Source organism: Streptomyces sp. NPDC058284 (assembly GCF_042881135.1).
Taxonomy (GTDB): Bacteria; Actinomycetota; Actinomycetes; order Streptomycetales; family Streptomycetaceae; genus Streptomyces.
In genome coordinates, this window is sequence record NZ_JBHVYE010000016.1 from 1 (window position 1) to 112,920 (window position 112,920).

Annotated in this window: 98 protein-coding genes and 4 pseudogenes (1 of these 102 only partly in view); 66 read left to right on the forward strand and 36 right to left on the reverse strand. The window is 72.5% G+C overall.

Translation table 11 applies throughout. From position 1 onward, the window contains the following. Positions 1–329: 329 nt before the first annotated feature. The 3 genes and pseudogenes from ACFVYR_RS22150 to ACFVYR_RS22160 form a co-directional block, all read right to left on the reverse strand. A pseudogene (locus tag ACFVYR_RS22150) lies at positions 330–476 on the reverse strand (VOC family protein); the annotation flags it as partial. A 39-nt stretch (positions 477–515) separates the two neighbouring features. Then, positions 516–1,148 carry a response regulator gene (locus ACFVYR_RS22155; protein ID WP_384251705.1) on the reverse strand — a complete coding sequence of 211 codons (633 nt, stop codon included), beginning with the start codon at positions 1,146–1,148 and terminating at the stop codon, positions 516–518. Beyond that, a complete protein-coding gene (locus tag ACFVYR_RS22160; protein WP_384251707.1) occupies positions 1,148–2,419 on the reverse strand; it encodes a sensor histidine kinase in 1,272 nt (423 codons plus the stop codon). Before ACFVYR_RS22160 ends, ACFVYR_RS22155 begins: the two co-directional genes overlap by 1 nt. A 199-nt stretch (positions 2,420–2,618) precedes the next feature. Here ACFVYR_RS22160 and ACFVYR_RS22165 point away from each other — a divergent pair, with 199 nt between their 5' ends. Then, on the forward strand, positions 2,619–3,356 hold the full coding sequence (locus tag ACFVYR_RS22165) for an ABC transporter ATP-binding protein (RefSeq protein WP_384251264.1): 738 nt from the start codon (positions 2,619–2,621) through the stop codon (positions 3,354–3,356). Beyond that, positions 3,350–5,806: an ABC transporter permease gene (locus ACFVYR_RS22170; protein ID WP_384251266.1), complete on the forward strand. Its 2,457-nt coding sequence runs from the start codon at positions 3,350–3,352 to the stop codon at positions 5,804–5,806. The genes ACFVYR_RS22165 and ACFVYR_RS22170 overlap by 7 nt, the downstream gene beginning before the upstream one ends. 71 nt (positions 5,807–5,877) lie before the next feature. Here ACFVYR_RS22170 and ACFVYR_RS22175 read toward each other — a convergent pair whose 3' ends face one another. Then, positions 5,878–6,276 (reverse strand): hypothetical protein, encoded by a 399-nt coding sequence (locus ACFVYR_RS22175; RefSeq protein WP_384251269.1) that lies wholly within the window; start codon positions 6,274–6,276, stop codon positions 5,878–5,880. A gap of 103 nt (positions 6,277–6,379) precedes the next feature. Further along, entirely contained in the window at positions 6,380–6,514 is a 135-nt protein-coding gene (locus tag ACFVYR_RS22180; RefSeq protein WP_384251271.1) for a LysR family transcriptional regulator, read from the reverse strand. Here ACFVYR_RS22180 and ACFVYR_RS22185 point away from each other — a divergent pair. After that, positions 6,513–7,058, forward strand: coding sequence for a hypothetical protein (locus ACFVYR_RS22185; RefSeq protein ID WP_384251273.1), 546 nt, complete (start codon positions 6,513–6,515; stop codon positions 7,056–7,058). The two genes, ACFVYR_RS22180 and ACFVYR_RS22185, sit on opposite strands and share 2 nt — an antisense overlap. Positions 7,059–7,204: 146 nt before the next feature. On the opposite strand, the gene ACFVYR_RS22190 is transcribed toward ACFVYR_RS22185, so the two are convergent. Then, a complete protein-coding gene (locus tag ACFVYR_RS22190) occupies positions 7,205–9,016 on the reverse strand; it encodes a glycoside hydrolase family 15 protein (protein WP_384251710.1) in 1,812 nt (603 codons plus the stop codon). Between the two features lie 440 nt (positions 9,017–9,456). Between ACFVYR_RS22190 and ACFVYR_RS22195 the strand changes: the two genes are divergently transcribed. The 11 genes from ACFVYR_RS22195 to ACFVYR_RS22245 all read left to right on the forward strand — a co-directional run bounded on the left by ACFVYR_RS22195 (position 9,457) and on the right by ACFVYR_RS22245 (position 22,062). Continuing rightward, the gene (locus ACFVYR_RS22195; protein WP_384251276.1) at positions 9,457–11,169 is read left to right on the forward strand and encodes a CTP synthase; all 1,713 of its coding nucleotides are present in this window, start codon (positions 9,457–9,459) and stop codon (positions 11,167–11,169) included. Between the two features lie 85 nt (positions 11,170–11,254). Further along, entirely contained in the window at positions 11,255–11,881 is a 627-nt protein-coding gene (locus ACFVYR_RS22200; RefSeq protein WP_384251278.1) for an NUDIX domain-containing protein, read from the forward strand. Positions 11,882–12,038: 157 nt separating this feature from the next. After that, positions 12,039–14,132, forward strand: a complete 2,094-nt coding sequence (locus tag ACFVYR_RS22205; protein WP_384251280.1) for a tetratricopeptide repeat protein — start codon at positions 12,039–12,041, stop codon at positions 14,130–14,132. 144 nt (positions 14,133–14,276) lie between these two features. Further along, positions 14,277–15,392, forward strand: coding sequence for an alanine dehydrogenase (gene ald / locus ACFVYR_RS22210; RefSeq protein ID WP_384251283.1), 1,116 nt, complete (start codon positions 14,277–14,279; stop codon positions 15,390–15,392). Positions 15,393–15,739: 347 nt separating this feature from the next. Further along, on the forward strand, positions 15,740–16,912 hold the full coding sequence (locus ACFVYR_RS22215; protein ID WP_384251285.1) for a ParA family protein: 1,173 nt from the start codon (positions 15,740–15,742) through the stop codon (positions 16,910–16,912). After that, on the forward strand, positions 16,897–17,484 hold the full coding sequence (locus ACFVYR_RS22220) for a hypothetical protein (RefSeq protein ID WP_384251288.1): 588 nt from the start codon (positions 16,897–16,899) through the stop codon (positions 17,482–17,484). Before ACFVYR_RS22215 ends, ACFVYR_RS22220 begins: the two co-directional genes overlap by 16 nt. A gap of 18 nt (positions 17,485–17,502) precedes the next feature. Then, complete coding sequence (locus tag ACFVYR_RS22225; protein ID WP_384251290.1) at positions 17,503–18,429, forward strand: segregation and condensation protein A; 927 nt, start codon at positions 17,503–17,505, stop codon at positions 18,427–18,429. Then, complete coding sequence (scpB, locus tag ACFVYR_RS22230) at positions 18,426–19,082, forward strand: SMC-Scp complex subunit ScpB (RefSeq protein ID WP_384251292.1); 657 nt, start codon at positions 18,426–18,428, stop codon at positions 19,080–19,082. The genes ACFVYR_RS22225 and scpB overlap by 4 nt, the downstream gene beginning before the upstream one ends. Before the next feature lie 12 nt (positions 19,083–19,094). Beyond that, positions 19,095–20,222, forward strand: a complete 1,128-nt coding sequence (locus ACFVYR_RS22235; protein WP_384251295.1) for a pseudouridine synthase — start codon at positions 19,095–19,097, stop codon at positions 20,220–20,222. Between the two features lie 104 nt (positions 20,223–20,326). Then, the gene (locus ACFVYR_RS22240) at positions 20,327–21,052 is read left to right on the forward strand and encodes an NUDIX domain-containing protein (RefSeq protein ID WP_384251297.1); all 726 of its coding nucleotides are present in this window, start codon (positions 20,327–20,329) and stop codon (positions 21,050–21,052) included. Then, positions 21,049–22,062 carry an ADP-ribosylglycohydrolase family protein gene (locus ACFVYR_RS22245; RefSeq protein ID WP_384251299.1) on the forward strand — a complete coding sequence of 338 codons (1,014 nt, stop codon included), beginning with the start codon at positions 21,049–21,051 and terminating at the stop codon, positions 22,060–22,062. Before ACFVYR_RS22240 ends, ACFVYR_RS22245 begins: the two co-directional genes overlap by 4 nt. A gap of 29 nt (positions 22,063–22,091) precedes the next feature. Here ACFVYR_RS22245 and ACFVYR_RS22250 read toward each other — a convergent pair whose 3' ends face one another. Continuing rightward, entirely contained in the window at positions 22,092–22,799 is a 708-nt protein-coding gene (locus tag ACFVYR_RS22250; RefSeq protein WP_384251302.1) for a DNA polymerase beta superfamily protein, read from the reverse strand. A gap of 200 nt (positions 22,800–22,999) precedes the next feature. On the opposite strand from ACFVYR_RS22250, the pseudogene ACFVYR_RS22255 reads away from it, so the two are divergent. From ACFVYR_RS22255 to der, 5 genes and pseudogenes are all read left to right on the forward strand, one after another. Further along, a pseudogene (locus ACFVYR_RS22255) lies at positions 23,000–23,083 on the forward strand (chorismate mutase); the annotation flags it as partial. Continuing rightward, a complete protein-coding gene (locus tag ACFVYR_RS22260) occupies positions 23,080–24,165 on the forward strand; it encodes a prephenate dehydrogenase (protein ID WP_384251304.1) in 1,086 nt (361 codons plus the stop codon). The pseudogene ACFVYR_RS22255 and the gene ACFVYR_RS22260, both read left to right, overlap by 4 nt. A 144-nt stretch (positions 24,166–24,309) precedes the next feature. After that, a complete protein-coding gene (gene cmk, locus ACFVYR_RS22265) occupies positions 24,310–25,005 on the forward strand; it encodes a (d)CMP kinase (protein WP_384251307.1) in 696 nt (231 codons plus the stop codon). Further along, positions 24,963–25,664: a lysophospholipid acyltransferase family protein gene (locus tag ACFVYR_RS22270; protein ID WP_384251310.1), complete on the forward strand. Its 702-nt coding sequence runs from the start codon at positions 24,963–24,965 to the stop codon at positions 25,662–25,664. Before cmk ends, ACFVYR_RS22270 begins: the two co-directional genes overlap by 43 nt. An 82-nt stretch (positions 25,665–25,746) precedes the next feature. Then, positions 25,747–27,225, forward strand: coding sequence for a ribosome biogenesis GTPase Der (gene der / locus ACFVYR_RS22275; protein ID WP_384251312.1), 1,479 nt, complete (start codon positions 25,747–25,749; stop codon positions 27,223–27,225). Positions 27,226–27,300: 75 nt separating this feature from the next. On the opposite strand, the gene ACFVYR_RS22280 is transcribed toward der, so the two are convergent. Together ACFVYR_RS22280 and ACFVYR_RS22285 are read right to left on the reverse strand one after the other, a co-directional pair. Next, the gene (locus tag ACFVYR_RS22280) at positions 27,301–27,675 is read right to left on the reverse strand and encodes a hypothetical protein (protein WP_384251315.1); all 375 of its coding nucleotides are present in this window, start codon (positions 27,673–27,675) and stop codon (positions 27,301–27,303) included. A 118-nt stretch (positions 27,676–27,793) separates the two neighbouring features. Then, on the reverse strand, positions 27,794–28,576 hold the full coding sequence (locus ACFVYR_RS22285) for a hypothetical protein (protein WP_384251317.1): 783 nt from the start codon (positions 28,574–28,576) through the stop codon (positions 27,794–27,796). 526 nt (positions 28,577–29,102) lie between these two features. Between ACFVYR_RS22285 and ACFVYR_RS22290 the strand changes: the two genes are divergently transcribed. Then, the gene (locus ACFVYR_RS22290; protein ID WP_384251320.1) at positions 29,103–29,723 is read left to right on the forward strand and encodes a transglycosylase family protein; all 621 of its coding nucleotides are present in this window, start codon (positions 29,103–29,105) and stop codon (positions 29,721–29,723) included. Positions 29,724–29,811: 88 nt separating this feature from the next. Then, the gene (locus ACFVYR_RS22295) at positions 29,812–30,411 is read left to right on the forward strand and encodes a transglycosylase family protein (protein ID WP_384251322.1); all 600 of its coding nucleotides are present in this window, start codon (positions 29,812–29,814) and stop codon (positions 30,409–30,411) included. Here ACFVYR_RS22295 and ACFVYR_RS22300 read toward each other — a convergent pair. Genes ACFVYR_RS22300 through ACFVYR_RS22310 form a run of 3 tightly spaced genes read right to left on the reverse strand, consistent with a single transcriptional unit; the run spans position 30,395 to position 34,302 of the window. Further along, the gene (locus ACFVYR_RS22300; protein ID WP_384251325.1) at positions 30,395–31,057 is read right to left on the reverse strand and encodes an ATP-binding cassette domain-containing protein; all 663 of its coding nucleotides are present in this window, start codon (positions 31,055–31,057) and stop codon (positions 30,395–30,397) included. The two genes, ACFVYR_RS22295 and ACFVYR_RS22300, sit on opposite strands and share 17 nt — an antisense overlap. A 1-nt stretch (position 31,058) precedes the next feature. Then, the gene (locus tag ACFVYR_RS22305; RefSeq protein ID WP_384251328.1) at positions 31,059–33,740 is read right to left on the reverse strand and encodes an ATP-binding cassette domain-containing protein; all 2,682 of its coding nucleotides are present in this window, start codon (positions 33,738–33,740) and stop codon (positions 31,059–31,061) included. Between the two features lie 4 nt (positions 33,741–33,744). Next, on the reverse strand, positions 33,745–34,302 hold the full coding sequence (locus tag ACFVYR_RS22310; RefSeq protein WP_384251330.1) for a hypothetical protein: 558 nt from the start codon (positions 34,300–34,302) through the stop codon (positions 33,745–33,747). A 148-nt stretch (positions 34,303–34,450) separates the two neighbouring features. Here ACFVYR_RS22310 and ACFVYR_RS22315 point away from each other — a divergent pair, with 148 nt between their 5' ends. From ACFVYR_RS22315 to ACFVYR_RS22335, 5 genes are all read left to right on the forward strand, one after another. Beyond that, positions 34,451–35,032 (forward strand): hypothetical protein, encoded by a 582-nt coding sequence (locus ACFVYR_RS22315; RefSeq protein ID WP_384251332.1) that lies wholly within the window; start codon positions 34,451–34,453, stop codon positions 35,030–35,032. Then, complete coding sequence (locus ACFVYR_RS22320; RefSeq protein ID WP_384251334.1) at positions 35,007–36,302, forward strand: ABC transporter substrate-binding protein; 1,296 nt, start codon at positions 35,007–35,009, stop codon at positions 36,300–36,302. The genes ACFVYR_RS22315 and ACFVYR_RS22320 overlap by 26 nt, the downstream gene beginning before the upstream one ends. Positions 36,303–36,465: 163 nt before the next feature. Further along, positions 36,466–37,728, forward strand: coding sequence for a glycosyltransferase family 4 protein (locus tag ACFVYR_RS22325; RefSeq protein WP_384251337.1), 1,263 nt, complete (start codon positions 36,466–36,468; stop codon positions 37,726–37,728). Then, a complete protein-coding gene (locus tag ACFVYR_RS22330; protein ID WP_384251339.1) occupies positions 37,725–38,612 on the forward strand; it encodes a hypothetical protein in 888 nt (295 codons plus the stop codon). The genes ACFVYR_RS22325 and ACFVYR_RS22330 overlap by 4 nt, the downstream gene beginning before the upstream one ends. A 62-nt stretch (positions 38,613–38,674) precedes the next feature. Next, the gene (locus ACFVYR_RS22335) at positions 38,675–39,751 is read left to right on the forward strand and encodes a helix-turn-helix transcriptional regulator (RefSeq protein WP_384251341.1); all 1,077 of its coding nucleotides are present in this window, start codon (positions 38,675–38,677) and stop codon (positions 39,749–39,751) included. Between the two features lie 46 nt (positions 39,752–39,797). Here the strand turns inward: ACFVYR_RS22335 and ctaD are convergent. Then, positions 39,798–41,477 (reverse strand): annotated as a pseudogene (ctaD, locus tag ACFVYR_RS22340) (cytochrome c oxidase subunit I); the annotation flags it as partial. A gap of 299 nt (positions 41,478–41,776) precedes the next feature. Here ctaD and ACFVYR_RS22345 point away from each other — a divergent pair. Beyond that, a complete protein-coding gene (locus ACFVYR_RS22345; RefSeq protein WP_384251344.1) occupies positions 41,777–41,992 on the forward strand; it encodes an I78 family peptidase inhibitor in 216 nt (71 codons plus the stop codon). Positions 41,993–42,096: 104 nt separating this feature from the next. On the opposite strand, the gene ACFVYR_RS22350 is transcribed toward ACFVYR_RS22345, so the two are convergent. Continuing rightward, positions 42,097–43,122 carry a phosphatase PAP2 family protein gene (locus ACFVYR_RS22350; protein ID WP_384251347.1) on the reverse strand — a complete coding sequence of 342 codons (1,026 nt, stop codon included), beginning with the start codon at positions 43,120–43,122 and terminating at the stop codon, positions 42,097–42,099. 249 nt (positions 43,123–43,371) lie between these two features. Next, entirely contained in the window at positions 43,372–44,520 is a 1,149-nt protein-coding gene (locus ACFVYR_RS22355) for a glycosyltransferase family 39 protein (RefSeq protein WP_384251349.1), read from the reverse strand. Positions 44,521–44,750: 230 nt separating this feature from the next. On the opposite strand from ACFVYR_RS22355, the gene ACFVYR_RS22360 reads away from it, so the two are divergent. After that, a complete protein-coding gene (locus ACFVYR_RS22360) occupies positions 44,751–46,403 on the forward strand; it encodes an MFS transporter (RefSeq protein ID WP_384251352.1) in 1,653 nt (550 codons plus the stop codon). 366 nt (positions 46,404–46,769) lie between these two features. Beyond that, on the forward strand, positions 46,770–47,972 hold the full coding sequence (locus tag ACFVYR_RS22365; protein WP_384251355.1) for an acyl-CoA dehydrogenase family protein: 1,203 nt from the start codon (positions 46,770–46,772) through the stop codon (positions 47,970–47,972). A 41-nt stretch (positions 47,973–48,013) separates the two neighbouring features. On the opposite strand, the gene ACFVYR_RS22370 is transcribed toward ACFVYR_RS22365, so the two are convergent. Beyond that, a complete protein-coding gene (locus ACFVYR_RS22370; RefSeq protein ID WP_384251357.1) occupies positions 48,014–48,460 on the reverse strand; it encodes a cell division protein SepF in 447 nt (148 codons plus the stop codon). A 291-nt stretch (positions 48,461–48,751) separates the two neighbouring features. On the opposite strand from ACFVYR_RS22370, the gene ACFVYR_RS22375 reads away from it, so the two are divergent. From ACFVYR_RS22375 to adhE, 6 genes are all read left to right on the forward strand, one after another. Beyond that, a complete protein-coding gene (locus tag ACFVYR_RS22375; protein WP_384251359.1) occupies positions 48,752–50,089 on the forward strand; it encodes a DUF5685 family protein in 1,338 nt (445 codons plus the stop codon). Positions 50,090–50,141: 52 nt separating this feature from the next. After that, positions 50,142–50,966: a DUF1684 domain-containing protein gene (locus ACFVYR_RS22380; RefSeq protein WP_384251361.1), complete on the forward strand. Its 825-nt coding sequence runs from the start codon at positions 50,142–50,144 to the stop codon at positions 50,964–50,966. A 268-nt stretch (positions 50,967–51,234) separates the two neighbouring features. Next, positions 51,235–52,140, forward strand: coding sequence for a S1 family peptidase (locus ACFVYR_RS22385; RefSeq protein ID WP_384251364.1), 906 nt, complete (start codon positions 51,235–51,237; stop codon positions 52,138–52,140). Positions 52,141–52,309: 169 nt separating this feature from the next. Continuing rightward, on the forward strand, positions 52,310–53,212 hold the full coding sequence (locus tag ACFVYR_RS22390; protein WP_384251367.1) for a slipin family protein: 903 nt from the start codon (positions 52,310–52,312) through the stop codon (positions 53,210–53,212). A 302-nt stretch (positions 53,213–53,514) separates the two neighbouring features. Then, positions 53,515–54,594 (forward strand): S1 family peptidase, encoded by a 1,080-nt coding sequence (locus tag ACFVYR_RS22395; RefSeq protein WP_384251369.1) that lies wholly within the window; start codon positions 53,515–53,517, stop codon positions 54,592–54,594. A gap of 280 nt (positions 54,595–54,874) precedes the next feature. Further along, a complete protein-coding gene (gene adhE / locus ACFVYR_RS22400; protein ID WP_384251372.1) occupies positions 54,875–57,481 on the forward strand; it encodes a bifunctional acetaldehyde-CoA/alcohol dehydrogenase in 2,607 nt (868 codons plus the stop codon). A gap of 18 nt (positions 57,482–57,499) precedes the next feature. On the opposite strand, the gene ACFVYR_RS22405 is transcribed toward adhE, so the two are convergent. Then, entirely contained in the window at positions 57,500–58,543 is a 1,044-nt protein-coding gene (locus ACFVYR_RS22405) for a DUF3533 domain-containing protein (protein WP_384251375.1), read from the reverse strand. A 185-nt stretch (positions 58,544–58,728) separates the two neighbouring features. Between ACFVYR_RS22405 and ACFVYR_RS22410 the strand changes: the two genes are divergently transcribed. The 3 genes from ACFVYR_RS22410 to ACFVYR_RS22420 all read left to right on the forward strand — a co-directional run bounded on the left by ACFVYR_RS22410 (position 58,729) and on the right by ACFVYR_RS22420 (position 64,338). Then, complete coding sequence (locus tag ACFVYR_RS22410; protein WP_384251378.1) at positions 58,729–62,178, forward strand: DNA polymerase III subunit alpha; 3,450 nt, start codon at positions 58,729–58,731, stop codon at positions 62,176–62,178. Beyond that, positions 62,175–63,170 carry a hypothetical protein gene (locus ACFVYR_RS22415; RefSeq protein ID WP_384251381.1) on the forward strand — a complete coding sequence of 332 codons (996 nt, stop codon included), beginning with the start codon at positions 62,175–62,177 and terminating at the stop codon, positions 63,168–63,170. The genes ACFVYR_RS22410 and ACFVYR_RS22415 overlap by 4 nt, the downstream gene beginning before the upstream one ends. Positions 63,171–63,471: 301 nt before the next feature. Then, the gene (locus tag ACFVYR_RS22420) at positions 63,472–64,338 is read left to right on the forward strand and encodes an esterase/lipase family protein (protein WP_384251384.1); all 867 of its coding nucleotides are present in this window, start codon (positions 63,472–63,474) and stop codon (positions 64,336–64,338) included. A gap of 5 nt (positions 64,339–64,343) precedes the next feature. Here the strand turns inward: ACFVYR_RS22420 and ACFVYR_RS22425 are convergent, their stop codons facing one another. Together ACFVYR_RS22425 and ACFVYR_RS22430 are read right to left on the reverse strand one after the other, a co-directional pair. Continuing rightward, entirely contained in the window at positions 64,344–65,348 is a 1,005-nt protein-coding gene (locus tag ACFVYR_RS22425; RefSeq protein ID WP_384251386.1) for a lytic polysaccharide monooxygenase, read from the reverse strand. Positions 65,349–65,505: 157 nt separating this feature from the next. Continuing rightward, positions 65,506–66,213 carry a response regulator gene (locus ACFVYR_RS22430; protein ID WP_384251389.1) on the reverse strand — a complete coding sequence of 236 codons (708 nt, stop codon included), beginning with the start codon at positions 66,211–66,213 and terminating at the stop codon, positions 65,506–65,508. A 131-nt stretch (positions 66,214–66,344) separates the two neighbouring features. Here ACFVYR_RS22430 and ACFVYR_RS22435 point away from each other — a divergent pair, with 131 nt between their 5' ends. From ACFVYR_RS22435 to ACFVYR_RS22450, 4 genes are read left to right on the forward strand one after another with little or no spacing between them, the layout of a single operon-like run. Then, positions 66,345–67,328 (forward strand): Bug family tripartite tricarboxylate transporter substrate binding protein, encoded by a 984-nt coding sequence (locus tag ACFVYR_RS22435; RefSeq protein ID WP_384251712.1) that lies wholly within the window; start codon positions 66,345–66,347, stop codon positions 67,326–67,328. Next, a complete protein-coding gene (locus tag ACFVYR_RS22440) occupies positions 67,325–67,855 on the forward strand; it encodes a tripartite tricarboxylate transporter TctB family protein (RefSeq protein WP_384251391.1) in 531 nt (176 codons plus the stop codon). The genes ACFVYR_RS22435 and ACFVYR_RS22440 overlap by 4 nt, the downstream gene beginning before the upstream one ends. Position 67,856: 1 nt before the next feature. Then, entirely contained in the window at positions 67,857–69,365 is a 1,509-nt protein-coding gene (locus ACFVYR_RS22445) for a tripartite tricarboxylate transporter permease (protein ID WP_384251394.1), read from the forward strand. Beyond that, positions 69,362–69,835: a GNAT family N-acetyltransferase gene (locus ACFVYR_RS22450; protein WP_384251397.1), complete on the forward strand. Its 474-nt coding sequence runs from the start codon at positions 69,362–69,364 to the stop codon at positions 69,833–69,835. Before ACFVYR_RS22445 ends, ACFVYR_RS22450 begins: the two co-directional genes overlap by 4 nt. A gap of 40 nt (positions 69,836–69,875) precedes the next feature. On the opposite strand, the gene ACFVYR_RS22455 is transcribed toward ACFVYR_RS22450, so the two are convergent. Genes ACFVYR_RS22455 through ACFVYR_RS22465 form a run of 3 tightly spaced genes read right to left on the reverse strand, consistent with a single transcriptional unit; the run spans position 69,876 to position 71,531 of the window. Beyond that, on the reverse strand, positions 69,876–70,016 hold the full coding sequence (locus tag ACFVYR_RS22455) for a hypothetical protein (protein WP_384251400.1): 141 nt from the start codon (positions 70,014–70,016) through the stop codon (positions 69,876–69,878). Between the two features lie 44 nt (positions 70,017–70,060). Continuing rightward, complete coding sequence (locus ACFVYR_RS22460) at positions 70,061–70,606, reverse strand: DUF402 domain-containing protein (protein ID WP_384251403.1); 546 nt, start codon at positions 70,604–70,606, stop codon at positions 70,061–70,063. Next, positions 70,587–71,531: a GNAT family N-acetyltransferase gene (locus ACFVYR_RS22465; RefSeq protein ID WP_384251406.1), complete on the reverse strand. Its 945-nt coding sequence runs from the start codon at positions 71,529–71,531 to the stop codon at positions 70,587–70,589. Before ACFVYR_RS22465 ends, ACFVYR_RS22460 begins: the two co-directional genes overlap by 20 nt. 113 nt (positions 71,532–71,644) lie before the next feature. On the opposite strand from ACFVYR_RS22465, the gene ACFVYR_RS22470 reads away from it, so the two are divergent. Beyond that, entirely contained in the window at positions 71,645–72,025 is a 381-nt protein-coding gene (locus ACFVYR_RS22470) for a GntR family transcriptional regulator (protein ID WP_384251409.1), read from the forward strand. A 106-nt stretch (positions 72,026–72,131) separates the two neighbouring features. Here the strand turns inward: ACFVYR_RS22470 and ACFVYR_RS22475 are convergent, their stop codons facing one another. Further along, a complete protein-coding gene (locus ACFVYR_RS22475; protein WP_384251411.1) occupies positions 72,132–73,226 on the reverse strand; it encodes a DUF5925 domain-containing protein in 1,095 nt (364 codons plus the stop codon). Between the two features lie 259 nt (positions 73,227–73,485). Between ACFVYR_RS22475 and ACFVYR_RS22480 the strand changes: the two genes are divergently transcribed. Beyond that, a complete protein-coding gene (locus ACFVYR_RS22480; RefSeq protein WP_384251414.1) occupies positions 73,486–74,307 on the forward strand; it encodes an SGNH/GDSL hydrolase family protein in 822 nt (273 codons plus the stop codon). A gap of 13 nt (positions 74,308–74,320) precedes the next feature. Here ACFVYR_RS22480 and ACFVYR_RS22485 read toward each other — a convergent pair whose 3' ends face one another. Together ACFVYR_RS22485 and ACFVYR_RS22490 are read right to left on the reverse strand one after the other, a co-directional pair. Further along, positions 74,321–76,015, reverse strand: coding sequence for a serine/threonine-protein kinase (locus ACFVYR_RS22485; RefSeq protein ID WP_384251417.1), 1,695 nt, complete (start codon positions 76,013–76,015; stop codon positions 74,321–74,323). Between the two features lie 83 nt (positions 76,016–76,098). After that, positions 76,099–76,665 carry a TetR/AcrR family transcriptional regulator gene (locus ACFVYR_RS22490; RefSeq protein WP_384251420.1) on the reverse strand — a complete coding sequence of 189 codons (567 nt, stop codon included), beginning with the start codon at positions 76,663–76,665 and terminating at the stop codon, positions 76,099–76,101. Between the two features lie 106 nt (positions 76,666–76,771). Here ACFVYR_RS22490 and ACFVYR_RS22495 point away from each other — a divergent pair, with 106 nt between their 5' ends. From ACFVYR_RS22495 to ACFVYR_RS22515, 5 genes are read left to right on the forward strand one after another with little or no spacing between them, the layout of a single operon-like run. Then, positions 76,772–78,454 carry a CocE/NonD family hydrolase gene (locus tag ACFVYR_RS22495; protein ID WP_384251423.1) on the forward strand — a complete coding sequence of 561 codons (1,683 nt, stop codon included), beginning with the start codon at positions 76,772–76,774 and terminating at the stop codon, positions 78,452–78,454. Next, complete coding sequence (locus ACFVYR_RS22500; RefSeq protein WP_384251426.1) at positions 78,451–79,401, forward strand: ABC transporter permease; 951 nt, start codon at positions 78,451–78,453, stop codon at positions 79,399–79,401. The genes ACFVYR_RS22495 and ACFVYR_RS22500 overlap by 4 nt, the downstream gene beginning before the upstream one ends. Further along, positions 79,398–80,258, forward strand: a complete 861-nt coding sequence (locus tag ACFVYR_RS22505) for an ABC transporter permease (protein WP_384251429.1) — start codon at positions 79,398–79,400, stop codon at positions 80,256–80,258. Before ACFVYR_RS22500 ends, ACFVYR_RS22505 begins: the two co-directional genes overlap by 4 nt. Further along, positions 80,255–81,277 carry an ABC transporter ATP-binding protein gene (locus ACFVYR_RS22510; protein ID WP_384251432.1) on the forward strand — a complete coding sequence of 341 codons (1,023 nt, stop codon included), beginning with the start codon at positions 80,255–80,257 and terminating at the stop codon, positions 81,275–81,277. Before ACFVYR_RS22505 ends, ACFVYR_RS22510 begins: the two co-directional genes overlap by 4 nt. Beyond that, on the forward strand, positions 81,270–82,061 hold the full coding sequence (locus ACFVYR_RS22515; protein WP_384251435.1) for an ABC transporter ATP-binding protein: 792 nt from the start codon (positions 81,270–81,272) through the stop codon (positions 82,059–82,061). Before ACFVYR_RS22510 ends, ACFVYR_RS22515 begins: the two co-directional genes overlap by 8 nt. A gap of 62 nt (positions 82,062–82,123) precedes the next feature. On the opposite strand, the gene ACFVYR_RS22520 is transcribed toward ACFVYR_RS22515, so the two are convergent. Beyond that, positions 82,124–83,575, reverse strand: a complete 1,452-nt coding sequence (locus tag ACFVYR_RS22520; RefSeq protein ID WP_384251437.1) for an amidase — start codon at positions 83,573–83,575, stop codon at positions 82,124–82,126. A gap of 35 nt (positions 83,576–83,610) precedes the next feature. After that, positions 83,611–85,251 (reverse strand): ABC transporter substrate-binding protein, encoded by a 1,641-nt coding sequence (locus tag ACFVYR_RS22525; protein ID WP_384251439.1) that lies wholly within the window; start codon positions 85,249–85,251, stop codon positions 83,611–83,613. Between the two features lie 254 nt (positions 85,252–85,505). Here ACFVYR_RS22525 and ACFVYR_RS22530 point away from each other — a divergent pair, with 254 nt between their 5' ends. Next, positions 85,506–85,967, forward strand: a complete 462-nt coding sequence (locus ACFVYR_RS22530) for a DUF3237 domain-containing protein (RefSeq protein WP_384251442.1) — start codon at positions 85,506–85,508, stop codon at positions 85,965–85,967. A gap of 84 nt (positions 85,968–86,051) precedes the next feature. On the opposite strand, the gene ACFVYR_RS22535 is transcribed toward ACFVYR_RS22530, so the two are convergent. After that, a complete protein-coding gene (locus ACFVYR_RS22535) occupies positions 86,052–86,525 on the reverse strand; it encodes a MarR family winged helix-turn-helix transcriptional regulator (RefSeq protein WP_384251444.1) in 474 nt (157 codons plus the stop codon). A 107-nt stretch (positions 86,526–86,632) separates the two neighbouring features. Between ACFVYR_RS22535 and ACFVYR_RS22540 the strand changes: the two genes are divergently transcribed. The 5 genes from ACFVYR_RS22540 to ACFVYR_RS22560 all read left to right on the forward strand — a co-directional run bounded on the left by ACFVYR_RS22540 (position 86,633) and on the right by ACFVYR_RS22560 (position 91,056). After that, entirely contained in the window at positions 86,633–87,544 is a 912-nt protein-coding gene (locus ACFVYR_RS22540; RefSeq protein ID WP_384251447.1) for an SDR family oxidoreductase, read from the forward strand. A gap of 16 nt (positions 87,545–87,560) precedes the next feature. After that, positions 87,561–88,433, forward strand: a complete 873-nt coding sequence (locus ACFVYR_RS22545) for an amidohydrolase family protein (protein WP_384251715.1) — start codon at positions 87,561–87,563, stop codon at positions 88,431–88,433. Between the two features lie 9 nt (positions 88,434–88,442). After that, entirely contained in the window at positions 88,443–89,984 is a 1,542-nt protein-coding gene (locus tag ACFVYR_RS22550) for a long-chain fatty acid--CoA ligase (RefSeq protein WP_384251449.1), read from the forward strand. Between the two features lie 55 nt (positions 89,985–90,039). Continuing rightward, the gene (locus ACFVYR_RS22555) at positions 90,040–90,498 is read left to right on the forward strand and encodes a MaoC family dehydratase (RefSeq protein ID WP_384251451.1); all 459 of its coding nucleotides are present in this window, start codon (positions 90,040–90,042) and stop codon (positions 90,496–90,498) included. A gap of 288 nt (positions 90,499–90,786) precedes the next feature. Beyond that, the gene (locus ACFVYR_RS22560) at positions 90,787–91,056 is read left to right on the forward strand and encodes a hypothetical protein (protein ID WP_384251454.1); all 270 of its coding nucleotides are present in this window, start codon (positions 90,787–90,789) and stop codon (positions 91,054–91,056) included. 232 nt (positions 91,057–91,288) lie between these two features. Here the strand turns inward: ACFVYR_RS22560 and ACFVYR_RS22565 are convergent. Further along, positions 91,289–91,714: pseudogene (locus tag ACFVYR_RS22565) on the reverse strand (ABC transporter permease); the annotation flags it as partial. Between the two features lie 70 nt (positions 91,715–91,784). Here ACFVYR_RS22565 and ACFVYR_RS22570 point away from each other — a divergent pair. Next, the gene (locus ACFVYR_RS22570; protein ID WP_384251717.1) at positions 91,785–92,234 is read left to right on the forward strand and encodes a TetR/AcrR family transcriptional regulator C-terminal domain-containing protein; all 450 of its coding nucleotides are present in this window, start codon (positions 91,785–91,787) and stop codon (positions 92,232–92,234) included. Between the two features lie 19 nt (positions 92,235–92,253). Here ACFVYR_RS22570 and ACFVYR_RS22575 read toward each other — a convergent pair whose 3' ends face one another. The 3 genes from ACFVYR_RS22575 to hmgA are packed head-to-tail and all read right to left on the reverse strand — an operon-like array spanning position 92,254 to position 95,664. Continuing rightward, positions 92,254–93,456, reverse strand: coding sequence for a type ISP restriction/modification enzyme (locus ACFVYR_RS22575; RefSeq protein WP_384251456.1), 1,203 nt, complete (start codon positions 93,454–93,456; stop codon positions 92,254–92,256). 25 nt (positions 93,457–93,481) lie between these two features. Then, complete coding sequence (locus ACFVYR_RS22580) at positions 93,482–94,231, reverse strand: GntR family transcriptional regulator (RefSeq protein WP_384251459.1); 750 nt, start codon at positions 94,229–94,231, stop codon at positions 93,482–93,484. 29 nt (positions 94,232–94,260) lie between these two features. Beyond that, positions 94,261–95,664, reverse strand: a complete 1,404-nt coding sequence (gene hmgA / locus ACFVYR_RS22585) for a homogentisate 1,2-dioxygenase (RefSeq protein ID WP_384251461.1) — start codon at positions 95,662–95,664, stop codon at positions 94,261–94,263. 101 nt (positions 95,665–95,765) lie between these two features. Here hmgA and ACFVYR_RS22590 point away from each other — a divergent pair, with 101 nt between their 5' ends. The 8 genes from ACFVYR_RS22590 (at position 95,766) to ACFVYR_RS22625 (ending at position 108,707) form a co-directional block, all read left to right on the forward strand. Beyond that, positions 95,766–96,398 (forward strand): TetR/AcrR family transcriptional regulator, encoded by a 633-nt coding sequence (locus tag ACFVYR_RS22590; protein ID WP_384251463.1) that lies wholly within the window; start codon positions 95,766–95,768, stop codon positions 96,396–96,398. Between the two features lie 89 nt (positions 96,399–96,487). Next, positions 96,488–97,336 (forward strand): hypothetical protein, encoded by an 849-nt coding sequence (locus tag ACFVYR_RS22595; protein ID WP_384251466.1) that lies wholly within the window; start codon positions 96,488–96,490, stop codon positions 97,334–97,336. Beyond that, positions 97,326–102,743 carry a caspase family protein gene (locus ACFVYR_RS22600; RefSeq protein WP_384251468.1) on the forward strand — a complete coding sequence of 1,806 codons (5,418 nt, stop codon included), beginning with the start codon at positions 97,326–97,328 and terminating at the stop codon, positions 102,741–102,743. The genes ACFVYR_RS22595 and ACFVYR_RS22600 overlap by 11 nt, the downstream gene beginning before the upstream one ends. 122 nt (positions 102,744–102,865) lie before the next feature. Then, the gene (locus ACFVYR_RS22605; protein WP_384251471.1) at positions 102,866–104,314 is read left to right on the forward strand and encodes a CitMHS family transporter; all 1,449 of its coding nucleotides are present in this window, start codon (positions 102,866–102,868) and stop codon (positions 104,312–104,314) included. Further along, positions 104,314–105,561 carry an MFS transporter gene (locus tag ACFVYR_RS22610; protein ID WP_384251474.1) on the forward strand — a complete coding sequence of 416 codons (1,248 nt, stop codon included), beginning with the start codon at positions 104,314–104,316 and terminating at the stop codon, positions 105,559–105,561. Before ACFVYR_RS22605 ends, ACFVYR_RS22610 begins: the two co-directional genes overlap by 1 nt. 114 nt (positions 105,562–105,675) lie before the next feature. Next, positions 105,676–106,059 (forward strand): antibiotic biosynthesis monooxygenase family protein, encoded by a 384-nt coding sequence (locus ACFVYR_RS22615; protein ID WP_384251477.1) that lies wholly within the window; start codon positions 105,676–105,678, stop codon positions 106,057–106,059. 125 nt (positions 106,060–106,184) lie between these two features. After that, entirely contained in the window at positions 106,185–107,573 is a 1,389-nt protein-coding gene (locus ACFVYR_RS22620) for an aldehyde dehydrogenase family protein (RefSeq protein ID WP_384251479.1), read from the forward strand. A 54-nt stretch (positions 107,574–107,627) separates the two neighbouring features. After that, entirely contained in the window at positions 107,628–108,707 is a 1,080-nt protein-coding gene (locus ACFVYR_RS22625) for a Zn-dependent alcohol dehydrogenase (RefSeq protein ID WP_384251719.1), read from the forward strand. 43 nt (positions 108,708–108,750) lie between these two features. On the opposite strand, the gene ACFVYR_RS22630 is transcribed toward ACFVYR_RS22625, so the two are convergent. Both ACFVYR_RS22630 and ACFVYR_RS22635 read right to left on the reverse strand, forming a co-directional pair. Further along, a complete protein-coding gene (locus tag ACFVYR_RS22630; protein ID WP_384251481.1) occupies positions 108,751–109,758 on the reverse strand; it encodes an urea transporter in 1,008 nt (335 codons plus the stop codon). A gap of 56 nt (positions 109,759–109,814) precedes the next feature. Beyond that, positions 109,815–110,432, reverse strand: coding sequence for a dihydrofolate reductase family protein (locus ACFVYR_RS22635; RefSeq protein WP_384251484.1), 618 nt, complete (start codon positions 110,430–110,432; stop codon positions 109,815–109,817). Positions 110,433–110,501: 69 nt separating this feature from the next. Between ACFVYR_RS22635 and ACFVYR_RS22640 the strand changes: the two genes are divergently transcribed. Continuing rightward, positions 110,502–111,077: a TetR/AcrR family transcriptional regulator gene (locus ACFVYR_RS22640; RefSeq protein ID WP_384251486.1), complete on the forward strand. Its 576-nt coding sequence runs from the start codon at positions 110,502–110,504 to the stop codon at positions 111,075–111,077. 57 nt (positions 111,078–111,134) lie between these two features. Here the strand turns inward: ACFVYR_RS22640 and ACFVYR_RS22645 are convergent, their stop codons facing one another. Together ACFVYR_RS22645 and ACFVYR_RS22650 are read right to left on the reverse strand one after the other, a co-directional pair. Further along, a complete protein-coding gene (locus ACFVYR_RS22645; RefSeq protein ID WP_384251488.1) occupies positions 111,135–111,857 on the reverse strand; it encodes an ArsR/SmtB family transcription factor in 723 nt (240 codons plus the stop codon). Between the two features lie 97 nt (positions 111,858–111,954). Further along, entirely contained in the window at positions 111,955–112,602 is a 648-nt protein-coding gene (locus ACFVYR_RS22650; protein WP_384251490.1) for a TetR/AcrR family transcriptional regulator, read from the reverse strand. A gap of 119 nt (positions 112,603–112,721) precedes the next feature. Between ACFVYR_RS22650 and ACFVYR_RS22655 the strand changes: the two genes are divergently transcribed. Then, positions 112,722–112,920: the start of an acyl-CoA dehydrogenase family protein gene (locus ACFVYR_RS22655; RefSeq protein ID WP_384251722.1), read on the forward strand. 953 nt of this gene lie beyond the right edge of the window; 199 of the gene's 1,152 nt are visible here — the first part of the coding sequence; the start codon lies at positions 112,722–112,724; the stop codon falls past the right edge of the window.

The window sequence follows — 112,920 nt, forward strand, 5'->3', positions numbered from 1 at the left end:
GCACCCCGCTACGACGTCGGCAAAACCGTCAAACGCCCCGAGACCCTCAAGGCCATCGGCAAGCCCCGAAGATCTTGGTAGATAAAGAACAAGCTAAGGCGTGGGCGGAAGAGACGCGGAAGAAACACCGCGCCCCCGCCGGCATCCGACGGGGGCACGCGTGATGTGGCGTCAGCTGTAGGTTCCTGTGAGCCGTGTCCTCCGGGGTTTGAGCGACCTGCGTTTTCACGGCTCGATTCCGCGGTCGTGTCGGCGGCGCGGTCCCGTCTTGATGTCGTTTTCCTCAAAGCCGCGTATAGGGCCTTGCGCGAAGGACACAATTGCCACGGGGGCTTGAGCCGGGTGCGCAGGAGGCAGGACTCGTTGCTCTCGGGGTCGGTCAGGACATGCCGACTTTCGGTGCGGGTCTGGCTGATTCCGTCGGGCCTTGCGCCGAGAGCGAGCAGTCGTTCCAGCTCAGCATCCTGGTCGCGGTCGATGTCGGCCAGGCATGGCGACCCGGTGCGCTCGGTGGGTCAGGCCCGCAGGTAAGCGAGGACGGCCAGGACCCTGCGGTGGGTCTTGTCCGTCGGAGGCAGGTCCAGCTTCATGAGGATGTTGCCGATGTGCTTGCCGATCGCCGCTTCGGAAACCACCAACTCCTTGGCGATCGCGCCGTTGGACTTGCCTTCGGCGATCAGTGCCAGCACCTCGCGTTCGCGCGGGGTGAGCTGCTCCAGCGGATCGCGGCGGCGGCGCAGCAGCTGGCGCACCACCTCCGGGTCGACCACCGTCCCGCCGCCCGCCACCTTGTGCAGCGCTTCTACAAACTCCTCAACCTGGCCGACTCGGTCTTTAAGCAGATAGCCGACGCCTGATCCGTCGCCGGAGTCCAGGAGTTCGGCGGCGTACGTCCGTTGTACGTACTGACTGAGGACCAGGACCGGGAGTGTGGGGCGCTTCTCGCGCAGCCGCACTGCCGCGTGCAGCCCTTCGTCTTGGAAACCGGGCGGCATGCGTACGTCCGTCAGCACGATGTCGGGGGCATGCTCCTCGACAGCGGCGATCAGTGCCTGCGCGTCCCCGACGGCCGACACCACCTCGTGGCCGCAGCGGCTGAGCAGGCCGATGAGTCCTTCCCGCAGTAGCACGCTGTCTTCGGCCAGCACTATGCGGAGCGGTCGGCCGCCTCGGTCAACTCGCAAGGAAACTCCACACGCAACAGAGTCGGTCCACCCGGCGGACTGGTCAGGGCAAGTCTGCCATCCAGGACCGATACCCGGTCCGCTAGACCGGTGAGGCCGCTGCCCGCCGAGGGGTTCGCGCCGCCGCAGCCGTCGTCGCGCACTTCGAGGAACAGTCGTCCCTCGCGATGACCGCCGCTCACCTGCGCGCGGCCGGCCCCGCTGTGCTTGGCGACGTTGGCCAGCGCCTCGCAGACCACGAAGTACGCCGCGGACTCGACCGCCTCGCTTGGCCGGCCCGGCAGTTCGAGGTCGACGTCGACGGGGACCACGCAGCGGTCGGCGGCGTCGGCGACCGCGGCTTGAAGGCCGTAGTCCGTGAGGACCTTGGGGTAGATGCCCTGAATGAGCTCGCGCAGTTCCGCGAGCGCCTTGCCCGCCTCCTCGTGGGCCCTGGTGAGCTGGTCGGCGAGCGGGCCGGGCGGGGCATCGAGGCGGGCCAGCCCGAGGGCCATCGTCAGGGCCACAAGGCGCTGTTGGGCGCCGTCGTGCAGATCGCGCTCGATACGGCGCCGCTCGGCCTCGAAGGCATTCACCAACCGGGCGCGAGAGCGGGCCAGTTCGACCACCTTGGCACCGAGCTCGCCCTCGCGGGAAGCGATCAGCAGCCGAGCCAGCTCTGCGCGGGCGCCCGCCGTGGCGCCGAGCACGTATGCGCCCAGGCCCATCAGGAGCAGGCCCAGTACGGCGACGCTGAACGCGGTCGGCCAGGTGGTGACCGTCCACTGCTTGAGCACCTTCGCCTCGTGGCCGTCGCCGACCGTGGCCATCAGCAGCGGGGTGGCGACCATGGACAGCGGGAACAGCAGGGCGACCGTGATGGCCAGGGCGTCGACCGGCCACAGCAGCCCGGCGAACAGCAGGGCGTACCCGAGCTCCCGCCAGGTCCCCTGTTCGCGTAGCCGGGTGGTCAGCCAGGCCCACAGTCCCGGCGCGGTCGGCACCTGGTGTCGGCTGGACACCGGGTTGCGGTCGATCAGGCGCAGCCTGCGCCGCTCCACCCAGGCCACTGGGATCCCGCTGAGGGCGACCACGACGAGCAGGGGCAGCCCCACCAAGACGATGGCGAGCGCACCGCAGACCGCTGCCACCGTCACTGTCCCCACCAAGGTGGCGACGCCGGTCACCGCGCCGGTGAGCAGATACGCGGCGGCGCGCCAGGGCCAGGCCGACAGCAGGAAGCCCGGCCGGGACATGGCCTGCCACACATTCCGAGGGTGCATGTGCATGACCGTAAGCGGCCCCACCGGTCCGGTGCCATCAGTCCAGGGTCCGTATCGGGGGTAGGCCTGGCACTACCCCAAGTCTCGTTCAGGCCGTACTGCGCCACGCGGGACTTCCGCGGTTTCGTGGTGGAACCAACGAGCCAAGGAGCAGGTACTGGTGGGGGAATATATGAGCAACGACGCAATCCGATTGCGCTCCGTAACCCGGCGCTACGGCTCGGGCGGTACGTCCATCACCGCCCTCGACGAGGTATCGCTCGCCTTCCCGAGGGGGACCTTCACCGCCGTGATGGGCCCCTCCGGGTCCGGCAAGTCGACCCTGCTGCAGTGCGCCGCGGGCCTGGACTGGCCCACATCGGGCTCGGTCACCGTAGGCGACACCGAGCTGACCAGGCTGAGCGAGACCAAGCTGACCCTGCTGCGCCGCGAGCGCATCGGCTTTGTGTTCCAGGCGTTCAACCTGCTGCCCTCGCTGACCGCCGAGCACAACGTGGCCCTGCCGCTGCGGCTGGCCGGCCGCCGCCCGAAGAAGGCCCAGGTGCGCGAGGTGCTCGAACAGGTCGGACTCAGCGACCGGGCGCGGCACCGCCCGACGGAGATGTCCGGCGGCCAGCAGCAGCGAGTTGCCCTGGCTCGCGCCCTGATCACCCGCCCCGAAGTGCTGTTCGGCGACGAGCCGACCGGCGCGCTCGACTCGCAGACCAGCCGCGAGGTGCTGACCCTGCTGCGCAGCATGGTTGACCGGGGCAGCCAGACGATCATCATGGTCACCCACGACCCCGTCGCCGCCTCCTACGCCGACCGCGTCGTCTTCCTCGTCGACGGCCGTGTCAACGGCGAGCTGATCGGCGCCTCCGCCGAGGACATCGCGGCGCGCATGACCAAGTTCGAGGCGGCGCCGTGCTGAGCACCACGCTGCGCACCCTGCGCACCCGCTGGGTCACCTTCGTCGGCAGTTTCGTCGCCCTCTCACTGGGTGTGGCGCTGATCGCCGTGATGGGGCTGGCCCTGGCTTCCTCGCTGGACGCACCCGACCGGGGGCCGGAGCGGTTCGCCGCCGCGCCGGTCGTCGTCAAGGGCCAGGACTCCCTTGAGGTGCCCACCTCGATCGGCGACCGCACCCAGAAGCTCGCGCAGCCGCGTGCGGTGCCCGACGACGCGGTTGCGAAGCTGCGGGACCTCGGGACCGTCGTCGAGGACCGGTCGTTCGCCGTGCGGGCCGAGGGCGGGCCCGCCGATCTGGTGGGCCACCCCTGGTCCGCTGCGGCCTTCGCGCCGTACCACCTCGACGCGGGGCGCGCGCCCGAGGCCGCGGACGAGGTCGTCGTCAGCGGTGACTGGGCCCGTCCGGGCGCCCGGGTGCGGACCGACGGCGGCACGGTGCGCGTCGTCGGCACCGTGGCCGGGCTGGGCTTCGAGAACACCGTGTTCTACACCGACACCCGCGCCGCCGAACTGTCGCCGCGCAGCCTCCAGCTCGTGGTCGACGCCGATGCTGCGGCCGTGCGCGAGGCGGTGCGCGGCAGCGAGGGCGTCCAGGTCCTCACCGGCAACGCGCGCCGGTACGCCGACGCCGACCCCGACCGGGACAGCGAGGCCCTCACCGCGATGAACGCCATGTTCGGCACGGCCGGCGGCGTCACCGGGTTCGTGTCGGTGTTCGTGGTGGCCTCGACCTTCGCGTTCGCGGTGGCCCAGCGGCGCCGCGAGTTCGGGCTGCTGCGCACCGCCGGGGCGACCCCGGGGCAGATCCGCCGCATGGTCGTCTACGAGGCGCTCGGGGTCGGTGTGCTCGCCTCGGCGGCCGGCTGCGTGCTCGGTTCCTACGGGGCTCCGAAGCTCGCCGAGTGGGCGGTCGATGAGAGCCTTGCGCCCCGCTGGTTCACCATCGGCGACTACACCTGGCCCTACCACATGGCGTTCTGGACGGGCCTGTTCGTGGCCCTGTGCGGCGTGCTGGCCGCGTCCTGGCGGGCGGGGCGCACCGGTCCCACCGAGGCACTGCGCGAGGCGTCCGTCGACACCCGGCCCATGACATGGGGACGCTGGCTGTTCGGCGCGGCCCTGCTGATCACCGCCGCGGCGACGCTGGCCCTGGCCCTGGTGACGAACCCGGGCGACCTGCTGCAGCGCAAGACCTATGTGAGCCGACCGATGCTGCTGATCACAGCGGTCGCGCTGCTCGCGCCGGTGCTGGTGCGGCCACTGGCCCGGCTGACCGCCTGGCTGCCGGCCCAACTGCCAGGCGCGGGCGGGATGCTGGTGCGGGAGAACGCCGCCGCCGGGGTGCGCCGCACCGCCGCCGTCGCGGCGCCCGTGCTGGTCACGGTCGCGCTGGCGGGCTCGCTGCTGGGCGCCACCGCGACCCTCAACGGGGCGAAGGCCACCGAGGTGCGCGAGCAGATGGCCGCCGACTTCGTGGTCACTCCGGCGGGCGACGCCGGCTTCGACGGGGCGACGCTGCAGCGGCTTCGGGCCGTGTCCGGTGCCGAGGTCTCGGCGAGCTCGTCGAGCGCCGTGTACGTCCTGGAGGACGGCGTGGCGCTCATCAGCTCCGATGCCAGGGCCGTCGAGCCGGAACCGCTCGCGGCAACGGCCCGTCTCCCGCTCGCCGCGGGGAAGGTGGGCGATCTGGACGACGCCTCGATCATCGTCAACGAGGAGTGGGAGAAGCACACCGTGGGCGAGCGGGTGGACGTGTGGCTCGGTGACGGCACGAGGAAGTCCCTGAAGATCGCCGCGGTCATGACCATCGGCACCGGTAACAACGGCGTCTACGTCACCCCGCGCAACGCCCCCGCGGCGCCCGTCGACCGGGTCGACGTACGCCTCGCGGACGGTGCCGACACGGCCACAGTGGCCGCCGGTCTGCGTCAGGCGGTGCGGGCGTCGGGCGGGGAGGTCCTCACCAGGGACGCCTGGGTGCGGGCGACGTACCCCGAGACCAACCGGACGACCCGGATGGGCTTCTTCCTGGTCCTCGGGATCGCCCTCCTCTACACCGGCATCTCACTGGCCAACACGATGGTCATGGCGACCTCCGGCCGGGTCCGCGAGTTGGCTGTGCTGCGGCTGGCCGGAGCCACCAGGTGGCAAGTGCTGCGGCTGGTGGGCGCCGAGGCGCTGATGGTGGTCATGGTCGGCGGACTGCTGGGCGCGCTGGTCGCCGGGCTCAACCTGGTGGGCATGTGGATGGCGCTGGGCCTGCTCTCGGTGTGGACGTCCATCGAGATCCCCTGGGCGACGCTCGCGGCAGTCCTGGGTGCCTGCGCGGTGCTCGCCGTGATCTCGGCGGTCGCTCCGGCCGGCCTCTCCCTTCGCCACAGGGCGGTGGAACTGGCGGGCACGCGAGAGTGACCCTCTGACCCCGGCGCCGGCCTGCCCGGATGCAGACCTCGTGGATCACAGGCCGAGAACCTTGAGCGGGATCAAGCATCACCTTCGGGATCGCCCAACCAGATTTCCGGCGGGAGAACATGGACAGGGGTGAGACGGGCAATGGCGGTCAAGGTGTAGTACGTGCGGCCGCGTCCGCCGCGGCGCGGTCGTTCGTCGGTGGTCTCGCGGCGGCTTCGCAACCATCGGGCGGTTTCCAGACGGCGTAGCTGCTTGTAGAGGGTGTTGATCGGGATCCCGGTAGCGGTGTGAAGTCGTGTCGCGTAGACCTCCTGGTCTGCGTGGGTCAGTAGGTGCCGTGCGAGGGGCAGCATGGGCAGAGGGACGCTGATTCTGTCCGGGAGCTCGCCGAGATCGGTCAGATCGGTCAGCGTGCGCGTCTCGGCGCCGAAAGCTGCTTGCGCGGCGGTTCGGGTCTCCTGAGTCGGCATAGGGACGATGTTGCGTCCGAGCGTGTTTTGCATGAGCTTTCGGACGTCTGTCTCGTCCAATTGCCGGAGTAACGCTGTGCCCCGGGGGCTGGGACGTTGTGGTTCACGTCCTGAGTCCTGTTGCCCGGTGGAAAAGTTCCGCGCCGATAGCTCGTTCCAACTGGCTGAACTGCATGCTCAGCGCGCCGCGCTCGACGTTGAGATAGTCGGCGGTGGCCGACAGGGTGGGGAAGGCCATGTGGATCTGGAAGCGGTGCCCGGATGTCGTGGGACACCGAGTCGTCGAGCTTCGCGAACATTTCTCGTCGGCTGTGGGCGCCGACGGGGCGGATGGCGATGCCGAGCTCGGTGAGACGACACAGGACGGGCCCGTCACACGTTCCGGCTGCGCGGCCGATGTCCTGAATGCTGTGCAACTGGACTACGTATTGATCACGCAGCCAGTCATCATCGAAACGGTGAGGGCGGGTGCCGCCGGGATGGATCTTGATGCCGAGATCCTTGGCCCGCTGGACCACGATGCGTTGTGGCAGGCCGAGATTCTCGGCCAGCTCCCGCAGGGACCTCCTGCGTTCCTCGTGCTCCCGGTGCAGGAACTCGGGTGTAAGGAGCGCATCGGCGCGTTCCCGCAGGCGCCATCCGCCCTGGTCAGCCAGCCGCACGCTCAGCTGTACCGACCCCGCCGATTTCGCCCTGCTCATCGCACGCCCAAGCCACGCCGTCCTGCAAGGCAGCTTGATCACCGCCGGACGCTGCCGGCATGCCCCGGGCGTACGCATTGATGACGACCGGGGTGATCCGATACACAAAGGGTGGAACTATCGGCGCTGGAGGCATGAATCTCGCCGCCATGTCGTATCCGACATGGCGGCGAGATCACGTCGCGGAATACACATAGAAAACGGGATCCTACGTCAGCCGAGGGCCGCTACCCCCCGTACGCCCCCGAAGCCGTCAGCCGCAGTGCCGTGTCGATCAGCGGCACGTGGCTGAACGCCTGCGGGAAGTTGCCCACCTGGCGCTGCGCCGCCGAATCCCACTCCTCGGCGAGCAGCCCGAGGTCGTTGCGGAGTGCGAGGAGCTTCTCGAAGAGCTTGCGGGCCTCGTCGACCCGGCCGATCATGGCCAGGTCGTCGGCCATCCAGAACGAGCAGGCCAGGAACGCCCCCTCGTCGCCCTCCAGGCCGTCCACGCCCTCGTCGTCACCGGCCGTGGGGTAGCGCAGGATGAACCCGTCCGGGGTCGCGAGCTCCCGCTGGATCGCCTCGATGGTGCCGATGACGCGCTTGTCGTCGGGCGGCAGGAAGCCCATCTGGGGGATAAGGAGCAGCGAGGCGTCCAGCTCCTTGGAGCCGTAGGACTGGGTGAAGGTGTTCCGCTCCGGGTCGTAGCCCTTCTCGCACACGTCCCGGTGGATGTCGTCGCGCAGGTCGCGCCACTTGTCCAGCGGGCCGTCCGCGTCGCCGGACTCGATGAGCTTGATGGTGCGGTCCACGGCGACCCAGGCCATCACCTTGGAGTGCACGAAGTGGCGGCGCGGACCGCGCACCTCCCAGATGCCCTCGTCCGGCTCGTCCCAGTGGTCCTCCAGGTAGCGGATCAACCTGAGCTGGAGCAGCGAGGCGTAGTCGTTGCGGGCCAGGCCCGTCATGTGCGCCAGGTGCAGGGCCTCGATGGTCTCGCCGTACACGTCGAGCTGGAGCTGGTGGGCGGCGCCGTTGCCCGCCCGGACCGGCGTGGAGCCCTCGTATCCGGGCAGCCAGTCCAGCTCCGTCTCGCCGAGCTCGCGCTCGCCCGCGATGCCGTACATGATCTGCAGGTTCTCCGGGTCGCCCGCCACCGCGCGCAGCAGCCACTCGCGCCAGGCGCGGGCCTCCTCGCGGTAGCCGGTGCGCAGCAGCGACGACAGTGTGATCGCGGCGTCGCGCAGCCACGTGAAGCGGTAGTCCCAGTTGCGCGAGCCCCCGATGTCCTCGGGCAGCGAGGTGGTCGGCGCCGCGACGATCCCGCCGGTCGGCGCGTAGGTGAGCGCCTTGAGGGTGATCAGGGAGCGGATCACGGCCTCCCGGTAGGGGCCGTGGTACGTACAGTGATCGACCCATTCGCGCCAGAAGTCCTCCGTCGCGGTGAGCGCCGCCTCGGGCTCCGGCAGGGCCGGCTGGTCCTTGTGCGAGGGCTGCCACGAGATGGTGAACGCGATCCGCTCACCCGGCGCGACCGTGAAGTCCGAGTAGGTGGTCAGGTCCTTGCCGTACGTCTCGGCGGTCGTGTCGTGCCACACGGAGTCGGGCCCCGCGACGGCCACGGTACGCCCGTCGATCTTGTGCACCCAGGGCACCACCCGGCCGTAGCTGAACCGCATCCGCAGCGCGGAGCGCATCGGCACCCGTCCGCTGACGCCCTCGACGATGCGGATGAGCTGCGGCGCGTCGGTGTCGCGCGGCGGCATGAAATCGATCACGCGGACGGTGCCGCGTGTCGTGTCCCACTCGGATTCCAGCACCAGCGAGTCGCCGCGATACCTGCGGCGCGTGGCAGCGGGTGGCTGCGCGTCCGGGTTGTATGCGGGCCCGAGGCGCCAGAAGCCGTGCTCCTCGGTGCCCAACAGGCCGGCGAATACGGCATGGGAGTCGAAGCGGGGGAGGCACAGCCAGTCGACTGTGCCGTCCCGGCAGACCAGGGCTGCGGTCTGCATGTCTCCGATGAGTGCGTAGTCCTCGATGCGCCCGGCCACGTGCATCTCCAGTCGAACGGCCACGTTCGCCCCGCGGGGCGCTTACTAATCAGCGGTCAAGTGATCGTTGACGAGCGCTTCTTCCGGGTGCAGGGCGGGATGGTGCCGTGTGCCGGAGGGGCTCGGCAGCGAGTGTCCGAGCAGGATACGACGCACCTCGGTGATCTGCGCGCCCCTCCCGGCAACGAGCCGCCGCCGAACGGGTGAGCGGCAGGTGAGAGCGGGTGCGGCGGGGAAAAGTAGCGGCGTGTGCGAATCCCGTGACCAGGTTGTGTACGCCCGGTGGCGGAGCGTGGCCGGAAGCGGGCCCGTCGCGTCGCTGATACCCTGGTAGCCCGTGAGCCGGTGGTCATAGAACCCCCGAACCGCAGCGACGGCACCTCCCCCGGACCCCTGGTGAGAACGCCGGTACGCACCCTCCAGACCGCGACCACGGGAGCCCCCCTTTGGCTAAGCAGCCCGCTGCTTTTCGAAACAGCACAGCCACGACGACCAAGCACATTTTCGTCACCGGGGGTGTCGCCTCTTCCCTCGGCAAGGGACTGACGGCGTCGAGTCTCGGCGCGCTGCTCAAGGCCAGGGGTCTGCGCGTCACGATGCAGAAGCTCGACCCGTACCTGAACGTCGACCCCGGCACGATGAACCCCTTCCAGCACGGTGAGGTGTTCGTCACCAACGACGGCGCCGAGACCGACCTGGACATCGGCCACTACGAGCGCTTCCTCGACGTCGACCTCGACGGCTCGGCCAACGTGACCACCGGCCAGGTCTACTCCCAGGTGATCGCCAAGGAGCGGCGCGGCGAGTACCTCGGCGACACGGTGCAGGTCATCCCGCACATCACGAACGAGATCAAGCACCGCATCCGCCGCATGGCCGCGGACGACGTCGACGTCGTCATCACGGAGGTCGGCGGCACGGTCGGCGACATCGAGTCCCTGCCGTTCCTTGAGACCGTCCGCCAGGTCCGCCACGAGGTCGGCCGCGACAACGTCTTCGTCGTGCACATCTCGCTGCTGCCCTACATCGGCCCCTCCGGCGAGCTGAAGACCAAGCCGACCCAGCACTCGGTGGCCGCGCTGCGCAACATCGGCATCCAGCCGGACGCCATCGTGCTGCGTGCCGACCGCGAGGTGCCGACCGCCATCAAGCGCAAGATCTCGCTGATGTGCGACGTCGACGAGGCCGCGGTGGTGGCCGCCATCGACGCCAAGTCGATCTACGACATCCCGAAGGTGCTGCACACCGAGGGCCTCGACGCCTATGTCGTGCGCAAGCTCGACCTGCCCTTCCGCGACGTCGACTGGACCCAGTGGGACGACCTCCTCGACCGGGTGCACAACCCGAAGCACGAGGTCACGGTCGCGCTGGTCGGCAAGTACATCGACCTGCCCGACGCCTACCTGTCGGTGACCGAGGCCATGCGCGCAGGCGGTTTCGCGAACAAGGCCCGCGTCAAGGTCAAGTGGGTCACCTCCGACGACTGCAAGACCCCGGCGGGCGCCGCCAAGCAGCTCGGCGACGTCGACGCGATCCTGATCCCCGGCGGCTTCGGCGAGCGCGGCGTCAACGGCAAGGTCAGCGCCATCCAGTACGCCCGCGAGAACAAGGTGCCGCTGCTCGGCATCTGCCTGGGCCTGCAGTGCATCGTCGTCGAGGCCGCCCGCAACCTCGCGGACATCCCCGACGCCAACTCCACCGAGTTCGACGCGGCCACCGCGCACCCGGTCATCTCCACGATGGCCGAGCAGCTCGACATCGTGGCCGGCGAGGGCGACATGGGCGGCACGATGCGCCTTGGCATGTACCCCGCCAAGCTCGCCGAGGGCTCCATCGTGCGCGAGGTGTACGAGGGCAAGGAGTACGTCGAGGAGCGCCACCGCCACCGCTACGAGGTGAACAACTCCTACCGCGCCGACCTGGAGAAGAAGGCGGGCATCCTGTTCTCCGGCACCTCCCCGGACGGCAAGCTCGTCGAGTACGTCGAGTACCCCCGCGAGGTGCACCCCTACCTGGTCGCCACCCAGGCGCACCCGGAGCTGCGCTCGCGTCCCACCCGTCCGCACCCGCTCTTCGCCGGCCTGGTCAAGGCCGCCGTCGAGCGCCAGCAGGAGCGCGGGCAGGGCGAGCGCAAGCAGGGCGGCAAGCCGGGCAAGTAACACCGGAGCGATACGGTTGCCGGGGTACGTGCCTGATGAGGCGCGTGCCCCGGTTTCTGTTTGCACGTGTGGGAGGACAGGGCGCATGACGATCAAGGACACCGCCGAGGAGTGGCAGGTCACGGCGACGGACACCCCGTTCGTCGGGAACAAGACCTCCGTGCGCACCGACGACGTGGTCATGCCCGACGGGTCCGTGGTCCGCCGCGACTACCAGGTGCACCCCGGCTCGGTCGCCGTCCTCGCGCTCGACGGCGAGGGCCGGGTCCTGGTCATCCGCCAGTACCGCCACCCCGTCCGCCACAAGCTCTGGGAGATCCCCGCGGGCCTCCTCGACGTCCCCGGCGAGAACCCCCTGCACGCCGCCCAGCGCGAGCTCTACGAAGAGGCGCACGTCAAGGCCGAGGACTGGCGCGTTCTCACCGACGTCTACACCACCCCCGGCGGGTGCGACGAGGCCGTGCGCGTCTTCCTCGCCCAGGACCTCTCCGAGGCCGAGGGGGAGCGCTTCGAGGTCGCCGAGGAGGAGTCCGACATGGAGCTCGCCCGGGTCCCCCTTGAGGAACTGGTGCGCGGCGTGCTCGCCGGTGAGCTGCACAACAACTGCCTGGTGGTCGGCGCCCTCTCGCTCCAGGCGGTACTGAACGGCGACGGCGTGGACGCGCTGCGCCCGGCCGAGGCGCCCTGGCCCGCCCGCCCCTTCGAGGCCTGAGAGCGCGCCAACCGTCCGGTGTGACGATCTACTGATCCGATCGGGCGACTTGCGCGTGCTGCGCGCCCGGGTGGGGCGCGGGGCCTGAACTAGGCTCTGAAAGCGTCCCGCCCGGAGCCCCGGCGGGTTCGTGCGCAGGCGGACGGGAGCGTGGCCCGTGACGGATCAGGCGGTCGACACGGACGGTGCGGCGGCGGGTGGCACGGTGCCACACCCCGCGAGCGCCCCGCTGGACCCGGCGAGGGCTCAGTTCGTCGGCAGGCGCCGGGAGTTGAAGGAACTCCGCGCCGACATCGACCGCGCAGGGCTCGACACCCTCTCGGGCCGCAAGGCGCCCCGCGCCCGCGTTCTGCTGATCGCGGGACGCCCCGGATCCGGCCGTACCTCGCTCGCCGGGGAACTCACCCGGCAGCTCGCCGACGGCTACCCCGACGGGGTGCTGCGCGCCCGCCTCACCGAGCCCGACGGCAGCCGGGTGCCCACCGAGCGCACTGCCCGTGACCTCCTGGACGCCCTCGGGGTGCCCGCGCCGCCGGGGGCCGCCGAGGACGACCTCGCCGAGACCCTCAGGTCGGCGCTGGCCGACCGCCGGGTGCTGCTGCTCCTCGACGACGCGGCCGACGCCGAGCAGGTCGACGCACTCCTTCCGGACACGCCCGACTGCCTGGTCGTGGCCGTCTCCGAGGGGCCGCTCACCGGCATCCCCGACGTACGCCCCTGCACGCTCGGCGGCCTGGACAAGGAGGCCGCCGTCGCCATCCTCGCCCGCGCCGCGGGACCCGTCCGCATCACCGTCGACCCCGGCTCCGCGGAATCCCTCGTCGAGGTGTGCGCGGCCCATCCGGCGGCGCTCGTCCTCGCCGGGGGCTGGCTCGCCGAGCGCCCCAAGGCCACCGTCGCGGACCTGGCCAAACGGCTGCGCGCGCTGCCCGACGACGGGTCGGCGCTCGCGCGTGTCTTCGCTCACACCTACGCCTCGCTGCCCTCCCCGGCCGCCCGGATACTGCGACTCCTCAGCCTCGCCCCGGCCGGTCACGTCGACCCGCACACCGCATCCGCGCTCGCGGGCTGCTCGGTCTCCGGGGCGAAGACCACCCTCGACGACTTCGTCTCGCTCGGCCTCGTCCGGGCCGTCCCCTCCCCGCTCCCGCAGTACGAGGTGCCCGGCTGCCTGGTGCCGCTGCTGCGCGCCCGCACCGGCAGCCAGGACCGCCCTGCCGAGATCCAGCTGGCCAGGGCCCGGATGCTGGAGCGGACCGTGCGGCTGCTGCAGTCCTGCCGTGCGGTCACGGAGGCGACGGATTCCACCTCACGCGGAAAGCTCTCCGGGCTGCCGCGCGCCCTGCGCTTCCCCAGCGCGCAGGCCGCCGAGGAATGGCTGCGGATCCGGCAGCCCGCGCTGCTCGCCGCCGCCCGGCTCGCGGTCGCCGACGGCGAGCTCGACACCCTGGCGCGGCGCCTGATGGCGGCCCTGGCCCGGGCCCTGGCCGCGCACCGCGGCACGGAGGCGGCCGCTCCCGAGCTGTACGGCATCCACCAGCTGGTCCTCGGCGTGGCCGAGCGGCGGAACCTGCCGCGCGAGCAGGCCGCGGCGCTGCTGAACCTCGCGGACCTGGACGCGCGGACCGGACGTACGCGGGACGCGCTGGCCCGCTACCGGGCGGCGCTGGACGCGGGGCGGGCGGCGAACGATCCGTACGCCGTCGGACGCGCGATGGAATCCGTAGGCGGCGCCCATCAGGAGCTGGGGGACTGGCCGCGGGCCTCCGACTGGTTCGGCCGGGCGCTGGCCCACCGCCTCGCCCGCGGCGAGCGCGCGGACGCCGCCCGGCTGTACGGCCGGATCGGCACCGTGCACACGTACGCGGGGCGCTACGGCGAGGCGCTGCGCAACTGGAGCTCGGCGGTCACCGGCCACCGCAAGAACGGCGATGTCGCGGCCCAGGCGCGGGCGTTGAGCGAGATGGCCCGGGTGCAGGAGTACGCGGGGCGGCCCGAGGAGTCGTTGCGCACCTGCCAGGAGGCCGTGGAGCTGGCGCGCAGCGCCGAGGACGTGCGGCTGCAGGCGGCGTTGCAGCTGCGGCTCGCCGACACCCTTCAGCGGCTCGGCGACCCGGCGGCCGCCCGGCTGCACCGGAGCGCGGCCGAGCGCATGCTGGGAAGTGAGCTGCCGCAGGTCGCGAGGCTTGAAAGGAATGGTGGAGCGGGGTCTTCCGCCTACGAAATCCGTAGCACTTCCGCAGAAGATTGAAGTATTGGAAGGCTAGACAGCGAGAAATCCTTCATTAGACTGGCTCCGCCGCGTACCTCCGCGGTGTCTCCCGTTGCGCCCCCCGTGCACCGGTATGCGTTGCATTGCCCGAGATATCCCCTGAGCCAAGGACCGTGATCGACGATGAAGGTCGGCATCCCCCGCGAGGTCAAGAACAACGAGTTCCGGGTGGCCATCACCCCCGCCGGCGTGCACGAGCTGGTGCGCCACGGCCACCAGGTCGTCATCGAGCGGAACGCCGGAGTCGGCTCCTCGATCACGGACGACGAGTACGTCTCGGCCGGTGCCCGGATCCTGGACACCGCCGATGAGGTCTGGGCCACCGCGGACCTGCTCCTGAAGGTCAAGGAGCCCATCGCGGAGGAGTACCACCGCCTCCGCAAGGACCAGACCCTCTTCACCTACCTGCACCTGGCCGCGTCCAAGGAGTGCACCGACGCGCTCCTGGAGTCGGGCACCACCGCCATCGCGTACGAGACGGTCGAGACCGCGGGCCGCGCGCTCCCGCTGCTCGCCCCGATGTCCGAGGTCGCGGGCCGCCTCGCCCCGCAGGTCGGCGCCTACCACCTGATGGCGGCCAACGGCGGCCGCGGCGTGCTCCCGGGCGGTGTCCCCGGCGTGGCCGCGGGCAAGGCCGTCGTCATCGGCGGCGGCGTCTCCGGCTGGAACGCCGCGCAGATCGCCATCGGCATGGGCTTCCACGTGACCCTGCTCGACAAGGACATCAACAAGCTCAAGGAAGCCGACAAGATCTTCGGTACGAAGATCCAGACCGTCATCTCCAACGCCTTCGAGCTGGAGAAGGCCTGCCTGGACGCCGACCTCGTCATCGGCGCCGTCCTCATCCCGGGCGCCAAGGCCCCGAAGCTGGTCACCAACGAGCTCGTCTCCCGCATGAAGCCGGGAAGTGTCCTTGTCGACATCGCGATCGACCAGGGCGGCTGCTTCGAGGACTCCCGCGCGACCACGCACGCCGAGCCGACCTTCCCGGTCCACAACTCGGTCTTCTACTGCGTCGCCAACATGCCCGGCGCGGTGCCGAACACCTCCACCTACGCGCTGACCAACGCGACGATGCCGTACATCGTGGAGCTGGCGAACCGCGGCTGGGTCGAGGCCCTGCGCCGCGACCCGGCGCTCGCCCTGGGTCTCAACACCCATGACGGCAAGGTCGTTTACAAGGAGGTCGCCGAGGCCCACGGCCTGGACCACGTCGAGCTCGAGTCGCTCCTCGGCTGACCCAGGCGGCCGACTCCGGTCGGTCACCGACGCTTTCGTCAACGAAAGTCGTCAATCTCACGCCCGCGGCCGGACCTTGAGAGGGGTCCGGCCGTATGCGTATGTGTGCGGACGCGGTCAACTCGCCTTGAACGTAACCCTTTAACCGTTTCGCCCACCCCGGAAACGTGCCACTGGCAAGCCGCACGCCCTTGACATCGCTGTGTCCCTTTGCCGACACATCGGGCCCGGTCCGGCGGATTGTGTTGCTGTGGACCGGTGACACGCCATAGAGTCGCCAACCGTCGGCATGGTGCCACGCTGACCTATCGAGAAATTTCCTGGTCACCAAGGAGGTAAGACGACTTGTGAATGAGTCGACATTTGCTCCCGGGGGTGGTCAACCAGGAACGTCTGTACGGGACCAGGGTCCCGTGGGGCTCGAGGCCGTCGGCTCGGTCGCTGTCCGCACCTTCGAAGCCCGGCAGAGCCCCCAGCCGACACAGCCAGCACCCCAGAGCATGGATGGCCATCACGTGAACGCCATGGCCGGCGACCGGAGTGGCGATAACACCCACACCCACCTCGCCGACTACGAGGAACTGCCCCAGGGGCACTTCTACGACCCCGACGCCGAGTACGAGCCCGATCCGGAGTACGCGGCCACGCTCGCCCCGGACGCGGCCCGCCAGCGCCGCGAGCGCATCGGCCCCACGGGACGCCCGCTGCCGTACTTCCCGATCCCCGGCCCGCTGACCGACCACGGGCCCGCCAAGATCATCGCGATGTGCAACCAGAAGGGCGGCGTCGGCAAGACGACGTCGACCATCAACCTGGGCGCGGCCCTCGCGGAGTACGGACGCCGCGTCCTGCTCGTCGACTTCGACCCGCAGGGCGCCCTCTCCGTGGGCCTCGGGGTCAACCCGATGGAGCTGGACCTGACGGTCTACAACCTCCTCATGGAGCGCGGCATGTCCGCGGACGAGGTGCTCCTGAAGACGGCGGTCCCCAACATGGACCTGCTGCCGAGCAACATCGACCTGTCGGCGGCCGAGGTGCAGCTGGTGAGCGAGGTCGCGCGCGAGTCCACGTTGCAGCGCGCCCTGAAGCCGCTCATGCAGGACTACGACTACATCGTGATCGACTGTCAGCCCTCGCTCGGCCTGCTCACCGTGAACGCCCTGACGGCGGCCCACAAGGTGATCGTGCCGCTCGAGTGCGAGTTCTTCGCGCTGCGCGGCGTGGCCCTGCTGACCGAGACCATCGAGAAGGTCCAGGAGCGGCTCAACCCCGACCTGGAGCTCGACGGCATCCTCGCGACCATGTACGACTCCCGCACGGTGCACAGCCGTGAGGTGCTCGCGCGCGTGGTCGAGGCCTTCGACGACCACGTCTACCACACGGTCATCGGGCGCACGGTCCGCTTCCCGGAGACCACGGTCGCCGGCGAGCCGATCACGACGTACGCCTCCAACTCGGTCGGCGCGGCCGCCTATCGCCAGCTCGCCAGGGAGGTGCTCGCCCGGTGTCACGCCGAGTGAGTCTGCCCGGGGCCGACGAACTGTTCCGCACGACCGGGGGGATGGCGCTGCAGTCGTCGTCCCCGCGACGCCCGGCCAACGGCGAGGCGCGCGTGCCCGCCCCGGCGGGCGAGAGCGACGAGACGGCGGCGGCCGAGGACACGGCGGCGCAGGGCGACGGCGGCGAGCCCGCCGAACACGCGACGGCCGACGCGGATTCCGGAGCCGAGTCGCGCAGCCGTGCGGCCACCGCCGAGGGCGAGAAGAGCGCCGGGCGGCGTCCGGCGCAGGAAGGTTCGGCCGCGCAGTCCGGCGGCAAGTCCGGCGGTTCGTCGACGGCCCAGGCGCGGCGCCGGGCACGGGCGGCCAACCGGCGCCCCAGCGGGCGCGAGCGGCACGACGAGAAGATCACCGTGTACGTCTCCGCCGAGGAGCTGATGGACCTCGAACACGCGCGCCTCGTGCTGCGCGGTGAGCACGGCCTCGCGGTCGACCGCGGGCGGATCGTGCGCGAGGCGGTCGCCGTCGTCCTCGCCGACCTGGAGTCGCGCGGCGACGCGAGCATTCTCGTACGACGGCTGCGCGGGCGGTAGGGGTAGCGTTCACCGGCGATGCGCCTGAACGAAGAAGCTGCCCCGCCCGCCCGTCGGCGTGCTCTGGGGCGTGGGCCGGGGACGGCTCCCGCGGAGCCGGAACCGGAGCCGGAGCCCGAGGCGGCGCAGGCCGAAGCCGGTGACGGGCGGTTCACGGTCCGTCTCGCGAACTTCGAGGGCCCCTTCGACCTGCTGCTCCAGCTCATCTCCAAGCACAAGCTGGACGTCACCGAGGTCGCTCTCTCCCAGGTGACCGACGAGTTCATGGCGCACATCCGGGCCATGGGGGCCGACTGGGACCTGGACCAGACGACCGAGTTCCTGGTCGTCGCCGCCACGCTGCTCGACCTCAAGGCGGCGCGGCTGCTGCCCACCGCCGAGGTCGAGGACGAGGCGGATCTAGCGCTCCTGGAGGCGCGCGACCTGCTGTTCGCCCGCCTCCTCCAGTACCGCGCCTACAAACAGATCGCGGACATCTTCAGCGGGCGCCTCGACGACGAGGCGCGGCGCTACCCGCGGACCGTGGGCCTCGAACCGCACCACGCCGAGCTGCTGCCGGAAGTGGTCATCAGCATCGGGGCCGAGGGCTTCGCGAAGCTCGCCGTGAAGGCCACGCAGCCGCGCGCGAAGCCGCAGGTGTACGTCGAGCACATCCACGCCCCGCTGGTCTCCGTGCGGGAGCAGGCGGGACTCGTCATCGCCCGGCTGCGGGAACAGGGCGAGGCCAGCTTCCAGGTGCTCGTGGCGGACGCGGGGGACACCCTCACGGTCGTCGCCCGCTTCCTGGCCCTGCTGGAGCTCTACCGGGAGAAGGCCGTCACCCTGGACCAGGACGACCCCCTGGGCGAGCTGATGGTCCGCTGGACCGGCGGGGACGGCGCGACGGAGCCGACCGTGACCGACGAGTTCGACCGGGCCCCCGAGCCCATGGAGGAGAAGGCGTGAGCGCGCAGAGCCCCACGGGCGACCTGGCCGGTGCCGTGGCCGATCTCGAGCTGCGGCCCGCCCTGGAGGCCGTCCTCATGGTCGTCGACGAGCCGGCCACCGAGGAGCACCTGGCGAAGATCCTGCAACGGCCCAGGCGTGCGGTCGCCGTCGCGCTGCGTGAGCTCGCCGACGAGTACACCGTGCAGAAGCGCGGCTTCGAGCTGCGCCTCGTGGCCGGTGGCTGGCGGTTCTACACCCGGCCCGAGTACGCCGCCGCCGTGGAGGGCTTCGTCCTCGACGGGCAGCAGGCGCGGCTCACCCAGGCGGCTCTGGAGACCCTCGCGGTCGTCGCGTACCGCCAGCCGGTCAGCCGTTCGAGGGTCTCCGCGGTGCGCGGGGTGAACTGCGACGGCGTGATGCGCACCCTCCTCCAGCGGGGTCTGGTGGAGGAGGCGGGCGCGGAACCCGAAACAGGTGCGATCCTGTACAGGACGACGAACTACTTTCTGGAGCGGATGGGCCTGCGCGGCCTTGACGAGCTCCCCGAGCTCGCGCCCTTCCTCCCCGAGGCGGACGCGATCGAGGGCGAGACGCTGGAAGGTGTGCCGTCGTTCGACCCGGACGCACCCGATGCGCCGGGGTACGAGTACACCCAGGACTCAGTCGACTAGACGGAACTTTTGATGCGAAGCAGCAGCGGCAGGAACAGCAGCGGAAACAACGGCGGGAGCCGTGGTGGCAACAGCGGCGGCCGCGGCGGGAACGGCGGCGGCCGCGGCAACCCCCGCGGCGCCGGCAACAACCGCGATGACAAGCAGGGCGGCAGCGGCCGTCCGAAGAAGCCGCGTCCGGAGGAGCGGCGCTACGACGTAGGGTCCGACGGCACGCATAACGGTCCGAAGTCGGGCCGTGGCGCCTCGGCGCGCGGCGGTGCCAAGGGCGGGCCCAAGCAGGGCCAGGGCGCCGGACGGGGGCGCTGGGCCCCGGCCACCTCCCGTGAGTACGACGCGCGGGCAGAGGAGCGCAACCGCGAGCGGTACGCGGGCAAGCCGAAGACCAGCCTGCCCAAGACCTTCCCCGGTGCCGAGCAGGAGGGCGAGCGGCTTCAGAAGATCCTCGCCCGCGCGGGTTACGGCTCGCGCCGTGCCTGTGAGGAGCTGGTCGACGAGGCCCGCGTCGAGGTCAACGGCGAGATCGTCCTGGAGCAGGGGCTGCGCGTCGACCCCGAGAAGGACGAGATCAAGGTCGACGGCCTGACGGTGGCCACCCAGTCGTACCAGTTCTTCTCGCTGAACAAGCCCGCCGGCGTCGTTTCCACCATGGAGGACACCGAGGGCCGCCAGTGCCTGGGCGACTACGTGACCAACCGTGAGACGCGCCTCTTCCACGTGGGGCGGCTCGACACCGAGACCGAGGGTGTCATCCTGCTCACCAACCACGGCGAGCTGGCGCACCGCCTGACCCACCCGAAGTACGGCGTGAAGAAGGTCTACCTCGCGCACATCGTGGGTCCGATCCCGCGTGACCTGGGCAAGCGGCTCAAGGACGGCATCGAGCTGGAGGACGGGTACGCCCGCGCGGACCACTTCCGCGTCGTCGAGCAGACCGGCAAGAACTACCTGGTCGAGGTCACCCTCCACGAGGGCCGCAAGCACATCGTGCGGCGCATGCTCGCCGAGGCGGGCTTCCCCGTCGACAAGCTGGTGCGGGTGGCCTTCGGGCCGATCACCCTGGGCGACCAGAAGTCCGGCTGGCTGCGGCGGCTCTCCAACACGGAGGTCGGCATGCTGATGCAGGAGGTCGACCTGTAGGGCGGTAGCCCTGTAGGCCTGTAGACCCGTCAGGAATCGCTTGCCCCGACCACCCCCCTCTCTTTATAGTCGACTGGACTATTAAGAGAGGGGGGTGGTGGTGCATGCAGGAGTACGACAAGTACGCCTTCGAGCCGTTCGCCGTCACCGTGGACCTGGCGGTGTTCACCGTCCGGGACGGTGCGCTGCACGTACTGCTCGTCGAGCGCGGCCAGGAGCCGTACGCGGGGCGCTGGGCGCTGCCCGGCGGCTTCGTGCTGCCCGAGGAGTCGGCCGAGGACGCCGCGGGGCGGGAACTCGCCGAGGAGACCGGGATCGCCGACGTCGGGCGGCTGCACCTGGAGCAGGTGCGCACCTACAGCGAGCCGGACCGCGATCCGCGCATGCGCGTCGTCTCCGTCGCCTTCGCGGCCCTCGTACCGGACCCGCCAAAGGTGCGGGGCGGCGGCGACGCGGCCCGCGCGGCCTGGCTGCCCTACAGCCCGGCGACGTACCGGCCGCTCGCCTTCGACCACGACAGGATCCTCGCCGACGCCCACGACCGGGTCGGCGCCAAGCTGGAGTACACCGGCCTCGCCACCGCCTTCTGCGCGCCCGAGTTCACCCTCGGCGAGCTGCGCCAGGTCTACGAGGCCGTGTGGGGCGCCGAGCTCGACCCCGCGAACTTCCGGCGCAAGGTGGTCGGCACGGCGGGCCTCGTCGAGGCGGTGCCCGGCGCCGCCCGGCTGACCGGCGGCCGCGGCAAGCCCGCCGCCCTCTTCCGGGCCGGCACCGCCACCGCCCTGCACCCGCCCCTGCTCCGCCCCGCGCCGGAAGGACAGCCCTCATGACGGCCCTCGTGAAACGCGCCGCCACCGGAGCCCTCATGGGCCTCGCTCTCGGCGACGCGCTCGGCTTCCCGACCGAGTTCAACGACGTCCCCTCGATCCTCGCCAAGTGCGGGCCCTGGCGCGGGATGGAGCTGCCGACGCCCGCGATCGTCACCGACGACACCCAGATGACGCTGGCGCTCGCCCGCGGCCTGCGCACCGCCATGGAGCGGGGGAGCCTCGGGCCGAAGCGCATGGAGCGGCCGGTGCGCGAGGAGTTCGTGGACTGGTACCAGTCGCCGGAGAACAACCGCGCGCCCGGCAACACCTGCCTGAAGGCCTGCTACCTCCTCAAGACCGGCAAGCTGTGGGAGGAGGCCACCCAGGCGCACTCCAAGGGCTGCGGCGCCAACATGCGCGTCGCCCCCCTCGGCCTCGTGCCCGGCCTGAGCGCAGAACAGCGCGCGGGCGCCGCCCAGTTGCAGTCCGCGCTCACCCACGGCCATCCGACGGCGCTCGCCGCGTCCGACCTCACCGCGCACGCCGTGCGGCTGCTCGCCGGGGGCGCCGAGCCGACGGGGCTCGTCGGACGCCTGCGCTCCTACGCGTACGAGAACCGGGAGACCTACCACGCCCGCTGGCTCGGGGAGCTGTGGAGGAGGGGCGGGGCGCCGACGCCGCGCGCGTTCATCGCCCGCGGCTGGGACGAGTGCCTGGCCGCCCTGGAACGCCTCGACGCCGCGCTCAAGCACGCCAACGCGGAGACCGACCCCTGCCTGGCCACCGGCGAGGGCTGGATCGCCGAAGAGGCGCTCGCCACCGCGCTGCTGTGCTTCCTGCAGTTCGTCGACGAGCCCGTCACCGCGCTGCGCAGGGCGGCCTGTACGGCCGGTGACTCCGACTCGATCGCCTGCCTGGCCGGGGCCTTCGCGGGCGCCCACCTCGGCGCGGACGCCTGGCCCGCCGACTGGACCGCGCGGATCGAGTACCGGGCCGAGCTCCTGGAGTTCGGGGCGCTCTGGGACGCCTGAGGGCCTGTCTTCGCACGCGGCGGGCGGAGTCAGCTCCCCGCGGCGCCCTGCCGCAGGGCCGAAGCCCGGCGCGTGCGGAACAGGAAGTCCTCGATCCGTTTCCGGTCGGGGCCGGCCGGGAGCGGGCTGCGCGGCGCCGCCTCCTCGGTCTCGGCCGCCAGGCGGTTCATCCGCGCCTCGATCTCGGGCCAGGAGACCTCGCCGCGCCTGACGGCGAGCAGCGAATCGCGGTGGTCGCCGACGTCGATCGTCAGCTCGCCGGTGCGCAGCAGGTCGCGGCAGGAGATCAGCAGCCGCAGCAGGTGCATGGCGTGCTTCCAGCGCGGGGCGCCGTGGGTGCGGACGTCCGACTCCAGTTTCCTGCGCTGGCCAAGGGCGTAGCGGGCGAAGGTGCCGTGGGCCTCGCGGGAGAGGAACGAGTCGCGCAGACGGAGCAGTTCGCGGCCGGTGTCCGTGAGGTGCTCCACGAGTGGTGAGTGCAGGCACTCAAGCACGTTGGGGTTGGCGCGCAGGGCGAGCTCGCAGAAGCGCTCCAGCTCCCAGCTGAACTGTTCCTCGGCGGGACCGTCCAGATGCGTCGGCGGCTTCTCGAACCGCCAGAACAGCGGGGTGGGAGCCAGGAAGACGCCCCTGCGGTCGGTGTCGCTGCCCTCCGTGGCGAGCCCGAAGGCGCGCGAGCCCATCACGCAGGAGTAAACCGTGTGGTCGCGTACGAGGGGCAGGTCCTGGGGGCGCATGGGGGCGAGCGTACGGGCCGTGACCGGCCGGGAGTGAGGGAATTTCCGACGGCTGTGATCTTCGTCGCGGACGGCCGTACGTCCGGGATCCGCCGTCCTCGTCTCGGCTGACGGGCGCCGCGCGCCCCCGTGCGGGCCGCTGGATAGGCTTGGGCCCCAGCAACGGCGTACGTATACGGCCAGCTGTGGCGTACGCAACCGCCGACACCGACCGGCCCCGCCCCGAGGCCCCGCATCCGCACCTCGGCGCCGCGGCCGCACTCCGCAAGGACATCGCCCAGTGAGAACCGCCCTCGTCATCGGCACCGGCCTGATCGGCACCTCCGCCGCCCTTGCCCTCGCCTCCCGCGGCGTCGCCGTCCACCTCGCCGACCACGATCCGGCGCAGGCCCGCACCGCCGCCGCGCTCGGCGCGGGCACCGACGAGGAGCCCGCGGGGCCCGTCGACCTCTGCGTCGTCTCCGTGCCGCCCTCGCACGTCGCCGCCACGCTGGCCGACGTCATGCGGCGCGGGGTGGCCCGCGGCTACCTCGACGTGGCGAGCGTCAAGGGCGGCCCGCGCCGCGAGCTGGAGGAGCTGGGCCTCGACCTGACCCCGTACATCGGCACGCACCCCATGGCGGGGCGCGAGCGCAGCGGCCCGCTGGCCGCCACCGCCGACCTCTTCGAGGGGCGGCCCTGGGTGCTGACCCCGGACCGGGACACCGACACCGAGGTGCTCAACCTCGCCCTGGAGCTGGTCGCGCTCTGCCGCGCGGTGCCCGTCGTCATGGAGGCCGACGCCCACGACCGCGCGGTCGCCCTCGTCTCGCACATGCCGCACCTGGTCTCCAGCATGGTCGCGGCCCGCCTCGAGCACGCCGAGGAGACGGCGGTACGGCTGTGCGGCCAGGGCATCCGCGACGTCACGCGGATCGCCGCGTCCGACCCGCGGATGTGGATCGACATCCTCTCGGCCAACCCGGGACCCGTCGCCGACCTGCTCGCCGCGGTCGCCTCCGACCTGGACGAGACCGTGACGGCGCTGCGCGCGCTGCAGTCGGACGACGCGTCGCGGCGCTCCGCGGGCGCGGCCGGGGTCGAGCACGTGCTCCGGCGCGGCAACGCGGGCCGGACCAGGGTGCCCGGCAAGCACGGGGCGGCCCCGGCGGCGTACGAGGTCGTCGCGGTGCTCATCGACGACAAGGCGGGCCAGCTGGCCCGGATCTTCGCCGACGCGGACCAGGCGGGCGTCAACATCGAGGACGTGCGCATCGAGCACGCCACCGGGCAGCAGGCGGGCCTGGTGCAGCTGATGGTCGAGCCGACGGCCGCGCCGGTGCTCGGCGCGGCGCTGCGGGAGCGCGGCTGGTCGATCCGCCAGTAGCCGTGCGCGGGCCTCGCGCGAGGCCTTCGGAGGCGGCCTTCGCAGGGGCTGTCGGGGCAGGGTGTGCGAGCCAGTAACCTTGTGCGGGGCGTGTTCGCGCCCCGCACCCCTGGCCCGCGTACAGCGAAAGGTGTTTTCCGCCCCGTGGAAACAGCCGAAACCGCCGCCCCGGCAGCCGTGATCGTCGCCATCGACGGTCCCTCCGGCACGGGCAAGTCGAGCACCTCGAAGGCCGTCGCCGCCCAGCTCGGCCTCAGCTACCTGGACACCGGCGCCCAGTACCGGGCGATCACCTGGTGGATGGTGCACAACGGCATCGACCTCACCGACCCGACCGCCATCGCCGCCGTCGCGGGCAAGCCCGAGATCGTCTCCGGCACCGACCCGCTCGGCCCGACCATCACGGTCGACGGCACGGACGTGGCGGGGCCGATCCGCACCGCCGAGGTCACCTCCAAGGTCAGCGCCGTCAGCGCCGTCCCCGAGGTGCGCACCCGGATCACCGAGCTGCAGCGCTGGATCGCGGATTCGGCCGAGAAGGGCATCGTCGTCGAGGGCCGTGACATCGGTACGACCGTGCTGCCCGGCGCCGACCTGAAGATCTTCCTCACCGCGTCGCCCGAGGCGCGCGCCGCCCGCCGCTCCGGCGAGCTGAAGGGCGCCGACGTCAAGGCGACCCAGGAGGCGCTGGTCAAGCGGGACGCGGCCGACTCGAGCCGCAAGACGTCCCCGCTGGCCAAGGCCGACGACGCGGTCGAGGTCGACACCACCGAACTCACGCTCCAGCAGGTCATCGAGTGCGTGGTCACCCTCGTCGAGGAGAAGCGGGCCGCGAAGTGAGCGAGGCTCCCGCCGCGCGGGGCGCCGGCGAGCGCGGGGCCGAGGTCGGCCGCCGCATCGGCGTCGGCCTCATGTACGGCCTGTTCAAGCCGCGGGTGCTCGGCTCCTGGCGGGTGCCCGCCACCGGCCCCGTGATCCTGGCCGTCAACCACTCGCACAACGTCGACGGACCGATGGTCATGGGCGTCGCGCCCCGGCCCACGCACTTCCTGATCAAGAAGGAAGCGTTCATCGGCCCGCTCGGCTCCTTCCTGCACGCGATCGGCCAGGTCGAGGTGGACCGCTCGGTCGCCGACCGGACGGCCATCACCCGGGCCCTCGGCGTCCTGGAGCAGGGCGGCGTCCTGGGGATCTTCCCCGAGGGCACCCGGGGGGAGGGCGACTTCGCGTCGCTGCGGTCCGGGCTCGCGTACTTCGCGGTGCGCTCCGGCGCCCCGATCGTCCCGGTCGCGGTGCTGGGAAGCACCGAGCGCGCCGGACGGTTGATAAAGCAGCTGCCCCCGCTGCGCAGCAGGGTCGACGTCGTCTTCGGCGACCCGTTCGAGGCGGGCGACGGCAGCGGGCGGCGTACGCGCAAGGCGCTGGACGAGGCGACCGTGCGCATCCAGGAGCGGCTCGCCGCCCACCTGGAAAACGCCAGGCGCCTGACCGGGCGCTGAGCGAGACTTATCCAGTAGTGCCCCGGTCCGACACACGGGCCGCTGCACCGATCACCACGATGAACGACGAGGTACGGACTTCATGAGCGACCAGATCCAGCCCGAGGGCGACGGTTTCGCCGACCACGACCACGGGGCGCTCGGCGACGCCGAGTACGCGCAGTTCATGGAGCTCGCCGCCGAAGAGGGCTTCGACGTCGAGGACGTCGAGGGCGCCATTGAGGAGGCGGGCCAGGGCCCGCTGCCCGTCCTCGCCGTCATCGGCCGCCCCAATGTCGGCAAGTCGACCCTGGTGAACCGCATCATCGGCCGCCGCGAGGCCGTCGTGGAGGACCGCCCCGGCGTGACCCGCGACCGCGTCACCTATGAGGCCGAGTGGGCGGGCCGCCGTTTCAAGCTCGTCGACACCGGCGGCTGGGAGCAGGACGTGCTCGGCATCGACGCCTCCGTCGCCGCCCAGGCGGAGTACGCCATCGAGGCCGCCGACGCCGTGGTCTTCGTCGTGGACGCCACCGTCGGCGCCACCGACACCGACGAGGCCGTCGTACGCCTGCTCCGCAAGGCGGGCAAGCCCGTCGTGCTCTGCGCCAACAAGGTCGACGGCCCCTCCGGCGAGGCCGACGCCACCGCGCTGTGGTCCCTCGGCCTCGGCGAGCCGCACCCCATCTCCGCGCTGCACGGCCGCGGCACCGGCGACATGCTGGACGCCGTCCTCGATGCGCTGCCCGAGGCGCCCGCGCAGACCTTCGGCACGGCCATCGGCGGCCCCCGCCGCATCGCGCTCATCGGCCGCCCGAACGTCGGCAAGTCCTCGCTGCTCAACAAGGTGGCGAACGACGACCGCGTGGTCGTCAACGAACAGGCGGGCACCACCCGCGACCCCGTCGACGAGCTGATCGAGCTCGGCGGCGTGACGTGGAAGTTCGTCGACACGGCGGGCATCCGCAAGCGCGTCCACCTCCAGCAGGGCGCCGACTACTACGCCTCGCTGCGCACCGCCGCCGCCGTCGAGAAGGCGGAGGTCGCGGTGATCCTCATCGACGCCTCCGAGACCATCTCGGTCCAGGACCAGCGGATCGTGACGATGGCCGTCGAGGCGGGCCGCGCGATCGTCGTCGCGTACAACAAGTGGGACACCCTCGACGAGGAGCGCCGCTACTACCTGGAGCGGGAGATCGAGACCGAGCTCGCGCAGGTCGCCTGGGCGCCGCGCGTCAACGTCTCGGCGGCCACCGGACGCCACATGGAGAAGCTCGTCCCGGCGATCGAGGCGGCGCTCGACGGCTGGGAGACGCGCGTGCCGACCGGGCGTCTGAACGCCTTCCTCGGTGAGATCGTCGCCTCCCACCCGCACCCCGTGCGCGGCGGCAAGCAGCCCCGCATCCTCTTCGGCACGCAGGCGGGCACCAAGCCGCCGCGGTTCGTCTTCTTCGCCTCCGGCTTCATCGAGGCGGGCTACCGCCGCTTCCTGGAGCGCCGTCTTCGCGAGGAGTTCGGCTTCGAGGGCACGCCGATCCACATCTCGGTGCGAGTGCGCGAGAAGCGGGGCCGCAAGAAGTAGCAGGCAGCACCAGCACGGACCAATGCCCGGCCCCCTTCGTGGGAGGCCGGGCATTGGTCCGTGCGGCGTACCCGCTCAGTGCTCGCGGGGCGGGCCCGGCGGCAGGGCCGCGGGGAACTGGTGGTGGCCCGTGGGGTGGTACTCGTGCTGGCCGTAGCGGGCCACCTGGAAGTGGCCGTAGGAGCCGTAGCGCTGGTCGTGACGGGAGTCGTACCGCCCGTCGCCCCGGTGCTGGAAGCCGTACGACCCCGTACCGAAGGCGATGAACCCCATATCCTCCTCGCCGCTCCGGTCGCCCGGCAGCGCCCGGAAGGCCCTGCGGTACTCCGAGTAGAGCGTGTCGTAGATGGGGGTGGCCGAGTGGCTGTCCGTCGATTCCTGCGCCGTGCGCATGGAGGGGATGGGGCTCTGGTACGCCGGCCGGGGGCGGGAGGGGTCGTATGTGTGCACGTCTGTGCCAACGAAACCGGCGCCCCGCGGATGCGGGGGCCGCGCCGCTTTCCCGCTCCCGCACCAGTGTGACCGGCGCGTTCGGCCCCCGGCGGCCACCGTCGGCGCCGACCGACGCTCAGGTTCCGGCGAGCGGCATCGAGGCCGCGACGAGCCGGCCGTGGGTCGCCGCCCTGTCAAGCGCGTCCCGCAGCATGTCCTCGCGCGGCTGCCGGCCGATGGAGCCCGCGGGCGCCGCGAAGAGCAGCACGGTCTGCGTCTTGTTGGCCGCGGTCCGCCAGTCCTCGGTGACCTGGAGCGGGTGGTGCGCCTGCCACCAGGCGACGGGGGAGCCGCCGCCGGTGCCGGGCTGGAGGATGGCGTGCAGCTGGCCCATCGCGAGCAGCACCGACCAGCCGGGCAGCGGGGGCGGTACGGAGTCGAGCGAGGCGGCCGGCATGAAGCCCTGCTCGACCAGGAGCGTCAGGAAGTCGTCCCCGCCGCCCGGCGCGGCGCCGGGGCGGGCGATGGCACCGGCCGGTTCGACGACGAGCGCGGGGCGCAGCTCGCCGTCGATCAGGACGAGACCGCTGGTCACGCCGAGCACGGCCTGGTTCGGCGCCGCGCCGCCCGGTGCCCCGCCGTCGTCGCCGGTGATCGACCGCACGGCGCCCTGCAACTGCTCCTCGGTCACCGTGACGATCTGGGAAGGCAGGCAGGTGGCGTGGGCGAAGGCGAGCACGGCCGTCTCGTCACCGACGAACAGGACCGTGCTGGTGCGCTCCTGTTCGGCGTCGCCCGGGGTGCGGCAGGACGTGCAGTCGTAGCTGCCCGGGGTGTTGTCTCCGGCGAGCAGCCGGTCGGCTTCTTCGTCGCCGATCTCGGCGCGTACGTCGTCGCTGACGTCGAGCATGCGCGGCACGGGTGGCTCCTCGGGATCGTCATCTGGGGTGCATGGGGAGGGTGTGGCGAGCCGGACCGTGCCCGGCTCATAAGGAGACAACGGTGGATCAGTGGCGCAGGTCACGCGCGAAGGGGAACGGAATCGAACCATCCGCGACGGAGGGTCAACGGAGCGGCGGAATCCGTCACTCCGCGCCAACAGGTGCCGGGGACACGGAAGTTGGTGCGGTGACCTGAGTCACAGGGTGAGCGTCCGGCTGACGGCTAAATGGCGATATTGGCCGAAGAAGTGGGTGTCCGGAACTGGTTGCTACCTCGGGTAACACTCAACTGGCCTGGAACGACAAGGGCTTGGTTGATGGCGGGTCGAGAAGGCTCCTACATTCCACGGCCGTGTGCAGCGAGCACCGCTCGGGTACGCCACCGGTCGCGTCGGACGGCACCATCACCGACACCGGAGGCGGGACCGCCGGGACCCCGGACGCCGGATGCGCGAGGGGGCCCGTACGGCCAGGGGGAGCCCGGGTCCTTCGAGAGGGATATTCATGTCCGCACGTCCCAGGAACACGCGCACCATGGCAGTGATCGGAGGGGCCGCACTCCTGGCTCCGCTGGGCCTGCTTGCCGCGACCGGCCAGGCCGGTGCGGCGGACAGCGGAGTGTGGGACCGCATCGCACGGTGCGAGAGCGGCGGAAACTGGCAGATCAACACGGGCAACGGCTACTACGGCGGGCTGCAGTTCTCCGCCGGTACGTGGCGTGCGTACGGCGGCGGGGCCTACGCGCCGACCGCCGACAGAGCGTCGAAGGCGCAGCAGATCGCCGTCGCCGCCAGGGTCCAGCGCGCCCAGGGCTGGGGCGCCTGGCCCACCTGCGCGGCCCGGGCAGGCGCCTACGGCGGCGCCCCGTCCGCCGCGACGCCGGTGCCGAAGGCCGCCAAACCGGCGCCCAGGGCCGTCGGGCAGCAGCCCGGCACGGCCCCGTACCGCTCCGACCGGGGGGCCTCGCGCGGCACCCCCGGGAACTACACCGTCCGGCAGGGAGACACCCTCAGCCGCATCGCGGCCCGGCACGGAACCGGCTGGCAGCGGCTGTACGCCGCCAACCGGCAGGTCATCGGCGGCGACCCGGACGTGATCGTGCCGGGTCAGCGGCTCACGGTCTGACCTGCTGATAGTCCGACCGGGTGGGGTGGGCTCCGCGGCGCGGCGCGGCACGACCGGGGCCCGTCGCGGAGCTGCCTAGCGTGACCCGATGCATCCGAAGCTGACCAAGCGTCTCCGGCCCCTGTCCCTGGTCGTCGGCGCGGCCCTGGCGGCGATGGCACTGCCGCCCGCCGCCGCGTCCGCCGCCCCACCGTCGACGCCGGGCGCCGCCTCCGCGGTGTCCGACTGCTCGGCGGACAAGGGGCCGTGGCACTGCCTCGCCGAGTGCGAGAGCAACGGCCGGTGGGACACCAACACCGGCAACGGCTACTACGGCGGGTTGCAGTTCTACCAGCCCACCTGGGAGGCGTACGGCGGGCTCAAATACGCGCCGCGCGCCGATCTCGCCACCAGGGAGGAGCAGATCAAGGTGGCCAAGAAGGTCGTGCAGGCCCAGGGCTGGGGGGCCTGGCCCGCCTGCTCCAAGAAGCTCAGGACAGAGCGGTCCGCCCGCCCCGCCCACCAGGTGAAGGCGGGCGAGACCCTGAGCTCGATCGCCCGCGGGTACGCCCTGCCGGGCGGCTGGCAGACCTTGTACGAGGCCAACCGCGACGTGGTCGGGGGCCGCCCCGACCTGCTCGCCGTGGGCACCGCCCTGGTCATCCCGGGCGGTACGGCGACCGGGCGGGGGTTCAAAGACAGGCTCTGAGCTCTTCCGGCTCCCCGCTGAACACCACCGCGCCCCGCCGCAGTTCGTGCACGACTGCCGTCCGGCCCGCGCCCGCGCGAAGGGCCGGCGGCAGCCGCTGCTCGGCCAGGACCACACAGGCCGCCGAGCCCGCCAGAAGCGCGTACGTCCTGCTCGCGACGGCGGGCGACATGCCTTGCGTCGGTTCGTCGGCGAGGATCACCCCGGCGTCCGAGAGCAGGGCGCGGGACAGCGCGAGCATGCGCTGCTCACCGCCCGAGAGCGTGCCCGCACGGCGGGCCAGCAGAGGGCGCAGCTCGGGGTAGGCGTCGAGCGCCCGGGCGAAGCCTCCCGCCGGGCGCGCGAGTGAGAGGTTCTCGGCGACGGTGAGGGAGGCGAACACCGCCTGGCGGTCCGGCACGAAGCACAGTCCCCGCGCGGCCCGCTCGTGCGCCGCCTGGCGCGTGATGTCCCGGCCGTCGCGGAGGACCGCGCCCGCGGTCAGGGCGACCGTGCCCGCCAGGGCGCGCAGGGCCGTGGTGCGGCCGGCGCCGTTGCGGCCGAGGAGGACGGTGACGGCGCCGGCGGGGGCGGCGAGGGTGACGCCGTGCAGGGCTTCCAGGGGGCCGTAGCGGACGCGGGCGCCGCGCAGTTCGACGCCGCGCATGTCAGCGCGCCTCCTTCAGGACCCGGTCCGCCGGGCCCGAGGCGACGATGCGTCCCGCGGCCATCACGTGCACGGTGTCGGCGAGGCCCGCCACCAGGTCGAGGTCGTGCTCGACCACCAGGAGCGCCATGCCGTCGGCCGCGAGGGCCCGCAACAGGACGGCGAGCGCCCGCACCTCGGACTCGTCGAGGCCCGCGGCCGGCTCGTCGAGGAGCAGGGTGTGCGGATCGCCCGCGAGGGCCCTGGCCAGCTCGGTCCGGCGCAGGGCGCCGGTGGGGAGGCCTGCCGCCGGGTGCGCGCGCAGGCCGGTCAGGTCGAGCAGACGCAGGGCGCGGGCGGTCGAGTGCGGGGTGCGCCGGGGCGTCTGCTCCGCGCCGACCTGGACGTTCTCCGCGACCGTCAGCGAGGGGAACACCGCCAGCTGCTGAAAGGTGCGGGCCGTGCCGGTCCGGGTGCGGGCGTGCGCGGACAGCGCGGTGAGGTCGCGGGTTCCGAGGGTGATGCGGCCGGACACGGGGCGCAGGGTGCCGGCCAGACAGTGGAAGAGAGTGCTCTTGCCCGCGCCGTTGGGGCCGACCACGGCGGTGATCCGGCCGGGCGGGACGGCGAGGGTCACGTCGTCGAGGGCGGTGAAGCCGTCGTAGGCGACGGTGAGGTGGTGGGCCGTCAGGGCGGTGCTGGGGCGGGCGTGCTCGGGTCGGGTGGGGCGGGGGGCTGGAGTGGTGCCGGGGTGGGGACGCTCCGGGTGGGCGGGGCGAGGGGGTGGCACGGTGTCCGGAGCACTGCTGCCGGGGGCGGGCGGGCATCCGCCCCCGGCAGGGGCACTCGCGAGGACCGCCCGCGCCCTCCTGCCCGCACGCGTCAGACGCGGGGTGCGGCGGAATCGCCGGGCGGCCGCACGCAGCGCCTCGTACGGGCCGCCCGGGAAGCGGCCGACGAGGACCGCGAGGAGGCCGATCAGGGCCGCCGCCACGCCGCCGCGCGTCCCCGCGTCCAGGCCGACGAGCAGGGCCGCCGCCGCCAGGGCCCCGATGAGGCTGTCCGAGCCGAGGACCACCACGGCGGCGAACCAGAGGAGTCCGCGTACCGGGTCGTACGCCCCGGCGTCGAACGCGCGCTGGCCGAGCGCGAGCATGCCGCCGCCGAGTGCCGCGAGCGCCGCCCCGGTGACGAACGCGGCGAGTTTCAGGGCCGGGACCCGTACCCCGGCGGCCGCCGCGCCCGCCTCGTGGTCCCGCATCGCCGCGAGGGCGCGCCCCGTACGGCCCCGGCGCAACGCGGAGGCCGTGAGCAACGCCCCGGCCAGTAGGACGAGTTCGAGCAGGTAGTACGCGCGGTCGTCCGCGAAGCCCGCGGGACGGCCGAGGGTCAGGCCCGACGTGGCGTACGGCTGGGTGAAGACGAAGCGGCTGACCCCCACACCGACCGCGAACGTCGCGAGGGCGAGGGCGAGGCCGTGCCTGCTGATCGCGGGCCATCCGGTGAGCAGTCCCAGGGGCGCCACCAGGAGGACCGCCACCGCCAGGGCCGGGAGGTGCGGAAGAGCGGGCAGGCCGGGGAAGCGGCCCGCCGCGAGCAGGGCGGTGAAGAGCGCCCCGAGGCCCGCGTACGCCGCCTGGCCCAGGGAGATCTGGCCTCCTCTGCCGGTGACGACCACGAGCGAGAGGAGGATCACCGCCAGCGCCGGGACCTGGACGGCGGTCGTCAGGTCCGGGCCCGCGAAGCCGAACGGGAGGAGGAAGAGCACCGCCGCCACGATCCACACGCCCGGCGGCGTCGGAACGCGGTCCTCCGCGGTGCGGGGGAGCGCGTCCTTGGCGCCGATGCCCGGCAGGGCCAACGCCGCGACCAGCAGGGCTATCACGAAGAGGTTCGCGCCCGCCGTCTGCAGGAGCTGCTCCTGAAGGCCGCCGGGGTGCAGGCGGGTCAGCTGGCTCTGCGCCACGCCGAGGCCGAGGGCGACCGCCACGGCGACGGGCAGGCTGCGCATGCCGGCCGCCACCGCGACGGCCACCACCTCCATGACCAGGAGAGGCATCCCGTACGGGTCGAGACGTACGTAGGGGGCGAGCAGGACACCGGTGAGGCCCGCCGTGAAGGAGCCGAAGGCCCAGCCCGCCGCGGCCACCCGGTCCGCGTCGATGCCGCAGAGCACGGCGAGGCCGCGGTGGTCGACCACGGCCCGCAGTTCGCCGCCGAAGCGGGTGAAGCGCGTCGCCGCCCCCACCGCCGCGGCGAGGGCGACGGCGGTGCCCAGCTGCGCCCAGGGTTCGGCGGAGAGGAGGACGGGCGCGTCGTCCCGGGCGCCGGTACCCCACAGGAGGGCCGCCGCGCCGACGAGCAGGACGAAGACGCCGATGGAGGCGACCAGCGTCCGCGCCGGGTCGCCCCCGGGGGACCCTTGCTCCTGGACCGCGAGCGGGCGGAAGACCACGCGTTCCAGGAGCAGGCCGGTCCCCGGCGCGACGAGCAGCAGCGTGCACGCGGCGGCCAGCGGGAGCGGCCAGTGCCAGCCGACGGCCAGCTGGCGCAGGACGAAGGCGCAGAGCATCGCGATCGCGCCGTGCGCGAAGTTGAGGACGCCGGTCGCGCGGTACGTGACGATCAGGCCGGTGCCGGTGAGGGCGGCGGCGCTGCCGACCGAGAGCCCGGCCAGCGTGAGGTCGTAGCTCAGGGACGCCACCGGGTCAGGGCTCCGGGGCGGGCTCGGGCGTGTCGGGCGGGGCGTGCGGCGGGGCGTCCGGTTCCGGGGGGCGCGGGGGTTCGCAGATCGGGCAGGGGGCCAGGGCGTCCGCCGCGAGGACCGTGGCGTCGGCAGGGGCCGCCGTCGGCTTCCCCGCGACCAGGGGGCAGTCCGCGCGGTGCCAGAGCGTTCCGCCGGGGACCGTGAGGAGCGTGCCGCCGGTCGCCGCGGGGGCCTTCGCCCGCTCGCCGGGGGCCGCGGGTTCCACCGTGACCAGCAGGCCGTACAACTCCTCCACGCGCGCGGCCGCCAAGACGCTCCTGCCGTGGGTGAGCAGCACCGCGCCCGCGACGATCAGCGCGGCGCCCGGCACCGTGCAGGACGCGAGGTAGGGCAACTGCCGCTCGGCGAAGCGCTCCCCGGAGACGCCGTACCAGCCGATCACGCAGAGCACCGCGCCGGTGGCGAGCGCCGCGCAGGCCGCCCACACCACGGGGTGCGCGCCGCGCGGGCGGGCCGGGCCCGGCGCACCGTCCGTCCGAGCTGTCCGAGCCGCCCGCATCGAGCCCCCCCTGGGACACGTCGTCGGTCACATCAGTCACGTCGGTGGGCTGTCCATGTCAGCCGATGGCTTGCACTATGCCCTCTACGAGCCGACCCTGAAAGCTCCGGGCCGAGAAGGCCCGGACCGACACCCGGTGGTGAGCCAGATGGTTCTCGGGAGCAGCCCAAGGCAGGGGACACCCCGCGGGCGGGGGAGGGTGCGGAGCGCGGCGCTGGCTGCCGCCTCGGTCCTGCTGATCGTCCCGGCCGCCGTGGCCTGCGGTGACGACAGCGGGGGCGGCGGCGATGCCACACCACCCGAGCCGTCCGTGCAGAAGTCGTCCGCGCGCAGGTCGCAGGAACCGGCCGGGGACACCGCGTCCGCGCCCGCCGATCCGAAGGCCGCCGAGGACGAGATCCGCGCGAACTGGGAGAAGTTCTTCGACCCCGAGGTGTCCATGAAGGACAAGGAGGCCGTCCTGGAGAACGGCGCCGCGATGCGCCCGGTCCTCAAGAGCTTCAGTGGCGACAAGCGGGGCGGGCAGGTCGCCGCGAAGGTGGGCAAGGTCGAGTTCGGCTCGGCCACCGAGGCGGAGGTGACGTACGCGCTGACGCTGAAGGGCGCCACCGCGCTGCCCGACGCCTCCGGCACGGCCGTCGACGAGGACGGCACCTGGAAGGTCTCCGTCAAGACCCTCTGCGCCCTGGTGAAGCTGAGCGGCAATGCGTCGCCCGCCCCGGGCTGCTGAGGCGCTGCTCGCCCTCGTACTCCTGATGGCGGGCGCGGCCTGCGGGAGCCGGCTGCCCGAGAGCGACTTCGAGGGGCGCGGCACGGTGCCCGCCCCCGCCGCCGGGGGAGCGCCGGTCAGGGTCGGCGTCATCACCAGCGCGACCAGCCCGGTCGGCGGCGCCGCGTTCACCGGGCCGCGGGACGGCGCCAAGGCCTACTTCGACCGGCTGAACGCGCGCGGCGGCCTCGCGGGCCGCCGGGTCGAGGTGCGCACCTGCGACGACGGCGGCAGCGGGGTCGGCAACAACGACTGCGTGCACCGGCTGGTCGAGGAGCAGCGGGTCGTCGCCCTGGTGGCCACGGCCTCCCTGGACTACGCGGGCGCGGCCCGGGTCTCCCGCGCGGGCGTGCCCGACATCGGCGGGCAGCCCATCGGAGCGGCGTACGAGACGTATCCGCATCTGTACGGGATCTACGGCAGCCTCGCCCCGCGCCACGGGAAACCGGGCTGGGACGGCAGGCTGTACGGCGGGACCGAGGTCTACCGCTACTTCAAGCGCGAGCAGGGCGCCAGGACCGCCGCCGTCGTCTCCTACAACCAGGCCGCCTCCGCCGCGTACGCCCGGCTCGTCACCCGGGGCCTGAAGGCCGAGGGATACAAGGTGGTCACGGAACAGCTCGACTTCGCGCTGCCCAACTTCCGCGCCGCCGCGGCCGACCTCAAGGAGCAGGGCGCCGACCTCGTCTTCGACGCGATGGACACGCACGGCAACGCCCGGCTGTGCGCAGCGATGGACGACGTCGGCGCGAAGGTCACCGCCAAGGTCACCAACGTGCAGAACTGGACCTCGTCCGTCGGCGACGACTACAAGGACGCGCCCCGCTGCCGCAACGCGCTGTGGGCCACCGCTTCGAGCAGGAACTACGAGGACACCGGCCACCCGGCCGTGCGCGAGTTCCGCGCGGCCACGAAGGGCCGGGCGCTCTCCCAGTGGCAGCTGGAGGGCTGGGCCGCCGCCATGTGGTTCACCGACGCCGCGCGGTCCTGCCTGAGCGCGGGCGGTGACGTGACGCGCGGGTGCGTGGACCGCTTCATGGAACGGAACGAGCCGTACTCCGCGCGGGGGCTCCTTGTGCCGGTGGTCTTCGCCCACCGATCGGAGCCGCCCAGGTCGCGTCGGACGTGCATGTCGGTGGTCCGCTGGCAAGATGGGCACGGCTGGGTCACCCAAGGCGGCGAAATGACCACCAACTGCTTTGACGTCCCCCAGCTCTCCTACCAGCCTTGATGCGTCGTTTCGCTAAAAGGTTCCCATCCCTGGCTACCGATCAGGCATCTGTTCGGGAACAGGATGGTGAGGAAACCCAACCCTTGGCCAGGAATCCCCGTCTAACCCTGTGGTAGGCGGACGAGGGGGACTGTCCGCATGGAAGCGCGGAATACGGGGACGCATGCATATCTCTTTCCTGATTCACAACGCGTACGGGATCGGAGGGACGATCCGGACGACGTACAACTTGGCGAACACGCTGGCCCAGCAGCATGACGTCGAGATCGTGTCCGTCTTCCGGCACCGCGACGTGCCCGTCTTCGCGCCTGACCAGCGCGTGCGGCTCAGCCACCTCGTCGACCTGCGCAAGGACACACCGGGCTACGAGGGCGAGGACCCCGAGCACCTGCGCCCCGCCCGGACCTTCCCCAGCGCCGAGGGCCGCTACCAGCAGTACAGCGCCCTGACCGACCGGCGGATCGCCGGCCACCTCGCGGCCCTCGACGCGGACGTCGTCGTCGGCACCCGGCCCGGCATCAACGTGCACATCGCCCGCCAGACCGCGCGCGGCCCGCTGCGGGTGGGCCAGGAGCACCTCACGCTCGACAGCCACTCCAAGGAGCTCCGCCGCCAACTGCGCAGCGTCTACCCGCGCCTGGACGTCCTGACCACGACGACCGAGGCCGACGCCCGCGCGTACACCCGCAAGATGCGGCTGCCCGGCGTGCACGTCCAGGCGGTGCCGAACCCGGTGCCCGCGCCCGGCATCGAGCCCGCCGACGGCACCCACAAGTGGGTCGTCGCGGCAGGCCGGCTCGCCCCCGTCAAGCGGTACGACCTGCTGATCAGGGCCTTCGACAAGGTGCGCCGCGAGCGCCCCGACTGGCGGCTGCGGATCTACGGCGGCGGCAAGCAGAAGGACAAGCTGCGGGCCCTGATCGACGAACTCGGCCTGTACAACCACGTGTTCCTCATGGGCCCCGCCCACCCCATAGAGCCCGAGTGGGCCAAGGGCTCCATCGCCGCGGTCACCTCCAGCCTGGAGTCCTTCGGCATGACGATCGTCGAGGCCATGCGCTGCGGTCTGCCGGTGGTCGCCACCGACTGCCCGCACGGCCCCGGCGAGATCATCGACAACGGCGTCGACGGACGGCTCGTCGAGACGGGCAACGCCGACGCCATCGCGGGCGGACTGCTCGAACTGATCAACAACGACTCGCTGCGGCGGCAGATGGCGGGCGCGGCGCTCCAGGACTCCGAGCGCTTCGACCCCCAGCGCATCGCCGACCGCTACGACGCGATGTTCTCCGGGATGCTCGCCCGCGGGGGCTCGCTCGGGGGCCGGATGCGCGGCTCCCTGCACCGTACGCGCGGCGCGCTGCTCGGGGGCGCGTACGCGGTGCGGGATCTCGGCCGGGTACAGACGAAGGGATCGACCGCATGACGGCCTTGACCGCCTCGCAGGCGGCATCGCACGCCGGGGACGACGGCCAGGCGCCCGACGCGCCGCGCGCCGACTGCATCGCCGACTCCGCAGGAGGCCTGACCTTCGACGTCACGGACCCCGGCGGGTCCGGCGCGGACGAGGCGCACCTGCTGCTCCGCCGCCGCGACGCCGACTCCGCCGAGGACTACGTGCGCCTGCCGCTCTCCCCTTCGGCCGACGGCCGGCTGCGGGCCGCGCTGCCCAGCAGCGTCGAGCTCGCCGAGGGCCGCTGGAACGCGTACGCGCAGGTCGCCGGTGGTGAGCTGCGCCGTCTGATGCCGGGCGTGAACGACCTGCGCTCGCTGGTCGACCGCGCGCCCAGCGGCAGCCGGGGCCATGTCGCGGTGCGCATCCCGTACGCGACGAAGCAGGGCAACCTCTCGGTGCGCAGCTGGCTGCGCGCGCCGCACGCCGAGGCCGGCGAGATCGAGATCTCCAGTACCGCCCTGACCGTGCACGGCCGGGTCTACGGCACCGAGCTCTCCGACACCGCGTACGTCGAGGCCGTCCGGCGCGAGCAGCCGGACACCGTCCACCGGGCCGACACCGCCACCAAGGAGGCGGAGTTCACCGTCACCCTGCCGTACGGCCCGCTCGCCGGAAGCGGATCCGGGCCCTGGGACCTGTGGCTGCTCCCGGCCGGCGAGGGCGGCCCCCGGGTGCGCCTGGCCCGGATCCTCGACGACGTCCCGGACAAGAAGGCGATCTTCACCTACCCCGTGGTGAGCGTCGCGACGGCGGACGGCGCGGTCGAGGCGGGCCCGTACTACACGACAGACAACGACCTGTCGGTACTGGTCCGCGGGGCGCGCGGCGCATCGGAGGCCGGGCCGGAGCGCTGACACCGCGGACCGGGGCTGTCCTCGGCCTGAGCCTGTGTCATAGCCCCGGCACAATCACCTCCATGTTGGAGACCTCCGCACGACTGCTCCGCCTGCTCTCCCTGCTGCAGGCGCACCGCGAATGGTCCGGCGCGGCCCTCGCCGACCGGCTCGGCGTCACCCCGCGCACGGTCCGGCGCGACGTGGACCGGCTGCGTGAGCTCGGCTACCCGGTCAACGCCAGCCCCGGCACCGGCGGCGGCTACCAGCTCGGCGCGGGGGCCGAGCTGCCGCCGCTGCTCCTGGACGACGACGAGGCGGTCGCGGTCGCCGTCGGCCTGCGCACCGCCGCGGGGCAGGGCGTCGAGGGCATCGGCGAGAGTTCGGTCCGCGCGCTCTCCAAGCTCGAACAGGTGCTGCCGAACCGGCTGCGCCGCCGCGTGGGCGCCCTGAACGCGTTCACCGTGCCCATGCTGCGCGCCCCGCAGCCGCAGGGCGTCGACCCGGCGGTGCTCACCGAACTCGCCGACCTGTGCCGGGACTCGGAGCGGCTGCGCTTCGACTACCGGGACCACTCGGGCAGTGCGACGCGCAGGACCGTCGAGCCCTACCGCCTGGTGTGCACCGAGCGCCGCTGGTACCTCGTGGCCTGGGACCTGGACCGCGACGACTGGCGTACGTTCCGCGCGGACCGCATCGAACCGAGGCCGCCGCACGGGCCGCGCTTCGCCCAGCGCACCCCGCCGGCCGACGACCTCGCCGCGTACGTCGCCAAGGGCGTCTCCACGCGGGCGTACGCCGCACGGGCGGTGGTCCGCCTCCTCGTTCCGATGGAGGAGGCGGCACAGCGGATCGGGCCGGCCGACGGCGTCCTCGAGGCCGAGACCGAGGGGACCTGCCTGCTGCGCACCGGGGCGGCGAGCCTGGACGTGATGGTCTTCCACGTGCTGTTCATGGGCATCGAATTCGAGATCGTCGAGCCCGCGGAGCTCGCCGACCGGGTCAGGTCGTCGAGGGACCTCCTGAGCCGGGCCCTGGACCGGGGTGCTCCGTCTGCGGATCCGCGGGCACCCGGTCCACGCCCGGCGCCGCGTACGCCGCGTACTCGGGATGGTGCAGGTCGAACGCCGGGGACTCCGAGCGGATCCGGGGCAGCGTGACGAAGTTGTGGCGCGGGGGCGGGCAGGACGTCGCCCACTCGAGGGAGCGGCCGAAGCCCCACGGGTCGTCGACCTCGACCTTCCTGCCGTACTTGGCCGTCTTCCAGATGTTGTAGAGGAACGGCAGGGTGGACATGCCGAGCAGGAACGCGCCGATGGACGAGATGGTGTTGAGCACCGTGAAGCCGTCCGCCGCCAGGTAGTCGGCGTAGCGGCGCGGCATGCCCTCGGCGCCCAGCCAGTGCTGGACAAGGAACGTCGTGTGGAAGCCCACGAAGAGCGTCCAGAAGTGGATCTTCCCGAGCCGTTCGTCGAGCATCTTGCCCGTCAGCTTCGGCCACCAGAAGTAGAAGCCGCCGAAGGTGGCGAAGACGACGGTGCCGAACACGACGTAGTGGAAGTGCGCGACGACGAAGTACGTGTCGGTGACGTGGAAGTCCAGCGGCGGCGAGGCGAGGATGACCCCGGTGAGGCCGCCGAAGAGGAAGCTCACGAGGAAGCCGACCGCCCACAGCATGGGTGTCTCGAAGGACAGCGAGCCCTTGAGCATCGTGCCCGTCCAGTTGAAGAACTTCACGCCCGTCGGGACCGCGATGAGGAAGGACACGAAGGAGAAGAAGGGCAGCAGGACCGCGCCGGTGGCGAACATGTGGTGCGCCCACACGACGACGGACAGGCCGGTGATGGCCATCGTCGCGCCGATCAGCGGCAGATAGCCGAAGATCGGCTTCCGGCTGAAGACCGGGATGATCTCGGAGATGATGCCGAAGAACGGCAGCGCGATGATGTAGACCTCGGGATGCCCGAAGAACCAGAAGAGGTGCTGCCACAGCAGCGCACCGCCGTTCTCCGGCGCGAAGACCAGCGAGTGGAAGCGCCGGTCGGCCTCCAGGACGAGCAGCGCGGCGGCGAGCACGGGGAACGCGATGAGCACCAGGATCGAGGTGAACAGCACGTTCCAGGTGAAGACGGGCATCCGGAACATCGTCATGCCCGGCGCCCGCATCCCGATGATGGTGGTCAGGAAGTTGACCGAGCCGAGGATCGTGCCGAAGCCGGAGAGCGCGAGTCCCATGATCCACAGGTCGGCGCCGATGCCCGGTGACCGCTCCAGGCTGTTGAGCGGGGCGTACGCGAACCAGCCGAACCCGGCGGGCCCGCTCGGCACGAACAGCGAGCCGATCACCATCAGGCCGCCGAAGAGGAACAGCCAGTAGGAGAGCATGTTGAGCCGCGGGAAGGCGACGTCGGGCGAGCCGATCTGCAGCGGCATGATCTCGTTGGCGAACCCCGCGAACGTGGGCGTCGCGAAGAGCAGCAGCATGATCGTGCCGTGCATGGTGAAGGCCTGGTTGAACTCCTGGTTGGTCATCAGCTGCAGCCCCGGCCGGGCCAGTTCGGCCCGCATCAGCAGGGCGAGCACGCCGGCGAGCAGGAAGAAGACGAACGAGGTGATCAGGTAGAGGTGGCCGATCTTCTTGTGGTCCGTGGTGGTCAGCCAGTCCACGATGATCCGGCCGGGACGCCGGTCCCGCACCGGTCGTTCGGTCACGCTCGCCGTCTCGGTCCCCATCGGTCGCCCCTTCGCCATCGCGTACTGGGCCTGCCCGGAGCCTCTCCGGGCCCACGCCATGATGCTCGTGTCGTCCCGGCTCCGACAGGGGGCGTACGCGCCGACTCCAGGCGCCCCGCATGCGGCCGAACAAGCCGGAATCGGGAATTCCATCACGCCTCGTCACATCCCGTACGGCGTCCGGTATTCGGAATTGCGGAGGGCTCGTAAAGGGTCCGTGGTGTTATTCGGCGAGGGTTTATCCGTAGCTGTCGAAGTCTGCTCCCGAGTGACTCGAAGACATCGCTGAATTACGCCGGTACAAGTACGGAACCGCCCATACGTGTGACGGAGTTCGACCGAAACGCGCGTGCTGATCCTGTGACAAAAGCGTGACCGGAGAGGTACCGGTGACGCATGGTGTCCGCCGCCCGGCCTTCCCCGCCGGTGCCGCGCCGCCTAACGTGGGCCGCATGGCACCTATCCCGACCCCTCCCGCAGAGCCCGAGGACAGCCCCGACCACTACGTGGGCCTCCCGGCCGACGACGCCGAGCGCCAGGCGCGCGAGCAGGGCTGGTCCACTGTCAGATCGCTGCCGCCGGGCACGGTCATCACCATGGAGTACCTGGAGGGGCGGCTCAACTTCGAGGTCGAGGAAGGCGTCGTGACCCGCTCCTGGAAAGGCTGAGCGGGCCCGCGCGGCCCACGACGAAGGCCCCGGTTCCGATGAGGAACCGGGGCCTTCGCGGTGCGGGGGATGGGCTGTGCGTACCGCCCCCGCTGTCCGTGGGGTCAGCCGCCCGCCACCGGGCGGGCCGACGGAGTGGCGCGGGAGGCGCGGTCGGAGCCCGGCGGGCGGCGGCTGCCGGCCGGGGTGACCGGGGTCCGCTCGGAGCGGGCGGTGTGCGGGCCGGGCGCCAGATAGGCAGCGGGCCGCGCGGCGCGGGCGGCGCCGACGGGCTCACGCACGGGCGGATCGTCGGTCCCCGTGCGCTGCGGGACCATCGCGGGGGCACCGACGGGGGTGGGCTGCGGTCCGGGCACCGTGATGACGCCGGTGCGGCGGGCGCGCCAGGCGTCGCGGAGGCTGAAGATCGTGGCCTCGACGCGGGCGATCGTGGTTTCGCACCAGGGCAGCGCGAGCAGGATGAGCAGACCGGCCGCCCAGCCGAGGAAGACATCGCTCAGCCAGTGCGTACCGAGGTAGACGGTGGTGAGGCCGACGCTCAGGGAGACCACCGCGGAGAGGGCCGACAGATAGCGGCGGGTGCGCGGGGTGGAGGCGAGGTAGGCCAGGATTCCCCAGGTCACCACGGCGTTGGCGGTGTGGCCCGAGGGGAATATATCGCCGCCGAGCCACATCTCGTTCGAGCCGATCACGGTGGCGTAGTGCGGGCCGAGGCGGCCCATGCCGAGCTTGGCGGCGCCGACGGTGACGTTGAGCAGGAGCAGTGCGGCACCGAACATCAGGAGCGGGCGCAGCGTGTGCTGCCGCCAGGAGCGCCAGCCGAGCCAGGCCGCGACCATGACGGCGGTCGGACCGCGCTGGCCGAGGACGACCCAGTAGTCGAGGAAGGCGTGGATCTCCGGCCACTGCTGGTAGGGCCGGAAGAACATGACCTGCCAGTCGAACCGCACCAGCCACGAGGTGGCGAGCACGGCGACGACGATGGCGAGGTAGAAGGCCAGGGTCGCGCTGAAGAGCACGACCCTGTGCCGGCTCATCCTCGGCACATCGAGGTGGGTCGGTCGTTCCGGCTCACGGTCAAGCCGGGCGAAGACCCGGTCAAGACGGGTGAGGTTTCGTTCGGTACGCACCCAATCGACGTTACAGCGGGTGAGTGCGGCACTAGGCCGAATCAGTGTCTTTGTGATGACGATGTGATGTGGGATTGATCTCAGGACGTGGCTTATTCCCGGGGTTTCTTTAATCCCCGCCGACGCCCTTACCTAATTCGTTGATCATTTCCGATGCTGTTTTATGGGCCTTATGAATTCGTTCACCGGGACCTGGTGTGGAATTTCCCGTCCGATCACCGGAGGGCCGCGGAAATGATCATGACGTGATCAGGGCGGCCCCGAGCCGTGCAGCCAGAACGCCCCGTAGACCGCGCTCGCCACGGCGACGCAGCCGAGGATCAGCGCCGACCTGGACGTACGCAGCCGGGCCAGCGCCACCGCCACGGGCAGCAGCAGCGGGAAGGCGGGCATCAGGAGCCGTGGCTTCGAGCCGAAGTATCCGGCCGCGCAGAGCGCGAGCGCGACGACGGTCCCGCAGTAGACGAGCAGCGGCAGCGGCTGCTTCCCCCGCACGCCGAGGACGTAGAGCCAGACCACCAGGGCGACACCGGCGATGAGGCCGAGACCGGCGAGGGCGCCGGGGACGGAGGTGAACTTCTCCCCGATGAAGCGTGCGAAGGCGTAGCCGAAGTCGAAGCCGTTGCCCCAGCCCGCCTGGACGTCGAGGTAGCCGAAAAGGCCGCCCCCGGTGCGGTGGCCGACCCACAGCACATAGGCCGCGGCGCCGAGCGGGGCCAGGACCACGCCGAGGACCATGCGCGGACCGGCCCGCCGCTCGCGGTGGATCCGTACGGCCGCCGCCACCCAGATCGCGGCCACCACCGCGGCGCCCACCGGCCGCGTCAGACCGGCGAGGGAGGCGAGCACGCCCGCCGTCACCCACCGGTCCCTGAGCACCGCGTACAGCGACCAGGCGGCGAGGGCCGTGAACAGCGACTCGCTGTACGCCATCGACTGCACGATGCCGACCGGCAGCACCGCCCAGAGCGCGACCGCGCAGATCCCGGCCCGGCGCCCGTGGACGCGCTCGGCGACCGCGAAGATCCCCGCGGCCGCGAAGAGCGAGGCGAGCCAGCTCACCACGAGACCCGCGTCGGCGTACGACAGGGGACCGATCGCGGAGACGAGCCGTTCGAGCCAGGGCAGCAGCGGGAAGAACGCGAGGTTCGAGTGGACGTCGCCGTTCGGCAGCGTCACCTGCCAGCCGTAGCCGTGCTCGGCGACGCGGGTGTACCAGAGCGAGTCCCAGCGGGCGGCGAGCAGCGTGTGCGGACTCCTGCCCGCCGCCGCGCCCCACACCGCGAGCACCGCGAGACCCAGCGCGCGCACCCCGGCGTACACGAGGAGCGCGGGCACCGCACGGCGCAGCACGTGGCCCGCCGGGGGCGGCGAGGGGCGTAGCTCAAGATCGGTCACGGGCTCGATTATCGGCCGTCGGGGGAGCCGGCCACTCCGGCGGGGCACGGCGGCGGGCCGCGGCGTGGCGCATGCCACAGCACATCCGTACAACCATGAGAGGTCCACCACGCGCCCCTCGCGTGGACTCGCGTACTCTGACGGCTCACTCGCCGATGTCTGCGCCGCCGGAGCAGGGAGTACGCAATCCCGCCCGCCGCCGACGCGAGGGACCACTGGGAGGTACGCACATGTCCGGGACGACCACGGCCGCGGCACCGCGGAGCCGCCGGGGACCCGGGTCCTGCGCGGGGACCAACCGCTGGGTCGTGCTCGTCGTCCTCTGCGTCAGCCTGCTGCTCGTCGCCGTCGACGCCACCGTGCTGCACGTCGCGGTGCCCGCGGTCACCGAGGACCTCAAGCCCGGCGCCATCGAACTCCTGTGGATCGTCGACATCTATCCACTGGTCTGCGCCGCGCTCCTCATCCTCTTCGGCACGCTCGGCGACCGCGTCGGCCGCAGACGCGTCCTCCTCCTCGGATACGCCCTCTTCGGCGTCGCCTCGGCGATCGCCGCCCTCGCGGACAACGCGCAGGTCCTCATCGCGGCCCGGGCGCTGCTCGGCGTCGGCGGCGCGATGATCATGCCCGCCACCCTGTCGATCCTGCGCCAGGTCTTCCCCGACCGGCGCGAGCGGGCCGTCGCCATCGGGCTCTGGAGCGCGGTGGCCGCGGTCGGCGCGGCCGTCGGCCCGCTGCTCGGCGGGTTCCTCCTCGAACACTTCTGGTGGGGCTCGGTCTTCCTCATAAACATCCCGCTGATGCTGGTCAGCCTGCCCGTCGGGCGCTGGCTGCTGCCCGAGTCGACCGGCGAAAGGAACGGGCCCTGGGACGTGGTCGGCGCGCTGATGGCCGCGAGCGGACTCTTCGGCGTCGTCCTCGGCGTCAAGCGGCTCGGCGGCGGCGAGTCGCCGCTCGGCCCCACCACCCTCACTTCCCTCGCCGTGGGCGGCGCGCTCCTCGCGGGCTTCGTCCGCAGGCAGCGCAGGCGCCGGTACCCCCTGGTCGACCTGTCGATGTTCGCGCGGCCCGCGTTCAGCACGTCGGTCGGCTGCATCGTCCTCGCCATGCTCGCCCTCGTCGGCCTCGAACTGATCGCCGCGCAGTATCTGCAGCTGGTCCTCGGCCTCACCCCGCTGGAGACCGGGCTGCGTCTCCTCCCTCTCACCATCGCCGCGATGACCGCGGGCCTCGCCGGATCCAAGCTGCTCGGCGGTCTCGGCCCGCGCACGATGGTCTGCGCAGGCTTCTGCCTCACCGCCTTCGCCGTGGTGCTGCTCACCGGCATGGGCGCCCACGCCAACGACGCGCTGCTCCTCGGCGGCTTCGTGCTGCTCGGCTTCGGCCTGGAGACCACGCTCTTCGGCGCGTACGAGTCGATGCTGAGCGAGGCCCCGCAGGACCAGGCGGGCGGCGCCGCGGCGATCGGCGAGACCTCCTACCAGCTCGGCGCGGGCATCGGCATCGCGCTGCTCGGCAGCGTCATGAACGCGGCGTACGCGCCGGGGCTCTCCTCGGTGAACGGGGTGCCGGCGGCGGACAGCGCCGCGGCGAGCCACTCGCTCGGCGAGGCGTACGAGGTCGCCTCGCGGCTCGGCGGCGGGGCGGGGGACGCGCTGCGGAGCGCGGCGCGGGACTCCTTCGTGCACGGGCTGCATGTGACGTTGCTGGTCAGCGCGGGGCTGTTGCTGCTCGGGGCGGTGGCGGCGCTGAGGCTGCCGCGGGGGATGGAGTGCGGGGGGCCGGCCCCTGCGGGGCGGCCTGAGCGGGGGGCGCAGCGGGGGGTGCCTTCGCCTCGTGACCCGGCGCGGGTCGGGGCGGGGTCGTCGTCTGTGGATGCGTGAACCTTTCGGCGGGGTCTTTGGGTGCGGGTGATTCGTGGCTGGGTACGCGGTTCCCCGCGCCCCTGGGCGGGCCCGGCTTCTTCTCCGGCTGCGGGTGATTTGTGGCTGGGTGCGCGGTTCCCCGCGCCCCTGAGAGCCGTCGGCGCGCCGGTCACCGCGCCCCTGGGCGGGCTCGGCTTCTTTTCCGCTGCGGGTGACTCGTGGCTGGGTGCGCGGTTCCTCGCGCCCCTGAGAGCCGTCGGCGCGCCGGTCACCGCGCCCCTGACGGCGGGCCGGGAAGCTCTGGACGTGCGGGACACTGCGTCGTAACGTCGGCGCGAGCCATAGTTGACTATCACCGCTAGTTTTGTGTCGCCGGAGGCCCGCATGTCCGCAAGTGCCCGTGCCCGCACCCCTCTGCCGCCCCTCGACCCCGCCGACCTCCTCGGCATCGACGACCTCCTCGACCCCGAGGACCTCGCCATCCGGGACACCGTCCGCACCTGGGCGACCGACCGGGTCCTGCCGCACATCGCCGACTGGTACGAGCGGGGCGAGCTGCCCGGCATCCGGGAACTGGCGCGGGAGCTCGGCTCCATCGGGGCCCTCGGCATGTCCCTGGAGGGGTACGGCTGCGCGGGCGCCACCGCCGTGCAGTACGGGCTGGCCTGCCTGGAGCTTGAGGCCGCCGACTCCGGCATCCGCTCCCTCGTCTCCGTGCAGGGCTCCCTCGCCATGTACGCCATCCACCGCTTCGGCTCCGAGGAGCAGAAGCAGCGCTGGCTGCCGGGCATGGCCGCCGGCGAGATCATCGGCTGCTTCGGCCTGACCGAGCCGGACCACGGCTCCGACCCGGCGTCCATGCGGACGCACGCCAAGAAGGACGGGACGGACTGGATCCTCACCGGGCGCAAGATGTGGATCACCAACGGGTCGGTGGCCGGGGTCGCCGTGGTGTGGGCCCGGACCGACGACGGCATCAGGGGATTCGTCGTCCCGACCGACGTACGGGGCTTCTCGGCGCCCGAGATCAAGCACAAGTGGTCGCTGCGCGCGAGCGTCACCAGTGAGCTGGTCCTTGACGAGGTGCGGCTGCCCGCGGACGCCGTGCTGCCCGAGGCCACCGGGCTCAAGGGGCCGCTGAGCTGTCTCTCCCACGCCCGCTACGGCATCGTCTGGGGAGCCATGGGCGCGGCCCGCTCCTCCTTCGAGGCGGCCGTGGAGTACGCGAAGAGCCGCGAGCAGTTCGGCCGGCCGATCGGCGGCTTCCAGCTGACCCAGGCCAAGCTCGCCGACATGGCGGTCGAACTGCACAAGGGCATCCTGCTCGCCCACCACCTCGGGCGGCGGCTGGACGCGGGCCGGCTCCGTCCCGAACAGATCAGCTTCGGCAAGCTCAACAACGCGCGGGAGGCGATCGAGATCTGCCGCACGGCCAGGACGATCCTGGGCGCCAACGGGATCTCGCTCGAATACCCCGTCATGCGGCACGCGACGAACCTCGAGTCGGTGCTCACCTACGAGGGCACTGCCGAGATGCATCAACTGGTACTGGGCAAGGCGCTCACCGGTCTCGATGCCTTCCGGTGAGCCGGTTCGTTCCTTCGTGCCTCCGGTGAGCGGCCCTGCCCCTAGCTCTGGTTGAAGAAGCCGTCGGAGAGGCGGCTCTTGGCCTCGCCGACGATCTGCGTGTCGGCGGGGGTGAGCAGGAAGACCCGCGTCGCCACCCGCTCGATCGAACCGCGCAGGCCGAAGGTGAGGCCCGCGGCGAAGTCGACGACACGCTTGGCATCGGTGGGCTCCATGGACGTGAGGTTCATGATGACCGGGACGCCGTCCCGGAAGAGCTCGCCGATGGCGCGCGCGTCCCGGAAGCTGTCCGGCGTCACGGTCCCGATCCGGCGGTCCTCCTCAGCCGCCGCCTCGGTCGCCACCCGCGCCCGCGGGTCGGTGACCCAGGCCTCCGGCTGGTCGGGCCCCTCAGCCCGGTCGTCTTCGTAGCCGTCGTCGTAGTAACGCTCGTTGTTGTCGTCGTCGACGAGGCCAAGCCAAGCACTCGCCTTGCGCACCGATCCCATGGACGCCTCCTCTCACAGCGGTTTCCCTGGATTCCGCATCCCTATCGTCGTCCATGATGCGGATGATGCGCCAAGTGGATAGTCGCCGCGCGGGGTTTTCGTGACGGTACTGGTGCAGAGTCAACACGCCGATGTGCGGTGCGCTCCAAGGGCCGTCCCGTGTACGGCTGCTGACTGTGAGTGAAATATGATTCTTCACGGCGTATGGGTGACGGCCCGTGCGTACGGGTGAACGGGGCCGTCGCTACGATGCGCGGAGTTGATCGCTTCGGGCCACTCGGGGGAGTCGTCTTGTTCGGAATCGTCAGGCCCTGCAGCCATCGCCTCGGGGAGGGGCTCAAGACGCAGTGGATGGCGCATCTGTGCGGCCTCTGCCTCGCGCTGCGCAGCGACCACGGTCAGTTCGCCCGTGTCGTCACCAACTACGACGGCCTCATCATCTCGGTCCTGACGGAGGCTCAGGCCGAGCGGTCCACCGGGTGGCGGCGCACCGCGGGGCCCTGTCCGCTGCGGGGCATGCGGACCGCGTCCGTCGCCCGGGGCGAGGGGGCGCGGCTCGCCGCCGCCGTCTCGCTGGTGCTCGCGTCGGCGAAGGTCAGGGACCACGTCGTCGACGGGGACGGGGTCCTGGCGCGCAGGCCGGTGGCCGTCGCCGCCCGGCGGGTGGCCCGGGGCTGGGACCGGGCGGGCGCGCGGACCGGCGCCGATGTGGGGTTCGACACCGCGGTCCTGGTCGACGCCGTCGAACGGCAGGCCGGCATCGAGGCCTTGGCGGGGCCCGGCACCTCGCTGCTCACCGTCACCGAGCCGACCGAGACCGCGACCGCCGCGGCCTTCGCGCACACCGCCGTGCTCGCCGGGCGGCCCGGCAACGCGGCGCCGCTCGCCGAGGCGGGCCGGCTCTTCGGGCGCCTCGCCCACCTCCTCGACGCCGTGGAGGACAGGGAAGCTGACGCCGCGTCGGGCGCCTGGAACCCGCTCACCGCGACCGGTACGCCCCTGACCGAGGCGCGGCGCCTGGCCGACGACGCGCTGCACGGCATCCGGCTCGCACTGCGCGACGCCGAGTTCACCGACGGCAAGCTGGCGCACATGCTCCTCGCGCACGAGCTGTCCAGGTCGGTCGACCGGGCCTTCGGCACCGAAGCGTGCGGACACACACATCAGGTGACGGCGCATCAGGGCGGTGCGTACGGGGCACCGCAGCAGGGCGGCGCGTACGGGCCTCCCGCCGATGGGCCGTACGGGTCGCAGAACCCCTACGGGGGCGGCAACCCTTACGGGGACGGCAACCCTTACGGGGGCGGCGCACCCGGTGGGCCCGGCGGTCCCGGGCAGGGCGGTCCTGGTGGCCCCGGTGGCCCCGGTGGCCCCGGTGGCCCTGGTGGCTTCGGTGGCGGGCCCGCCTTCGACCCGCAGCCGCCGAAGCCCGGCAAGCGCGGCTTCTGGGCGGGCTGCGCCGTCGCCATCGGCCTCTGCTGCACCTGCAAGGTGTGCTGCGCCGACCACTACGAGGGCCCCTGGTCGCGCAAGCGGCGCGAGGGCTGCTGCAACGACTGCGACTGCAACTGCGACGGCGGGTGCTGTGAATGCTGCGAGTGCTGCTCCTGCTGCGACTGCGGACTCTGACCGGTCCCGCCTGAGCCGGGCCACGCCGACGGATGTGGAAAGGTTGACCGGCATGAGCACCGAGCACACCGGCAACGCCTTCGACGACGGGGCCGCGGCCGCCGCGCAGGAGTGGAAGCACTGGCACGAGCAGCGGACGGAGACGGTGTCGGCCCCCTACGGGCCGCTCTCCCTCACCGGCACGCACTGGCTCGCGGACCATCCCGACGGGCACCTGCCGGGCATCCCAGGGCGCTGGACCGGGACGCCCGACGCCCTCGTCCTGACGGCGGGCCCCGACGCCGGCCTCACCGTCGACGGCCGGCCCCTGACCGGCGAGGTCCGGCTGGACGTCGAGAGCGGTCCGGTCCCCGGGGCCCGCGTCGCGCACGGCAGGCGCCGCCTCGTCGTCATGCGGCGCGAAGGCCTCTGGGCGGTGCGCGACTTCGACCCGGACGCCACCGCGCGCCAGGTCTTCCGGGGCATCGAGGTCACCGCGTACGACGCCCGCTGGGCGGTGCCCGGGCGCTTCACCCCGTACGGCGAGGACCGCACCGTCATGGTCGGCAACGCGGACGGTAAGGAGCGCGGCCTCGGCCTCGACGGCGAACTCTCCTTCCGCCTCGGGGGCGTCGAGCACACCCTCCAGGTGAGCGTGGAGGCCGGCGGCTCGCTCTGGGCCGTCTTCGCGGACGCCACGAGCGGAACGTCCAGCTACCGCTTCCGCTTCCTGCGGCCCGCCGCGCCCGACGCGGACGGCCGCACCACGGTCGACTTCAACCGCGCGCTGCTGCCCCCGTGCGCCTTCGCCGACCACTTCATCTGCCCCTTCCCGCCGCCGGGCAACACCCTGGTCACCGAGGTCGCGGCGGGGGAGCGGAACCTCCGCGACCGCTGAGGCGCCGGAGCCGGAGGGCGCACTACGCAGCCGGACAAGGGCGGTGCCCCGGTGACGTACGACAGGTAGGGGAGCACCGGGGCCGTTCGGCGTGTACTGATCGGTCGGCGGCCGAAAGGCGCCCTTGTGCGGGTCGTGCCCGCCGCCAATACTCCCGAGCAGCGCTTGTCAGGAGCACGGCGTATCCGGAATCCGGGCTTGCTCTTTGGCTGCGCCTCACGGGTCTTCAACCCGCAAAGACCCACTGACTTCCCTCGGGAGGAACAACGTGAGGATCAAGCGCACCACCCCCCACAGCGGCATAGCGAGACACGCCCGCCTGCTCGCCGTGGCCACCGGACTCGTGGCCGCCGGAGCGCTCGCCGTCCCCGCGGCCAACGCGCAGGACGGCACGGAGACCTTCAGCGCGTCACAGCTGGAACAGGCCAGTGACGCCGTGCTCGGCGCCGATGTCGCGGGCACCGCCTGGGGCGTCGACGCGAAGACGAAGCAGGTCGTCGTCACCGCCGACAGCACGGTCTCCCGCGCCGAGATCGCCAGGCTGAAGGCCGCGGCCGGGAGCAACGCCGGCGCCCTGAAGATCGAGCGCACCGCGGGCACGCTCCAGAAGTACATCTCCGGCGGCGACCCCATCTACGCGACCAGCTGGCGCTGCTCGCTCGGCTTCAACGTGCGCAACAGCGCGGGCGCCTACTACTTCCTGACCGCCGGGCACTGCACCGACGGCGCGACCACCTGGTGGTCGAACTCGGCGAAGACCACCGTGCTCGGCACCACGTCGGGCTCCAGCTTCCCGACCAACGACTACGGCATCGTCCGCTACACCAACAACTCGATCACCAAGTCCGGCACCGTGGGCAGCCAGGACATCACCGGCGCAGCCGACCCCACCGTCGGGCAGAACGTCACCCGGCGCGGCTCCACGACCGGCATCCACAGCGGCCGGGTCACCGCGCTGAACCAGACCGTCAACTACGGCGGCGGTGACATCGTCTACGGCCTGATCAAGACCACGGTCTGCGCCGAGCCCGGCGACAGCGGCGGTCCGCTGTACGCGGGCTCCACGGCGCTCGGTCTGACCTCCGGCGGCAGCGGCAACTGCTCCTCGGGCGGCACGACCTTCTTCCAGCCGGTCACCGAGGCGCTGCGCGCGTACAACGTCAGCGTCTACTGAGTTCCGCGGCCGTCAGTGGATGAGCCCCCGTCCGGACACCGGGCGGGGGCTCACCCCTGCCCGGCCGGAAGCCACCACCGCCTTTCACCGCCCCCTCCCTTTGTGCCCGTCACGGGGTTACCTTCGAAGCGGACACCCAACACGCCCAATTCGGACCCTGGGAGCCGGCATGGTCGAGGAGCTGGTGGCGGTGGGAGCGGCCCTCGGGTCGGTCGGGGTGGTCTACGTGATGGCGGCGGCGCGCGTCGTCAAACAGTACGAGCGAGGCGTGGTGCTCCGCCTCGGCAAGCTCCAGCACTCCGTGCGCGGCCCGGGTCTCACCCTGGTCGTGCCTCTCGTGGACCGGCTCCGCAAGGTCAACATGCAGATCGTGACGATGCCGGTGCCCGCGCAGGACGGCATCACGCGCGACAACGTCACGGTCCGGGTGGACGCGGTCATCTACTTCAGGGTGGTCGACGCGGCCGAGGCGGTCGTGCAGGTGGAGGACTACCGCTTCGCGGTCTCGCAGATGGCGCAGACGTCGCTGCGCTCGATCATCGGCAAGAGCGATCTGGACGATCTGCTGTCCAACCGCGAGAAGCTCAACCAGGGCCTTGAGCTGATGATCGACTCCCCGGCCATCGGCTGGGGCGTGCAGATCGACCGCGTCGAGATCAAGGACGTCTCGCTGCCCGAGACGATGAAGCGCTCGATGGCCCGCCAGGCCGAGGCCGACCGCGAGCGGCGCGCCCGGGTCATCAACGCCGACGCCGAACTCCAGGCCTCCAAGAAGCTCGCCGAGGCCGCCCACGAGATGTCCGAGGAGCCGGCCGCGCTCCAACTGCGGCTGCTGCAGACCGTGGTGGCCGTCGCCGCCGAGAAGAACTCCACCCTCGTCCTGCCCTTCCCGGTGGAACTGCTCCGCTTCCTGGAGCGGGCCCAGCAGGCCCTACCGCAGCAGCAACCGCAACCGCAGGCTCAGCCTCCACAGCCGCAGGCCCAGCCCCAACAGCCGCCGCACGCGGAGCCCGTGAAGCTGCCGGAATCCGGAGTGCGGGAGGCGGAAGCCGGAGAGCCGAAGCTCTCCTGAGGGGCGAGAACCGGACAGGACTAGTCCTCACGGGCTGACGACCGCTCCTCGCACGCGGTGTTTGCAACGGGAACCGACGTGGCGGTACGACCCCGTGGGGTGGGCCGGGGGGCGTGCGGCCGTGTCGCGCGCGCGTCCTGAAGTAGACCTTGTGTGCTACCGGACGGCGTCGGGATAGTGGGCCGGGCCAGTTGACATGGACGCGGCTTCTTTGGCTCGGCAGCGCCATGTCGCACCAGCCTTCCCGACCCGTCAGGCCCCCACGCCGGGCGGGTCGTTCCCCCCACAGGAGGTCGTGAGCTTTGAAGCACCGACGCATACCCAAGCGGCGTGCCGTCGTGACAGGCGCGGGCATCGCCGCGCTGGTCGCCGCGGGCATCACCTTCCAGACTGCGAACGCGAGCGAGCACGACCCGGCCCCCACGCCGGACACCCTCTCGGTGGCGAAGGCCGGAAAGCTCGCCTCGTCCCTGGGCAAGGACCTCGGCGCGGACGCCGCGGGAACGTACTACGACGCCAAGGCCAAGGCCCTCGTCGTGAACGTACTGGACAAGAGCGCGGCGGACGCCGTCGAGTCGGCGGGCGGCAAGGCCAGAATCGTCGAGAACTCCCTGGCCGAGCTGAAGAGCGCCCGCGCGACGCTCGACGACGAGGCGGCCGTGCCCGGCACCTCCTGGGTGATGGACCCGGCGGCCAACAAGGTGGTCGTCACGGCGGACCGCACCGTCAAGGGCGCCGCGCTCGACAAGGTCGGCGCGATCGTGGAGAAGCTCGGCGGCAAGGCCGAACTCAAGCGGAGCAAGGGCGAGTACAAGGCCTTCATCGCCGGCGGCGACGCGATCTGGGGGAGCGGCGCGCGCTGCTCGCTCGGCTTCAACGTCGTCAAGGGCGGCGAGCCCTACTTCCTGACGGCGGGCCACTGCGGCAACGCGGTCAAGAGCTGGTCCGACTCGCAGGGCGGCGCGGAGATCGGTGCCACGCAGGAGTCGAGCTTCCCCGGCAACGACTACGCCCTCGTGAAGTACACGGCGGACACCCCGCACCCGAGCGAGGTGAACCTCTACGGCGGCACCCAGGCGATCAGCAAGGCCGGTGACGCCACGGTCGGCCAGAAGGTGACGCGCAGCGGCAGCACCACCCAGGTCCACGACGGCGAGGTCACCGCGCTCGACGCCACGGTGAACTACCAGGAGGGCCAGGTCGACGGGCTGATCCAGACCACCGTCTGCGCCGAGCCCGGTGACAGCGGCGGCGCGCTCTTCGCCGGTGACACCGCGCTGGGCCTCACCTCGGGCGGCAGCGGCGACTGCTCATCGGGCGGGGAGACGTTCTTCCAGCCGGTGCCGGAGGCGCTGAGCGCCTATGGAGCGGAGATCGGCTGACCTCGGCCGGAGGGCCTGAGCCCCGTTCGAGTCCCGTCCCGGAAACCGGGGCGGGACTCTTTCGCGCATTTCTTGTGAAAGTTTTCACAAGAGAGCAAGGGGCCAAAGTCCTCCTGTGTTCCCGCAGTTCACGACGGGTCCGGGCGGTCGCAGGCGATGCTCCGCAGGGACCTTGTGCCCGGCGGCCCAGGACCTTTTCGGGGCGGGGGCGGATGTCCGCGGGTGTGGAATCGGATGCGTGGAGAAGAGGCTCCACGGACTCGGAGAAGGAGTAACCGCCATGCAGGCCAAGGAGATGGTGGACGGACTGGTCGAGAGGGCGCTCACCGCGCTCGGCCGGTTCGGGACGTACGACCAGGAACAGGTCGATCACATCGTCAAGAAGGCTTCTCTCGCCGCGCTGAGCCGGCACGGGGAACTGGCGCGGCAGGCGGTCGAGGAGACCGGCCGGGGCCTCTTCGAGGACAAGGCGGTCAAGAACCTCTTCGCCTGCGAGCACGTCGTCAATTCGATGCGCGGCCTGAAGACCGCGGGCGTCGTCTCCCGCGACGAGCTGAACGGCGTCACCGAGATCGCCGAACCGGTCGGCGTCGTCTGCGCGATGACCCCGGTGACCAACCCGACTTCGACGACCGTCTTCAAGGCGCTCATCGCCCTGAAGACCCGCAACCCGATCATCTTCGCCTTCCACCCGAGCGCCCAGCGCTGCTCCGCCGAGGCCGCCCGCGTCGTGCGGGACGCCGCGGTCGAGGCGGGCGCCCCCGAGGACTGCGTGCAGTGGGTCGAGGAGCCCTCGATGGAGGCCACCGGGCTGCTGATGCACCACGAGGGCGTCTCCACGATCCTCGCCACCGGCGGCAACGCGATGGTCAGGGCCGCCTACTCCTGCGGCAAGCCCGCGCTCGGCGTCGGCGCGGGCAACGTACCCGCGTACGTCACCCGAAGCGGCAGGCTGCGGCGGGCCGTTCACGACATCGTGCTCTCCAAGGCCTTCGACCACGGCATGATCTGCGCCTCGGAGCAGGCCGTCATCCTCGACGCGGAGATCTACGCCGAGGGGCTCGCGGAGTTCGAGCGGCTCGGCGCGTACGTCGTCACGGCGGCCGAGAAGACCAAGCTGGAGGAGTTCCTCTTCGGTACGACGGCCTACGCCGAGAACTGCTCGGGTGCGAAGCTCAACGCGGACGTCGTCGGCAGGTCCCCGCGGTGGATAGCCGAACAGGCCGGGTTCGCCGTGCCCGAGGGCACCTCCGTCATCATCGCCGAGTGCGCGGAGGTCGGCGAGGGCGAGCCGCTCACCCGCGAGAAGCTCTCCCCGGTCCTGGCCGCCCTGAAGGCCGACACCACCGAGCACGGCCTCGAACTGTCGGCTCGGATGGTCGAGTTCCACGGGCTCGGGCACAGCGCCGCCATCCACACCGAGGACGAGGAACTCGCCGAGGAGTTCGGCAAGCGCGTCAAGGCGGTCCGCGTCATCGTCAACGCGCCCGCCACCTTCGGCGGCATCGGTGACGTCTACAACTCCTTCCTGCCCTCGCTCACCCTCGGCTGCGGCAGCTACGGACACAACTCCGTGTCCGACAACGTCTCCGCGGTCAACCTGCTCAACATCAAGCGGATCGGACGGCGCAACAACAACATGCAGTGGTTCAAGGTCCCGCAGAAGATCTACTTCGAGCGCAACTCCCTGCGGTACCTCGGGGAGATGGAGGGCATCAGGCGCGTCTCGATCGTGACGGACCGGACGATGTCGGAGCTCGGCTTCGTCGCCCGCGTGAACGACATCCTCGCGGCCCGCCCCGAGGCCGTCACCGTCCAGGTCATCGACGACGTCGAACCCAACCCGGAGCTCGCGACGGTACGGGCCGGCGCCGCGCTGATGCGGGACTTCCGCCCCGACACGATCATCGGGCTCGGCGGCGGCTCGCCGATGGACGCGGCGAAGATCATGTGGCTGATGTACGAGCACCCGGAGATCGAGTTCGCGGACACCAAGGAGAAGTTCTTCGACATCCGCAAGCGCCCCTTCAGGTTCCCCGGCCTCGGCGCGAAGGCGCGGATGGTGGCCGTCCCGACCACCTCGGGCACGGGCAGCGAGGTCACCCCCTTCGCGGTCATCTCCGACCCGGCGGCCGCCCAGAAGTACCCCCTCGCCGACTACGCGCTCACCCCGGACGTCGCGATCGTCGACCCGGTCCTGCCGATGAGGCTCCCGCCGGACGTCACCGCCGACTCCGGCTTCGACGCGCTGACCCACGCCACCGAGGCGTACGTCTCGGTGTACGCGAACGACTACACCGACGGGCTCTGCCTCCAGGCGGTCAGGCTCATCTTCGAGAACCTGGAACGGTGCGTCGTGAACGGGGCCGCGGACCCCGAGGCGCGCGAGAAGATGCACAACGCCTCGACGGTCGCGGGCATGGCCTTCGCCAACGCCTTCCTCGGCCTGGTGCACGCCATGGCCCACACCCTCGGCAACACCTTCCACATCCCCCACGGCCGCACCAACGCGCTGCTCCTGCCGCACGTCATCCGGCACAACGGCACGCTGTCCGGCAAGGCGACGCCGTGGCCGAAGGCGGAGGTCTACCGGGCACCGGAGCGGTTCCAGGAGATCGCCCGGATGCTGGGGCTGCCGGCGGCGTCCCCGGCGGAGGGGGTCGAGTCCTACGCCCGTGCGGTCGAGGAGCTGCGGGCCAGGTGCGGCATCCCCGCGTCCTTCCAGGAGGCGGGCGTCGACGAGGCCGCCTTCATCGAGGCCCTGCCGCAGCAGGCGATGAACGCGTACGCGGATCAGTGCGCGCCCGCCAACCCCCGTATGCCGATGATCGACGAGATGCGGGAGCTCATGCGGCTGGCGTACTACGGCAGCGGGGGAGGTGCCTGACCGCGGTGGGCGCCCAGGTCACCCGATGCCGCTGCCGTAGCGCGTGCCGCTGAGGTCGATCGAGCTGCTGGGGAGCTTCCGGCGGGCGGACAGGACGAGGGTGACGACGACGCCGACGACCGCCCAGGCGGAGAGGACGAGAAGTTCCCGGGTGACCGAGTTCCCCTCGAAGTACGCGATGGAGCGGGCCACCCAGGTCCCGGCCCCCGGCGGCAGCCAGGGGCCGATCGCCTGCCAGAAGGGCGGCAGCATCGGCAGCGGGAAGGCGCCGCCCGCGCTCGGGTTGCCCCCGATGACGATGAGCAGGACGGCGAGTCCGATGCCCACGATCCCGGTGAGCGCCTGCAGGGCGAGCGTGATCGCGCCGACCCCGAAGATCACCAGGGCGCCGAGGCCCCACAGCCCGAGGACGCTGCCGGGCAGGGCGCCGAGGATCGGTCCGATGATGACCGCGCCGCCGAGTCCGCCGACGACCGAGTAGAGCGCCATGGTGCCGAGCCTGATGACCGCGCGCGAGAGGTTGGCGGCCCGGGAGCCCGCGCTGATCGCGAGGATCGACGCGCACAGATAGCCGCCGACGCACCAGCCGACGACCAGGTAGAAGGACGAGAGGCCGTTGAAGTCCTGGCCCGATGCGGGGGCCACGTCGTCGGCCGTCACCGTGCGCTTCTGGGCCGCGTCGGCCTTGGTGACGATCTCGGTGAGGGTCCTGGAGAGCGCGGTGCCGCCGCCGGACGCGACCAGGAGGGTGTCCTTCGTGCTCTGCGGGTCGACGATCAGGGCACCGTCGATGTCGCGGTCCATGATCTGGCGGCGGGCCGTGGCCTCGTCCTTGAGGACGCGGGGGTCGAGGGGCTTGCCGGAGAGCTTCTTCAGCCGGTCCGCGGTCCGGTCGGCCGCGGGCCCCGGGGCGACGACTCCGAAGGAGACATCCTTGGGTTTCGGATGGTGCAGCGCCCCCACGTAGGAGGCGATGAACAGCAGCTGCAGGGCGAGTACGCCGATGACGAGCAGGGCTGCTCGCGGGGTGACGGCGCTCTTGAATTCGTCGGCGAAGCTCATGCCTCAACGCTCGGGGGCCGCGGTCGTTCTCGCAGGTGGGATGGGCCGAACGGGCGATATGGAGGCGGTGCGGGACGGCCTCGCTCGTTAATCGAACATACGTGTCGTACGTAAGTTCGAAACTGGTCTATGGTGGAGAGACGGGGATGTGAGATCGGATCGGTTCAGGGTTTCAGGAGGTGCGTGTGCCGGGGTTCACGCATCTGCACACCGTCTCCGGGTTCTCCCCGCGCTACGGCGCCTCGCACCCGGAGCGGCTCGCCGAGCGCGCCGCCGAACGGGGCATGGACGCCCTCGCCCTCACCGACCGGGACACCCTCGCGGGCGCCGTCCGCTTCGCCAAGGCCTGCGCCAGGGCGGGCGTGCGGCCGTTGTTCGGGGCCGGGCTCGCCGTGGGCACCTCCGCCCCGGACACGGGCGAGCGACGGCGGGCCCCCGTGCGTGGCGGCGCCTTCATCGACGAGTCGGCCCCGCGCGTGACCTACCTCGCCAGGGACGGCGCCACCGGATGGGCCGCGCTCTGCCGGCTGATCACCGCCGCGCACCGCTCCGGCGAAGGACCGCCCGTCCTGCCGTGGGGGGAGAACCACGGCGAGGGCCTGACCGTGCTGCTCGGCCCCGCCTCCGACGTGGGCCGCGCGCTGGCCGCCGGACGCCCCGACCGCGCCGCCCGCCTCCTCGCCCCCTGGCGCGAGCGGTACGGCGACGCGCTGCGCCTTGAGTCCGTCTGGCACGGCCGCGAGGGCACCGGGCCCGGCTCGCTGCGCCTGGCCGCGCGCACCGTCGGCTTCGCCGCGGAGCAGGGCGTACTCCCCGTCCTGAGCAACGCCGTGCGCTACGCCGACCCGGGCCAGGGGCCCGTCGCCGACGTCCTCGACGCCGCCCGCCGCCTCGTCCCCGTCGACCCGACCAAGGAACTCGACAGCGGCGAACGGTGGCTGAAGGGCGCGGACGACATGCTGCGCGTCGCCGAGCGCGTCGTCGAGGCGGCGGGGTTCCGCCGCGACACCGCCCACCGGCTGCTCGACCGGACCCGGGCGACCGCCGCCGAGTGCCTCGTCGACCCCGAGGACGACATCGGCATCGGCTCCGTGCGCTTCCCCGAGCCGGGCCTGGTCGGCGCCGGGCGCCGCACCGCGCAGCGCGTCCTCGCCTCGCGGGCGGCGGCGGGCATGGTCAGGCTCGGCCTCGACTCCCGCCGCGCGTACTGGGAGCGGATGCACCACGAGCTGGACATCATCGACCACCACGGCTACGCCTCGTACTTCCTGACCGTCGCCCAGGTCGTCGACGACGTGCGCGGCCTGGGCATCCGGGTCGCGGCGCGCGGCTCCGGCGCGGGTTCCCTGGTCAACCACCTCATCGGCATCGCGCACGCCGACCCCGTCGAGCACGGGCTGCTCATGGAGCGGTTCCTGTCCAAGCGGCGGCACGTCCTGCCGGACATCGACATCGACGTCGAGTCGGCCCGCCGCCTGGAGGTCTACCGCGCGATCATCGGCCGCTTCGGCACCGAGCGGGTCGCGACGGTCGCCATGCCCGAGACCTACCGCGTACGCCATGCCGTACGCGATGTGGGCGCCGCCCTCTCCATGGACCCGGCCGAGATCGACAGGATCGCCAAGGCCTTCCCGCACATCCGCGCGCGCGATGCCCGCGCCGCGCTGGAGGAACTGCCCGAACTGCGGAAGGTCGCCGAGGAACTGGGGGGCAGGGACCGGCTGTGGGAGCTGGTCGAGGCGCTCGACGCGCTGCCGCGCGGCGTCGCCATGCACCCGTGCGGGGTGCTGCTCTCCGACGCCTCGCTGCTCGCCCGCACCCCCGTGGTGCCGACCAGCGGCGAGAGCCTGCCCATGTCGCAGTTCGACAAGGAGGACGTCGAGGACCTCGGCCTGCTCAAGCTGGACGTGCTCGGCGTGCGGATGCAGTCGGCGATGGCGCACGCGGCGGCGGAGGTCGAGCGGGCCACCGGTGTCCCCGTGGATCTCGACGACCCGCGCCAGGTCCCGCCCGGGGACCCGGCCACGTACCGGCTCATCAAGTCCACCGAGACGCTCGGCTGCTTCCAGATCGAGTCGCCGGGCCAGCGGGACCTGGTCGGACGCCTCCAGCCCGAGACCTTCCACGACCTGGTGGTCGACATCTCGCTGTTCCGGCCAGGACCTGTCGCCGCCGACATGGTGCGGCCCTTCATCGAGGCCAGACACGGCCGCGCGCCCGTCCGCTACCCCCACCCCGACCTCACCGGACCGCTGAAGGAGACGTACGGCGTCGTCGTCTTCCACGAGCAGGTCATCGAGATCGTGAACATCATGACCGGCTGCGGACGCGACGAGGCGGACCGGGTGCGGCGCGGGCTCTCCGACCCCGAGTCGCAGGGCCGGATCCGCCTCTGGTTCGCGCAGCACGCGGCGGCGAGGGGGTACGACGCGGAGACGATCGGCCGCACCTGGGAGATCGTCGAGGCCTTCGGTTCGTACGGCTTCTGCAAGGCGCACGCGGTGGCCTTCGCCGTGCCCACCTACCAGTCGGCCTGGCTGAAGGCCCATCACCCGGCGGCGTTCTACGCGGGGTTGCTCACGCACGATCCCGGCATGTACCCGAAGCGGCTGCTGCTCGCGGACGCGCGGCGAAGAGGGGTGCCGATCCTTCCGCTGGACGTGAACCGGTCCGCGGTCGCCCACCGTATCGAACTGGTGTCCGGTTCGGAGTCGGCTCCGGACCGGTGGGGCCTGCGCCTCGCGCTCAGCGACGTCCACGGCATCAGCGAGGCCGAGGCCGCGCGGATCGCGGAGGGGCAGCCCTACGCCTCACTCGTCGACTTCTGGGAGCGGGCCAGGCCCTCGAAGCCGGTCGCGCAACGGCTCGCACAGGTCGGCGCGCTTGACGCGTTCGGCGCCAACCGTCGCGATCTGCAACTGCACCTGGCCGAGCTGCGGCGCGGCGCACGCGGTGCGGCCGGGGCCCAGCTCCCGCTGGCCGGCGGGCGGAGGACGGCGCCCGCCGGCCTGCCCGACCTGGACGACGCCGAGCGGCTCAGCGCCGAACTGGGCGTCCTCGGCATGGACTCCTCGCGCCACCTCATGACGGACCACCGCGGCTTCCTCGACGAACTCGGCGTGTACAGCGCCCGGCGCCTGCGCGAGGCCGAACACGGTGCGACCGTCCTGGTCGCGGGCGCCAAGGCCGCCACCCAGACCCCGCCGATCCGCTCCGGCAAGCGCGTCATCTTCACTACCCTCGACGACGGCACGGGCCTGGTCGACCTGGCCTTCTTCGACGACGCCCACGAGCGGTGCGCGCACACCGTCTTCCACTCCTGGCTGCTGCTCGTACGCGGCGTGGTGCAGCGCCGCGGACCGCGCAGCCTCAGTGTGGTGGGCGCCGCGGCGTGGAACCTCGCGGACCTGGTGGAGGTGCGGAAGGAGGGCGGCCTCGACGCGGTGGCCGCGCGCCTGGCGGATCCGGAGCCAGGGCCCGCACCCGATGAGGGCCGGGGCCCGGCGGACGGGCGCCGCATCCGGATGGCCAACGGGTACGAGATGCACCCCTGGGCCGATCTGCGCCCGGCGGGTGAAGGCGCCGCGGGCGTCGGCAGGAAGTTGTGGCACCAGAGTCAGGGGAGCGCGGGATGAACGACGGGACCACCACCCTCTACGTACGCTTCCTGCTGCCGCCCATGTACGAGGCCGCGCTGCCTCAGCTCATCGCGCTGCTCGGCGAGTTCACCCCGCAGGTCGAGGCGCTGCCGCCGGACGCCGCGCTCGTCGACGTGCGCGGCGCGCGACGGTACTTCCGGCGGGGCGCCGTCGATCTTGCCGCGCTGATCCGGGTGCGGGCGCTCGCGCTGTACGGGGTGGAGTGCGCGATCGGCGCGGGCCCCGGGCCGATGCTGGCGCGGATGGCCGCGCGGGGCGCCGCTCCGGGGGTCACCCGCGCGGTGCCCGAAGGCGCGGACGGCGTACGGGAGTTCCTCACGGGCCGGCCGGTCGGTGAGCTGCCCGGCATCGGCCGCGCCACCGCCCGCACCCTCTGCGAGTACGGCCTCGACACCCTGGAGAAGGTCGGCGCCGCGCCCCTGTCCACCCTGCAGCGGCTCGTCGGCGCCCGCGCGGGCCGCGAGTTGCGCGAGAAGGCGCGGGGCGTCGACCGCACCCGGGTCGTGCCGAACGCCGCCGCGCGCTCGACGGCCGTCGAACGGTCCTTCCCCCGTGACGAGCTGGACCCCTTCCGGCACCGCCGTGCCCTGCTCTGTGGCGCCGAGGAACTGGGCGTCAGGATGCGCGGGGAGGCCCAGGTGTGCCGCACGCTGACCCTCACCGTGCGGTACGCGGACCGCACCGGCTACGCGACGATCACCCGGAGCCGGACCCTGCCCGAGCCGACCGCCCACTCCGCCGCGCTGACCGCGGCCGCCTACCGGATGTACGAGACGCTCGGCCTGCAGCGCGCCCGGGTGCGGGCGGTGTCCCTGCGCGCGGAGGGGATCTGCCCCGCCGAACGCGCCACCCACCAGCTGACGTTCGACCCGGCGGACGACAAGGCCCGCCGGATCGAGGAGGTGGCCGACCGGGCGCGGGAGAAGTTCGGGCCCGGCGCGATCGTGCCGGGGACGCTGGCGGCGTGAGGCGGACCGTGACCTGGCCTCAGCCCCGCGCCGGACCCGGCCGCGACACGAACGAGTGATTTCACTTCCGGAAGGGGCCACTGGCAACGCCGTTCGTCGCGCCACCACCTACTCTCGGGGGCGCCCCGGACCGGAGCCCGGCGGCCGGTGACCGTGCCAGTGTTCACTGGAAACTTTTGCTGTCGCGCCGCTTCACTCTTCATCTACCGGCGCGTAATTTGACGTGAGCACGGCATCCTGTCGATCCGGGTCACAGGTCGTACCCCCTCGCAACTCACCCGAGCCGCAAGGAGATCACACGATGCTGCCCTGGAGACGCGCGCTGCGCGCGCTCGCCGCCGCCCTGCTCCTCACGGGCGCGGCCACCCTCACCCCCGCGGCCGCGGCGGCCGCCGACAGCGCGGCGCCGGCGGCCGTCTCGCGCGGCTGGAACGACTACGACTGCAAGCCGTCCGCCGCGCACCCCCGCCCGGTCGTCCTCGTGCACGGCACCTTCGGGAACTCCGTCGACAACTGGCTCGTCCTCGCGCCCTACCTGGTCAACCGCGGCTACTGCGTCTACTCCCTGGACTACGGCCAGCTGCGGGGCGTACCGCTCTTCAACGGGCTCGGCCCCATCGACAAGTCGGCCGAGCAGCTCGACGGCTTCGTCGACAAGGTGCTCGCCGCGACGGGCGCGAGGAAGGCGGACCTGGTCGGCCACTCGCAGGGCGGCATGATGCCCCGCTACTACCTCAAGTTCCTCGGCGGCGCCGAGAAGGTGAACGCCCTGATCGGCCTCGCCCCCGACAACCACGGCACCACCCTGCTCGGCCTCACCAAGCTGCTGCCGTACTTCCCCGGCGTCGAGGACCTGCTGACCACCAACACCCCGGCCCTCGCCGACCAGGTCGCCGGATCACCCTTCCTGACCAAGCTCAACGAGGGCGGGGACACGGTGCCCGGCGTGCGCTACACCGTCATCGCCACCAGGTACGACGAGGTGGTCACCCCGTACCGCACCCAGTTCCTGGACGGCCCCGACGTGCGCAACGTGACCCTTCAGGACCTGTGCCCCGTCGCTCTGTCGGAGCACGTGGCGATCGGCATCCTGGACCGCGTCGCCCACCACGAGGTGGCGAACGCGCTCGACCCGCAGCACGCGACGCCGAGCACCTGCCTCTCCTAGATCATTCAGCGGCCGTGCCGGCCGGCCGCGCGGCGGCGGGTCGTGGCGAACATCGCCGCGGCGCCCACGGCGAGGGCGGCGGCGCCACCGACCGCGATGTACGGGGTGGTGCTGTCGCCGCCGGTCTCGGCGAGGTCGCCGTCCGCCGCGACGGCCGGCTTGTCGGCGCCGCCGTTCACCTCGGGCCGGTTGTCGCCCGCCGCCTCGTCCGCGGCGGGAGCGGCGTCGGGCGCCCCGGTGGCCCCGGCGCCCGTGTGGGCGTCGGCGTCCCCGTGGCCGTGGTGCTCGACGGTGGACTTGTCGGCGCCCGCCGCGATCTCCTGCTCGGAGGGGGCGGAGGCGGCCGGGGCGGGAGCGGCGCCGGAGCCGCCGGTGCCCTTGCCGAACACGACGTCGGAGCAGGTGTAGAACGCCTCGGGGGAATCCGAGCGCTGCCAGATGGAGTAGATCAGGTGGCGGCCGGAGCGGGCGGGGACCTGGCCGTCGAAGACGTAGTCGCCGTTCTCCATCTTCGGGTCGGTGACCTTGACGAAGGGCTTCTTCTCCAGGTCCGACCACTTCAGGGGCTTGCGCGGGTCGTACGAGGCCTTCGTGACGTACAGCTCGAAGGAGCCCTTGTGCGGGGCGGTGCCCTTGTAGCGGAACGTGTGGTGGCCCGCTGCGAGCTTGCCGGCCGGCCAGTCGGCGCGCGGCAGATCGAGGCCCTTGTACTTGTCGTTGCCCGCGCTGCACAGCTTGCCGTCGGGGATGATCTGCTTCGACTTGCCGGCGGCGTTGGCGATGTTCACCGCGTTCCAGTCGTAGAACGCCTGCGCGCCACTGGCCCCGACAGCGGCCTTGCAGGCAGCCGACCTCGGGGACTCCGGACCCTCCTGGAAACACGCGGAGACCCGGCTGACCGGGTCCGTCATCGAGCCGTGCGCGGCGGCGGGCGCGACCGAGAGGGCGGTCAGGGCGAGCGGGGCGACACCGACGGCGGCGATCGCGGCGGCCTTGCGGCGGGTGGTCATGGGGTTCTCCTCAGGCAGCGGTTCAGGGGCTGGTTCTCTGCTCGCCGGGGCGAGGCGGGGCGAGCAGAAAGCTAGCCCCTGAAAACCGCGAAATCCCCTGCTGGGAGCGGGGAACGGTGATCCTTATGGTGCGGTTAAGGAAGCCTTCGGACTCCGCTCAGGTCATGCCCGAATTGCCCTCGCCCAGCCACCGGTACCGCCGCTCGGGCCGCCCCGTCCCGCCGTACCGGAGCGTCACCTCCGCGCGCCCGGTGGCCACGAAGAACTCCAGATAGCGGCGGGCGCTCACCCGGGACAACGAGCCCGCCCGCGCGCACTCCGACGCCGAGAGACCGCCCGGGTGACCGCGCAGCGTCTGCTCCACCAGTTCCGCCGTGTGCGCGGCCAGGCCCTTCGGCAGTCCGCGGGAGCCGGGCGGGCGCGTGCCGAAGAGCTGGTCGACGTCCTCCTGGCGGGCCTCCCGCAAGCCGTCGAGCCGGGCCCTGAGCGCCGCCACATGTCTCAACTGCGCATGCAGCGCCGCCTGGTTGAACGGTTTGATCAGGTAGTGCAGGGCGCCCGCCCGCAGCGCGGCCCGGACGACCCCGGCCTCCCGCGCGGCCGTGATGAACAGGGCGTCCACCGGCCTGCGCCCGGGATCGCGCTCCTCGGCGGCCCGCAGCTCGCGCAGCACGGCGATGCCGTCCATGTCGGGCAGGTACACGTCCAGGAGGACGAGGTCGGGGCGCAGGCGCGCCGCCGCGTCGACCGCCTCGGCGCCGCTGTGGGCGACGCCGGCCACGGTGAAGCCCTCCACCGACGCGACGTAGCGGCTGTGCAGCTTGGCGACCATGAAGTCGTCGTCCACGACCAGCACCCTTGTCATCGCCGCAGGCTATGGGCGCGACCACAACGACCACAACGTCCGTTGATTCCGGAAGAGAGACAGGTTGTCAACGCGCGGGCAACATGTGGGCCACCTCACACCCGACTACCGACCGACAGGTGGTGGCACACGTGCGCCTGCGCACACCCCTCGCCCTGCTCGGGGCCGCTCTCCTCGTCCTCGTGGCGCCGCCGCTGCTCACGCCGGGCAGCGGCGCGGACACCGGCACCCAGATCCCCGGCCTGCGCCTCATGGTCCCCAACACGCCCGGTGGCGGTTACGACATCACCGCCCGCACCGCGGCGAAGAACGCCGAGGACGCCGGACTCACCCACAACATCGAGGTCTTCAACCTGCCGGGCGCGGGCGGCACCGTCGGCCTGACCCGGCTCGTCGGCGAACACGGCAACGGCAAGCTCGCCATGTCCATGGGCCTCGGCGTCGTGGGCGCCGCCCGCTCCAACCACTCCCCGAAGACCCTGGCCGACACCACCCCCATCGCCCGGCTCACCGAGGAGCAGGACGTCGTCGTGGTCGCCAGAAACTCCCCGTACGAAACCATCGGCCAGCTCGTCGACGCCTGGAAGAGGAACCCGGGCAAGGTACCCGTGGGCGGCGGCTCGTCGCCCGGCGGGCCCGACCACCTCGCCCCGATGCTGATGGCGCGCGCCGCCGGGATCGAGCCGCGGAAGGTCAACTACGTTCCGTTCGACGGCGGCGGCGAACTGCTCGCCTCCATCCTCGGCAGCAAGGTCGCCTTCGGGGTCTCCGGAGTCGGCGAGTACCTCGACCAGATCAAGTCGGGGGAACTGCGGCTGCTCGCCGTCACCGGGCCGAAGCGGGTGAAGGGCCTCGACGGGCCGACGCTCAAGGAGTCCGGCTACGACGTGGACTTCACCAACTGGCGCGGCATCGTCGCCCCGCCCGGCCTCAGCGACGCCGAGCGCGACAAGCTCACCGTGCTCGTCGAGAAGCTGCACGCCTCCAAGGAGTGGCGCGAGTCCCTGACGAAGAACGGCTGGGACGACGCCTTCCTCACCAAAGAGAAGTTCGGCGACTTCCTGGACGCCCAGGACCAGCGCGTCGTCTCGGTACTGAAGGAGCTGGGACTGTGACCACCGCCGACCTCCCCCGCGATCCGCGACACCGCAGGGCCTGGCTGCGCGAGCACTCCGAACTCGGCGTCTGCGTCCTGCTCCTCGCCCTCGGCGCGCTCGTCCTCACCGACGCGCTCACCATGGACGTCGACATCACCCAGCGCGGCCCGATCGGCCCGAAGACCGTGCCGGTCGTCGTCGGCACCGGACTGCTCGTCGTCGCCGTCCTGCTCGCCGTCGACGTGCTGCGCGGCGGGCGCGGCGAGGCCGAGGGCGGCGAGGACATCGACCTGTCCGAACCCGCCGACGGGCGCACCGTGCTGCTGCTCGCGGGCGTCTTCCTCATGACCGCCGTCCTCATCGAACCGGCCGGCTTCCCGGTCGCCGGGGCGCTGCTCTTCTGGGGCGCCGCCCACGCGCTCGGCAGCCGCCACCTCGACCGCGACCCGCTCATCGCCGCCGCACTCTCCGTCGTCACCTACGAAGTCTTCAACAACCTGCTCGGCGTGCCTCTGCCGGGCGGCCCCCTGATGGGAGTGCTGTGACATGAACGCCTTCAACTCCCTGATGGACGGCTTCGGCACCGCCCTCACCCCCGTCAACCTCCTGTGGGCCGCGGTCGGCGTCCTGCTCGGCACGGCGATCGGCGTGCTGCCCGGCATCGGCCCCGCGATGGCGGTGGCGCTGCTGCTCCCGGTGACGTACGGCCTCGAACCGACCGGCGCCTTCATCATGTTCGCGGGCATCTACTACGGCGCGATGTTCGGCGGCTCGACGACGTCGATCCTGCTCAACACGCCGGGGGAGAGCGCGGCCGTCGTCGCCGCCATGGAGGGCCACCCGATGGCCAGGTCGGGGCGCGGCGCACAGGCCCTCGCGGCCGCCGCCATCGGGCACTTCGCGGGCGGCATGATCGGCACGACGCTCCTGGTGGTCCTCGCGCCGACGGTCGCCGACCTCGCCGTCGACATCGGCGCGCCCGACTACTTCGCCATCATGGTGCTCGCCTTCATCGCGGTCACCTCCGTGCTCGGCTCGTCCCGTATCCGCGGACTCGCCTCACTCCTGATCGGCCTGACCATCGGCCTCGTCGGCCTGGACCAGATGACGGGCCAGCAGCGGCTGACCTTCGGCTCGCTCCAACTCGCCGACGGCATCGACGTGGTGATCGTCGCGGTGGGGCTCTTCGCGATCGGCGAGGCTCTGTGGGTCGCCGCCCACCTGCGCCGCACCAGTACACAGGCGATCCCGGTGGGCCGCCCCTGGCTCGACAGGAACGACGTCGGGCGCACCTGGAAGTCATGGCTGCGCGGCCCCCTCATCGGCTTCCCGTTCGGCGCGATCCCGGCCGGCGGCGCGGAGATCCCGACCTTCCTCTCCTACGTCACCGAGAAGCGCCTTTCCAAGCACAAGGAGGAGTGGGGCAAGGGCGCCATCGAGGGCGTCGCGGGCCCCGAGTCGGCCTCGTCCGCCTCGGCCGCAGGCACCCTCGTCTCCATGCTGACGCTCGGCCTGCCCACGACCGCCGTCGCCGCCGTGATGCTCGCCGCCTTCCAGCAGTACGGCATCCAGCCCGGACCCCTCCTCTTCGAACGCGAGGCGGACCTCGTCTGGGGCCTCATCGCCTCGCTCTTCGTCGGCATGGTGCTGCTCCTCGCCCTGAACCTGCCGCTGGCGCCGCTCTGGGCGAAGCTCCTGCGCATCCCGCGCCCCTACCTCTACGCGGGCATCCTCTTCTTCGCGGCCGTGGGCGCCTACGCGGTCGGTGGCGAGCCGCTCGACCTGGTCATCCTGCTCGTCATCGGCCTGATCGGCTTCGGCATGCGACGGTACGGACTGCCGATCCTGCCCGCCGTCATCGGTGTCATCCTCGGCCCGAACGCCGAGCAACAGCTGCGCCGCGCCCTGCAGATCAGCGACGGCAGCGTGTCCGGCCTCGTCGACACACCGTTCTCCGTGACGGTCCATGGCCTCATCGTCCTGATCGTGGCATGGCCCTTGTTGCGCAAGGTGGTGGTGCGGGCGCGCCGGCGTGACGTAGACGTAGGGGCATGACCACACCGAAGGCCCCTGCGGACATCCGCCCCGCCACCGCCGCCGACGTGCCCGCCGTGCGGGCGGTCACGGACGCGGCGTACCACCGCTACATCGAACGCATCGGGCTCGTCCCCGTCCCGATGGAGGCCGACCACGCGGCCGATGTGGCGGCCGGGTTCGTGTACGTCACCGGGGACCCCGTGGTGGGTCTCCTGGTGCTCGTCCCGCGCCCGTACGAAGGGACGCTCCTGCTGGAGTCGATCGCGGTCCACCCCGATGCCGCCGGGCAGGGGGTGGGCCGTCGTCTGCTCGCCTTCGTGGACGCGCACGCGCGTGCGCTGGGACTTCCCGAGATCCGCCTCTACACCAACGCGCTGATGTGGGAGAACCAGAAGATCTATCCCCGCTACGGGTACGAGGTCGTCGAGCGGCGCGTGGACGGGCCCTACGACCGCATCCACTACCGCAAGCGGCTCGCGGACCACTGACGAGGGCTCGTCCACGGCTCAGCCGCGCTTCATCCCCGGCTCAGCCGTCCGGCCACCAGGTCCGCTGGATGTCCTTGCGGACCTCGGGCCTTTCGCGCGGCCGGGTCTCCGCCTCCTGCCGCTCCCGCACCCGGCGGCTGACCGGCTTGCCCACGGGTTTGTGCGTGGTCACTCGACGCATGGCGGCCTCCCGGCATTCCGACGCCCTGCCTTACCGATGTCCATTCACGGCGCCCGGTAGACCTCTTCCGGCCCGCTTTCTGATCGAGGCCCGGTCACGAGTGCGCCGCTACGGGCCATCGACTCGAGATCGTCAAGGGCCCGGAGCGCCGCCGCGGCCGCCGCCGGGTCCGTGCCGGACAGGCCGCTCGCGGCGAACTCGTCCTCGTCCAGGCGCAGTACGTCGGAGCCGTCCGCCGAGCACCAGAGGTCCAGGTCGAGGTCCTCGACCGTGAGGACGGCGCCGTCGCGGACCGCGGGGCGAGTCACGTCGCAGTACCAGCCCTTGAGGGTGCCGTCCGCGGCGTACACCTCCTTGACCGCGTACCAGCGGTCGCGCCAGTAGTGCTCGGTGAAGACGTCGCCCGGCTCGAAGCGCACGAAGCCGAAGTCGCGGACGTGCGGGGCGGCCCAGGGCGCCCGGACGGTGATGTGGCCGCCGTCGTCGTGGAGGAGCCGTGCCGGGTAGCGGATCTTGGTCCGGCCCGCCTTCACGAGGGCGATCTCCACGGTCATCGCCGACCCGGTCGCGTCAGCCGAGGGTGCGGACATGACGTACCTCCGTGTCACAGATCTCGTAGCCGAACCACTTGTTGATCGCCAGCATCGGCTCGTTCCCGGCGTCGTTGCCCGTGAAGGCCTGCGTGCAGCCTGCCGCGCGGGCCCGGTGCAGGGAGTCGTTCTTGGCGAGCTTGGCCAGGCCGCGGCCGCGACGGTCGCGCGCGGTGCCCGTCATGCCGGAGGCGTACCGTCCCGCGCCGTCCGTACGGGCCAGCGTGAACGCCGCGGGGACACCGTCCACCAGAGCCACGGTGGTGAGCTCCTGGCTGACCAGCGGGTGGCGCCAGGTCTCGGTGAGCCAGTGCTCGTAGTCCGTGAACTCGGCTGCCACATCCGTCGGTTCGTCCGCCGCGGTCTCCGCGTCCAGCGCGAACAGCGGCCGCGCGTCGTCCGCGAACACCGATCCGCTGACCAGCTCGACCCCGGCGGGCGGCTCCTGGCGGGGCGGCAGGGCGCCGTGCGCCAGATCGAGGCGGAGGAAGTGCGCGGTGCGCCGCGCCGCATAGCCGCGGCTCGCGGCGAAGGCGAGGTTCTCGGGGCTGTCGAGCACCCACGAGTACAGGGTGTGCGCGCCGGCGTCCGCCAGATGCTCCTCCGCGGTGCGCAGGAGCAGCGTCCCCGCGCCTCTGCCGAGCCGCTCCGGACGGACGTAGATGTTGGCGAAGCCCTGGCCCGGCTCGGGACTGTCGTGGGCGAGCCCCACCTGCGCCGTGCCGATGATCTCGCCGTCCACCTCGGCGACCAACTGCCGGTAGGCGGAGTCCGGGTGGGCGTGCGCGCGGTCGAAGGCGACCGAGGCGGCGGTGGCGAGCATGGCGGGTACACAGGCCCGCCGTACGGCGGCGAAACCCGCGTCGTCCGCGGCGGCGGCTGCCGCCGGGGCGTTGTGGGCGAGGGCTCGAACGATCACTGTCATGGACCGGCACGGTACGCGCGGGGCGCGCCGAGGTGCCTCCCATTTTCCGCGGGGGCGCGGTCCGGGGAGCGCGGGTGTGCCGCCGGGGCCGGGTCGTGCGGGACAATCGCCCCGTGACGTTGAAGATCGACATCGATGAGGGCGCGGGCGTCGCGCCGTACGAGCAGGTGCGGGCGGAGATCGCCGGGCAGGCGCGGTCGGGGGCGCTGCCGGTCGGCTACAAGCTGCCCACGGTGCGGGGGCTCGCCGAATCGCTCGGGCTCGCGGCCAACACGGTGGCCAAGGCCTATCGGGCCCTTGAGGCCGACGGGGTCGTCGAGACGCGGGGGCGCAACGGCACGTTCGTCGCCGCGGCGGGCGACGCGGCGGCTCGGGCGGCGTCGGCCGAGGCGCAGGCGTACGCGGAGCGGGTGCGGCGGCTCGGACTCTCGGAGGAGGACGCGGCGGCGGCTGTGCGGGACGCGTTGCGCGCGGCGTACGGGGACGTCGGCTAGGGCGTCCGCCTGTGCCTGTGCCTGTGCCTGTGCCTGTGCCTTTGCCTGTGCCTTTGCCTGTGCCCGGGTCCGGGACGGTGCCGAACGATTCTCCCTGAACGCGCCCCTACAGGTACAACCCCGCGTCCGCGCCCTCCCGTTGGCCCGGGACCGACGTCGGCGTCGTGCCACGGCGCAGGGCGAAGAGTTCCGCCAGGGTCGCGCCCTCGCGGCTCACGCCGTCCTCCGTGCCGAGCCACTCCACGGCCTCGCGGCGGGTCAGCGCGCCGACCTCGATGCGGGCCAGGCAGCGGCCGGGGCGGACCACCGCGGGGTGCAGGCGCTCCAGGTCCTCGTTGGTCGTGACGCCCACCAGGACGTTCCTGCCCTGGCCGAGCAGGCCGTCGGTGAGGTTCAGCAGGCGCGAGAGCGCCTGGCCCGCTGTGTGCTTCGCCTCGCCGCGGATCAGCTCGTCGCAGTCCTCCAGGAGCAGCAGCCGCCAGCGGCCCTTGGCCGTGCCGTCGTCCTCGCCGATCGCGATGTCCATGAGGTAGCCGACGTCGCTGAACAGCCGCTCCGGGTCGAGGACGCAGTCCACCTGGCACCAGTCGCGCCAGGAGCGGGCCAGCGTCCGCAGCGCCGACGTCTTGCCCGTGCCCGGCGGGCCGTGCAGCAGCAGGAGCCGTCCCGAGATGTCCTCGGGCGTGGTCTTCATCAGCGAGTCCATGGCGCCGGCGACCGGCGCCGTGTAGTTGGACCGCACCTCCTCCCACGTACCGGCCGAGATCTGCCGGGTGGTGCGGTGCGGGCCGCGCCGCGGGGAGACGTACCAGAAGCCCATGGTCACGTTCTCCGGCTGGGGCTCCGGCTCGTCCTGCGCGTCGTCCGTGGCCTGCTTCAGGACCTTCTCGGCGAGCTCGGCGGTGGTCGCCGTCACCGTGACGTCGGCGCCGCGGTTCCAGCGGGAGACGAGTACCGTCCATCCCTCGCCCTCGGCGAGCGTCGCGCTGCGGTCGTCGTCGCGGGCCGCGCGCAGCACCGTCGCGCCGGGCGGCACCAGGGTGGAACCGGACTTGACGCGGTCGATGTTGGCGCTGTGCGAGAAGGGCTGCTCGCCCGTCGCGAAACGGCCGAGGAAGAGCGCGTCCACGACATCCGCCGGGGAGTCGCTGTCGTCGACGTTGAGCCGCATCGGCAGGGCGTCCTGTGGGTTCGCAGACATGCCGACATGATCCGGCACGTACACGCCGTTGTGCATCAGGTTTCCGCAGTGCGTCCCTTGTGTCCCGTTCCGGGAGGGGGTGCGGGTGTTCCCCGTCGCTGCCCGTTGTCCCCCTGTTGGTTCCCGCCGTCCCCGTCGGCTTGGCGAACTTCCGGAACGGGCAAGGGAATTGTTGAGGAACTCATTGTCATGAACACTATCGGCGGCCGGGGGTGCGTGCTACCACGGTCGAGGCAGAAATCCTGCTAAGGGAGGTTCCATGAAATTGTCCGGAATCACGGCATACATGTCCTCGCTCCTCCTTGCGGCCGCCTTCGCCCTCACCGGCGCGGCAGCGGCCCACGCGGACCAGTCGGCCGACACGCGGGCCGCTGCCGGCGGTTATGTGGCCCTCGGGGACTCCTACTCCTCGGGCGTCGGGGCCGGCAACTACGACGGCGCCAGCGGGGACTGCAAGCGCAGCACCCGCGCCTACCCCGCCCTGTGGGCCGCCGCCCATTCACCCGCAAGCTTTAATTTCGTCGCCTGCTCGGGCGCTCGTACGGGTGATGTTCTCTCGGGCCAGCTGGGTCCCCTGGGCAGCGGCACGGGTCTCGTCTCGATCTCCATCGGCGGCAACGACGCCGGGTTCGCCGACGTCATGACGACCTGTGTGCTGCAGTCCGAGAGCACCTGCCTGGCACGCATCGACACCGCCCGCAAGTACGTCGACTCCACGCTTCCCGGCAACCTCGACAGGGTCTACGACGCGATCCGGGCGAAGGCCCCCGCCGCCCACGTCGTCGTCCTCGGCTACCCCCGCTTCTACAAGCTGGGCGGCAGCTGCCTCGCGGGCCTCTCCGAGCGCGAGCGGACCGCCATCAACTCCGCCTCCGACTACCTCAACGCGGCCACCGAGAAGCGCGCCGCCGACCACGGCTTCACGTTCGGCAGCGTCACGTCCGCCTTCACCGGGCACGAGATCTGTTCGTCGAACTCCTGGCTGCACAGCGTGAACTGGCTCAACATCGGCGAGTCCTACCACCCCACCGCCGCCGGACAGTCCGGTGGCTACCTCCCCGTGTTCACCGCGGCGGCCTGACCCACAAGGCCCGTCACGGCGTGTAGGAGGCCCCGCCCGTCGGGGTCTCCTGCACGCAGGTCACCTTGTACGCGACGGAGTTCGAGGCCGTCGACACCGGCGCACGCACCTGGACGCCGACCGCGTTCTCGTACGTCCCGCCGCCCGGGTCGTACGCGGTCTCGACGTGACTGGCCTGCCGGACCTTGCCGCCGCCCGAGGTGAACGACAGCGTCTTCCAGCCGGGATCGCCCGACGTGCCGGACTTCGTGAGCCAGCGGTACTCGACGGTGGCGGGGACGCGCCCCACCGTGAACGTCGCGGTGAACGACGGCGCCCGGCCGGCCGTGGGCGGACACGCCCCCTCGTACTGCGTGCGGCTGCCGGAGACGTACACCTTCACGCTCTGGACGGGCGTCGAGGCGGTGCCGCCGTGGCCGCCGCTCCCGCCACTGCCTCCGTTCGTGCCGCCACCGCCGGTCGTAGTGCCGCCACCGTCGCCGTTCCCGTCCGCCGAGCCGGTCGTCCCGCCTCCGCCGGAGCCTCCGCCTGAGCCGTTCGCCCCGTTCGACGCGCCGCTGTCGCCGCCCTGGCCGTCGGCGGTCCCGGCACTGCCGTCGGCGCCCGCCGAACTCCCGCCGCCCCCGTCGCCGTTGTCGCGGTTGATCAGGGCGTACGCGATGCCGCCGATCGCGAGCGCCAGGACGACGAGCCCCGCAACCAAGGCTGCCACCGCGCGCCGGGACCGGCCCTGCTGCCCGGTCGCCGTGGTGTCCGTGGTCGTCGTGGTGGACGGCGGCGGGGGGAGGGGGAGCGGCACCGGCGGGGCCGGACCGTACTGCTGCCGCTCGGTGGTGGCCGTCGGCTGGTGGGAGAGCGAGGTCTGCGCGTGCGGGGTGCCGCCCGCGGCCACGGTCCGCAGGTCGCGCTCGGCGTCGGCGGCGGACATCCGTTCGTCCGGGTCCTTGCGCAGCAGCCCCTCGATCACCGGGGCGAGCGGCCCTGCCCCGCGCGCGGGCGGCAGCGGCTCGTCGACGACCGCGCGCAGCGTGCTCAGCGGGGTGTCCTGGCGGAACGGCGAGCTGCCCTCCACCGCCGCGTACAGCAGGACGCCGAGCGACCACAGGTCGGAAGCGGGACCGGGACGCTGCCCCAACGCCCGCTCCGGGGCGAGGAATTCGGGCGAACCGATGACCTCGCCGGTCATCGTCAGCGCCGAGCTGCCCTCGACCAGGGCGATGCCGAAGTCGGTGAGGACGACGCGGCCGTCGTTGGCGATCAGGACGTTGCCCGGCTTGACGTCGCGGTGCAGGACCCCGGCGCCGTGGGCGGCGCGCAGCGCGGCGAGGACCTCCGCGCCGATGTGGGCGGCCCGCCGCGGGGGCAGCGCTCCCTCGGCGTCGAGCACGTCGGACAGGGAGAGGCCGCGCACCATCTCCATGACGATCCACGGACGGCCGCCCTCGCTCGCCACGTCGTAGACCGTGACCACGTTCCGGTGCGGGATGCGGGCGGCGGCCCAGGCCTCGCGTTCGAGGCGGGCGTACAGCCGGTCGACCTCGACGGCGGGGAGCCCGGCGGGGGCGCGCACTTCCTTGACGGCCACCTCGCGCCCAAGCACCTCGTCGCGGGCCTGCCACACGGTGCCCATGCCGCCTTCGCCCAAGGGGGCGAGGAGACGGTAGCGCCCGGCGATCACGCGCTCTGGCCGACTCACGGGTGCCCCCATTCGCAGCAGTGCGATGCTCCCCAAAAGTAGCTCAAGCGAGCGCTGTTGCGGCCCCTTCCACACCAATCCGCCCGCGACGCACGTCAGTTCTGGGTGAGGGCCCTGACCACGGCGCCGGCGACGCGGGCGGTGCGCTCCTCGGTCCAGTGCGCGGGATCCTCCACGCTGGAGACGAAGTAGCCGCGGGTCAGCAGGGAGAGGATGTCGGCGGCGAGCGCGGCGTCGGGCGCGCCGGCCGCGGCGGCGGCCTCGGCGAACTCCTGGCGGGACTCACGCGTCTCCGTGAGGTCGACGCCGTTCGGGTCGGTGCCCGCGGACGTCAGCATCTCCAGCCAGAGCGACCGCAGCAGCAGGTCGTCCGCGTCGGTGCTGAGGTTCCACTCGACCACGGCGCGCAGGCGTTCGGGGCCGGTCAGCTCCCCCGTGCGGGCCGCCAGTTCGGAGCGCCAGCGCGACTCGGCGGCGCGGACGGCGTTGGTGATCAGGGCGGTGCGGGTGGGCACGTAGTTCGTGACCATGGCCGTGGAGCCGCCGAGCTCCTTCGCGACGGCGCGAATGGTGATCGCCCGCGCCCCGTCGCGAGCGGCCACGGCGAGCGTGGCCTCCGCGATCTCCTTGCGGCGCTGGACTTCGTCGACGTCGATCGGCATGGAGGAAACCTAGCTCAGAGAGGGGGGTTGACGGTGTCGGCAGTTAAATGCAACGTTGTTATATCACACTGTTTTTCTCAATGTCTCCTCTGCGTGGAGGACCGTCATGAGCCTTGCCTTCGAGCGTGTCACGCCCCAGCCCCTGTCCGACCGGGCCCGCCAGCACCACGTGCGCACGCGCGACGGGATCCTGCTGGCGACCGATGTGTACGGCGTCGGCGAGGAACCGGCCCCCGCCGTGCTCGTCCGGCTGCCCTACGACAAGAACAGCCGGTACGTCTTCTTCGAGAAGGTCGCCGAGCGGTTCACCGCACGCGGATACGTGATGGTCGTCCAGGACGTGCGGGGCAAGTTCCGCTCCCAGGGCGCCACGCTCGGCTGGACCGGCGAGACGGCCGACGGCTTCGACACCATCGAGTGGATCGCGCGCCAGCCGTGGTCGAACGGGATCGTCGGCATGTTCGGCGACTCCTACTACGGGTTCACCCAGTGGTCCGCCGTCGCGAGCCAGCACCCCGCCCTGCGCGCGATCGTGCCCCGCGTGACGTGCACATCCAACGGACCGGGTGTGGCGAGCTACGATCCCGGCGCGGGCCGGCAGCCCCCGTGGCTGGAGGGCGCCGACTACCAGGCCCACGTGTGGATCGACAACGACAGCTACGACTTCGCGGCCGACCTCACCAGACGCCCGCTGACCGACGCGTACGAGGAGGCCTTCCGGGCCGTCGGCAAGCGCTCGGCGGGCTTCGACCTCATCGTCGACGGCATCCCGCTGCCCGCGTACGACGGCCCGCACCCCTACGACGCGCGGCCCGTCCCGGTGCTGCACTGCGTGGGCTGGTTCGACAACCTGGGCGCCGCCCACATGCGCGACTACACGGAACTTGACCGGCGCCCCGGCTGGCCGGCCGTGCAGTACCTCGTCGCAGACGCGGTCGACCACGAGAACTACTGCCTGGACGACGCCCCGGTGCCCGCGGACCGCGACCACCAGCTCAGCGACGCGGCGCTCGACGGCATGCTCGACGCGTACACCGGCCCGGCCCTCGACTTCTTCGACGTCTTCCTCAAGGGCACCGCACGGCCCGACACCCTCCCGCGCGTCCGCTGGAGGCTCGGCCACGCCGGCTGGCGCACGGCCCCCTGCTGGCCCCCGCCCGGCGCGACGCCGCTCGAACTCCACCTCGGCGCAGCCGGATCGGCCGCGGGTCCGGTCCCGGGCGGGCGGCTGCGCGCCACGCCGCCCGCGGCCGAGGAGTCGGCGCACTGGCGGTACGACCCCGACGACCTGGTGCCCTCGGCCACCCGGGACACCTTCGCGCTGCTGCGCGACCATCCCGACGAACGGCGCACCGCGGACCGCGACGACGTCCTCGTCTTCACCACGGACGCCCACGAGACACCGCTCGACCTCGCGGGCCCCGTACACGTCCTGCTGTCCGCCATGAGCACGGCGCCCACGTTCGACGTCTTCGTGCGCCTCCTCGACCTCGCCCCTGACGGCACGGCGCGGCTGATCGTGCGCGGCTGCGCCCAGGCGGACGCGCCGGGCACCGTCGCCGTCTCCCTCGGCCACACCGGCTACCGGGTGCGACGGGGCCACCGCCTGACGCTCATGATCGCCGGCAGCGACTTCCCCAACCACCTCCCGAACTCCGGCACCCACGATGACCCCTGGCGCACCGCGGCCCCCAAGGCCAGCCTCCAGACGCTTCGGACAGGACCGGACCACCCGGCCCTCGTACGGCTCACGGTGCTGCCCGCGAACCCGGGGGACGACCAGCGATGACCCTCCGGTTCGTCGCGACCCGGCTCGCCGCGCTCCTGGTGACGGTGGCCCTCTCCAGCCTGGCCATCCACGGGGCGCTGTTCCTCGCGCCGGGCGATCCCGCCACGCTGCTCGTCGGCGGCAGCCGCAGCCCCGACCCGGCGGTGCTCGCCGGGATCCGGGCCGAGTACCACCTGGACGACCCGTTCCTCAAGAGCTACTGGCACTGGCTGAGCGGCTGTCTCCACGGCGACTTCGGCAGGTCGCTGGTCTACCGCGACACCGTCGCCCACCTGATCGGCGACCGGGCGGGCCACACCCTCGCCCTCGTCGTCTACGCCGCCGTCCTCGTCCTCGCCCTCGGCACCTTCACCGGCACACTGGCCGCGTTGCGCGGAGGGCGGGTCGAGACCCTGGTGACCGCGGTGACGGCCGGCGCCATGGCGGTGCCGACCTTCGTCATGTCGGCGCTGCTCATCTGGGTGTTCGCCGTCCGGCTGCCCTGGTTCCCGGTGTACGGCAGCGGCACGGGGTTCACCGGCACGCTGTCCCACCTGACGCTGCCGGCCGTCGCGCTCGCCCTGACCTGGATCGGCTACGTCGCCCAGGTCACCCGGACCGCCGTACGCGCGGAACTGCGCTCCGAGCACGTGGAGACCGCCCGCGGGCGCGGCGTGCCCGAATCCGTCGTGATCCGGCGGCACGTGCTGCACAACGCGGCGGGGCCCGTCTTCGCGGTCTCCGGCGTCGGCATCGCCGGGCTCATCGCCACCGCGGCCGTCGCCGAGCAGGCGTTCGGCACCGGCGGCCTCGGCGCCTTCATGATCGATGCGGCCGCCAAGCAGGACATGGCCGCCGTCCAGGCCGTCTCGCTGGTCTTCGTCGTCGCCTTCGTCGTCATCAACACCCTCGTCGACCTGGTCGGCGCCGCGCTCGATCCGCGGGCCGCACGGAAGGGCACCCCATGACCAGCACACTCTTCGGCCGCACCGCGGGCACCGCGCGCGCCGCGGCCCGCCCGCGCGACGGGGCGACCCGCGCGGCAGGCTGCGTCGTCGCCCTCTTCGTCCTGCTCGCCGTCCTCGGACCGCTGATCGCGCCGCACGACCCGAACGCGGTGGACCCGCTCAACGTGAACGCGGGCCCCGGCCCCGCCCATCCGCTCGGCACCGACGACACCGGACGCGACATCCTCTCCCGCCTCGTCTGCGGCGCCCGCGCCAGCCTGGCGGCCCCCGCGGCGGTCGTCCTCGTCTCCACCACCGCAGGCACCCTGCTCGCGCTGGCCGCCGCCTGGACCGGTGGCTGGCTCGACCGCCTCGTCTCCGGCGCGCTCGACATCGTCTTCGGCTTCCCCGGCCTGATCATGGCCGTGCTCGCCGCCGCCGTCTTCGGCACCGGACTCACCGCCCCGGTCGTCGCCCTCTCGATCGCGTACCTCCCGCTCATCACCCGGGTGGTCCGGGCGGCGGCCGTCAAGGAGCGCGGCCTGCCCTACATCGCGGCACTCCAGCTCCTCGGGGCCGCCACGCCCCGCATCTGGCTCAGGCACCTCCTTCCGAACCTCCTGCCGCTCGTCCTCGTCCAGGCCACCATCGGCTTCGGCTACGCCCTGCTCGACGTGGCCGCGATCTCCTTCCTCGGGCTCGGCAGCCAACCTCCGAGGCCCGAGTGGGGGCTGATGGTGGCGGGCGGCGCCCCCTCGATCCTGGCCGGACAACCGCAGCAGTCGCTGTACGCGGGCCTCGTCATCGTCGTCGTGGTGGTCGCGTTCAACCTGCTGGGGACCGGGCTCTCCCGCCGCCTGCTCGGAGCACACACATGACACCAGCGCACCTGACACCAGCGCACCTGACACCACCCCTGCTCGACATCGACGGCCTGGGCATCGAACTGCCCCTCGAAGGAACCCTGCGGACCGCCGTGCACCGCGTCGACGCACGGCTCGGCGAAGGGGAGGCCCTGGCGCTGGTCGGCGAGTCAGGATCGGGCAAGTCCCTCACCGCACGCGCCGTCCTGCGCCTGCTGCCGGACGGCGCCCGGACGCACGGGAAGGTGCTCTTCGCCGGGGAGTCCGTACCGGACATGAGCCGCGAGCGCCTGCGCCGGCTCCGCGCCGCCGAGGTCGCCATGGTGTTCCAGGACCCCCGCGCGCACATCAACCCCGCGCGCAGCGTCGGTGACTTCCTCGTGGAGGGCCTGACGACCGCGCGCGGTGTCCGCGCCGCCGACGCCGTCGCCCGGGTCACGGGCATCCTGCGGGAAGTCGGCATCGGCGACGCCGAACGGCGCATGAGGCAGCGCCCGTACGAACTCTCGGGCGGCCTGCTCCAGCGCGTCATGATCGCCGCCGCGCTGGCCGCCGAACCGCGCCTGCTGCTCGCCGACGAGCCCACCACGGCCCTCGACGTCACCACACAGGAAGAGGTCATGGCCATCATCGGCGAGACGCGCGAGGCCCGCGGCCTCGCGATGCTGTTCATCAGCCACGACCTGGAGCTCGCCGCGGCCGTCTGCGACCGCGTCGCGGTCATGTACGCGGGCACCACGGTGGAGGACCTGCCCGCCGCCCGGCTGCACCACGACGCGGCCCACCCCTACACGCGCGCCCTCCTCGCCTCCCGCCCCGCGGTCGGCGACACCCGCGCCGAGCTGCGGGCCATCACCGGCAGGCCGCTCTCCGGCTTCGAGACCCCGGACGGCTGCGCCTTCGCCGACCGGTGCCCGCGGGCGCGGGACGTGTGCCGCGGGGAGCGTCCGCTGCCGCGCGCCGCCGGTGGGTCGACGGCGGCCTGCCACTTCCCGCACACCCCGTCGGCCGAGGAGACGGTCCGCCGTGCTTGAGGTACGTCAACTGAGCAAGAGTTACGGGGACTTCGCCGCCGTCGACGACGTCTCGTTCGTTCTTCCCCGGCAGGGGTCGCTGGCCGTCGTCGGCGAGTCCGGGTCCGGCAAGACGACGACGGCGCGGATGATCGCGGGGCTGGAGCGGCCGGACTCGGGGCGGATCGTCGTCGAGGGCGACGAACGCGGGGCGGGGCGCGTAGGGGCGCGTGAGCGGCGCCGTCGCGGTGGGCAGGTCCAGCTGGTGTTCCAGGACCCCTACGCCTCGCTCGACCGGCGCCAGCGGGTGCGTGACGCCCTCGCCGAGGCGGTCGGGCTGCACAGCTCCCTGCGCGGTGGCGCGCTCACGGCACGGGTCGCGGAACTCCTGGACATGGTGGGGCTCGACGACCGGCAGGCCGGGGCCCTGCCGAGGGCCCTGTCGGGCGGCCAGCGGCAGCGGGTGGCCATCGCCCGCGCGCTGGCCGCAGAGCCGCGGGTGCTGATCCTCGACGAGGCCGTCGCGGCGCTCGACGTGTCCATCCAGGCGCAGATCCTCGGTCTGCTCGCGGAGGTCCGCGCGCGGACCGGCACCGCGCTGCTGTTCATCACGCACGACCTCGGCGTCGTGCCCCGCGTCAGCGACGAGGTCCTGGTGATGCGGGCCGGCCGGGTGGTCGAGCAGGGCCCTGTGGTGGACGTACTCGAGCGCCCGCGGCATCCGTACACGCGCCGCCTCATCGACTCGGTGCCCAAGCCGGGCTGGAAGCCGCGCAGAAGGACGCCCGAAAGGCCCGTGGCCTGAGCCACGGGCCCGTCGCAACAGCAGAGTCGAGGCCCCCCGGTTGCCCGGGGGGCCTCTGCCGGTCAGTCGTCGGAGCGGACCCGGCCGGGTCCTGGCCGCAGCCGCGGTGCGCGCGCCTCGATCGCGGACGCGGCGTGCAGCAGCAGGTTCTCGCGGAACCGGCCGCCGATCAGCTGCACCCCGGTCGGCAGGCCGTCTCGGACGCCCGTCGGCACGGAGAGCGCGGGGAAACCGAGCACCGGCACGGCCTGCATCGGCCACTGCGCGGCGAGGACCTCGCGGATGCGGCCGGCGCCCGCCATGTCCGCGTCCTGCTCGAACGGGGGCTCCGCGGAGACCGGCGTCAGCAGGATCCGTCCGTCGCCGAGGAAGCGCTGCAGGCGCGTGATGAGGGTGCCGCGCCGGGCGTACCCCTTGATGTACGTCTCCAGGGTGGGCCGTTCGCCCCAGAACTCCGCGGCGGCGTCGAACGACGCGGCCAGCGAGACGCGTACGGAGTCGTCGCCGAACCGCTCGATCTCCGGGAGCATGGTCCGCAACTCCTCGTACAGCAGCAGCGACCACAGCCGGGCCGCCTCGCCGAGCAGGGGCAGCTCGGCCTCGTCCACCCGGTAGCCGGCGTCGCCGAGCCAGGCGGCGGCGCGGTCGAGGGCGGCGTCCACCGTGGGGTGCGGCTTGGCGAGCCCCGCGTCGCGCACGATCACGACCTCGACGGGGCCCGCCGGGCCGGGGGAGGGGCGCTCGGGCAGGCCCACCGGGTCCCGCAGATCCGGGGTGATCATGGCGTCGAGGGCGAGCCGTACGTCGTCGACGGTGCGGCCGAGCGGCCCGTGGACCGCCATGGTCTGGAACGACAGCGGGGCGTCGAACTCCTCCTGGCCCCCCGGTTCCATGGCGGAGACGAGCCCCACCGTGGGCCGCAGACCCACCACGCCGCAGCAGTACGCGGGGAATCTGACCGAACCGCCGATGTCGTTGCCCTGGGCGATCGGGGTCATGCCGAGGGCGAGCGCGGCGGCGGCGCCACCGGAGGAGCCGCCGGGGGTGTGCGCCTCGCTCCACGGATTCAGCGTCCTGCCGTGCAGGTCGTTGGCGGTGAACCAACGCACCCCGAAGGCGGGGCTGTTGCTGCGGCCAAGGAGCGTGGCACCGGCCCGACGCAGCCCCGCGACGCAGGCCGCGTCGTCGTCGGTGACGGCACCGGCCCAGACCGGGACGCCGTGCGAACTGGCGTATCCGCGCTGAGCGGTGTTGATCTTCGTGGAGACCGGTACGCCGTGCAGTGCCCCGAGCGTGGCGCCGGAGGCGACCGCCGCGTCGGCGTCGGCGGCCCGGGCGAGCACCTCGTCGGCACGGACGTCGACCAAGGCGTTGACAGCCGGGTTGACCTCGTCGACGCGGTGCAGGAAGGCCGCCGCCACTTCGGTGGCGGAGAAGGTTCCGGCGCGTATCCCGGCCGTGAGCCCGGCGGCCGTCCGGTCCCACAGGGGCTGTTCGTCGTGTGCGTCGGTCATCGTCGACTCCGGGGCGTGAGGAGGGCGGGCGGGGTTCATTTCTTCGTCGCGCCGAGGTGGGCGGCCCAGGGCATGCCCAGATAGGCGAAGGAGCTGGGCGCTCCGCTGACGCGCCGGTTCATGAACATCCGCTCGTGCGTGGTGGCCAGGTAGGTGACCGGCACGGTGGGGGTGAACAGGGCCTGCGCGTCGGCGTACGCCTCGGCGGAGCGTGCCGGGTCGGACGTCGTGCGCGCCTTGTCCAGCAGGCGGGTGACCCGGGCGTTCTCGTAGTGCGTCCAGTTGAAGATCCCCCGTGGCGTGACCATTTCCGCCACGTACGAGGAGGGGTCGGGCATGGCGACGTATCCGAAGGTGAGGATGAGATCGAGGCCCTTGCGGATGCCGGGGTCGTAGAAGAGCGAGGACATCTCGGTGGGCTGGAGCTGCTTGATCCTCAGATGGACGCCGAGCTTCTCCGCCGCCGCCTGGACGAAGGTCAGGGTCTGCAGCCCGCGCTGGTCCCCCGCGGGGACGGCCGCCACCAGTGCCCGCCCGGGGCGGCCCACCCGCGCGATCAGCTTTTCGGCCCGCTCGACATCGGGTTCGGGCACGGCGGGCAGGGCCTTGTAGGCGGCGTCGTACCGTTCGGCGGCGGGATCACCGTGCCAGGTGAGCGGCGGGACGAGTGATTTCAGCACGGTGCCGTCGCCGTCGAACACGTTCTTGATGAGGGCTCTGCGGTCGAGCGCGGTGGAGAGGGCGTCCAGCAGCCGCCGGTCCGCCGCGGGCGACTTGGCGTCGCCGGGGATCAGCAGCACGTTCTGGGTGGAGGGGCCGAGGTGGACCGCTCCGTTCCGTGCCTTCGCGAGCGCCGCCGCGCCGGTGGGTGGCAGTTCGTAGGTGCCGTCCACCTCACCGGAGAGCAACGCGCTGGTGAGCGTGTTGCTGTTGGTGATGAACTTGAACGCGATCTCCCCGGCCTTCGGCCGCAGTCGCTTGTCCCAGTAGGCGTCGTTGCGCTTCAGGGTGATGCTGTCGCCGGACTTCCACGAGGCGGGCCTGAACGGCCCGGTGCACATGAGGCCGCCACGCGCCGTCCCGTAGGACGCGCCCGCCTTCCGCGTGTACGCCTGCTGGCTGACCGCGCCGAAGGGTGTCGCGAGCGCCTTGGGCAGGGTCCGGTCGTACGACGTGGTGCGCAGGGTGACCTGGGCGGGGCCGGTGACCTCGATGGACTTCACCGCGTCGAGGAAATTGCCGTACAGGGCCTGGGTCTTCGGATCGGTCTGCCGGCGCAGGCTGTAGGCGACGTCCTCGGGCGTCATCCGGGACCCGTCCCAGAACCTGACGTCCGGCCGCAGGTCCAGGACCAGGGCGCGGTCGTTCTTCCACGTCAGCTTCCTGGCGAGGCCGGGGCTCATGGAGAAGTCGGCGTTCATCCGCATGAGCGTGTCGCAGAGGTTCGCCTCGACGGTCTGCGGCGAGTAGTCACCGACCTTCGCGGGGTCCAGGGTGGTCGGTTCGCCGTACGGCAGGGCCCAGGTGACCCGGTCCACCTCGCCGGTGCCGGCCGGTGTGGTGGTGGTGAGCCGCGGCTTGCCCGCGGCGCCGGTACCGGATGAGGAGGTGCAGGCCGTCACGGCCAGCAGGCCCGCGCTCGCCAGCGCCGTCAGGGTGTGTCTCGTTGCGGCCATGGCTTGGGGCTCCTTGCCGGGAGAGGGAGGAGGAAGCGGGGGGAGACGTGGAGAGGAGGCGTAGAGGAAGCGAAACCGCACGAGTGGCGGCCTGCCGAGATAAACGAACGTCATATAACGTTGTTGCATGACACGCTTGCACCGCACGGGTGAACGAGTCAAGACCCCGTGACGCCTTCGTCCCGCTCCGCCCCACGGCGTGTCCACGTGCCGGTACGGCGACCCGATCCGCCCGTATGGAAGGGAACTTCACGATGACGTTCACGCCCGCCCTCGACTTCGCGTTCGAGATCCGCGCCCGAGTCGGCGAGACGCTCCACATCGGCCACGGTGACGGCGAGGTCACCGAGTTCACTCCGATCGTCGGAGGTGAGGTGGAGGGGCCGATGCTGCGCGGGCAGGTGCTGGCCGGCGGAGGCGACTGGAGCAGCACCCGCGGCGAGGTCTGCGAACTCGACGCCCGCTACCTGCTGCGGGCCGACGACGGTGCGGTGATCGACATCGTCAACCGCGGCTTCTACCGTCCCAAGGCCGAGGCCCCGGACCAGAACGACGGCGGCCTGCGGGTCTCCGAGTCCGGTCACTACTACCGGACTTCACCGGTCTTCCGGACCGACGCGGCGGCGCACCGGTGGCTGGCGGAGACCGTCTTCGTGGGGCTCGCCCGCCCCGAGGGCGACGACGTCGTGGCCATCCGGATGTACGCCGTCAGGTAGCGGCGGACGCGTGGGGCCCGGGAAGCGCGCGGGCTTCCCGGGCCCTACGGCTTCCCGGCCCCAGGGTTTCCCGGCCTCCCGGTCTCAGGCGAGTGACCGGTGCGCGCTCTTCAGCGCGCTCCGGAATCGCTCGACCTCGTCGGGCGAAAGCTCTTGCACCATGCGCTGTTCGAGCAGGCGGGCCGCTTCGGCGTGGTCGGCGAGGAGCCCGCGTCCTGCGTCGGCGAGCAGGATGACCTTCTCGCGGCGGTTGCGGGGGTTCGGCTCGCGGCGGATGAGGCCGCGCCCCTCCAGGGCCCGGACCATGTCGGCCATGGTCTGGGCGGTGACGAAGGAGTCCCGGGCGAGCTGCGCGGCCGAGACCCCGTCGTGCCGCTCGAGCACTGTGAGGGCGGTGTACTGCAGCGCGGTGATGCCCGCGGGCCTGAGCAGCTCCTCCAGGCGGGCGCGCACCACGAGTTCGGCCCGCTTGACCAGGTAGAGCAGGGAGGGGCCCGCCTTGTCCGCCCTGTTCGCGCCCGTCTCCTCCGTGCTCGCGGGCACCGTCCGTTCCGTCATGACGGCCACCCTAAGCCATTGACAGGAATCCTGTTGATGGAGACCATGACGCCCATCAAGCAATCAACAGGATTCCTGTCAATCGAAATGTCGAATGAGGCTCAGTCATGGATCTGCAGGGAAAGGTCGCCCTCGTCACCGGCAGCGGTCGCGGTCTCGGTCTGGCCTACGCGCGCGCCCTCGCCGAGGCAGGCGCCGCCGTGGTCGTCAACGACGTCGACACGGACGCGGTGGACGCCGCGGTGAGCGCCATCACCGCCGCGGGAGGCAGGGCGGCGGGTGTCGTGGCGGCGGTGGGCGGCAGTGAGAGCGCAGACCTGGTCGTCGGCACGGCGGTACGGGAGTTCGGCGGCCTCGACGTCCTGGTCACGAACGCCGGCATCCTGCGCGACCGGGTGCTCTGGAAGATGACCGACGACGACTTCGACGCCGTGGTCGACGTCCATCTGCGCGGCACCTTCACCTGCGCCCGCGCGGCAGCGGTCCGCATGCGCGAACAGGGCGTCGGCGGCCGCCTCGTCCTGATCTCGTCGCCCGCCGGCCAGCGGGGCAACTTCGGCCAGACCAACTACGCCGCCGCGAAGGCCGGCATCGTGGCGATGGCCAGGACCTGGGCCATGGAACTGGCCCGCTCCGGCATCACCGTCAACGCGGTGGTCCCGGTCGCGGCCACCGAGATGACCCGCACCATCCCCGCCTTCGCACCCGTCATCGAGGAGTCGGAGCGCACCGGCGCCCCCCTGCCGGGGTGGCTGCGCAAGGACGAGGGCCTCGGCACCGTGGCGGACGTGGCGGGCCTGATCACCTTCCTGGCATCGGACGCCTCGAAGGACGTCACCGGACAGGCCATCGGCATCGGCGGCGACCGCCTCGCGCTGTGGGCGCACCCCAAGGAGAAGGCGGTCGCCTTCGCCGACGGCGGCTGGAGCGCCGAGGCGATCGGCGAGGAGTGGCACCGCGGCGTCGGCGCCGAGCCCGAGACGTACGGCATCCCCGCACCCCGGACACCGGAGGCCTGACATGAACGCCCCGGCCATCGACGTCGCCGCGCTGACCGCCATCGACGTCCACACCCACGCCGAGATCTCCAAGGACGGCCACGGAGCCCTGAGCCCCGAGCTGTTCGGCGCCTCCGAGAAGTACTTCAAGGCCCACGGGCACCGGCAGCCGACCATCGACGAGACGGCCGCGTACTACCGGGAACGCCGGATGGCCGCCGTCGTCTTCACCGTGGACGCCGAACACGCCACCGGCCACCCGCGGATCTCCAACCAGGAGATCGCGGAGAGCTGCGCCGCCCACGCCGACGTGCTCATACCGTTCGCGAGCATCGACCCGCACAAGGGGCGCGCGGGCGCCCGCGAGGCCCGCCGCCTGGTGATCGAGCACGGCGTCCGCGGCTTCAAGTTCCACCCGAGCATCCAGGGGTTCTCGCCCGCCGACCCGATGGCGTACCCGCTGTACGAGGCCATCGAGGAGCTGGGTGTCCCGGCGCTGTTCCACACCGGGCAGACCGGCATCGGCGCCGGGGTGCGCGGCGGAGGCGGCATCCGGCTGGGGTACTCCAATCCGATGCTCGTCGACGACGTCGCGGTGGACTTTCCCGACCTGCGCATCATCCTCGCCCACCCGTCCTTCCCCTGGCAGGACGAGGCCCTGGCCGTCGCCACCCACAAGCCGCACGTCCACATCGACCTCTCGGGCTGGTCCCCGAAGTACTTCCCGCCGCAACTGGTGCGCTACGCCAACACGCTGCTGAAGGACAAGGTCCTCTTCGGCTCCGACTACCCGGTCATCACCCCCGACCGATGGCTGGCCGACTTCGCGGAGCTCGACATCAAGCCCGAGGTCCGGCCGAAGATCCTCAAGGAGAACGCCGCCCGCCTGCTCGGCCTCACCAAGGACTGAGGGGGCGCCGTGCTGAACCAAGGCATCGGCTCCTGGCCGGCCCGCCGGGCCCGCAGGACACCGGACCGCGTCGCCCTCGTCCACGAGGAGACCGAGACCACCTACCGGGAGCTGCACCGGCGCGTGCTGCGCCTGGCCCACGGGCTGCGCTCCCTCGGCATGGGCCGCGGCGACCGGGTCGCCCACCTCGGCCCCAACCACCCGTCCTTCGTCGAGACCCTGTTCGCGGCCGGCGTGCTCGGCGCCGTCTTCGTACCCCTCAACACCCGGCTGACCGCAGCGGAGTTGGCGTACAACCTCTCCGACGCGGGCGCCACCGTCCTCGTGCACGGGACCGAGCAGGGCGCCACGGCCGCCGAGGCCGCCACAGAGGCCGGCGTACGCCACCGCGTCGCCCTCGGTGCGTCCGGCGCGTCCGGCGCGTCCGGTACGGCCGCCGTCGGCTACGACGAGCTGCTCGACGGCGCCGCGACCGAGCCCCTGGACGAGGCCGTCGCCCCCGACGACCCCTGCATGATCATGTACACCTCGGGGACGACAGGCCGTCCCAAGGGCGCCGTCCTCTCGCACGCCAACGTCACCTGGAACAGCGTCAACGTCCTGGTCGACAGCGATCTCGCGGGCGACGAGGTCACCCTGGCCGTCGCCCCGCTGTTCCACACCGCCGCCCTCAACATGACGTGTCTGCCGACCCTCCTCAAGGGCGGTCGCGTGGTGCTGCTCGGCTCCTTCGACGCCGACACCGTCATCGACGCCATCGAACACCACCGCGTGACCGGCATGTTCGGCGTTCCCACGATGTACGACGCGATGGCCGCCCGGCCCCGGTGGGCGAGCGCGGACCTGTCGAGCCTGCGCACCCTCAACTGCGGCGGGGCGCCGGTGCCCGCCCGCACCATCGAGACCTACCTCGCGCGCGGACTGGCGTTCGGCCAGGGCTACGGCATGACCGAGGCGTCCCCCGGCATCCTCCTGCTGGACCGGGAGCAGAGTGCGGCGAAGGCGGGTTCCGCGGGCCTGCCGCACTTCTTCACCGACACCCGCGTGGTCCTGCCGGACGGCGGCGAGGCGCCGCCGGGCCGAAGCGGCGAGATCCACGTCAGCGGCCCGAACGTCATGACCGGCTACTGGGGCCGCCCCGCGGACACGGCGGCCGCGCTCACCGACGACGGCTGGCTGCGCACCGGTGACATCGCCCGGACGGATGACGACGGATACGCCTACATCGTCGACCGGGTGAAGGACATGTACGTCTCCGGCGGCGAGAACGTCTACCCGGCCGAGGTCGAGCGGGCGCTGCTCGCGCACCCCGCCGTCCGCGAGTGCGCCGTCGTCGGCGTGCCCGACGACACCTGGGGCGAGAGCGGCCACGCCGTCGTCGTCCTCGAAACCGGCGCCCGTACGAGCGCTGCCGAACTCCTCGCCCACCTGCGGGACCGCCTCGCCAAGTACAAGGTGCCCCGATCCGTCGCCTTCGCCGGGAGCCTGCCGCGCACGGCCTCCGGAAAGGTCGTCAAGGCCGCGGTGCGCGCGTCCCACCCGAATGTGTAGACCCCCGCCACCGTTACCGGCGCCCGTCCGGTCACCCTCCTCGAAAGGCACTCCCATGCCCGCTGTCGCCCATGGCCTCGCCGGCCTCACGGCCCTCGCCGGTACGGATCTCGGCCGCACCGACTGGCTGGAGATCACCCAGGACCGCGTCGACACCTTCGCGACCGCCACCGACGACCACCAGTGGATCCACACCGACCCGGAGCGGGCGAAGGACGGCCCCTTCGGCGGCCCCATCGCCCACGGCTACCTCACCCTCTCCCTGATCATCCCTCTCTTCGGTGAACTCCTCGAACTCACCGGGGTGTCCATGAGCGTCAACTACGGCCTGGACAAGGTCCGTTTTCCCCGCCCGGTACCGGTCGGCGCGAAGATCCGCCTGCACGGCGCCGTCGACTCCGTGACGGCGGTCAAGGGAGACGGCGTGCAGCTGGAACTGACGTTCACCGTGGAGGTCGAGGGCGGCGGGAAGCCCGCGTGCGTCGCCCGTGCCGTCTACCGGCACTACGCCTGACCACCGCGCCGGTTCCCGGCGACGGCACGTGAGATACCCCACGTCGCATCCGCTCGGCGCCAGGGGGCGCGCGTCGGCCGTGAGCGCCGCGGGGCCCGGCGGAGGTGCTTCCCGCCCCGACGTGGGGGCGTATGTCCAACTCGCCCTGGAATCACTCGGATTCGGAGAGTAATCGTCAACCTCCTTGCAGGGTAGGTGAATCCTGTGACCGGGATACACGAGTGTCGTGGCAGGGCGATAGGGTTAACCTGCCCTGGGCCGGGTGCCCTCGTACGGGTGGGGAGTGACATGGAACAGATAACGGTGCGCAGCAGGGCGCGTGTCCCTGCGATCACCTGTGGCAGCAGCGCGAGCAGTTCGCGTCTCGATCGTCATCTCTCGGTGCTGGGCGGCCCCGCCGTCCCGCAGCGCGAGTCGTACGAGGCGACGCTGCTGATGCGTGAGCTGACCTCACGTGACGCCGCGCACGCCCGGAGTAGCAGGGGTGCCCGAGTGAGGCGAGTCTCGCTCTTCGCGCCACTGCGCAGGCTGCGGCGCTCGCTGTTCGGCGGACGCTGACCGCGGGTGGTCCCCGGGACGGAACCGCCGCTCCGCGGCGGATCTTTCCCACCCACCCCGCTCACCCCGTCACCTGTCACCACCTGTCCCGGCCGCCCCGTGCCCCGAGCCCGTCTCCGAGCACCTTCCGCGGCCGTCGAATCCCAGCCGGGCCGTCAACGACCGCCGGGCCGCCACGCCCCAACTCCCCGGGTGGCGGCCCAGTGGCTGTTCCAGGCCTGCGCCGGACGTTCCTAGCGTCCTGCGCCGCGCGCGTACCGGCGAGCGGCGCGCACAGCGCGAGCAGCACCAGCGACCACAGCACCGAGCCCGCCACGGGGTGCGCCACCGGCCAGGCCGCGCCCGCCGGGACGGGGGCGTTGCCGAACAGGTCGCGTACCGCCGTCGCCACCGCGCTGATCGGATTCCACTCGGCGACCAGGCGCAGCCAGGAGGGCAGCCCGTCGGCCGGGATGTACGCGTTCGACAGCAGCGGCAGCATGAACGTGGCGCTGCCCAGCTGCCCCGCCGCCTCCTCGCTCCGCGAGGCGAGTCCGAGCAGGATCCCGACCCAGGTGGTCGCGAACCGGAAGAGCAGCAGCAGCCCGAACGCGCCGACCGCCGCGAGCGGCCCGCCCTCGACCCGCCACCCCATGGCGAGCCCGACGAGCGACAGCGGCATCGCCGACGCGGCCGGCGGCGAGTACGAGCTGTCCGAGGACGCCGTGGGCGGCGACTGGTACGCGGGCATGCTCGCCATCGGACGGCAGACCCGGACGATCCTGCACCGGCACCCGTGGATGGTGCGCGTCATGTCCGTGCCCGCGACGGGGTACGGCTTCAGCCCGAACGTGCTGCGGTACCTGGAGCACTGCCTCGGCATCCTGGAGGCACTGGACGCGCCGCACGGCACCAAGATGGAGCTCATCGCCATGGTCAACGGCACAGTGCTGACGTCCGTGGCCAACGAGATCGCCGTCGCCGAGCGCGCCAGGAGCCTGCCGTGGTCGCCGGAGCAGGAGCAGGAGGCGCGTTCCGCCTACCTCGCCGCGCAGCTGGCGGCCGGAGCCTACCCGCGGCTCGCGGGGGTGCTGGCGCAGGCACCGGCCCCCGGCGACGCCGAAGAGAGCTTCGAGCGTGCGCTTCGGCGGCTTCTCGACTCGTTCCGGTCCCGTTCGGACGTGCCGGGAGCGGGGTAGCCGACGCTCGGAGCCTGTGTCATATCAGGGCGAACTGCCCGTCGGGGCCCTCTTCGCGGTGGTCGAGGACCGAAGCGGGGCGCCGCGCCGTGTCGGGGACGGGCAGGACGCCCGCCCGGCGCAGCTCGCTCTCGGTGAGCGGTGTGCCGAGCGTGGCCGTCAACTCCTCCTGGCGTGGGGCCAGTTCCGCGGTCAGCGCGAGTACCGTGATCAGTTCGAGGAGCTCGGACGTCCAGGGCTGGGGCCAGGCCGCGGGCCGGATCGCCTCCAGCGTCCCCGCCTCCGCGTCCCGCGTACGCACCGCGAACCACCGCTCGACGACCCGCACACCGCTCACCTCGTACTCCCAGGCCTCCCGCGGCACCGGCGAGACGACGCCCTCCTCGCCGATCCGCAGGACCTCCTGCTCGGCGTCGTAGGACAGGGCGCGGGGCCACGCGGGCAGTGGCGCCCTGACGTACGGCCTGCGACCGCCGGGCAGCTTCGGGCGCTCGCCGTCGCCCCGCATCCGCAACCGGAGCAGGCGCTGTCCGAGCTCCACGCCCCGCGCCCAGACGTCGGCGTCGCGGGTGAGGGGGACCCGGCAGCCCGCCGGTGACGCGGTGCCCGCCGCGAGCACCCAGGCGAGCAGGGCGCGCGCCGTGACGTCCTGGCCGAGCACGCCCGAGAGCTGGGCGAGCAGTCCCGGCGCCACATTGGGCTCCAGGCCCCCGGGTCGGCGGAACAGCGGCCTGATGCGGCCCGGACGCCCGGCCGGCGAGCGCCCGTCCGGCAGCACCGCCGAGGCGAGGACGGCGGGTCCGGGGGCGCCGGGGACGTATCCCTGCTCGACGGCGAAGAGCTGCCCCTCGCCCGCGACCCGCCACAGCTCGGGGCGGGCGACGTCGAGGAGGCGGTGGTCGGGGATCAGCCACTGCTCGTCGAAGGGGCCGTGCAGGACGCGCACGGGCTCGGGGCAGGGGCCGCTCTCCCTGGCGATGCGGCCCGTGCCCGCGGGGTGGCCGGGGAGCTGCGCCACCGCGGTGTGCGGTGTGCGGGCGCGCGTGGGGCAGAAGAGTGCCTCGCGCTCGGGGCCCTCGGCGCGGACGAGGGCCGCCCAACGGGCCCTGAGGGATGCGGCGTCCGGGCCCATCGGCCACCCGCGGCCCGGCCGGAGCGGTGCGACGGACCACGGCATGAGGTCCGCGAGCAGCGGCGCTTCGTCGTGCGTCACGCCGGGCATCGTACGACGTGCCCGCCCGCGCCCGTCACGTCGCGTCGAGCGTGACCGAGAAGGAGAAGCGGTCGCCCCGGTAGTGGATGCGGGCGACGTCGAGGGTCCGCCCCTCCTCGTCGTAGGTGACACCCGTGTAGTGCAGGATCGGGCTGAGCAGCGGCACTTCGAGGAGCCGGGCGGTCTCCGGGTCGGCGAGCGTGGCCTCGACGGTGTCGGTGATGCGGCTGATGCGGATGCCCACCACGTCGCGCAGGACCTTCGTCATGGGCCAGCGCACCAGATCGTCCGGCTCGATGCGGGCGGCCAGTTCGGGGCGTACGTAGTTGCGGGCGTGGTTGGTCGGCTCGCCGGTCTTCTCGTCGCAGCGCAGCCGGTGGTACGCCGCCACCTCGGCCGAGCCCGGGAAGTACCCGGCCAGTTCGGCGGGGAGCGGGACCGTGCCGTGGTCGAGGAGCCGGGTCGTCATGCCCGACTGCTGGGCCACGATCGCGTCGACCGAGCCGAGCAGCCGGACGGGGGAGCCGCGCTGCGCGCTCGGCTCGATGAAGGTGCCGCGCCGCCGGTGGCGGGTGATCAGCCCCTCGTCCTCCAGCTCCTTGAGCGCCTGCCGCATGGTCAGCACGCTCACCCCGTAGTGCCCCGCCAGCTGCTCCTCGGTGGGCAGCCGGAGCGGGGCGTCGGGGGAGCGGCCCAGTATCGAGGCGCGCAGGGACTGCGACACCTGGTACCAGAGCGGCAGTTTCCGATTCAGGACGATCGAGTCCGGGGCGAAAGCGGTCACGGTCTCTCCGAATCAGAGGTCGTTTTGCGTCAGTTGCGGAAGTGGCGCTCCAGACCCTGCCATACGTCGTCGTAACCGCGCTGCAGGTGGGACGCGGTCGCCGCCTGCTCCGTCGCCGTCACGGGCCAGCGCGTCTCGAACATGAAGGCGAGGCCGTCGTCGATCTTCTGCGGCTTCAGTTCGGCCGCCGACGCCTTCTCGAAGGTCTCCCGGTCGGGGCCGTGCGCGGACATCATGTTGTGCAGCGAGCCGCCGCCCGGCACGAATCCCCCTTCTCCGGCAGCCTTCGCGTCGTACGCGCCCTCGATCAGGCCCATGTACTCGCTCATCACGTTCCGGTGGAAGTACGGCGGCCGGAAGGTGTCCTCGCCCACCAGCCAGCGCGGCGCGAACACCACGAAGTCGACGCCCGCGAGACCCGGGGTGTCGGACGGCGAGGTCAGCACGGTGAAGATCGACGGGTCCGGGTGGTCGTAGCTGATCGAGCCGAGCACATTGAAGCGGTGCAGGTCGTAGACGTACGGGACGTGGTTGCCGTGCCAGGCGACGACATCGAGCGGCGAGTGGTCGTACGTCGCACGCCACAGGTTGCCGCAGAACTTGTTGATCACCTCCACCGGCCCCTCGACGTCCTCGTACGCCGCGACGGGCGCCCGGAAGTCCCGGGCGTTGGCCAGCCCGTTGGCACCGATGGGCCCGAGGTCGGGGAGCTGGAAGGGCGCGCCGTAGTTCTCGCACACGTACCCGCGGGCGCGCGCGTCGAGGAGCTCCACGCGAAAGCGCACCCCGCGCGGGATCAGCGCGACCTCGCCGGGCTCGGCGTGCAGCAGCCCGAACTCGGTGCGTAGGAGCAGCCCGCCGTGTTCCGGCACGATGAGCAGCTCGCCGTCCGCGTCGCTGAACACCCGGTCCCGCATCGAGGTGTCGGCGTGGTAGAGGTGAATGCCCATGCCGGTGCGCTGCGTCGCGTCGCCGTTGCCGCCGAGCGTCCACAGGCCCGCGAGGAAGTCGGTGCCGGGGGCGGGCTCGGGCAGGGGGTTCCAGCGCAGCCGGTTCGGGTCGGGCACCGAATCGGCGAAGGGGGCCGTGCGCAGCGCGCCGTTGTCGGCGCGCGTGAACCGCGGGTGCGCGGCCGAGGGGCGGATGCGGTACAGCCACGAACGGCGGTTGTGCGCCCGGGGCTCGGTGAACGCGCTGCCGCTCAGCTGCTCGGCGTAGAGGCCGAGGGGCGCGCGCTGGGGGGAGTTGCGGCCGTGCGGCAGGGCGCCCGGCACCGCCTCGGAGCTGTGTTCGTTGCCGAAGCCGGAGAGGTGGGCCAGCCCTTCGGCGGCCTTCCGTGCGTCGTGTGCGCCCGCCCGGTCCGCACCCGTCCCGTCCGCGCCCGCCCGGTCCGCGTCCGTCCGGTTCACGTTGCCTGCCTGGTGCCCGCTCATCACCGCTCCCTCGTCAATGATTCCTATGGGACACCGTAGGATTCACGTTTTCCTTCCGCAAGGGGGAGCGGGGAATGTGAGCGGTGCTCTACTCTCCCGGAATGCCCCACCCGAACCGGCCGGAAGAACCGCGCCCCCCGGCCTCCATGCGCCGCGTACCCGTCCAGGAGCGCAGCGCCGAACGGCTGACCCGGATCCTGGACGCCTGCGCCGCCGTCCTCGACGAGGCAGGCTACGAGGGCCTCACGACCCGCGCCGTCGCCCAGCGCGCCGGCGTCCCGATCGGCTCGGTCTACCGCTTCTTCGGCAACAAGCGGGCCCTCGCCGACGCCCTCGCCCACCGCAACCTCGACGCGTACGCCCGGCGCGTGGCCGAGCGCGTCACCGGCCTCGGGCGCGGCGACTGGCGCGGCGCCGTCGACGCGGCCTTCGACGAGTACCTGGCGATGATGCGCACGGTCCCCGGCTTCGGCCTCGTCGACTTCGGTGTCCCCTCCGCGCCCGACGCGATGCCCGACGCCAACCTCCGGGTCGCCGAGCGGGTGGCCGCCCTGCTCGCGGACCACCTGGACCGCCCGCTCGACGCCGTCCTGCGCCGCACGACGCTGGTCGGCGTCGAGGCCGTCGACGCGGTCCTCCAGCTGGCGTTCCGGGCCGCTCCGGAAGGGGACGCGGAGCTGATCGAGGAGGCCCGTACCTTGCTGCACGCCTACTTCGCACGGTCGCTGGGCTGAGCGGCGGTTCCCCGGATTCTGCTGCAACAGCGCCCGGAATGCGGCCCGTTGCTAAGGTGATCGCACGCGGTGACGGGCCGAGGGGGAACATGGCACGGGTGGTGTGCGTCCACGGGATCGGACAACAGCACGTGGGCGAGGCCCAGTTGCACGCAACCTGGCACCCGGCGCTCGCCGACGGCCTGCTCCGCGCCGCCACCGGGCCGCTCGCCGCGTCGGACGTGGCCTGCGTCTTCTACGGCAACCTGTTCCGGCCCGCGGGCCGCACCCTGTCCGTGCAGGACCCGCCGCTCGACGCCGCCGACGTCGCCGACGAGCTGGAGAGCGAACTGCTCCAGCGATGGTGGGAGGAGGCGGCCCGCACCGACCCCGCCGTCGTCCCGCCCGACGCCCGCACCCTCGCCCGTACCCCGCACACCGTGCAGAGCGCCCTCAACGCGCTGAGCCGCTCCCGGTTCTTCGCCGGCGTGGCGCTGCGCTCCCTGGTCCTCGACCTCAAGCAGGTCGCCGCCTACCTCACCGACCCCGACATCAGCGCCGAGGCGCAGCGCCGGGTCGCGGCTGCCGTCACCGACGACACCCGTGTCGTCGTGGGCCACTCCCTGGGCGGCGTCGTCGCCTACGAAGCCCTCTGCGCACACCCCGAATGGCCCGTACGGTCGCTGCTGACGCTCGGCTCCCCGCTGGGGATCCGCCACCTCGTCTTCGACCGCCTGCGGACCGGCAGTCCTGGCCAGTGGCCGGGCTCCGTACGGCACTGGACCAACATCGCCGACGAAGGCGACGTGGTCGCCCTCGTCAAGGACCTGCGTCCGCTGTTCGGCGAGCGGGTGCGCTGCCACCTCGTGCACAACGGCGCACAGGCGCACGACGTGACCCGCTACCTGTGCACCGGGGAGGCGGGCAGAGCGGTGGGCGAGGGCCTCGGTGCCGACTGACGCCCCCGCCGTCCCGCCCGCGCCGCGGCGCCACTTCCTGCTGTCGACCGCGGTCGCGCACGTGCACGCGCACCCCGAGGCCGCGCTGCCCGAACTCGCCGACGACGTGGCCCGCATCGACCGGCTCTTCCTCGGCGAACTCGGCTACCACCGCGGCGCCGACCTGGGCCTCGACCCGACCCGCGAACAACTCACCAAAGCCCTGCGGAAGTTCGCCACCGACCCGGACCGCGGACCCGCCGACCACGTGGCCCTCTACCTCGCCTGCCACGGCGTCACCGCCGAACGCAGCGGCCGCCACTACCTCCTCCTCGCCGACAGCGACGCGGCCGACCTGCGGGGGACCGCCCTGCCCACCGAGGACCTCGTGGCCCTGCTGTGGGAGGACACCCCCGTCGAGCGGCTCCTCGTCCTGCTCGACGCCTGCTACGCCGAGGAAGGCACCGACCGCGCGCTGCGCGCCGCCCTCGAAGCGCGCAGGTTCCAGACCTCCCTCACCGACCACGACAGCACGGGACTGGTGCTCGTCGCCGCGTCCCGGCGCAAGGAGGAGGCCAGGGCCGGAGCCCTCTCGGCGGCCTTCGACCGGGCCGTGCGCAGCCGGGCCACCGCCGGGAACGCCCCCGCCCACATCGGCATCGGCCAGGTCATGCGCGCCGTCAAGGCCGACCCGCGAGTGCCACGCACCCAGCGCACCAGCTGGTCCCTGACCCACGCCGTCGCCGACATCCCCGACTTCCTCCCCAACCCCCGCCACGTCCCGGGCGCCTCGGGTCTCAAGCTGGAGGAGATCGACCGCATCGTCGAGCTTGCCGGACGTGAACGCCGCGCGAGGCAGGCCGAGTTGACCGGGTTCTTCCTGCCCAGGGCGCGCGGCACCGACGTACCCACCGAAGAGGTCTGGGACTTCACCGGCCGGCACACCGCGTTGACCGACGTCACCGGCTGGCTCGCGCCGCGGCGCGCCGCCGACCGGCTCTGCGTGGTCACCGGCGGTCCCGGCTCCGGCAAGTCCTCGCTGCTCGGCATGGTCGCCGTGCTCACCGACGCGGCCCACGGCGCGGCGGTGCCCCGCGCGGGGCTGCCCGCCACGCTCCCGGGGCCCGGCGACGTGGACGCGGCCGTCAACGCGGGCCACAAGACGAAGCAGCAGCTCCTCGACGCGCTCTCCGCGGCCGCCGGCTGCGCCGCCACCTCCCTCGGTGCGCTGGCGGCCCACCTCCAGGCCAGGACCGACCCGCTCGTCGTCCTCATCGACTCCCTCGACGAGGCGCTCGATCCGCAGGTGGCCGTCGAGGAACTCATCGCCCCGCTCACCGACCCGAGGCGCCGGCTCCCCGTGCGCCTCCTCATCGGCGCCCGCCCCCACATCGCCCGGCTGCTGCCCGCCGCCGCGAGCCGCGTCGACCTCGACGACGAGCGCTACGGCGACCCGGAGGCCGTCTGCGCCTACGCCCGCAAACTCCTCACCCCGCCGGACTCGGTGCTGTGCACCGCACCACCCGCCCAGGTGGATGCCATCGCCCGGGCCATCGCCGATGCGGCCGGACGCTCCTTCCTGGTCGCCCGGATCACCGCGCGCACCACGGCCCGCGAGACCCACGCCGCCGACCCGTACGACCAGCGCTGGCGCGACGAGCTGCCCCGCCTGCCCGGCGAGGCCATGGAGCGGGACCTGGAGCAGCGCCTCGGCCCGCTCGCCGACCGCGCCCGCGACCTGCTGCGCCCGCTGGCCTTCGCCCAGGGCGCCGGGCTGCCCTGGGCCGGGATGTGGCCGCGCCTGGCGGCGGCGCTCAGCGGCGGTTCCTACGGCGACGAGGACATCGTCTGGCTGCGGGGGGCCGCCGGTTCGTACGTCGTCGAGGACGTCGAGGACGGCGACTCCGTCTACCGCGTCTACCATCTCGCCCTCATCGAGTACCTGAGAGAGGGCCAGGACACCGAACGGGTGCAGCGGGTGGTCACGCGCGTGCTCGGCGGCGTCGACCACCCCTACGTACGCAAGTACCTGGCGCTGCACGCGGCGGCGGGCGGGGTCCTCGACCCACTGGTGGCGGATGCGGACTTCGTGCTCACCGCCGACCCCGACCAGCTGCTCGCCGTGCTGCCCCGGCTGCGTACGGCCGAGGGGCGGCGGACCGGGCGTGCCGTGCGGGACGTGGAGGAGCTGCTGCGTGGCCGCCGGGCGCGCGTCGCCGACCCGGAGAGCCGGGCGCGGCTGCGGCTCGCCGCGGTCTGCCGCAAGGCGACCGGACTCGCCGCGTCGTGCGACCGGGGGGACCTGCCGTGGCGGGCCCGGTGGGCCGCCTGGAACCCGCACGGCGGCGCGCGCCGCTACGAGGGCATGGACGCCCTGCTCGCGAGCGGCATCGTGGTGCCGACGGAAACCGGGGCGTACTTCCTCGAGCAGCGGCGCTCCGCGTCCGGGGCCGCGCTGTGGGACCTGGACACCGGGGATCGCGTGGAGCTGCCGGGCACCGACGAGCCGCTGTACGCGGGCAGCTGGACCGTGACGCCCCGACTGCCGGGCTGCGCCGCGGCGTTGTCGCACTTCACCGGCGTGCGATGGGTGCAGGGGGAGACGCGCTACGAGATGTGGCGGCTGCTGCACGTCTTCGACGCCTCCCGGCGGCGCTACACCTGCTGGCGGCTGCCGCCGCACCCGGTGGCCGACGCCGGACACCAGCGTCACGGACTGCGCGCGGCGCGGCAGGTGCAGGTCTGGGGCGGATCGGACGGCCTGGGCCCCACCGGGGCGGTGCTCCGCTTCGCCGACGGCTCCTGCCTGGAGTACACGTTGTCCACGAAGCGCCTGGCGACGCGCCCGTCCCGGCGTGAACGGCGCGCACTGGCCACCTACACGAGCGGGGACCGGCAGCGGCTGGAGCGGCATCTCACGGCGGTCCCCGTACGCCATGTCACGCGGGACGGTGAGCGGCCCACGGCGGGGCGGATCACCGCCCTGGCGGCGCTGCCCGCCGAGTACGGCCGTCGCGTGCTCGCGGGGTACTCCGACGCCACCGTGCGCGTCACCGACCTCGACAAGCCCGGCGAGGCCGTGCCCACCGGGCACGACGGCGCGGTGCTCGACCTCGTGTACGTGGCCGGTCACGCGCGGGGCGAACTCGTCGTCACGGCGGGCGCGGACGGCACGGTCCGGCTGACCTCGCTGACCGACCGGGCGCCCGTGCGCACGCTCCTTGAGGACGCCGTGCCGCCCCGGGCGCTCGCCGTGCACCGGCTGGGCCGGCAGTGGGTCGTGGCCGTCGCCACCAGGGACGGGCAACTGCACCGCGTCGACCTGGACAGCGGTCGCCCGGTCGGTCTGCCGCTGCGCACCGGACGGGGGGCCCGGGTGCGCCTCGCGACGTTCCGGCTGGGCTCCGCGGAGTGCGTGAGCGTGCAGGCGGACGGGCGTGGACTGCAGCTGTACGACCTGGTCACCGGCGACCGCGTCGGTGGACAGGTGGGATGGAACGATGCCTCGGCGCTCTGCGCGGCGGGTGCCACCACGGTGATCGGCAGCCGCGACGGAGTGATCCGGCTCTGGGCGGGCCCGCACGCCGCCGACTCCACGCAGATCACCGCTCACGAGGCGCCGGTGATCGCGGTGGGCCCGGTGGGCGCCGTGCGCGGCGCCGGACCCGCCGTCGTGAGCGTCGGACAGGACTACCTCATCCGCTGCTGGGACGTCGAAGGGCACCGGGAGCTGTGGCGGCGGGCGCTGCCGGGCGCGGGTTCGTGGACGAGACCGCTGGTCTCCTGCGCCGCCGTGGGCGCCACCCTCAAGGGTGAGGGCCTGGTGGCGGCGGGGGAGGTCGGCGGCCGGGTGACGGTCCTGACGCTGCCCGCCCAAGTGCCCCTGAGGGAGGAGCGGTTCACCGTCCCCGGCATCGTCACCGCGCTGGCGACGGGCCGGGTGCGGGGCCGTGACGTCGTCGTGGCCGCCACCGACAGCGGGCGCGTCGCCTGCTGGGACGTCACGAACGGCCGCTGGTACGCGCTCGGCCCCGTGCCCGGACCCCCGGCCTGGACCACGGCGCTGGCCCTCGACCCCGACGGCTCGGGACGGCTGCTCGTGGGCGCCGACGACGGCACCGTCCGCGCCTGGGACCTGCCCGCCTGCCGGCCCGTCGGCCCGCCGCGCCGGGTGCACGGCGCGCCCGTGCACGCCCTCGCCTTCGCGCGGGGGAGCGCGCCGGGCGTACGGGCCTTCAGCGCGGGCGGCGACCGCCGCCTCGTCGCGCTGTCCGGCGGGGACTGGGAACGCCGACTCCCGCTGCCGGTGAGGGCGTTGGCCGAGGCGGACGGGGGTGGCCTGCTGTGCGCCGACGAGCGGGGAACGGTGTGGCACCTGGCGGAGGGCGCGGACGGCTGGGAGGTGACGGAGGCCCTCGACGCCGTGCCCGGTGCCACGGCTGTCGCGGTGTTCACCGCGGACGGTGCCACCGCCGTGGCGGTCGGCGGGTCCGACGGCACGGTCCAGGTGCGGGACGGGGCCGACGGCGCGCTGCGCCACCAGCTGCGGCCGGTGTGCGAGAGCGGTGTCGCGGAACTCCTCGCGGCCCCCTGCCCCCGGCCCTCGGGCCCGCCCCGGCCCGCGCTGTTCGCACGCAGCGAGCTCGGGGTGGTGGAGTACTGGGACCTCGACCTCACGGTGTCCGGGCGCCCGGCGGGGACGGTGCTGCGCGACGTCGTCCTGCCCACGTCCGCGCCGGACTCCAGCCTTGCCGGGGTACCCGACGGGGCGCTGGCACTGAGCCTCGGCCCGTTCGGCCCCGACAGCTCGTACGGCTCGGTGTACGCCATCGGCCGCGGACCGCTCCACGAGGGCGCGTTCCTCCACGGCCGCTCGGAGCTGACGCCCGGCGGCGCGACCGTGCTGCGCTGCGCCGACCGGCTGCTGCTCGGCGTGCCGATGACCCGCGGCCTGTACGTGATCGACCTCGCCACCGGGCACCGCACCCGGCTGCCCCACCTGACATCGGTGCGGGCCCTGGCCGTCGTCCCGGCCCGGCCGGGCTCCGAGCCCGCGGGCCCGCAGCTGGTGGCCGTCGGCGCCCGCGTCACCCGGACGCTGCCCCTCGCCCCCGTCGTCGCGGACCTTCGCGCCGGGGCCGGGAGGGCCACGTATGCCGAGGTGAGCCCGGCGCGCAGGCACCCGACGCCGCTGGACGGGGCCCGCTACGCCGCGATCCTGCCCGGGGCCGAGGAGTACGCGGTGGCGGGCCGCCGGACGCTGCTGGTCGCCGGGGTCCGGGACGGGGCCGTACGACGGGGCGTCGAGCTCCCTTCAGTGTGCACGGGACTGGCGGCCGGGCCCGGTGGCGAGCTGGCCGTGGCCACCCGCAACGGCGTGATCCTGCTGGACACACCTGCCGTGAGTGCGCCCGAGACGCGGCCGTGACCAGGAGTTTTGCGCTTATTGCTCGCGCGTCAACATCTTGTTAACGCTTCATGGCGGGTCCTAACGTCATCCGGACCGCCAGACCTGGTGGGAGTTCGATGGTGAACGTGAGGTAGCCCCCCATGCTGACAATCCTCGGATTCGTCATGATCGCCACCTTCCTGGTGCTGATCATGATGAAGAAGATGTCGCCGATCGCGGCGCTGGTGCTGATCCCCGCGCTGTTCTGCGTGTTCGTCGGGAAGGCCGCCCACCTCGGGGACTACGTCCTCGACGGCGTCGGCAACCTCGCGCCCACGGCGGCCATGCTCATGTTCGCCATCGTGTACTTCGGCGTCATGATCGACGTCGGCCTCTTCGACCCGGTCGTCCGGGGCATCCTGCGCTTCTGCAAGGCCGACCCGGTGCGCATCGTCATCGGCACCGCCGTGCTCGCGGCGATCGTCTCGCTCGACGGCGACGGCTCGACCACCTTCATGATCACGGTCTCGGCGATGTATCCGCTGTACAAGCGCCTCAAGATGAGCCTCGTCGTGATGACCGGCGTGGCCGCCACCGCCAACGGCGTGATGAACACGCTGCCCTGGGGCGGTCCGACGGCCCGCGCCGCGACCGCGCTGAAGGTCGATGCCAGCGACATCTTCGTGCCCATGATCCCGGCGCTCGCCGTGGGCCTGGTCGCCGTCTTCCTCCTCTCGTACGCCCTGGGCCTGCGCGAGCGCAAGCGGCTCGGCGTGCTCTCGCTCGACGAGGTCCTGGAGAAGGAGACGGCCGGCGGGACCGTCCTGGTGGGCGCGGGCGGCGGTGACGGCGACGCCTCGCTCACGAAGAACACGACGGCGCCCGCGAAGAAGAGCACCGGCGCCGACACCGCCGCGGCGGACGCCGGGGCCGGGGCCGGATCGGGAGCCGAGTCCGACGACGACGGGTTCCAGGGACTCGACCCGCACCGCGCCACCCTGCGCCCCAAGCTCTACTGGTTCAACGCGGCCCTCACCGTCCTGCTGCTCACCGCCATGATCATGGAGTGGCTGCCGATCCCGGTCCTCTTCCTGCTCGGCGCCGCGCTCGCCCTCACCGTCAACTTCCCGCACATGCCCGACCAGAAGGCCCGTATCGCCGCCCACGCGGAGAACGTCCTCAACGTCGCGGGCATGGTCTTCGCCGCGGCCGTCTTCACCGGCGTCCTCACCGGCACCGGCATGGTCGACCACATGGCCGACTGGCTCGTCGACGCCATCCCCGAGGGCATGGGCCCGCACATGGGCCTGGTGACCGGCCTGCTCTCCCTCCCGCTCACCTACTTCATGTCCAACGACGGCTTCTACTTCGGCGTCCTGCCGGTCCTCGCCGAGGCGGGCCAGGCGCACGGCGTCTCCACCCTGGAGATCGCCCGCGCCTCCATCGCGGGCCAGGCGCTGCACATGTCGAGCCCGCTGGTGCCCGCCGTGTACGTCCTCGTCGGCATGGCCAAGGTCGAGTTCGGGGACCACACCAAGTTCACCGTCAAGTGGGCCGTGCTCACCTCGCTGGTGGTGCTCGGCGCCGGAATCCTCTTCGGCATCATCTGATGCCTGACCGGCCTGTGCCCGGCGGATCGTCCGGGCCCGGTGGGCGGGGCTGGCTGCTGCGTCTCGTCATCGCCTTCGGCTTCGCGCAGGGGGCGGTGTCGATGGCGCGGCCCGCCGTCTCCTACCGGGCCCTCGCGCTGGGTGCCGACGAGCGGGCCGTCGGCGTCATCGCGGGCGTCTACGCCCTGCTGCCGCTCTTCGCCGCCGTCCCCCTCGGACGCAGGACGGACCACGGCAGGTGCGCGCCCCTGCTGCCCCTCGGCGTCGTCCTGATCGCCGGGGGCTGCGCGCTGAGCGGCACGGCGGACTCGCTCGCCGCGATGGCCGCCTGGAGCGGCGTGCTGGGGCTCGGCCACCTCTGCTTCGTGATCGGCGCCCAGTCGATCGTCGCCCGGCAGTCCGCGCCCGCCGAACAGGACCGCAACTTCGGCCACTTCACCATCGGTGCCTCGCTCGGCCAGTTGGCGGGGCCGCTCGCGGCGGGCGCCCTGATCGGCGCCGACATCGACCGCACCAGCTCGCTCGCCCTGCTCGTCTCGGCGGCGGTCGCCGCCCTCTCGCTGACCTCGCTGTGGCGCATCGAGCACGTCCGTGCCGCGGCCGGACCCGCGCGGCGGACCGCGAAGGTGCCGGTCACCACGATCCTGCGCAGCCGGGGCGTGCCCGCCGGCATCTTCATCAGCCTCGCCGTGCTCTCCGCGACGGACGTCCTCACCGCCTACCTGCCGGTGGTCGGCGAACACCGGGGCATCGCGCCCGCCACGGTCGGGCTGCTCCTCTCGCTGCGCGCCGCGGCGACCATCGCCTGCCGCCTGGTGATGACACCGCTGATCGGCCTGCTCGGCCGCGCGGCCCTGACCGTCCTCACCTGCGCGCTCGGCGCGCTGCTCTGCGCGGGGATCGCGCTGCCCGTGCCGGTGTGGGGTCTCGGGGCGATGCTGGTCCTGCTCGGCTTCTGTCTGGGCGTCGGCCAGCCGCTCTCGATGACGACGGTCGTCCAGGCGGCCCCGGACGGCGCCCGCTCGACGGCGCTCGCGCTGCGCCTGACCGGCAACCGCCTCGGCCAGGTCGCCGCGCCCGCCTCCGCGGGCCTGATCGCCGGAGTGGCGGGGGTGGCCGCGCCGTTCGTGATGCTGGGCGGGCTGCTGCTCGTCGCGGCGGGGCTCGGCGCACGAAGGCGCCCCGCAGGCGCGGACGGCCTGCGGGACGCGACAGCGCGTACGCGGCGGGGAGCTGCGCCGCGATGAGGTGAGCGGTGATGAGTCAGGTCTTGCCAATCGGGCAACTCTCTTTGCCGTTACCGCTTCGGAAAGCGCAGGCTGCGTCCGGAAGGCGGATCAGAGGGAAGCGGAGAAAGCCTGATGACGCAGCAGATGGACTGTCGCCGACATGTCGTGATCATTCCGATCGAGATCGACGAGGACAAGGAAGGCGCGTATCTGGAAGCCTGGGAGGGCGCCGCGGAAGTGATGGCCGCTCAACCCGGCTTCATCAGGACGTACATGTTCCGCACGATCGTTGCGGGGAGCACTTTCTCTCTCGTCAACGTGGCGGAATGGGAGTCCACCGCCCACTGGGAAGCGGCCATGAACGTCTGCCCCATGATGGGGCAACAGGTCGCCGTCGCCCATGCCTCGAACTACGAGGTGATCCGGACGGTCCTGCCCGCCCCGGACCGGAACCCGGGCCCCGGCGACGCGTACGCACCCGTCGCCGGGTACGCCACCCCCGAGAAGGGGACGTGAGGCGACCCGCCACGGCACGACGGCGGCTCGGACCGGTGCGGCGCGTGGCCCGGTCCCCGCTGCCCCTGGTGCCAGAAAACTATCAGCGCTAGTTTGGGGCGCGGACGACAACCTGGAGGAATGCGATGAAGGCCCATGACGGGATGTACATCGACGGCGACTGGCGCCCGGCTGCGGGCACCGACACCATCACGGTCCTGAACCCGGCCGACGAGCAGCCCATCGGCGAGGTCCCCGCGGGCACCGCGCAGGACATCGACGCCGCGGTGCGCGCGGCCCGTGCCGCCCTGCCCGGCTGGGCCGCCACCCCGCCCGCCGGGCGCGCCGCCGTTATCGGCGCCCTCCGCGACCGCCTCGTCGCCCGCAAGGACGAGGTCGCCGCGACCGTCACCGCCGAGCTTGGCTCGCCGCTGCCGTTCTCGCAGGCCGTGCACGCCGGAGTGCCGATCCTGGTGGCCGGTTCGTACGCCGAGCTCGCCGCGACGCACCCCTTCGAGGAGCGGGTGGGCAACTCCACCGTCTATCTGGAGCCGGTCGGCGTGGTCGGCGCCATCACGCCCTGGAACTACCCGCTCCACCAGATCGTCAACAAGGTGGCGCCCGCGCTCGCCGCGGGCTGCACGGTCGTGCTCAAGCCCGCCGAGGACACCCCGCTCACCGCCCAGCTCTTCGCCGAGGCGGCGCACGAGGCGGGCGTACCCGCGGGCGTGTTCAACCTGGTCACAGGGCTCGGCCCGGTCGCGGGCCAGGCGCTCGCCGAGCACGAGGGCGTCGACCTCGTCTCCTTCACGGGATCGACCGCGGTCGGCAGGCGGATCGGCGCCACCGCGGGCGCGGCCGTCAAGCGCGTCGCCCTGGAGCTCGGCGGCAAGTCCGCCAACGTCATCCTGCCGGGCGCCGACCTCACCAAGGCCGTCAACGTCGGCGTCGCCAACGTCATGTCCAACTCCGGCCAGACGTGCAGCGCCTGGACCCGCATGCTGGTGCACACCGACCACTACGACGAGGCGGTGGAGCTCGCCGCGGCCGCCGCCGCCAAGTACGGGCCGCGCATCGGCCCCGTCGTCAACGCCAAGCAGCAGGCGCGCGTGCGCGGCTACATCGAGAAGGGCGTCGAGGAAGGCGCCCGCATCGTGGCGGGCGGCCCCGAATCGCCCCAGGACAAGGGCTACTTCGTCCAGCCGACCGTCTTCGCCGACGTCACGCCCGAGATGACCATCGCCCAGGAGGAGATCTTCGGACCGGTCGTCTCGATCATCCGGTACGAGGACGAGGACGACGCCCTGCGCATCGCCAACGGCACCGTGTACGGGCTGGCGGGCGCGGTGTGGGCCGCCGACGACGCGCAGGCGACGGCGTTCGCCCGCCGCATGGAGACCGGACAGGTCGACATCAACGGCGGCAGCTTCAACCCCCTCGCCCCGTTCGGCGGTTACAAGCAGTCGGGCGTCGGCCGCGAGCTGGGCGCGCACGGCCTGACCGAGTACCTCCAGACCAAGTCCCTGCAGTTCTGACCCCTCTGACCCTTCTGGGCTTCTGACCCTTCCGATCCCGAGGAGTACGTGAACGTGGTCCGCGCCGCCATCCTGCCCGCCGTCGGCTCTCCGCTGGAGATCGCCGAGATCGACCTGCCGGAGCCGGGCCCCGGCCAGGTCCGGGTGCGCCTCGCCGCAGCGGGGGTCTGTCACTCCGACCTGTCCCTGACCAACGGCACGATGCGGGTCCCGGTGCCCGCCGTGCTCGGCCACGAGGGCGCGGGCACCGTGGTGTCCGTGGGGGAGGGCGTCACCCGCCTCGCTCCCGGTGACGGCGTCGTCCTGAACTGGGCGCCGTCCTGCGGGACGTGCCACGCCTGCTCGCTCGGCGAGGTGTGGCTCTGCGGCAACGCCCTCGCGGGCGCCGCGGACGTCTACGCGAAGCGACCGGACGGGACGGAGCTCCATCCGGGCTTGAACGTCGCCGCGTTCGCCGAGGAGACGGTGGTCGCCGCGGGCTGCGTCCTGCCGGCGCCGGACGGTGTGCCGCTCACCGACGCGGCGCTGCTCGGCTGCGCCGTCCTGACCGGGTACGGGGCCGTGCACCACTCGGCGCGGGTCCGCGAGGGCGAGAGCGTCGCGGTGTTCGGCGTCGGCGGGGTGGGCCTCGCCACGCTGCAGGCGGCCAGGATCGCGGGCGCGGGACGGATCGTCGCGGTCGACGTGTCCCCGGCGAAGGAGGAGCTGGCCCGCTCGGCCGGTGCCACGGACTACGTGGTGGCCTCGGAGACGACGGCCAAGGACATCCGCGGGCTCACCGGCGGCCAAGGCGTCGACGTGGCCGTGGAGTGCGTGGGCCGCGCCGTGACGATCCGCACGGCCTGGGAGTCGACGCGGCGCGGCGGGCGCACCACGGTGGTCGGCATCGGCGGCAAGGACCAGCAGGTGACCTTCAACGCCCTGGAACTCTTCCACTGGGGCAGGACGCTCTCCGGCTGCGTCTACGGCAACTGCGACCCGGCCGTCGACCTGCCGGTCCTGGCCGGTCACATCCGCGCGGGCCGCCTCGACCTGGGCGCCCTGGTGACCGACCGGATCGGGCTCGACGGCATCCCGGCGGCCTTCGAGAACATGATGGCGGGCAGGGGCGGCCGGGCGCTGGTCGTCTTCTGACCGGCCCCCGGCGGCTTCTGACCGGTCCCCGGCGGCGCGGCGGTCAGCTCTTCGCCGCCGGGGCCGTGAGCCTGGGGAAGGACGTGGCCGCCGCCAGGAACACGAACGTCGTCAGGACGAACGGCCACGTGAACGCGTGCCCGCCGGACGGCGCGGCGAGTGCCGCCACCGCCGGGCCGAGCGCCGTGGCGGTGGCGGCGCCCACGAGTGCGTACGCGAGGGTCGCGCCCCGCGCGGGCAGGAAGACGCCGCACAGGGCGAGGGAGACGAGGACCGCGTTGTACCCGCTCGTGCCGTCGGCGATCCGCGCGGCGGGAGCGCCCAGCGCCCAGGCGGTGGCGATGCCGGTGGCGCTGCCCAGGCACGCCACGCCCGCCGCGCGGGGACCGGCGACGAGGAAGCCGAGCAGCAGCAGGGCGCCCACGTACCACTGGGGCATGAAGAAGATCTGACCGAAACCGGCGAAGAACCCCCGGGCGAGGTCGACGGGTTGGAGCGCGGTCGGGCCGGTCGCGGACGCGGTGAGCGCCGCGAGGCCCTCGCCGTGGTGCCAGACGTGCCGGAAGCCGGGTGCCGCGACGGTCGTCGCGGAGGCGACCAGGCAGAACGGCAGGGTCAGCGTGGGCAGTTCCCAGGCGCCGGCCAGCCTGACCACGGCCGCCGTCACGACCGTGACGACCACGCTGCCCGCGACGGCGACCAGCGCGGTCGACAGGTGCTCCGTGCCGAGGAAGACCGCACAACCCAGCGCCGTCAGGCAGGCGTTGAAGCCTTCGAGCCCGACCGACACGCGGTCGTCGGCCACGCCGAGGAGCCGCGCCGTGGCCGTGCCGACCGCGGTGCCCGCCAGGCCGTAGAGCCCGTACTCCCACCCCGCCGCGAAGAGCGCGGCGCAGAAGAGGACGCCCGCGGCGGCGCTCGGCATGAAGGTGACCTGCGCGTGCCCGCGCAGCACCTGCGCGGCGAAGACGCGGGCGCGCGGCGGCCCGATCGTCCGCCTTGTCCCCTCGGTCGAGCCACCGGCGTCCAGCGCGTCCCTCGCGTACCCCACGGCCACTCCCCGCCTCATGCCCCTGCTGTGTCCGACAGAACGGATGCAGAGTACATCTACCCGGCCGGAGTGGGGGCTTCCGGTGCGGCGGCCGCTTCGAACCACGTCATCAGGACGTCGTTGGCGAAGGTCTCCCGCGCGGTCACCCGGAATCGCGTCGGGTCGAACTCCCCGGCGAAGACGGGGACCCCGGCCCCCGCGACCACCGGGTAGCTCTTGACGATCAGCTCATCGAGCTCCGGCAGCAGCGCCGCCGCGACGCGTCCGCCCCCGCACAGCCAGATGTCCTTCCCCTGCTGCCGCTTGAGGTCGCGGACCAGGGTGAGAGGGTCGTCCGCGGTCACGGTCACGGCCGGATCGGGCGCGGCGCCCAGGGTGCTCGACAGGACGTACTGGCGCAGGTGCGCGTACGGGCTCGGGGTGCCGTGGGCCAGTGCCTGGCGGTAGGTGCCGTGGCCCATCACCACCGTGTCGAAGCGCAGGTTGGGGGCGTCCGCGAGGCCGACGAGCGGGCGCAAGGCGGTCGGGACCGTCTCGGGGTAGCGGGCGTTGACCGACGCGGCGTAGGCGGCGGTCTGCTCCTCGTCGCCCGTGGGGTAGAAGTCGACCTCGCCGCCGGGGCCCGCGATGTACCCGTCGATGGAGGCGCCGATGTAGTAGACGAGCTTGCGCATGCGATGACTCCCCCTGTAGTACTCTCTCTGTAGTGGTGAAAACGTAGTACTGCGAATGGAGTGGTGTCAATGGTGCGCAGGAACGACGGGCGGCGAGCGGCCCTGGTCGACGCCGCCATCGAGGTCCTTGCCAGGGAAGGAGCCCGCGGGCTGACCTTCCGGGCGGTGGACACCGAGGCGGCCGTGCCGACCGGCACCGCGTCCAACTACTTCAGCAACCGCGACGACCTGCTGACCCAGGCGGGTGCCCGGGTCTACGAACGGCTCACGCCCGACGAGGCGGTCATCGAGCGGCAGCGGACGGCCGAGCGGGACAAGGGGACCTACGTCGAGCTGATGCGCGAGGTCGTCGGCCGGGTCAGCGGCTTCCGTACGGGCTACCTCGCCCTGCTCGAACTGCGCCTGGAGGCGACCCGGCGCCCCGAACTGCGCGCGGTCCTCACCGAGCGGGTCAAGGCCGACCTCGAAGCCAACCTCTCCTACCACGAGGCCTCCGGACTGCCCGGCGACGCGACGGCGGTCAAGCTGCTCTATCTGGCGCTCAACTGGCTCATCCTCGAACAGCTCACGCTGCCGGATGTCCTCACGGAGGCCGAGCGCGACGAGCTGGTCGCGGCGGCGGTGGAGCGCGTCATCACGGGCTGAGCGGGCTGAGCGGATGGGGGCCCGCTGAGCGGACGGGGCGGGCCGGTCGGTGACCGCCTACAGGCCCTCGATGCCGAGGTGCGTGGCGAACGCCCGCGCTCCGGCCGCCGTCACCCGCACGGCGCGCTCCGTACCGATCCGCTCGCACCAGCCCGCGGCCAGCGCGTGGCCGCACAGCGCCGCCCCCGCGACCCCGGCGAGGTGCGGCTTGCGCTCCGTCCAGTCCAGGCAGGACCGGGCCAGCGGCCGCCGCCCCGTCCGGGCCAGCCCGATCCCCAACTCCCCGAACCACTCCACCCCTTGGTCGGTCAGGGCGAACCCGGTGTCCTGCCGCAGCAGCCCCCTCTCCGTCATCGCCCCGGTGATCGTGATGCCGAGCCGCCCCGCCAGATGGTCGTAACACGTACGGCCGCGCGCCATCGCCCCCGCGGCACCCGCCTCCCGCAGCGACCGGGGCCTCGCCCGCGCCCCGGGCGCCGCGTGGGCGGCGAGATCCTCGACGAGCTGGGCGGCCCGCGCGTCGGCGAGCCGCACGTAGCGGTGCCTGCCCTGCCGGTACTCGGTGAGCAGGCCGCCCGCGACCAGCCGCCCCAGGTGCTCGCTGAGCGTCGACGCCGCGACTCCGGCGTGCCGGGCCAGCTCGCCGGCCGTCCACGCCCGCCCGTCGAGCAGCGCGAGCAGGCAGGCCGCCCGCGTCTCGTCCGCGAAGAGTGCGGCGAGCGAGGCGAGGGCGGTGGCGGGGGCGGTCGCGGCGATGGTGTTCGGGTGGCCCGGCTTCATGCGTCCAGGATGCGGCAGGAACCCTTCGGCCTGCGCCGAACCGTGCACCGAGCCGTGCGCCGAGCCGTGCACCGAACCGTGCGCGGAGCGCGTCGCGTCAGGCGCGCGCCGCCACCTGCTCGTACTGCAGCGCGAGCCCGTCGAGGAGCGCCTGGAGGCCCGCCTCGAAGGCCCGCTCGTCGATGACCTGCTGCCGCTCCGCGAGCAGATGGGCCTGGCCCAGGTGCGGATAGTCGGCCGGGTCGTACGCCGCCTCGTCGTCCACGAAGCCCCCGGCGAACGAGCCGAGCGCGGAGCCCATGATGAAGTACCGCATCAGCGCGCCGATGGACGTGGCCTGCGCGGCCGGCCAGCCCGCGTCGACCATCGCGCCGAACACCGCGTCGGCGAGCCGCAGTCCGGCCGGGCGGCGGCCGGGACCGCTCGCCAGGACCGGGACGATGTTCGGGTGCAGCGTGAGGGCGGCCCGGTAGGAGACCGCCCAGTCGTGCAGCGCCGTGCGCCAGTCCCGCGCGTCGGCCGCGTCGAACATCGACAGGTCGACCTGCGCGCTCACCGAGTCCGCGACCGCCTCGAGGATCTGGTCCTTGGTGCGGAAGTGGTTGTAGAGGGACGGGCCGCTGACGCCGAGTTCGGCGGCGAGGCGGCGCGTGGAGACGGCCGCGAGTCCCTCGGAGTCCACGAGCGCACGCGCCGTCTCGACGATGCGTTCTCGGCTGAGCAGGGGCTTGCGCGGTCGGGCCATGCGGCACATAGTAGGGCTGCCACAACAAACTAGCAGTGCTAATTTAAAACGCGACGTAGTCCGGGCGGCCGGTTCGTGGCCCGGTGTGAAGAGACGTGACGAGACATGAAGAGGTGTCCATGAACCTGGAGCTCAGCGACGAGCAGGCAGCCGTCCAGCGACTGGCCAAGGACTTCGTCGCGCGTGAGATCGCCCCGCACGTCGTCGAGTGGGACCGCGCCGAGAGCGTCGACCGGAATCTCGTGAAGAAGCTCGGCGAGGTCGGCTTCCTGGGGCTCACCATCGACGAGGAGTACGGCGGCTCGGGCGGTGACCACC

Excerpts from the sequence above, each read along its gene's own strand:
- ACFVYR_RS22180 (WP_384251271.1), bottom strand. The coding sequence starts at position 6,514 with ATGGCCTTCCCCACCCTGTCGGCCACCGCCGACTATCTCAACGTCGAG.
- ACFVYR_RS22430 (WP_384251389.1), bottom strand. The coding sequence starts at position 66,213 with ATGACAAGGGTGCTGGTCGTGGACGACGACTTCATGGTCGCCAAGCTG.
- ACFVYR_RS22635 (WP_384251484.1), bottom strand. The coding sequence starts at position 110,432 with ATGCGCAAGCTCGTCTACTACATCGGCGCCTCCATCGACGGGTACATC.
- ACFVYR_RS22640 (WP_384251486.1), top strand. The coding sequence starts at position 110,502 with ATGGTGCGCAGGAACGACGGGCGGCGAGCGGCCCTGGTCGACGCCGCC.
- ACFVYR_RS22615 (WP_384251477.1), top strand. The coding sequence starts at position 105,676 with ATGACGCAGCAGATGGACTGTCGCCGACATGTCGTGATCATTCCGATC.
- der (WP_384251312.1), top strand. The coding sequence starts at position 25,747 with ATGAGCGACCAGATCCAGCCCGAGGGCGACGGTTTCGCCGACCACGAC.
- ACFVYR_RS22620 (WP_384251479.1), top strand. The coding sequence starts at position 106,185 with ATGAAGGCCCATGACGGGATGTACATCGACGGCGACTGGCGCCCGGCT.
- ACFVYR_RS22490 (WP_384251420.1), bottom strand. The coding sequence starts at position 76,665 with ATGCCGATCGACGTCGACGAAGTCCAGCGCCGCAAGGAGATCGCGGAG.
- ACFVYR_RS22520 (WP_384251437.1), bottom strand. The coding sequence starts at position 83,575 with ATGACCGACGCACACGACGAACAGCCCCTGTGGGACCGGACGGCCGCC.
- ACFVYR_RS22540 (WP_384251447.1), top strand. The coding sequence starts at position 86,633 with ATGGATCTGCAGGGAAAGGTCGCCCTCGTCACCGGCAGCGGTCGCGGT.
- ACFVYR_RS22450 (WP_384251397.1), top strand. The coding sequence starts at position 69,362 with ATGACCACACCGAAGGCCCCTGCGGACATCCGCCCCGCCACCGCCGCC.
- ACFVYR_RS22165 (WP_384251264.1), top strand. The coding sequence starts at position 2,619 with ATGAGCAACGACGCAATCCGATTGCGCTCCGTAACCCGGCGCTACGGC.
- ACFVYR_RS22485 (WP_384251417.1), bottom strand. The coding sequence starts at position 76,015 with ATGGGGGCACCCGTGAGTCGGCCAGAGCGCGTGATCGCCGGGCGCTAC.
- ACFVYR_RS22190 (WP_384251710.1), bottom strand. The coding sequence starts at position 9,016 with ATGCACGTGGCCGGGCGCATCGAGGACTACGCACTCATCGGAGACATG.
- ACFVYR_RS22250 (WP_384251302.1), bottom strand. The coding sequence starts at position 22,799 with ATGCGCCCCCAGGACCTGCCCCTCGTACGCGACCACACGGTTTACTCC.
- ACFVYR_RS22645 (WP_384251488.1), bottom strand. The coding sequence starts at position 111,857 with ATGAAGCCGGGCCACCCGAACACCATCGCCGCGACCGCCCCCGCCACC.
- ACFVYR_RS22320 (WP_384251334.1), top strand. The coding sequence starts at position 35,007 with ATGCGTCGCCCGCCCCGGGCTGCTGAGGCGCTGCTCGCCCTCGTACTC.
- ACFVYR_RS22300 (WP_384251325.1), bottom strand. The coding sequence starts at position 31,057 with ATGCGCGGCGTCGAACTGCGCGGCGCCCGCGTCCGCTACGGCCCCCTG.
- ACFVYR_RS22415 (WP_384251381.1), top strand. The coding sequence starts at position 62,175 with ATGAACGACGGGACCACCACCCTCTACGTACGCTTCCTGCTGCCGCCC.
- ACFVYR_RS22605 (WP_384251471.1), top strand. The coding sequence starts at position 102,866 with ATGCTGACAATCCTCGGATTCGTCATGATCGCCACCTTCCTGGTGCTG.
- ACFVYR_RS22225 (WP_384251290.1), top strand. The coding sequence starts at position 17,503 with ATGCGCCTGAACGAAGAAGCTGCCCCGCCCGCCCGTCGGCGTGCTCTG.
- ACFVYR_RS22405 (WP_384251375.1), bottom strand. The coding sequence starts at position 58,543 with ATGAGCTTCGCCGACGAATTCAAGAGCGCCGTCACCCCGCGAGCAGCC.
- ACFVYR_RS22245 (WP_384251299.1), top strand. The coding sequence starts at position 21,049 with ATGACGGCCCTCGTGAAACGCGCCGCCACCGGAGCCCTCATGGGCCTC.
- ACFVYR_RS22330 (WP_384251339.1), top strand. The coding sequence starts at position 37,725 with ATGACGGCCTTGACCGCCTCGCAGGCGGCATCGCACGCCGGGGACGAC.
- ACFVYR_RS22510 (WP_384251432.1), top strand. The coding sequence starts at position 80,255 with ATGACACCAGCGCACCTGACACCAGCGCACCTGACACCACCCCTGCTC.
- ACFVYR_RS22200 (WP_384251278.1), top strand. The coding sequence starts at position 11,255 with ATGACGATCAAGGACACCGCCGAGGAGTGGCAGGTCACGGCGACGGAC.
- ACFVYR_RS22535 (WP_384251444.1), bottom strand. The coding sequence starts at position 86,525 with ATGACGGAACGGACGGTGCCCGCGAGCACGGAGGAGACGGGCGCGAAC.
- ACFVYR_RS22380 (WP_384251361.1), top strand. The coding sequence starts at position 50,142 with ATGAGCACCGAGCACACCGGCAACGCCTTCGACGACGGGGCCGCGGCC.
- ACFVYR_RS22445 (WP_384251394.1), top strand. The coding sequence starts at position 67,857 with ATGAACGCCTTCAACTCCCTGATGGACGGCTTCGGCACCGCCCTCACC.
- ACFVYR_RS22500 (WP_384251426.1), top strand. The coding sequence starts at position 78,451 with ATGACCCTCCGGTTCGTCGCGACCCGGCTCGCCGCGCTCCTGGTGACG.
- ACFVYR_RS22335 (WP_384251341.1), top strand. The coding sequence starts at position 38,675 with ATGTTGGAGACCTCCGCACGACTGCTCCGCCTGCTCTCCCTGCTGCAG.
- ACFVYR_RS22420 (WP_384251384.1), top strand. The coding sequence starts at position 63,472 with ATGCTGCCCTGGAGACGCGCGCTGCGCGCGCTCGCCGCCGCCCTGCTC.
- ACFVYR_RS22455 (WP_384251400.1), bottom strand. The coding sequence starts at position 70,016 with ATGCGTCGAGTGACCACGCACAAACCCGTGGGCAAGCCGGTCAGCCGC.
- ACFVYR_RS22595 (WP_384251466.1), top strand. The coding sequence starts at position 96,488 with ATGGCACGGGTGGTGTGCGTCCACGGGATCGGACAACAGCACGTGGGC.
- ACFVYR_RS22475 (WP_384251411.1), bottom strand. The coding sequence starts at position 73,226 with ATGTCTGCGAACCCACAGGACGCCCTGCCGATGCGGCTCAACGTCGAC.
- ACFVYR_RS22315 (WP_384251332.1), top strand. The coding sequence starts at position 34,451 with ATGGTTCTCGGGAGCAGCCCAAGGCAGGGGACACCCCGCGGGCGGGGG.
- ACFVYR_RS22370 (WP_384251357.1), bottom strand. The coding sequence starts at position 48,460 with ATGGGATCGGTGCGCAAGGCGAGTGCTTGGCTTGGCCTCGTCGACGAC.
- hmgA (WP_384251461.1), bottom strand. The coding sequence starts at position 95,664 with ATGAGCGGGCACCAGGCAGGCAACGTGAACCGGACGGACGCGGACCGG.
- ACFVYR_RS22310 (WP_384251330.1), bottom strand. The coding sequence starts at position 34,302 with ATGCGGGCGGCTCGGACAGCTCGGACGGACGGTGCGCCGGGCCCGGCC.
- ACFVYR_RS22575 (WP_384251456.1), bottom strand. The coding sequence starts at position 93,456 with ATGCCCGGCGTGACGCACGACGAAGCGCCGCTGCTCGCGGACCTCATG.
- ACFVYR_RS22465 (WP_384251406.1), bottom strand. The coding sequence starts at position 71,531 with ATGACAGTGATCGTTCGAGCCCTCGCCCACAACGCCCCGGCGGCAGCC.
- ACFVYR_RS22480 (WP_384251414.1), top strand. The coding sequence starts at position 73,486 with ATGAAATTGTCCGGAATCACGGCATACATGTCCTCGCTCCTCCTTGCG.
- ACFVYR_RS22360 (WP_384251352.1), top strand. The coding sequence starts at position 44,751 with ATGTCCGGGACGACCACGGCCGCGGCACCGCGGAGCCGCCGGGGACCC.
- ACFVYR_RS22295 (WP_384251322.1), top strand. The coding sequence starts at position 29,812 with ATGCATCCGAAGCTGACCAAGCGTCTCCGGCCCCTGTCCCTGGTCGTC.
- ACFVYR_RS22290 (WP_384251320.1), top strand. The coding sequence starts at position 29,103 with ATGTCCGCACGTCCCAGGAACACGCGCACCATGGCAGTGATCGGAGGG.
- ACFVYR_RS22460 (WP_384251403.1), bottom strand. The coding sequence starts at position 70,606 with ATGTCCGCACCCTCGGCTGACGCGACCGGGTCGGCGATGACCGTGGAG.
- ACFVYR_RS22505 (WP_384251429.1), top strand. The coding sequence starts at position 79,398 with ATGACCAGCACACTCTTCGGCCGCACCGCGGGCACCGCGCGCGCCGCG.
- ACFVYR_RS22560 (WP_384251454.1), top strand. The coding sequence starts at position 90,787 with ATGGAACAGATAACGGTGCGCAGCAGGGCGCGTGTCCCTGCGATCACC.
- ACFVYR_RS22345 (WP_384251344.1), top strand. The coding sequence starts at position 41,777 with ATGGCACCTATCCCGACCCCTCCCGCAGAGCCCGAGGACAGCCCCGAC.
- ACFVYR_RS22235 (WP_384251295.1), top strand. The coding sequence starts at position 19,095 with ATGCGAAGCAGCAGCGGCAGGAACAGCAGCGGAAACAACGGCGGGAGC.
- ACFVYR_RS22185 (WP_384251273.1), top strand. The coding sequence starts at position 6,513 with ATGTGGATCTGGAAGCGGTGCCCGGATGTCGTGGGACACCGAGTCGTC.
- ACFVYR_RS22525 (WP_384251439.1), bottom strand. The coding sequence starts at position 85,251 with ATGGCCGCAACGAGACACACCCTGACGGCGCTGGCGAGCGCGGGCCTG.
- ACFVYR_RS22590 (WP_384251463.1), top strand. The coding sequence starts at position 95,766 with ATGCCCCACCCGAACCGGCCGGAAGAACCGCGCCCCCCGGCCTCCATG.
- ACFVYR_RS22530 (WP_384251442.1), top strand. The coding sequence starts at position 85,506 with ATGACGTTCACGCCCGCCCTCGACTTCGCGTTCGAGATCCGCGCCCGA.
- ACFVYR_RS22390 (WP_384251367.1), top strand. The coding sequence starts at position 52,310 with ATGGTCGAGGAGCTGGTGGCGGTGGGAGCGGCCCTCGGGTCGGTCGGG.
- ACFVYR_RS22160 (WP_384251707.1), bottom strand. The coding sequence starts at position 2,419 with ATGTCCCGGCCGGGCTTCCTGCTGTCGGCCTGGCCCTGGCGCGCCGCC.
- ACFVYR_RS22175 (WP_384251269.1), bottom strand. The coding sequence starts at position 6,276 with ATGCCGACTCAGGAGACCCGAACCGCCGCGCAAGCAGCTTTCGGCGCC.
- adhE (WP_384251372.1), top strand. The coding sequence starts at position 54,875 with ATGCAGGCCAAGGAGATGGTGGACGGACTGGTCGAGAGGGCGCTCACC.
- ACFVYR_RS22495 (WP_384251423.1), top strand. The coding sequence starts at position 76,772 with ATGAGCCTTGCCTTCGAGCGTGTCACGCCCCAGCCCCTGTCCGACCGG.
- ACFVYR_RS22425 (WP_384251386.1), bottom strand. The coding sequence starts at position 65,348 with ATGACCACCCGCCGCAAGGCCGCCGCGATCGCCGCCGTCGGTGTCGCC.
- ACFVYR_RS22570 (WP_384251717.1), top strand. The coding sequence starts at position 91,785 with ATGCTCGCCATCGGACGGCAGACCCGGACGATCCTGCACCGGCACCCG.
- ald (WP_384251283.1), top strand. The coding sequence starts at position 14,277 with ATGAAGGTCGGCATCCCCCGCGAGGTCAAGAACAACGAGTTCCGGGTG.
- ACFVYR_RS22365 (WP_384251355.1), top strand. The coding sequence starts at position 46,770 with ATGTCCGCAAGTGCCCGTGCCCGCACCCCTCTGCCGCCCCTCGACCCC.
- ACFVYR_RS22610 (WP_384251474.1), top strand. The coding sequence starts at position 104,314 with ATGCCTGACCGGCCTGTGCCCGGCGGATCGTCCGGGCCCGGTGGGCGG.
- ACFVYR_RS22325 (WP_384251337.1), top strand. The coding sequence starts at position 36,466 with ATGCATATCTCTTTCCTGATTCACAACGCGTACGGGATCGGAGGGACG.
- ACFVYR_RS22240 (WP_384251297.1), top strand. The coding sequence starts at position 20,327 with ATGCAGGAGTACGACAAGTACGCCTTCGAGCCGTTCGCCGTCACCGTG.
- ACFVYR_RS22650 (WP_384251490.1), bottom strand. The coding sequence starts at position 112,602 with ATGGCCCGACCGCGCAAGCCCCTGCTCAGCCGAGAACGCATCGTCGAG.
- ACFVYR_RS22555 (WP_384251451.1), top strand. The coding sequence starts at position 90,040 with ATGCCCGCTGTCGCCCATGGCCTCGCCGGCCTCACGGCCCTCGCCGGT.